Consider the following 114,018-nt stretch of genomic DNA (forward strand, 5'->3'; position numbering starts at 1 on the left):
TGCTGGCCCAGTGGTTTGCCGAGCGGCCCAACTACCTGCTCTGAGCGGCGTTATTTTTCTGTCATCTTCGGCTGCTACCCTGCGCCCATCATCGGCATCAGGAAGATCAGCGGGAATGAAGAGCAATAGAGGGTTGACCGGGTTTGTGCTGCTCTGTGCAGTGTTGGCGGCGGGCAGTGCGCAGGCCGTAGTGGAAGTGAAGGTGCCGGATAATTTTCGCATCCTCGCGGTGAGCAACGGCACCTTGCAGGATGAGCAGCATGCCACCCTGGCGGATGGCGAACAGCAACTGCTGGTGCGCTTCGAGGGGGTGATCCCCAGTCGCAGCAGCAGCGAGAATGACCGGCAGGTGCGCTCCGAGCCGCAGGTGGTGCGCTATCAGGGCAGCAATCAGCATTTGCTGCTGACGGCCAGCGTACCGGGAGACGAGCGGGGGATGCAGGCGTATGCCAAGGCCCCGGTGGTAGCGCTGCAGGAGAATGGTCGGACGCTCGCCATCCAGCAGGATGCGCTGGTGACCAGTGGCATGCTGCTTGGGGTGGATTGGAACGGCAAACTGGCTGAATACAACCGCAGCGGTGGCAAGGCGGCGCTGACGGCTGTCGCCGTTGCTGCGCAGCCAACGGCTACGCTCGCCAGCGGGGCGCAACCCGTTGTGGCAGCCAGCGAGCTGGAAGGGCAGTTGCAGCAGCTGTTCCTGCAGGCCGATCCGGCCCTTCGCAAGCGCTTTATCGGTTGGGCCGTGCCGCAGCTTTAAGTTTTCCGCCCGTTGCAGTAACGTGGACACTCCTTTTTCAGGCGCTCTGTTCATCGTACTCAACGAGGTTTTCATGTTTGAATTGCATTCACGCCTGCAGGCAGATACCCGGTGGCTCGGGGATCTGCCGCTCTGCCGTGTCTTGCTGGCCAAAGACAGCCAGTATCCCTGGCTGATCCTGGTACCGCGAGTGGCTAACTTGCGGGAAATTCACCATCTGGCGCCGGAGCAGCAGCAACAGCTGATGCAGGAGTCCTGCGCCGTCGCCGCCCTGATGGAACAAGCCCTCAGCCCGGACAAGATCAACATCGGGGCGTTGGGCAATTTGGTGCCGCAACTCCACCTTCACCATGTCGCCCGCTTTGCGACGGATCGTGCCTGGCCCGGCCCCATCTGGGGAGCTCATCCGGCCGTGCCTTACGAGCCACAAGTTTTGGCGCAGCAGGCCGATACATGGCGTGCCCGGCTCGCCAAGCTGAGCGGTTTCACCCCAGTGGCTGCTGATAACGGAGTCAACTGAGAGGCGTGTCGCTATTTCAGTCTCCGGGCCGCGCCATCTGTTAGAGTTATGGTATAGATAAGCCCATTTTCGATGTTCAGGAAGGTCCCATGATAGTGACAAGATCCGATGACGATGCCGTATTGACCACAGAGGATGTGCTGCTCAGCCTGTGCAACTCGGTGACGGACGTCTTGAGTGCCGCGACCATGAGTCAGGTGCGTTTTTCCGGCATGGTGCAGCGGATCAGCAAGACCTGCCTCAAGCCCGATATCGGCTGTTTTGTGCTGTTCGATGGCGGTTTTTCCGGTCTGGTGGTGATCAACTTCTCCGCCGCCGCCGCCATGGAGCTGTACGAGAGCTACATGCTCAGCATGGGGCTCTCCAAGGAGGATCTCGCCATCTCCCACACCTCTGACGAGGTGAGCAACGTGATGGGCGAGCTGATGAACCAGATCGTCGGCAGCTTCACCGTCAAGGTGGGCCGGGATCTGCAGACTCACATCACCCAGAACCAGCCGAAGATGCTGGCCCTCAACAAGCAGGTGATGCTGAGCGTCGATACCAACCTCGACAGCCCGGAGTCCCGCCGCGTCACCTTCTTCACCGCCCGCAACAACATCTTCTATCTGGAGCTGGCGATGGACAAAACCGAGTTCATCCGCATCCACAATGAGGGGATGGAGCATGAGGAGCTGGATCCCGATGCGCTGATCGCCCAGACCAAGCTGGATGCTGCCAAGCCGGTTCAGGCTGCGGCCCCGGTCGCCAACGATCACGACGATCTGCTCGACTCCCTCGGGATTTGAGACGCAAGCCAGACGACATCAAGGCCACTTTCGAGTGGCCTTGTGTTTTTGCGCTGTACCAGGGGTCAGAAGTTGTAGAGCAGGCCGGTGCTGAAGCGGGTGGCTTGTGAATCGTAGAAGCTGATATCCGAGCTGGATTTGCCATACGCCGCGCTGGCGGTCGCCGAGAGGGAACTGACGCCAAACAGGTTGTGCCAGAAGAAGATGGCGTTCGCCGCAAACTCGTCGGCATCGGCGTACTGGCCGAAGAGGGGGTTGGCCTCGTCATAGTTGCTCTGGCCGAGGTAGAGGTTGCTGACAAATGACCACTGGGCGCCCCGCTTGGCATAGGTCAGCTGCATGCCGCTCTGTTTGTAGCGCTGGGCGCGTCCGTCGAGATCCGCATCGCGATAGATCAGCGCGGGCTCAATCACGTGGCCGCCGCTAAAGCGCCACTGATAGGAGAGTTCGAGGGCGTGGATCTTGCCGTTGCGATCGAGGGCTGAGGCGTAGTTGGTATGGTGGATGGCGTCGTATTGCTGGCCGCTGCGCTCTTCATCCACGTCGATGTTGCGGGTGGTCAGGCTGCCATTGAAGTTGCTGCCCCAGATATTGTCCCAGCTTGCCCGCACGCCGGTCGAGTTGATGTCGGTCGAGCTGCGGGCCACCCCCACGGCGAATGGATCGCTCCACTGCTCGGTTGGCATGGCGCTGAACACCAGCGAGCCGCCGACAATCCCCTTGTCCCCCAGCTCTTGCCGCAGCCCCAGTTGCTGGGTGAAGTCGAAGCGAATGGCATCCTGGATCAGGTTGCCGAGAAAAAGCTGGGTGCGGGTGTCGGCAAAGGTGTAGCGGATATCGGCATTGATCAACGGCGTGACGGCCGAGCTGCTCTGCGGGCTGCCCAGACCGGAGAGGGTGTTGTGGTCATCATCGCCGCTGTAGAAGTTGGATTCGTAGTTGACGACATTGATGCCGCCCAGCAGAAAACCGGACCAGCCGGACTCTTTGGGAATGCTCCCCAAATCGGCATGGGCGCTGTTGGCGACAAGCAGGCCAAGGCCCAGCAGAGAGATGTGACGCATCGAAGTGTTCTCCTGATCCGATCGTTCGGGATGAAAAGATGAGGTTCAAGCAGCCGACATTCGTCAGCCAGCTCACAGAATCGTGACGCAACGGGATGAGATAAAGAAGAGTTCCCCCTGTTGTGCTGGTATTCTGTACCGCGAATATCGGGGGAAAACAACAAGATGAAACAGATTAAATCCTGGGCGCAATATTACGTCGATCTGATGACCAAGCTGGGACTGGTGCGATTCAGCATGTTTCTGGCTGCGGGCATTATCGTGCTGGCGGTCGCCATCCAGATGGGGGTGACCCTGTTCCTGCGCGGCAATATCGATGTGATCGACTTCGTTCGCTCGGTCTTCTTCGGCCTGCTGGTGACCCCCTGGGCCGTCTATTTTCTCTCCATCGTGGTGGATCAGCTGGAGGACTCCCGCCAGCGGCTGACGCGCATGGTGCGCAAGCTGCAGGATATGCGTGAGCGGGATCTGGAGCTCAATACCCAACTGCAGGAGAACATCAGTCGCCTCAATGCCCAGATTGCCGAGACCAACCGGGCCGAGAGCCTGCGTCTGCAGGCCATCGAGGATCTGGAGAACGAGGTGTTCCAGCGGGAAAAAGCCCAGCTTCATCTGGGGGAGCGCACCGCCCTGCTGCGCTCCTTTATCGACTGCTCTCCCGATCTGGTCTACTACCGCAACGAGGATGAGCAGTTCTCCGGCTGCAACCGCGCCATGGAGGAGCTGACCGGCAAAGTGGAGGCGGAGCTGATCGGCCTGACCCCGTTCGATGTCTACAAGCAGGAGATCGCCAACAAGATCGTCGAGACCGATCGGCAGGTCTTCGCCAGCAACGAGCCGCTCACTTACGAGCAGTGGCTGGAGTATCCCGATGGCCGCAAGGCCTATTTCGAGCTGCGCAAGGTGCCCTTCTTCGATCGCTTCGGCAAGCGGCTCGGTCTGCTCGGCTTTGGCCGTGACATCACCGAGCGTAAGCAGTATCAGGACAAGCTGGAGAAGGCGAGCCGCGACAAGACCACCTTTATCTCCACCATCAGCCACGAGCTGCGCACTCCGCTCAACGGCATCGTGGGCTTGAGCCGGATGCTGATGGATACCCCCCTCGATCCCAAGCAGCATCAGCAGCTCAAGACCATCCACCTGAGCGCGGTGACTCTGGGCAACATCTTCAACGACATCATCGATCTCGACAAACTGGATCGCCGTCGCCTCGAAATTGCGCCGACTCGCATCGACCTGCCCGCCTTCCTCGACGAGTTGGAGACCCTGTCGCGTATTCAGGCGGAGCAGAAGGGGCTCTATCTGCACTTCGATCGTGATGGTGACATGCCGCAATTCGTGATGGCCGATGGCACCCGCCTGCGTCAGGTGTTGTGGAATCTGGTGGGCAACGCGGTCAAGTTTACCGATGAGGGGGGCGTCACCGTGCGCTGCCTCGCCCATCCTGCCGACGAGCCGGGCAAGCTGGCGCTGCACTTCGAGGTGGAGGATACCGGCGTTGGCATCCCGCGCGCCCAGCAGGAGAAGATCTTCGCCATGTACTATCAGGTGCAGGGCAAGAAGCACGCTACCGGTACCGGCATTGGGTTGGCGGTCTCCCGTCAGCTGGTGCAGGCGATGGGGGGCCAGCTCTACGTGGACAGCGATCCGGGCGAGGGCTCCTGCTTCACCGCCGAACTGGAAGTGGCCTGCGCCGAGCCGGTGCTGGCCGAGCCGGAAGAGGAGATGCCCTCCCTCGATATCCTGCTGGTGGAGGATGTGGAGCTCAACGTGACGGTGGCTTGCGCGTTGCTCAACAAGCTGGGTCATCAGGTGCAGGTGGCGCGGGACGGCACCCAGGCGCTGGCGATGGCCAACCCGGATGATTTTGACCTCATTTTGCTCGATATCCAGCTGCCGGACATGACCGGCTTCGATGTGGCGGAACAACTGCTGGCGCGTTATGGCGACAGCCTGCCGCCCATGGTGGCGCTCACCGCCAACTCAACCGGCGATCGCCAGTACTACCGGGATCACGGCATGCAGGATGTGATCAACAAGCCGCTCGGTTCCAAAGCGGTGCGGGAGGTGATTGGCCACCTGTTTGCCGGTCTGGCCGAGGATGAAGCGGACGAGCAGGCGGATGCGGGCAATCAGGATGCGCTGCTGGACTTGCCCTTCCTCACCGATTACGCCGATACCGTGGGCAAGCCGGTGCTGCTCTCCAGCGTCGATCTGTTCGAGAAGATGATGCCGGACTACATGGCGGTGCTTGACTCCAACATGATCGCCAAGGATCAGGCGGGGGTGGTGGAGGAGGCCCACAAGATAAAAGGGGCGGCAGGCTCCATCGGCCTGCGCCGACTGCAGCAGACGGCCCAGCTGATCCAGAGCCCGGATCACCCCGCCTGGTGGGAAAACGTGGAAGACTGGATTGAAACGCTGCGCCGCGAATATCCCGGCGATATCGCCCGTCTGCGGCGCTGGTTGTTGTCTTGAGGCGGGTGGTTGTCTTGAGTCTGAGGGAAGTTGCTGGCAAGGAGCTGCAAGATGTATAGCCGTTTGATTACCCCCGCGCGCATCCACTCCTGGGGTGATGAGGAGCTGCTGGAGGCGACCGAGCAGGATCGCGCCCGCATCGTGCAGGCCGCGCCGGTGCGCCGTCTGCAGCAGAAGACCCAGGTCTTTCCGCTCGATGTGAAGGCCTCGGTGCGCAGTCGCCTCACCCACTCGCTGGAGGTGCAGGAGACCGGTCGCCAGATCAGCCGCCGCATTCTGGCCGTCTTGCCAGCAGGCATGGTCTGCGAAGGGGCCTTTATCAATCTGGTGGAGATGTCCTGCCTGCTCCATGATGTGGGCAACCCGCCGTTTGGCCACTTTGGCGAGCAGGTGATGAGCCAGTGGCTCGGCGAGATGCTCGATCCCCTCTATCAGCAGGCGCTGGCGCAGCCCCCCTCGGCCCAGTGGGCTGAATTGCGTCAGGATCTGCAGCTGTTCGATGGCAATGCCCAGAGCCTGCGGCTGGTGCACAGCCTGCACGAACTCAACCTGACGCTCGGGCAACTGGCGGCGCTGTGCAAATACCCGCAGCAGCCGCAACCCGGCGTGAGTTATGGCCAGCATCACGGCTGGAGCAGCAAGCGCGGCATCTTCTTCAGCGAGCAGCCGCTCTACCGCGCCCTCGGTCAGAGCCTGGGGCTGGCCCCCGGCTGTCGCCATCCGCTGGTCTACATCATGGAGGCGGCAGACGACATCTCCTACTGCATCGCCGATCTGGAAGATGCGGTGGATCGGCGGATCCTGACACTGTCAGAGCTGCTGGTGGCGTTGCGCCGTGCTGATGGAAGTGACTATCTGGCGGCGTTGCTGGATGAGGCGCTGGCCTCTGGCCGGGGCTTTTTCCCCCATTTTCGCCAGCAACTGACCCGGGATCTGGTGACGCTGGCGGCGCAGAGCTATGTCAGCGAACATCAGGCCATTTTGCAGGGCTCCTACCCGCAAGCGCTGCTGCACGGTCAGGCGCCGGCGGCGCGGGTGCTCGATATCCTCAAACAGGTGGCCCGCGAGCTGGTCTTTATGCGCCCCGAGGTGGAAGCGCTCGAGCTGGAAGGGTATGCGGCGCTGCGTGGGGTGCTGACCAGTTATTCCTGCCTGTTGGCGCTGCCGGCGCGGCAATTTGCCCGCCTGCTGGCCGGGGAGGGGAGTCAGGATCTCTTCTTCGCCCGCCGCCTCTATCACCGCCTCTCGGCCCGTCACCTCAAGGCCTACCGGCTGGCGACCGCCACCCCGGACTCGCGTTTTGCCTGCCAGCACGAGCAGGAGTGGTATTACCGGGTGCGGTTGCTGCTCGACTACGTCAGCGGCATGACAGATACCTATGTGCTGGAGGAGTACCGGCTGCTCTCCGGGATCTGATGCCCGGGGTTGCCCTTGTCAGGCAGCATAAAATGCCAGGAAAACGTTTAAAAAGGAGTCGCAGGAGGCTTGTTTTAAATTCGGATATTTTTTAGACTTCTGCAACCTGTTCAACTTTTACTCGGTAAGGAGACGATTATGCAACATCTGATGCTCAATATTGCATTCTCTCGCGGCACTGCGTGCGGCGTGAAATCTCGTGCTCTTTTACCGCGTGGCGTAAACAGGTAACCCCTGTCTTTTTATCACCCGCGGTTCGTCCCGCAGGGTGATATCCACTTTCTCCGGGAGAACCGCATGTTCTACTGGAGAATGTCATGTCTATCGAACTGGTTTTACTGCGCAGTGTTGAATCCCTGGTCCAGAGAAGGATTGCCCGGGTCGAGCGTCGTCTCGTGCAGGTCAATCTGTCACCCGCCCTGCTCAGGGATATCGGGCTGGAAGGGTATCAGGGTCAGATCTCCCTCGTTCGCGAGCGGGAGTATCAAACCGGCTTCCGACTCGGGAATCGAATAACCTGATGGAAGGGGCCTGTATGGCCCCTTTCTTGGCATTGATGGCAGACCCCGGTCTGCCATTTTCATTTGATTAAGCTGTGGTTAAGTTAAAGCGCGAATATCCATTCGCGAATTTTGCGAAAATCTCTATTATTTGCGGCCGACTTTTCTTTGGATTCAGGTTATGAGCCGCACTCGCCGTTTATTTCAGTTTATATTCCTGCTGCTATGGTGTGTGCTGGGGCAGCGCGAATCTGAAGCGGGACTTAATCCATTGGCGCTTACAGAGGCCGAACGTCAGTGGAGCGCGGCCCATCACGAGCTGATCATCGGTATGCCGATGATGGGCTCGCCCCCTTATAGCTACAAGGATGCGGTACAGGGGTTCAACGGCCCGGTGCCCGAGATGGCGCTACTGATCGCCAGAGCGCTCGGCTTGCCCCTGCACTACAAGGAGTTCACCTCCTATGACGAGGCACTGAGCGCGTTGCAGGCGGGCAAGGTGCATATCATCATCAATTTTCAGCCCGGAGATCAGTGGGAAAACCAGATAGCCTCGGTGCCCTTCCCGTTCTTTATTCCGCAGGGGGTGCTGCTGAATCGCACGCTCACCCGGCTCTCTCTTGACGAGGCTCGCAAGCTTAAATGGGTCTGCATGGTCGGGACCGACTCCTGTGGCCAGCTCGAGGCGCTGGGTCTGGTGCCGGTCAAGGCGGTGGAGCGGCGCAGCGAAGCCACCTTCATGCTCAAGCAACAGCTGGCGGATGCCTATCTGGCGGATATGCCATCGCTATTGTCGGAGCGGGCACAAAACCCCAATGCCGGGTTCTCGATTGTCAAACCGCAGTGGGCGCCGGTCTCCTCCCTGTCCGTCAATATGCTGCGCAACAACTCCGGGCTCACCAGTCTGATAAACCGGGTCATGCCCGAGCTGCCGGTGACGGATATGCGTCCGATCCTTGAAGCCATCAATGGGGGGCAGGCTACGGCATCGGGGGAGATCACCACGGTCAAATTTACCCCCGAGGAGCAGGCGTGGCTGCGTACGCATCCGATCTTGCGCTACGGTATCTCGCCGCACTGGGTCTCGATGAGCGAGTTCAATTATCGTGGCAAGCTGGTGGGCTACGTACCCGATATGGTGGCCCTGCTGCGCCGCTACTCGGGGCTGGAGTTCTCGCTGGTGCGTACCGAATCCTGGCGAGAGACCCAGAATTTGCTCAAAAAACACCTGATCGACTTTATTCCGGTGATGAGCCCGTCGGCAGAGCGCGAGCATCTGGGGATTTACACCCCCAACTACATGTTTGTTGACCGCGTCATCGTGGGGGGGCGAGAGAGCAAAAATCTCTCCGACATCGAATTGGTGCGAGGTACGCGGGTCGGCATTGTGGATGCATCCATTGACGAGGAGCTGTTGGCCTCGCTGGGGGCAATTCCGGTGGAGGTGAAGGATGACAGCCGCCTGCTGCGCCTGCTCGATGAGGGGCGGGCCGATTATGTGCTGCTTACCATGACCACCCTGCCGGCCGCCCTGGGGCGAGGCTTTGAGGATCGCTATCGGGTGGTCTACTCCGGGCAAAACTTGCGTCTTCCCGGCGCCATGGGGGTATCCCCTGCCGATCCCATGTTGCAGCAGATCCTGACCAAGATCCTCTATGCCATCCCCCAGCACGAGATTGACAAGCTTGAATCTCGCTGGCTGACGATGCGGCTGCAGACCGGCCTGGATACCCGCACCGTGGTGCTGTGGTTTCTGGTCTGCGCGGGGGGTGCGCTGGTGTTCTTTACCATCTTCTGGCACTGGAACCAGACGCTGCAGCGGCAAAATGATCAGCGAAAACAGGCCCAAAAACAGCTCAACGAGCAGCTGGCCTTTGTCCAGACGCTGCTCGACTCCTTGCCGAGCATGGTGGCACTGCGGGATCGCCAACAGAACCTGACCCTCTGCAACAAGGCGTACCGCGAGGCCTTTATCGGCGCCGAATCCGGCGGAGATGGCTGGAGCTATATGCAGACCGAGGAGCGGGAGCAGATGCTGCGTGAAGAGCAGAGCGTCTGGGCGACCGGCGTCAGGCTGGAGGGCGCTGGCTATACCCGGCGGATCGACGAATCCCAGTTCCATGTGGTCTATGTCAAGTTGCCCTACCGGGCGGCAGATGGCGAGATCCAGGGGGTATTGACCGTGCTGACCGATGTCAGCGCCCTGAAAGCCGCCGAGGACAAGGTGCGCGAAGTGGAAGCCATGCTGCGGGACATGACCGACAGCATGCCCGGCGTGGTCTATCAGTATCTGTGGCATCGCTCGGATCAGGGGCGTTTTCTCTATGTCTCGCAAGGGGCGGGGGAGACGCTGGGGGTGCCCTCCCAGGCCCTGATGTCCGCCAGATCCGAGTGGAAGACATTTGGCGTCAGTGAAGAGGTGTTGCAGGCGTTCTTCAGTCGGGTTGCCGCCAATGCGCCGACCCGGACGCCGATCGACTGGGAGGTCAAGGTGCCCCACTACGGTGGAGAGCGCTATCTGCAGGTGCGGGGCAGCTTCGTGGAGCAAGGGCCGGATACCCTGCTGCTCAACGGCATGGTGCAGGACATCACGGCCCTCAAACAGCAGCAGTATGAGTTGCATGAGGCGCGCGCCAGCGCCGAACAGGCCATGCAGGCCCGCAGTCGCTTTCTGGCCACCATGAGCCATGAGCTTCGCACGCCGATTTCGGGGATGCACGGCATGCTGGAGCTGCTGCGGATGAGCAACGTGGACGATGATCAGCGCTATCTGCTGCGCAACGTGGTTACCTCGACCAACAACCTGCTCTATCTGGTCAACGATATCCTCGATTTCTCCAAGATCGAGGCGGGCCAGCTTCATCTGGATTATCAGTCGAGCCCGTTGCAGTCGGTGATTTGCGATGCGGTTCGTGGTCATGCCGCTCAGGCCCATGGCAAGGGGTTGCAAGTCGAGTTCAGCTGGGAGAGCGAGGTGCCGGATCGGGCGGATATCGATGCCATCCGGGTGGCGCAGGTGGTCTCCAACCTGCTGAACAATGCGGTCAAGTTTACCGAGCGCGGGGTGATTGCCATTCGCGTCAGGTATCGGGATCAGCAGCTCGCCATCACGGTAGCCGACTCCGGCATCGGGATCGCCGAGGAGAAGCAGGCGCTGCTGTTCACCCCGTTCGAGCAGCTCGACTCCGATATCAATCGTCGTTATGGCGGCACCGGGCTGGGATTGGCCATTTGCGATCAACTGGTGCGCAAGATGGGGGGCTCGCTGAGCCTCAATAGCCGGGCCGGTGAGGGGGCCAGCTTCTGCTTCACCATCCCGCTGAGCAACCCCCACTGGGATCTCCCGGCGCTGACAGGCAGCGAGTGGTGGTATCTCGGTGACGATCACCTGCTGGAACAGACGATGACGCGGTTGGGGGCCAAATTGCACCCTATCGATGCCAACCGGCTGGCTCGGGGGGTCAATGGCCTGCTGCTGGCCGACGAGCGCTGGTTGGCGCGCGATCTTGGCCACAACTGGTTGGGGCGGGTGCAGCAGCCCGGGCTCAAGGGGATCGTCTTCTCCCCTGACGAGGTGCTGCGCACCCGGCTGGGCCCGGCGCGCTGGTGGCGACTGGGACTCTCTCCTCTCTATCCGGACCTGTTGCTGGAGAGTGGCCGCGAGCTGCTCTGCGGGGTCGTCAATCCGGTGATGGCAACGCATGCCGACAAGTTGGCCGGTCGGGTGCTGGTGGCGGATGACCATCCGGTCAACCGGGCCCTGCTGGAGCGCCAGCTGGGGATCCTGGGGGTCGAGTGCGTGGTGGTCGAGAACGGCGAGCAGGCGCTGCAGGCCTGGCAGGCAGAGCCCTTCTCGCTGTTGCTGACCGACTGCCACATGCCGGTGATGGATGGCTATACCCTGACCAACACCCTGCGGGCCAACGGCGATCAGACCCCCATCATAGGGGTGACGGCCGATACCTCGGAGGAGGCGTCGGCCCGCATGGTCGCCGCTGGCATGAACGGCATGCTGATCAAGCCTTATATGCTGGAAGCGCTGCGCCAGACGCTGGTGCAGTGGCTGCCAGCCTGCGCAGCCGTGACGCCGGAGCCGCTAACCGGCGCGTCGGCGCTGGCTGCCCGCTGGATGGCGCTGTTTGGCGATGAAGAGGATGCCAGAGCCATGGCCAGCGAATATCTGGCCTCCAATCTGCTGGATCGCGAAGAGATGATGGCGGCGCTGGCGGTCCGCAACGGGGACGCGTTGCTGGAGATCGCTCATCGCATCAAGGGGGCCGCCCGCATGGTGGGGGAGTGTGCCTTGGCCGAACAGGCCGAACTGCTGGAGAGTGCCGCACGGCTCAAGCAGCTGGATGAGTTTGCCGTGCTGGGGCAGGAGGTTGATCTGCTGATCAACCGTGTTACCTACGAGACAGGATTATGGCTGAATGAACAAGCGCGAGCATGAAGTGGTCATCATGGTGGCTGAGGATCACACCTTTCAACGCAAGGCGCTGTTGCATCAGATCCGCGGCCTGGGCTATCGGCAACTGCTGGAGGCGCGCGACGGGGTGGAGGCGCTGGCGCTCTGCCAGCAGCAGAGAGTCGATATCCTGCTCTGTGACCTGCGGATGCCCGGCATGGATGGCATGGGTTTGCTGCGCCGTCTCTCGCAGGCAGGCTTTCGCGGCGGCATCATCCTCTCCAGCGCGCTGGAGGGGGATGTGGTCGAGGCGGTGCTGCGCATGAGTGCCGCCTATGGCTTGCATGTGCTGGGGCGGCTCGACAAGCCCGCCCGGCCGGGGCAACTCGCACAGCTGATTCAGTCATGGTCTCCCGCCCGGGAGCCCTCCCGTCAGGAGGAGGGGCACAGGATCGATCTCGATCAGCTCAAACGCGGCATCGAGCAGCAGCAGATCTTGCCCTGGTATCAGCCGAAGGTGAGCTTTGCCACGGGTCAGTGGGCCGGGATGGAGGCGCTGGCTCGCTGGCAGCATCCTGAATATGGACTCATCTCGCCGGGACTCTTTATCCCGATGGCGGAAGAGCACGACCTGATTGCGCCCCTGACCGAGATCATCATTGGCAAGTCGCTGAGTGATGCCCACCTGTGGGGGGAAACCGGATTGTCGATCAATCTGTCGATGAATCTGTGTGCCAGCTCCCTCAATGACGGCAGTCTGTGCCAGACCCTGATTGACCAGTGCCGGCACTGGAGCGTGGATCCGGCCCTCATCACCCTGGAGGTGACTGAGAGTGCTTTCATTCGTGACATCGGTGCCATGCTGGAGGTGCTGACCCGGCTGCGGATGCACGGTTTTGGCCTCTCCATCGATGACTTTGGCACCGGCTACTCCTCGATGCAGCAGCTGGCGCTGCTGCCCTTTACCGAGCTGAAGCTGGATCGCTCCTTCGTCGATCGCTGCCATGCCGATCCGGCACACCTGGCCATTATCGAGTCCAGTATCGAGCTGGCCCGCAAGCTTGGGCTCAAAACTGTGGCAGAAGGGGTGGAGGACGCGGCGACCTGGCACCTGCTGGCCAGGCTCGGCTGTGACCTCTGCCAGGGCTTTTTCTCCGCCCGCCCGATGCCGCACAGTGAGTTGGCAAATTGGCACCGAACTTGGCAAGATAGATTGCCTACACTGATATCTATCTGATTCTGTTGGCTAGCTCCCCCGTTTGAACAAGGATGTTCATGAAAATCTCAAGCAAGCTGTTGCTCAGCTTCGGTTTTATCAACCTGCTGATCCTGCTCTCCTCCACCCTGGTCTATTACCGGCTCACCCAGATCAATCAGGCCCAGTACACCCTGCTGGAGCAGGCGTTGCCCGCCCTGCAGCGGGATGAGGCGAGCCAGAAGGCGCTGGTGGCCACCGTCTCTGCCCTGCGTGGCTACCTGATCCTCGGCAAGGATCCGGCTCAGGCCTCCCGCCTCAAGCAGGAGTGGGAGTCAGCCTGGCAGGCCATCGCCCATCAGACGTTCAGCCCGGCGCTCGCCCAGTCTCTCGGGACCTTCAAAAGCCATCAGGAGAAGGTGTGGGTCATCGCCCAGAGCGAAGAGAATCTGCCCGCCCATACCCTGATGCTGCAGGAGGCGGGGCCGCTGGCGGAGGCGGCGCTCGATCAGTTGCAATCCTTTGCCAATGAAGAGGTTGGCACTGCGCAGGATCAACTCTCCGGCGATCGCCGCATGCTGCTCAAGCAGGTGGGGGATGCCTACAACAGCCTCGCCAATGCGCTCTCCGCTCTGCGGGATTTTCTTATCTCAGGCGATCCCGAATACCGCAGCAAATATCAGGATTACTACCAGTTTCACCAGCAGCGGGTGGCGGAGGTGAAACAGCAAGCCGCGCTTTTTACCGAGACCCAGCAGAGCCTCTGGCAGCTGTTTGAAGAGATGGCGACCCCCTTCTCCGAGCTGGTGGGGCAGGTGATCGAGAAGCGCCAGGCGCCGGATTGGGATCAGGCCAACTACCTGATGGCCACCGACATCGAGCCGATGCAGTCCACTCTCAGCGAGCAGCTGGTCCAGCAGGTGGGCAAAACCCGCGCCGAGGTGGCGCAGATCTCGGTGCAGATGACCCGTGCCGGGAGCGCCATCAACCAGACCCTGCTGCTGGCTACCGGCAGTGCCATCGTGCTTGGCATGCTGGTCGCCTGGCTCTTTAGCCGCCGTCTGACTCGTGACATTGCCAGCCTGGTAACCCGGGCGGGGCAGGTTGCCGATGGCCGACTGGCAGCCCGGCCCTTGCCGATAACGGGGCAGGATGAGTTGGGAGAATTGACTGGCTCCATCAACCGGATGTCTGTCCAACTGCGCCAGTTGGTAGGTGAGTTGCAGGGGGCGGTGGGGCAGGTAGAAGAAGCCTGTGGTGAGGTGGGTAGCACCACGCGGGCCATCGTAGTGGATTTGACGGTGCAGGATCAGCGGGTCGATGCGGTGGCGGCGGCTATCGATCAGATGTCAGTCAGCGCCCGGGATGTGGCTGGCAATATCGCCGCCGCGGCAGGTGGCGCCCAGCAGGTGCAGCAGCAGACCCGACAGGGGCAGGCCGCGCTGGCGCGGATGACCGACGCCATGCAGCAGATTGCCGCCATGATTGGGCAGGCCAACGAGGCCATGGGGCTGCTGGCGCATCAGAGCGAACAGGTGGGGCAGATCACCGAGGTGATCGCCACGATCGCGGAGCAGACCAACCTGCTGGCCCTCAATGCGGCGATCGAGGCGGCGCGGGCAGGCGAGCAGGGACGCGGGTTTGCGGTGGTGGCCGATGAGGTACGCCAGCTGGCGACCCGCACCCATCAATCAACCGCCGAGATCAGCCAGACCATTGCGGCCATCTCCCAACAGACTCGCCAGACGGTGAGTACCGTCAGCAGCGGTACCCGACTGGTGGAGCAGGGGCGGGATGCAGTCGGCCTGGTGACCGATACCCTGAGTGCCATGAACCAGCTGGTGCAGTCGCTGTCGGGCCAGCTGGAAGCCATTTCGGTGGCGACCGAGCAGCAGTCACGGGTGGCCGCCGAGGTGGCCGGGACGGTCGATGACATTGCCGCGCTCAGTCGGCAATCCTGTCAGCGTAGTCAGCAGGGGGAGGAGATCGTAGCCAGACTGGCCGGTGATACCGGCAAGCTGACGGCGGTGATCGCCCGCTTTGATCTTGACTCGTGAGATGGCGGGATCATCCCGCCATTGCGATTTATCCGGCCGTCTGGACTGTGGGTTTAGTCCAGCCGTCTGAAGGCGTGGTTATCGAAGCTGCTGGTGGTCTCGCGATTGAGCAGACTGACCAGCAAAATCGCCCGTTTGTCCCCATCCGGCTCCATATAGATGGCTTCGAAGCCAGCCAGTGGCCCCTCTTCAATCAGTACCTTGTCGCCCGAGCAGGGCAGGTTGGCGTAGCAGGCTCGCGCCTCGTCGCTGTCATCACGACTCATCAGCTGATAGACCAGCTTGCTGCTGATAGGGGTCCATTCACTGCCAAAGTGGATGATCCGGCTGATGCCGCGGGTCGATTTCAGGGTGACCGGTGTCACCTCTTCCAGATCGACGAAGATAAACAGATAGTTGGGGAACATGGGTTCCCGTACCGGAACTCGCTTGCCCCGGCGCAGCTTCTCGATCTCCACCATGGGGTAATAGGATTCGATACCCTGGGCATCGAGGTGGGCGCGGGCGCGGGCCTCTTCTTTTGGCTTGCAGTAGGCCAGATACCATTTTTTCATGTTATGAGTATGTTCGTGTTGCCGTGCTCGCGGATATGATAGCGGCGCCAATAAAAAAGGCCACGCATTGCGTGGCCTTTTTTGCCAAGTGAGCAATTACCAACCTTTTACCAGGCCGCCCTTGAACAGCTCGAGACCTTTCTTGTAGACATCATCGGTCTGGAAAGCTTGTACGAACTGTTTGACCTTCTCGTCATCCTTGTTGTTGTCGCGAGCCACGATCAGGTTGACGTAGGGGGACTCTTTGTCCTCAACAAACAGGCCGTTTTCGGTCGGGGTCAGCCCAATCTGACCGGCGAAGGTGTTGTTGATGATGGAGAGATCCACATCTTCCAGTGAACGGGGCAGCTGGGCTGCTTCCAGTTCGACAATCTTGAAGTTGCGCGGGTTGCTGGCGATATCCAGCACGGTGGCTTCCAGACCGGCGCCATCCTTCAGGGTGATCAGACCCTGTTTGGCCAGCAGGATCAGCGAGCGACCCAGGTTGGTCGGATCGTTCGGTACCGCGATCTGGGCGCCATCTTTCAGCTCGCTCAGCGCCTTGATCTTCTTGGAGTAACCGGCGATCGGGTAGACAAAGGTGTTGCCAACCGGCACCAGCTTGAAGCCGCGATCACGCACTTGCGCATCCAGATAGGGTTTGTGCTGGAAGGCGTTGACGTCGATGCTGCCATCGTTCAGCGCCACGTTCGGGGTGACGTAGTCGGAGAAGTTGACGATCTCGACGGTCAGACCGTATTTCTCTTTGGCGACCTTGGCCGCCACTTCAACCAGCTCGGTCTCCGGGCCGGCAATGGCGCCCACTTTCAGAACCTTGCTCTCTTCTTTTTGACCGCAACCGGCCAGAACCAGACCAGCCAGCAGCGCAGCCGCAACGGATTTGATGCCAAATTTCATAAAACCTCCTGTCAGAAATCGACGATTAACGATGATCACATTTGTGGACCAGGCGCTCACCCGCGCTCTGGATAAGTTGAACCAGTACTACCAGGATAACCACGGTCACCAGCATGACGGTGGGGTCAAAGCGCTGATAACCATAACGAATACCCACATCCCCCAGACCGCCACCACCGATGGCCCCGGCCATGGCCGAGTAGTTCACCAGCGTGACGAGGGTAATGGTGACGCTGTTGAGGATGCCGGGCAGAGCCTCGGGCAGCAGCACCTTGGTGATGATTTGCAACGGCTTGGCGCCCATCGCCTTGGCCGCTTCCAGCAGGCCATCCGGCACCTCCATCAAGGCCCCTTCCACCAGACGGGCGATGAAGGGGATGCAACCGACAGTCAGCGGCACGATGGCGGCGATGGTGCCGATACTGGTGCCGACAATCAGCCGGGTCAGCGGAATGATGGCGACCAGCAGGATGATAAAGGGCACCGAGCGACCCACGTTGACCACCATGCCCAGAGTACGGTTGAGCAAGGGGTTGGCCAGGATCTGGCCCGCCTTGGTGACGTGCAGTGCCACGCCGAGCGGCAGGCCCAGCAGGCAGCCGAACAGAGCGGAGGCAAACACCATGATCAGGGTGTCGCCCAGGGCCGTGATGAGCAGATTAATCATGGCTTCGGACATAGCCCATTACCTCCAGCTGAATGTGGTTGTCGATGAGGAACTGCTGGGTTGCCTCGCACTGGGCCTCATCCCCGAACAGCTCGGCCAGCAGGAAACCGAATTTGACGCCACCGGCGTACTCGATGTCTGCGCTCAGAATGCTGATGTCGATGTTGAAACGGCGGCTCGCCTCGGAAATCAGCGGCGTATCGACCGTGCTGCCGGTAAAGCCGAGCTTCACCAGCGGATAGCTACCCGGCACCCGCTCGCTGCTCATCCGATCCTGATACTCCTGCGGTACCTCCAGATGGATGGTGGAGTGGATGAAGTCACGGGCCAGCTGGGTCTTGGCGTTGCTGAAGAACCAGGCCACTTCGCCCTGCTCGATCAGACGGCCGTCGCTGATGATGGCCACTTCGTCACAGATCCCCTTCACCACATCCATTTCGTGAGTGATGAGCAGGATGGTGAGCCCCAGCTTGACGTTGATCTCCTTGAGCAGGGTCAGGATCGAGCGGGTGGTCTGCGGGTCGAGGGCCGAGGTAGCCTCGTCACAGAGCAGCACCTTGGGGGCCGGCGCCAGTGCGCGGGCAATGGCGACCCGCTGTTTCTGACCGCCGGAGAGCTCGGACGGATAGGCATGGGCACGGCTTTCCAGCCCGACCAGCGCCAGCAGTTCGGCAACCCGTTGCTGGATCTGCTCTTTGCTCCAGCCTGCCAGCTCCAGCGGAAAGGCGATGTTGGCAAACACGGTGCGGGAAGCGAGCAGGTTGAAGTGCTGAAAGATCATCCCGATCTGGCGGCGAGCCTGGGTCAGATCCCGTTCGCTCAGGGCGACCAGATCCTGGCCATCGACAATCACCTGGCCCTCTGTCGGGCGCTCCAGCAGGTTGACACAACGAATGAGGGTACTCTTGCCGGCACCGGAGGCACCGATCACCCCGAAAATTTTGCCTTGGGGTACATGCAGACTCACATCACGCAGGGCGTGCACGGCGTCACTGCCTGTACCGTAGACTTTGTTGAGACCTTTCAACTTAATCATGGATTCTTCCGTGCTAACAGCCTTACAGCACAGGGCGCTACAGGCGGGGAAATTGGGCAGAGGTTCCACTGGGTTACTCTGCCATCATGGAGGATGATGCTAAGATGTCTGGATGGCCGTGTCAACGCATGTTTTTACGTCTAGACGTCTAAAAAAGTGATAAGGATATCTGTCTGGTGGATAACGATCTGGGTGGATATGTCTCGCATCCAGATCCTGTTTCGCCAGTTTGGCATATGGCCGAATTAAAGATGGTTTATGTCGGGTAAATACTGGTTTTATTAGTGTGTCAGCCCGATATCACCCATGTCAGGTGTCGAGCCTGAAACGCCACCATAGTTGCACAAATAGCTGCACAAATCGTTCCCTATTCGCGACCGGAGCACCTGTCCGCCCCTTTGTCGGCATCAACCTTGATGCAGCGCAAGGGGGGCTCGGATAGGGATTGGGTCGGTTGCGCTTGTTTTTTATACTGATGATGCCGACAAGCATGGAGGGCAGTGCGATGAGATTCCAACAGATCAAAGAGTTGCTGCACTATCTTGAACAGGTTCATCACCAGCTCGGGCTCTGCTACGGGCGATTGACCAGTCAGGTGGACTGCGAACGCAGCCGGATGTTGCTGGTCTATCTGCAAGGGCGTGAGGATGCGGCCAGTGCCCATCTGCACGAATATGCCGCCCAGCTGGGAGAGGCGGTGAGGGAGACCTGGCTGAACCAGTGTTTTAGCGAGGATATGTTGCCCGCCATCACCCGCTTCGAGCTGCCGGCCTCGGCCCAGACCCAGGATATCGTCACTCAGGTGTGCCGCTGGGAAGAGCAGCTGGTGGGCGAGCTGGGCCATCTGGCCCGGGAATGCCCGACACCGGCCACCACCACCCTGCTCGAGAATCTGGCCGGGTTGGAGCAGACCCGCCTGACCCGACTGGTGCACGGGGTACACCGACTCGATGACATGTAACAAGTGATGGCGGTCAGGCACGCAAGATAGCGGTCAAACAAAAGGGCCCGGCAGCAGTGCCGGGCCCTTTCCATTTGATCTCTGCTGATTGGCGGTGAGCGGCGATCAGCCCTGCCGCTCGGCCGCGTAGAGGGCGGCCCCTATAATGCCCGCCTGATTGAGGCTGGCCGCCGGAATGAGCGGTGCCCGGGTCTCGATGCGATCGACAAATTTATCCAGCTTGGCGGCGCTACCGCCCCCCAGAATGAAGAGGTCGGGGGAGAAGAGAAACTCGAGGCGCGCCAGATACTTGTTGAAGCGCTTGCCCCAGCGGTTCCAGGAGAGATCTTCCCGTTTGCGCACCGCATCGGAGCAGTAGTGCTCGGCCACCATCCCTTCCAGCATCAGGTGACCCAGCTCGGTGTTGGGCAGCAGATGGCCGTTGACGAAGATGGCGGTGCCAATGCCGGTGCCGACCGTGATGAGGATGATGACTCCCTTGCGATCCTTGCCGGCGCCAAAGCGCATCTCGGCCAGACCGGCGGCATCGGCATCATTCAGCACATAGCACGGTTTGCCGGTGACATCGGCAAAAAGATGCTCGGCATCGGTCTCAATCCAGCTTTTGTCGATATTGGCCGCACTCTTGGCAATGCCGTTGTGAATGGTGGCGGGAAAACCGCAGCCCACCGGCCCTTTCCAGTCAAAGTGTTCGACCAGCGCCTTGAGGGTATGGGCGATGGCGGCCGGGGTGGCCGGTTGCGGCGTGGCAATGCGATGGCGCTCGCCGATCAGTTCGCCGGTTTTGGTATCCACCAGACAGCCCTTGATCCCAGAGCCTCCAATATCCACTCCCAACATATGCATCTGTGTTGTCCTTGTTGTGTGCCGACCAGCTGATACTGATTACGGTGTTCTGGTCACTGCGGGTCGGCAGAGCATGAAAAAAGTACAGCAATCCGGCAAGGGGCAGATCACTTATGCGTGATCCGGCAGACCTTTTTCGATGCAGCGGATCAGCAAACGGGTTTTCTTGTTCTCTTCATCCTGACGCCGGGCGAGGGTGGCCAGCGCCCATTCGATATGTTCGGCCACCATGGGCTCGGCGGTGGTCAGCCCCTGTTGCAGGGCGGCGATCACCTCGGGGGTTGCCGGGCCATTGCCGAGGGCGACTGCCAGATTGCGGCGCCAGCGTTGATAGCCGATGCGGCGGATCGGGCTTCCCTCGGTCTGCTTGAGAAAATCGCTCTCGCTCCAGCGCCACAGCGCCAGCAGGGGCGGGCGGTGCAGGCCGGGGCGCGGGCTGAAGTCGGGTTCCGGGCTGGCATCGGCGTAGCGATTCCAGGGGCAGATAAGCTGGCAGTCGTCACAGCCGTAGATGCGGTTGCCCATCAAGGGCCTGAACTCTTCCGGGATGGGGCCGTCGTTCTCGATGGTGAGATAGGAGATGCAGCGGCGGCCATCCACCACGTAGGGGGCGACAATGGCGCCGGTCGGGCAGATGTTGATGCAGGCGACGCACTTGCCGCACTGCTCCTTCGCTACCGGCTGGTCGAGCGGCAGCGGCAGGTTGAGCAACAGCTCACCGAGAAAGAAGAAGGAGCCGGCCGATTCGTTGAGCAGCAGTGAGTGTTTGCCAACCCAGCCTAGGCCCGCCTTGGCTGCCAATGGCCGCTCCAGTATGGGGGCGGAGTCAACGAAGGGGCGCCACTCACCCAAGGTCTCTTCAGTGCCTTGAAACAGCTCGGCGCAGCGCGCTTCGATGCGATCACCCAGCTGTTTAAGCCGGTTGCGCAGCACCTTGTGGTAGTCGCGGCCGAGGGCATAGCGGCTGATGTAGCCGAGGGTCGGATCGCGCAGGGTGGCGGCAAAGCCCGCCTCGAACGGCAGGTAGTTCATCCGCACCGACAACACCCGCACCGTGCCCGGTAGCAGCTCGTGGGCGCGCGCCCGCATCATGCCGTGGCGCGCCATGTAATCCATGCTGCCGTGATAGCCCGCATCCAGCCAGGCCTGCAATCTCGGCTCTTCGATACGCAGATCGGTGTCGGTGATGCCCGCCTGGTCAAATCCTAGCTCCCGTGCCCAGAGCTTGATATCGTGGGCCAGCTGGTGGAAGTCAGGTGCGCTCATGCGGCTTGGCCTGGCCGGAGTTGGCTGGCGTGGGTCGATTGATAAGAGGCGGGAGCCGTCATGGTAGAGATCATCAGGGGCGCGTTGGGCACAAAAGAGGGGGGCAGTTTACCACAGGGGCTGTGGCAGACTGAACAGATCCGCACACTGGAGCGCAACTGGGCCGCGCGTGAGGGGCAACCTCTCTATGCCCTGATGGAGCGAGCCGGTGCCGCGCTGCGCACCTATGCCACCCTGCATTGGCCCGACAGTCGCTGCTGGTGGATCTTCGTCGGCCCCGGCAATAACGGCGGTGATGGCTATGTGCTGGCCCGCCTTGCCCGCCAGATCGGCATCGAGGTGGTGGTGATTGCCGCCAGAGCACCCGAGCTGCTGAAGGGGGATGCCAGACGGGCCGCCGATGAGTGGCTGGCGGCCGGTGGTCGGGTCTGGCTGGCAGAAGAGTTTGATGGTGCCCAGCAGCCTGCGCCGGATCTGGTGGTCGATGCCCTGCTTGGCACCGGCGTCAACACCCCCCTCTCGCCGCTACTGACAAAGATCGTCGCAACAATCAATGGCTTGGCTGTGCCCGTGCTGGCGGTGGATCTCCCCTCCGGCCTCAACGGCGATACCGGCCGTGCCATGGGGGCCGCAGTGCAAGCCACTCGCACCCTCACCTTTATCGGTATCAAGCAGGGGATGCTCACCGGCGACGGGGTGGATTGCGTCGGCCTGCTCGACTGTGATCCCCTTGGCGTGACGCCAGATGATGCTATTTCGCCCACCGCCTGGCGTATCGATTATCCACTGCTAAGCACGCAGCTGACCCCGCGTCAGCGCGCTTCCCATAAGGGCTCTTATGGCAAGGTGCTGCTGGTGGGGGGCAATCGCGGCATGCAGGGGGCCATCGTGCTGGCGGCCCGCGCCTGCCTGCGGGCGGGGGCCGGGCTGGTGCGGGTGTGTCAGCATCCGGAACATCCGCCGGTCAGCCTCTATCAACCCGAGCTGATGAGCCTTATCACCTCTGATGACGAGGGGTGGGCGTCGGTGCGGGTCATTGGCCCCGGCCTCGGTCAGGATGAGTGGGGAAGGGGGCAAATTGCCCGTTATCTCACCGATCGGCTGCCACTGGTTTTGGACGCTGATGGATTGAATTGGCTGGCGCAATCTCCCCGCCATCAGGATAATTGGGTGCTCACGCCCCATCCCGGCGAAGCGGCGCGACTGCTGGGATGCACCATTGCCGAGATTGAAACCGACCGGTTTGCCGCCGTGCAGGCGTTGCAGCGGCGCTATGGCGGTGTGGTGTTGTTAAAAGGGGCGGGAACACTTATTTATGACGGCGAGCGGGTCGCTCTCTGCTGTGAAGGCAATCCCGGCATGGCAAGTGGCGGCATGGGCGATCTGTTATCTGGTATAATCGCCGCCCTTTTGGCCCAGGGCTGGTCTGCCACCATGGCAAGCTGGCTGGGCGCCGTGATCCACGGCGAGGCCGCAGATCAGGCCGCCGCCGACGGCGAGCGGGGCATGCTGGCGTCAGATCTGCTGCCGCTGATCCGCAGACTGGTTAATCCCGACACCATAACAAGTTAAAAAGAAGAACATGGCAAAACAGTTGATGATGACACTGCCGGACGAGGCAGCAACCGTGGCACTGGGTGGCCGTCTGGCACAGGCCTGCCAGCAGGCGACCACAGTGTTTTTGCATGGCACGCTTGGCGCCGGTAAAACCACCCTGACCCGCGGCTGGGTACAGGGCCTTGGCCATCAGGGCAAGGTAAAAAGTCCGACTTACACCCTGGTCGAGCCCTACGAGCTCGATGGCTGGCAGGTCTACCATTTCGATCTCTATCGCCTGGCTGATCCGGAAGAGCTGGAATTCATGGGCATTCGGGACTATTTTGCCGCCAACACTCTCTGTCTGGTGGAGTGGTCCGAGAAGGGCGAGGGCTGGCTACCGGCTCCCGACCTGGAAATTACCCTCACTTATGTAGGCGAGCAGCGCGAGGTTCTGATAGAGGCCCGCACTGCTATTGGCGAAGCCATTCTGGAACGGTTGTCATCTACGTGCGCTTGATCCTTGTTATTGCTCTCTCTTTGATGGCGTTACCCTCCTGGGCGAATCAGCTCAAGAGCGTACGAATCTGGCCATCACCGGATAACACCCGGGTGGTGCTCGACATGAGCAGCGCCCCCAACTTCAACTATTTCACCCTCACCGGCCCGGATCGGTTGGTGATCGACCTGAAAGGGGCGAGCAACGCCGCCAATCTGGCTCGGATCGAGAACAACAGCGAACTGGTGCGCAAGATCCGCCAGAGCACACCGCTGGAAAAGGGCGGTCTGCGGCTGGTGATGGATCTCAGCTCCGCCATCAAGCCGGTGGTCTTTCCGTTGGCGCCAGCCGGGCCTTATGGCCACCGTCTGGTCATCGACCTGCCTTATGAAGAGAAGCGCTCGGCGGCTGCGGTGCAATCCACGCCCGTCGGTGGCAAGGGCAAGGGGGTGGTGATTGCCATCGACCCGGGCCACGGCGGGGAAGATCCGGGCTCCATCGGCCCGCGCCGTACCTACGAGAAGCGGGTGACGCTGGCGGTCTCCCAGAAGCTGGCGGCGCTGATCGACCGCGAGCCGGGGATGCGCGCCGTGCTGACCCGTCGTGGCGACTACTTCGTTGACCTCAACAAGCGCTCCGAGATTGCCCGCAAGGCCAAGGCCGATCTGCTGGTGTCGGTGCATGCGGACAGCTTCCATAACTCCACGCCCCGTGGTGCCTCGGTCTGGGTCTTGTCGACCAACCGCGCCAACCGCGAGATGGGCAGCTGGCTGGAGAAGCAGGAGAAGCAGGGCGAGCTGCTGGGCGGTGTCGGCAAGGTGTTGGCGGAATCCGATCCCAACCCCTATCTGGCGCAGACCTTCCTCGACCTCTCCATGGACAAGTCCCGTGCCGAAGGATATGACGTCAGCCGCCAGATCCTGCGCTCCATGGGCAAGGTTGCCCGACTGCACAAGAAGGCGCCTGAACACGCCAGTCTGGCGGTGCTGAAAGCGCCGGATATTCCCTCGGTGCTGGTAGAGACCGGGTTTATCTCCAACCATGCGGAAGAGAAGCTGCTGGCCACCGCCAGCTATCAGGACCAGCTGGCCCGCGCCATCTTCGAGGGGATCCGCAACTACTACCGTGCCCACCCGACCAAGGGGGCCATGCTGACTGGCAAGGGGCAGGCGAGCCGGCCTGCCGCGACCACTCGGTCTGCGCCGGTCGCCCAGCAGCCGGTGAGCCAGCCCAGACAGGTACAGTTGCAGCCGGTGGTGAGTAACAAGATGCCCGCCACTGCCCGCGACGGCGGTGCGGCGACCGGCTCTGGTGCCGGGGTGATCAAGCCTTATTCGGCAGCAGCGCAAGAGACCGGAGCGCCGGTCAGTAGCGTGGGCGACTATGACAAATCGCAGATGCTCCGCCATGTGGTCCAACGGGGCGAGAGCCTCTCCCGCCTTGCCGAGAAGCATGGGGTGAGTCAGTCCACTTTGGTGGAGATCAACCAGCTGCGCAGCCGGGATATTCAGATTGGTCAGACCATCTATATCCCCCAACAGGGGCAGAGCCGCAGTGCCGCTCCCGTTCGCAGTGACGACAAGTCGCAGATGATCCGCCATGTGGTCAAGCGGGGCGAGAGCCTCTCCCGCCTTGCCGAGAAGCATGGGGTGAGTCAGGCGCGGCTGGTGGAGATCAACAAGCTCAAGTCGCGGGATATTCAGGTGGGGCAGGTGCTCTACATTCCGCAAAACTGATGCGCGGGAGCGGGCGATGCCGCTCCCGCTGTTAGCGAATACCATCAGCAAGATTGAAATTCAGGAGCAAGTGATGCCGATCCGTATATTGCCCCCGATTCTGGCCAACCAGATCGCAGCCGGTGGTAATGTGGTGGAGCGGTCCTCCTGGATCGTTAAGGGACTGACCATCCGCAAGATAGAAATTCAGGAGTAAATGATGCCGATCCGTATTTTGCCACCTATTCTGGCCAACCAGATTGCCGCCGGAGAGGTGGTGGAGCGGCCCTCCTCCGTGGTCAAGGAGTTGGTGGAAAACAGTCTGGATGCGGGCGCCGACCGGGTCGAAATCGATATCGACAAGGGGGGCGCCAAGCTGATCCGTATCCGTGACAACGGCTGCGGCGTTGCCAAAGATGAGCTGGTGCTGGCGTTGTCGCGCCACGCTACCTCCAAGGTGGCGACCCTCGATGATCTGGAGGGGATCAACAGCCTGGGCTTTCGTGGCGAGGCGCTCGCCTCCATCAGCTCGGTCTCCCGCCTCACTTTCACCTCCCGCACCGCCGAGCAGGCCGAGGCCTGGCAGGCGCAGGCCGAAGGGCGCGAGATGAACGTCACCGTCAAACCGGCAGCCCATCCGGTGGGTACCACGGTGGAGGTGGTGGATCTCTTCTTCAATACCCCGGCGCGGCGCAAGTTCATGCGCAGCGAAAAGACCGAGTTTGCCCATATCGACGAGCTGGTGCGCCGCATCGCGCTCTCCCGCTTCGATGTCACCCTGATCCTGCGCCACAACGGTAAGGTGGTGCGCCAGTACAAGGCTGCCAATACGGTGCCGGAGCAGGAGCGGCGTCTTGCTGCCGTCTGCGGTACCCCCTTCATGCACCATGCGCTGGCTGTCGAGAGCGAACACAGCGACGTGCGTCTATGGGGCTGGCTGGCGACCCCGGAGGGGGCAAGACCGCAGAACGACCTGCAATACACCTACGTCAACGGCCGGATGATGCGCGACAAGCTCATCAATCACGCCATCCGTCAGGCCTATGACGAGCTGCTGCCTCCCGATCGCTTCGCCGCCTATGTGCTCTATATCGAGCTGGATCCCCGTCAGGTGGATGTCAACGTCCACCCGGCCAAGCACGAGGTGCGCTTCCATCAGGCACGGCTGATCCACGACTTTATCTTTCAGGCGCTGTTCACCGCGCTGCGCCGCGAAGGGGTCAGCGCCGCTCATCAGGACGCGCCGCTGGCCGAAACCCTGGTCGAGTTGCCGGTCAGCCCGCAGATTGAATATCCCGGTCAGGCGCCACGCCCGGAGTGGTACGGTGCCGAGCACAGCTACCGGGCGCCTGCGCAGGTGCGGGAAGGGGGCGCGGCGCGCGCCAGTAACTATCAACCGCCCGAGCCGCCAAGTCGCGAGGCGATGCGCGGTATGGGCGCTCTGCTTACTACCCTGCCTATCGCAACGGCGGCTGAGACTGCACCTGAGCAGCCAGCGGCCACCGTGCCATCACCCAAACAGGGGGGATGTCGCGCCCTGACTTTGGTGGATCAGGCCTACCTGTTGATCGAGCGGGATAATCAGCTGGCGCTGCTCTCGCTGGTGCGCGCCGAGCGGGTGCTGCTGCGCCACTGGTTGCTGGACGCCTGGGGGCAGGGGCTGGCGGCCCAGCCACTGTTGCTGCCTGTCTCCTTCAAATTGCCGAAGAATTTGATCGCGCTGGTGACAGAGCAGGAACGTTTGCTGAAACGGATGGGGCTGGAGTTGAAAAGCGGCGGGCGCGACACCATGATCCTGACTCGGGTGCCTGCCCTGCTGCGCCAGACCGATCTGGTGCGTCTGTTACCCGAATTGCTGCAAATTATCGAGGGCGGATCTGACAGTGATGCCGGTCAGCAGGCTGAAGTATTATGCCAATGGCTGGTGGAGCAGGGGATAAGCCGCGAAAAAATATACGATTTTTCAACTGCCAGTCGTCTGCTGACGGAACTTGTGACCGATTTCAGTGACCAACTGGCAGACATGCGTATGGTGCGCCCGCTCTCGCTGGCGACCGTGCTGGAGGAGTTTGAACATGGCGAGTGACTTGCCGACCGCAATTTTTCTGATGGGGCCGACGGCCTCCGGCAAGACGGATCTCGCCATTGAACTGTGCCAGGCATTGCCTTGCGACATCATCAGCGTTGATTCCGCACTGATCTATCGCGGCATGGATATCGGTACGGCCAAGCCGACCGCCGATGAACTGGCGCGGGCCCCGCACCGGCTGATCGACATTCTCGATCCCGCTGTGAGCTATTCGGCCGCCGATTTTTGCAAGGATGCCCTGCGGGAGATGAAAGAGATCGCCGACCGTGGCCGCATTCCGCTGCTGGTGGGCGGCACCATGCTCTATTTCAAGGCGCTGCTGGAAGGATTGTCCCCATTGCCCTCCGCCGACCCTGTTATTCGGGCTGGCATTGAGGAAGAGGCTGCCCGCCTCGGTTGGCAAGCGCTGCACGACGAGTTGGTGCGCATTGACCCGGTGGCCGGGGCGCGGATCCACCCCAATGACCCGCAGCGATTGAGTCGTGCACTGGAGGTCTACCGCATCAGCGGCAAGACCCTTACCGAGCTGACGCAGGTGCAGGGGGAGGGCTTGCCCTATCGGGTGCAGCAGTTTGCCATCGCCCCGAGCGATCGCGCCGTGCTGCATCAGCGGATCGAACAGCGCTTTGACAAGATGCTGCAAGGTGGCTTTGAACAGGAGGTTCGTGCGCTGATGGCGCGCGGCGATCTGCACCCGGATCTCCCCTCAATTCGCTGCGTGGGTTATCGCCAAATGTGGGACTACCTGTGTGGTGAAGTGGGGTATGATGAGATGCGTTATCGTGGCATTGTTGCCACACGCCAATTGGCAAAACGACAGATGACCTGGTTGCGCGGCTGGCCCGATGTGACCTGGTTGGAATCTGGTGAGTCTGGCAATCTCGCCCGCGTGCTTGCTCGCGCTGGTGCGGCTTGACACTCCCTGTATAATCAGGTTGTTATATTGATATTCGGTGTTTAAAAACAACAAACTATAAGGAAAAGAAAAATGGCTAAGGGGCAATCTCTCCAAGACCCGTTTTTGAATGCGCTGCGCCGTGAGCGGATTCCTGTTTCTATCTATTTGGTGAACGGCATCAAACTGCAAGGTCAGATCGAGTCTTTTGACCAGTTTGTTATCCTGCTGAAAAACACCGTGAGCCAGATGGTTTACAAGCACGCCATCTCGACTGTCGTACCGGCCCGTGCCGTCAATCATCACCAGCCCACTCCGGGTGGCGCGGCTGATGAACAGGGTGATGCCGAGGCGTGATATCCCTGGGCGAGTCGACTCGCCAACTCAGATTCATCATGATTCCTGTTAAGGAGCAAGCGCTTGTTTGACCGTTATGAAGCTGGCGAACAGGCCGTTCTGGTGCATGTCAACTTCAGTGATGAGGGTGAGCGGGAGGATCTGGAAGAGCTCAAGATGTTGGTGAGCTCGGCCGGAGTCAATGCGCTGGGGGTCGTTACCACCAGTCGCAGTGCGCCCAGTGCCAAATTTTTTGTCGGCAGCGGCAAGGCTGAAGAGATCGCGTCCCAGGTCCAGATGCTGGCGGCGGACGTGGTGATCTTCAACCATGCCCTGACCCCCGCCCAGGAGCGCAACCTGGAGCGTCTGTTCCAGTGCCGGGTGGTGGACCGAACCGGCCTGATCCTCGATATCTTTGCCCAGCGCGCCCGTACCCACGAAGGTAAACTGCAGGTCGAACTGGCCCAGTTGCGCCATCTTTCCACTCGTCTGGTGCGAGGCTGGACCCACCTTGAGCGTCAAAAGGGCGGGATCGGTCTGCGTGGGCCGGGTGAAACCCAGCTTGAAACTGACCGACGTCTGCTGCGGGAACGCATCAAGGCGATTTTGCGTCGGCTCGACAAGGTGGCCAAGCAGCGGGAGCAGGGACGCCGCGCCCGCAACCGCAACGAAGTGCCGACGGTGTCATTGGTTGGTTATACCAACGCCGGAAAGTCCACTTTGTTCAACCAACTTACAGCTGCCAGCGTGTATGCTGCCGACCAATTGTTCGCAACTCTGGATCCTACCCTGCGTAAACTGGTGATCCGGGATGTGGGTGATGTGATTTTGGCGGATACAGTTGGATTTATTCGGCACTTGCCCCATGATCTGGTCGCGGCCTTCAAGGCGACCCTGCAGGAGACCCGTGAAGCGGATCTGCTGCTGCATGTGGTGGACTGTGCCGATGAGCAGATGCAGGAGAATATCGACTCCGTGCAGCAGGTGTTGGCCGAGATTGAAGCCGACGACAGGCCCCAGCTGATGATCTGCAACAAGATCGACAAGCTGGCGGATCGTCCGGCAGGTCTGGAGCGAGATGACGAGGGGCGCCCGTTGCGCGTCTGGTTGTCGGCCCAGACCGGTGAAGGTTGTGAGTATCTGTTTACGGCGCTGACCGAATTGCTGGCTGGCTCCATGGTGCATCACACCCTGCAGTTGCCTCCTTCTGCCGCGAGATTGCGCAGTGCGCTCTATCAGCTGAAAGGGATTGAGCAGGAAGGTTTTAGCGAGGAGGGTGATTTCGTGCTGGAAGTCCGCTTGCAAGTGGCCGACTGGAACCGCCTCGTGAAACAGGAAGGTGAGAGTTTACAACGCTTTATCAGGCATTGATTCGTCGATGAAGATGAACCCTTAGGGGCTTCTCAACGTATGATGGCCCGGTAGAGATGATATCCATCCGCATGTATTAATGGAGACGCTGATGGCTTGGAATGAGCCTGGTAACAACGGCAAAGACCGTGACCCTTGGGGGAATAACGGCAAGAATCAGGGACCCCCTGATCTGGATGAAATGCTGCGCAAAGTGAGTCGCCGTTTCGGTGGCTTGTTTGGTGGCGGCAAATCTGGCGGCGATATAGGTCGCTTTGGTATCTCCATCGCGCTGGTTGTGGCTGTGGTGGTGTGGGTCGTCAGCGGCTTCTACACCATTCGCGAAGCGGAGCGTGGTGCCGTGCTGCGGTTTGGCAAGTTTTCCCATATTGTCGAGCCGGGCCTGCGCTGGAAACCGACATTTATCGATCAGGTGATCCCGGTGGACGTCGAGTCCGTGCGCTCCCTGCCTGCCTCCGGATTCATGCTGACTCAGGATGAAAACGTGGTACGGGTCGAGATGGACGTACAGTACCGTGTCGTCAATCCCGAGCAGTATCTGTTCAGCGTGACCAATGCCGACGAGAGTCTGGGTCAGGCTACCGATAGCGCCCTGCGCTACGTGGTGGGTCATACCCGGATGGATGATGTACTGACCACCGGTCGTGAGAAAGTGCGTCAGGAGACCTGGCAGGTGATCGATGGCATCATCGAGCCCTACCAGATGGGTCTGCAGATCGTCGACGTCAACTTCTTGCCAGCGCGTCCGCCGGAAGAGGTGAAAGATGCCTTCGATGACGCCATCTCCGCTCAGGAAGATGAACAGCGCTTCATTCGTGAAGCGGAAGCCTACGCTCGTGAAGTGGAGCCGAAGGCGCGTGGTTCGGTCAAACGTCTGGAGCAGGAAGCGGAAGCTTACAAATCCCAGATCGTGTTGAAAGCCCAGGGTGAAGTTGCTCGCTTCAACGAGTTGCTGCCCCAGTATCAGGCAGCCCCCGAGCTGACCCGTGAGCGTATCTATCTGGAAACGATGGAAGAGCTCTATCAGCAGGCCAACAAGGTGGTGGTCGACATGCCAGCTGGCAACAACAGCATGATCTACCTGCCGCTCGACAAGCTGTCCGGCAAGCCGAATGCAGCCCAGTCTGATCGTGCCACTGTCGCTCCAGTCGCAGAGCAAGTCCCCGTTTCCAACGAGGGAGCCAACTCTACGCCGACAACGCCGCTGCGTAGCGGTGACCGCTTCAGCTCAGGGAGAAACTGATAGATGAAAAAGCTAGCTATTGGTGCAATCGCTGTCGCGGCCATGGTCTGCTTCTCCTCTGTCTTTATCGTTGATGAAGGTCAGAAGGGGATTGTGGTGCAGTTTGGCAAGGTGAAGCGGGTTGACTCCGGTGAGCCCCGCCTCTATGAGCCGGGCCTGCACTTCAAGGTGCCGCTCATCGACCAGGTTCGCAAGATGGATGCGCGCATCCAGACCATTGACAGCCAGGCCGACCGTTTTGTCACCTCCGAGAAGAAAGACCTGATCATCGACTCCTACGTGAAGTGGAAGATCGAGGACTTCTCCAAGTACTACCTGGCAACCGGTGGTGGCAACAAGCTGCAGGCTGAAGATCTGCTCAAGCGCAAGATCAACAACGGTCTGCGTTCCGAGATCGGTAACCGCACCATCAAGGACATCGTCTCCGGTGAGCGTAGTACCGTGATGGAAGATGCCCTGAAGAAGATGGCGCGCTCCTCCGAGCTTGGTATCAAGGTGGTGGATGTGCGGATCAAGCAGATCAACCTGCCGGTGGAAGTCTCCAACTCCATCTACCAGCGGATGCGTGCCGAACGTACCGCAGTCGCCCGTGAGCACCGCTCTCAGGGTCGCGAGAAGGCTGAAATCCTGCGTGCCGATATCGACCGCAAGGTGACCGTCATGATCGCCGACGCCGAGAGTAACGCTCGCCAGCTGCGTGGTGAAGGGGATGCGGAAGCCGCCAAGATCTATGCCGACAGCTACAAGAAAGACCCCGAGTTTTTCAGCTTCGTGCGTAGCATGGAGGCCTATCGCAAGAGCTTCGCCGGTGGCAACGACCTGATGGTGTTGAAGCCGGACAGCGAGTTCTTCCGTTACCTCAAGTCTCCTCACGGCACCAAGCAGTAATCGCCACGAGGTCACATTCAAAGGGTCTGCATTGTCAGACCCTTTTGTTTTTGGCGCCAACGCCAGCCATCGACCCCGGTGGTTGGCTGTGCAGAAGGAGGTCTGATGCTGACATCCATGCTGATGGGGTTGGGATTGCTGTTGTTGTTCGAGGGGCTCGGCCCGCTGTTGATGCCCAGGGCATGGCAGCAGATGTTGCGGCTGCTGAGCGATCAGCCAGCGGAGCAGTTGCGCCGTATCGGCGGCTCGCTAGTGGTAGCGGGTAGCGTGATCCTCTGGATGCTGAGTCGCTGAGTCTGGCGCAATGCCCTGTCCGCCAGATAGCAGACAATAAAAAAGAGGCCAACGGCCTCTTTTTTCATGCATGTCGTTTACTCAGGCACTGCGTTGCACTGCCATGTGAGCCAGTGTTTCCAGCGCGTGCTTGTGCGGGGAGTCCGGCAGGATGGCGAGAGCGGCAATGGCCTTGTCGGCCTCTTCTCGGGCCCGCATGCGGGAGTACTCCAGTGCGCCGGTACGGTCGAGAATCCCGAGGACCTGCTCAAGATGCTCCATACCGTTGCGGTGCTCGATGGCATCGCGCACCAGTTGACGCTCTTCCGGTGTGCCCACTTCCATGGCGCGCAGCAGCGGCAGGGTCGGTTTGCCTTCGGCCAGATCGTCACCGACGTTCTTGCCCATCTCTTCGCTCTGGGAGCAGTAGTCCATCACGTCATCGATGATCTGGAACGCGGTGCCCAGATACTTGCCGTAATCGGTCATGGCCTGCTCGACGGGCTCGGGCTGATGGGTCAGTACGGCGGCGAGCCGAGTGGCGGCCTCGAACAGCTTGGCGGTCTTGCAGTAGATGACCGTCATGTAGCTCTCTTCGGTGGTGTCCGGATCGTTGCAGTTCATCAGCTGCAGCACTTCCCCTTCGGCGATGGTGTTGGTGGCGTCCGAGAGGATCTCCATCACCCGCAGGTTGGAGAGTTCGGCCATCATCTGGAAGGAGCGGCTATAGAGGTAGTCACCGACTAGCACGCTGGCAGCATTGCCAAACATAGCGTTGGCGGTCTCCCGGCCGCGGCGCAGGTCAGATTCGTCGACCACGTCGTCATGCAGCAGGGTAGAGGTGTGAATGAATTCGATGATGGCGGCCAGTTTCAGGTGATCCTCACCCTCATAGCCCAGCGCACGCGCAGCCATCACGGTCAGCATGGGGCGCATCCGTTTCCCGCCGGCGCTGACAATGTAGAAACCCAGCTGATTGATCAGACTAACGTCGGACTGGAGTCGGGCCAGGATCAGTTCATTGACCGCCGTCATGTCGGCGGCACAGAGCGCACGGATAGTCTGTTGGTCCATAAGTCTCGTAACGTGACAGCAGCAATAACTGCGATTTTAGTAATGGCAGGGATTCTACACGATTTCACAATGGGTTACAGTTAGGCGTTTATCCACGGCGGCAGATATGCGCACAAAATAAACTTTTTGCTAAATTGGCCTTGCCTGAGCAGATCGATTTGCGTAGAATGCCCGCCCATTGTTATAGGTTTTTGCGCATGTCTAGCCTTGAGCAAAAGACATGCCTTTACGGAGTTAATCAAATGTACGCGGTATTCCAAAGCGGCGGAAAACAACACCGTGTGGCCGAAGGTCAAATCGTTCGTCTGGAAAAGCTGAACGTTGAGACTGGCGCTACTATCGACTTCAACGAAGTTCTGATGGTTGCTGCAGGCGACACTTTTAAAGTAGGTGCTCCTTTCGTTGAAGGTGGCAAGGTTGTAGCTGAAGTTGTGGCTCACGGCCGTGGCGAGAAAGTGACTATCGTCAAGTTCCGTCGTCGTAAGCACCATCGTAAGCAAGCGGGCCACCGTCAGTGGTTCACTGAAGTCAAAATCACTGGCATCAGCGCTTAATTAGAGGAGTCCGATAAATGGCACACAAAAAAGCTGGCGGTTCATCCCGCAACGGTCGCGATTCTGAAGCTAAACGCCTGGGCGTTAAGCGTTTCGGCGGCGAAACAGTTCTGGCTGGTAGCATCATCGTTCGTCAACGTGGCACCAAGTTCCACGCTGGCACCAACGTTGGTCTGGGCAAGGATCACACCCTGTTCGCAACCGCGACTGGTAAAATCCTGTTCGAAGTTAAAGGTCCGCTGAATCGTAAGTACGTTAGCATCGTTGCTGAGTAATTACGGACCGCAAGGATCCGAAGCCCCGCCAACAGGCGGGGCTTTTGTTTTTCTGAATAACTGACGAAAAAACGGAACGCAGATGACCCGGGCTCCGACAGGGGCGTGGATTGCCAAGATGCGTATCGCCCGCAGGGGTCTGTACCACTATAATTGCGTATCGGTTTTTCGAATTAAGGTGACGGTTACCTATGAAGTTTGTTGATGAAGTCCAGATTCGAGTCGATGCCGGTGACGGTGGTAACGGTTGTGTCAGTTTTCGCCGGGAGTTGTATGTTCCCAACGGTGGTCCGGATGGCGGTGACGGTGGCGATGGCGGTGATGTCTATCTGCTGGCCGACGAAAACCTCAACACCCTGATCGATTACCGTTTTGAGCGTTTCCATGCCGCCGAGCGTGGCGAGAATGGTCGCAGTGCCAACTGTACCGGCCATCGTGGCAAGGACAAGATCCTGCGTGTTCCTGTCGGTACTCGCGCCAGCGACGAGGATACCGGTGAGCGACTGGGCGACTTGACCACTCATGGTCAGAAGCTGATGGTTGCCAAGGGTGGTTTCCACGGTCTGGGCAACACCCGCTTCAAGAGCTCCGTCAATCGGGCTCCGCGCCAGAAGAGTAACGGTACCCCGGGTGAAGTGCGGACCCTGAAGCTGGAGCTGCTGCTGCTGGCTGACGTCGGTATGCTGGGTCTGCCCAATGCCGGTAAATCTACCTTTATCCGTGCCGTTTCCGCCGCGCGTCCGAAAGTGGCCGACTACCCCTTCACTACCCTGGTGCCGAACCTGGGTGTGGTGCGTGGCGAGAACTCCCGCTCCTTCGTGATCGCGGATATTCCGGGTCTGATCGAGGGGGCCGCCGAAGGTGCCGGTCTGGGTATTCGCTTCCTGAAGCACCTCGAGCGTTGCCGCGTGCTGCTCCATCTGGTGGATATCTGCCCCATCGATGGCTCCGATCCTGCTGAAAACGCCGTGACCATCGTCCGGGAGCTGGAAAAATACAGCCCCGAGCTGGCAGGCAAGCCGCGCTGGCTGGTGTTCAACAAGATGGATCTGATCCTGGAAGAGGAAGCCCAGGAAGTGATGGACCGCGTCAAGGCGGCACTGGCCTACGAAGGTCCGGTCTACCAGATCTCGGCGATCAGCAAGGAAGGTACCAAGAAGGTCTGCTACGACATTCTGGATCTGCTGGACACCATGCCCCGTCAACTGGAGCAGGATGCCAAAGAGGCGATCGAGAAGGTCGAGTTCAAGTGGGACGACTACCACAAGAACCAGCTGGCTCAGGCTGAAGCCGAAGCGCTGGCAGCTTCCGTGGCCTTCGATGAAGGGTTGGATGATGACGATTGGGATGACGACGAAGATGACGGTGTTGAAGTCATCTACGTACGCGACTGATCCTCGTCACTCTCATTGAAAACCGGAGCCTGAACAGGCTCCGGTTTTTTTATATCTATCGAGTCACAGTTCATTAGGTATATTTGTGATGTCACTTATTGTCTGCCATTGATAACCGATTATACTGCCCACCTAAATTAACAATAACGAAACAATCATCTGGCGATGTCGATTGAATCGATATGCGTTGCTGTATCCGGTTGTTTTGATGGAAGGTTTACTTGTGGAAATATTTATGCGCAGATTTCTGCCTTAAAGGCTTGTTTGTGCATTTTTTTAGAGTATTCTTGCGCCCGTTTTTTGCCGGTTAATGCATGAATACGCAGGTTGACCGGGCTAGGGAAAAGTAACATTAGGGCAGTCATATCATGTTGGAAAAGAGTCTCGAAGCACCTGCGGTCAATACCCGCCGTAACTTGTTGATGTTTCTGGTTCCGTCACTCATCGGGATCCTGCTGTTCATGACGCCGGTCGTCTATGACGGTAACGTCACCATTCCGGTGGCCGTGCTGGCCAAGCTGGTGCAGCAGGTGTTTGCCGATTATCTGGTCGCCATGGTCAGCGCAGTGATCACCACCACCATGCTGATGACGCTGATCGCCTGGTTGTTCAAACCGGCGATTCTGGTGCGCCGTCCTTTCCTCAACAGCCTGTTCAATGTCTCCCCTTTCTGGGCCTGCGTGCGGGTCTTGGGCGGTATCTTCGTGCTGCTGACCTTCTTCCAGGCGGGGCCAGAGGTGCTTTACTCGGGCGCAACCGGTGGACTGGTGCTCAACGATCTGTTGCCGGTGCTGTTCTCGGTCTTCATTTTCGCCGGTCTGCTGCTGCCGTTGCTGCTCGATTTCGGGCTGCTGGAATTTGTCGGCACCATGATGACCCGCATCATGCGTCCGGTGTTCCGCTTGCCGGGTCGCTCTGCGGTGGACTGCTTTGCCTCCTGGCTTGGCGATGGCAGCGTCGGCATCCTGCTGACCAGCAAGCAGTACGAAGGCAAGTTCTATACCCAGCGTGAAGCTGCGGTGATTGGCACCACCTTCTCCGCCGTCTCCATCACCTTCTGTCTGGTGGTGATCTCCCAGGTGAAGCTGGAGCACATGTTCGTTCCCTTCTACCTGACCGTCTGTCTGGCGGGTGTGGTCGCCGCCATCGTGGTGCCGCGTCTGCCACCGCTCTGCTGGAAGAAGGACATCTATGCCGACGGCACTCCCCTGTGCCGCAAGCAGGAGGCAGTGCCGCACCAGCACAGCGTGATGAGCTATGGTTTCGAGCGGGCGCTGACCAAGGCTGACAGCATGACCGATCTCGGCGCCGTCGCGCGGGAAGGGGTGAAGAATGCGCTGGATATGGTGTTTGGCGTGTTGCCGGTGGTGATGGCGATCGGCACCTGTGCCCTGATGCTGGCCGAGCATACCCCGATCTTCAACTGGCTGGGTGCCCCGTTCGTTCCCTTGCTGGAGCTGCTGCAACTGCCGGAGGCGGAAGCGGCCTCCAAGACCATCATGGTCGGTTTTGCCGACATGTTCATTCCGGCGGTACTGGCCTCGACCATCGAAAGCGAGATGACCCGCTTCGTCATTGCCGCCATGTCAGTGACCCAGCTGATCTATATGTCGGAAGTGGGTGCCCTGCTGCTGGGCAGCAAGATCCCGGTCAAGCTGTGGGAGTTGTTCGTTATCTTCCTGCTGCGCACCCTGGTCACCTTGCCGGTTATCGCCGCGGTGGCACACCTGCTGTTCTGATCACCTCGTCGTGGTGAAAAAGGCCATCCCGCTTGTGGGGTGGCCTTTTTGCATCCGGCGCATTGAGTCACCCGTCAGGCCATCAAGGGCAATTGTGTTCCGTTCGAACATCTCATGATAGAGTGCCCGTTCTGTTAGCAAATTGTGATGCAATGGAGTGTATTTATGTCTGCCATCCCCTATTCCGTGCTCGATCTGGTGCCTGTTGCCGAAGGTTCTGTGCCTGCCGAGTCGTTTCGCCGTTCGCGGGATCTTGCCCGCCATGCCGAGGGCTGGGGTTACCAGCGCTACTGGCTGGCCGAGCATCACAACATGCCGGGCATTGCCAGTGCCGCCACCTCGGTGCTGATCGGTCATCTGGCCGAGGCTACCACCACTTTGCGGATCGGGGCGGGCGGCATCATGTTGCCGAACCACTCGCCGTTGGTCATTGCCGAGCAGTTTGGCACGCTGGCTTCGCTCTATCCCGACCGCATCGATCTCGGCCTTGGCCGGGCGCCCGGGACCGATCAGCGCACCATGCGGGCGCTTCGGCGTATGCGCAGTGGCGAGGTGGACGATTTCCCTGCCGATGTGCGCGAGCTGATGAGCTACTTTGGCGACGAGATAGGCGCGGTGCAGGCGGTGCCCGGTCAGGGGCTGCATCTGCCAGTCTGGCTGCTGGGTTCCAGCCTCTATAGCGCCCAGCTGGCGGCGGCGATGGGCTTGCCGTTCGGCTTTGCCTCCCATTTCGCCCCTGCCATGTTGCTGCAAGCGCTGGAGATCTACCGCAGCCAGTATCGCCCCTCTGCGCGCTGGCCCAAGCCCCATGCCGTGGTCTGCATCAACATGATCGCTGCCGACACTGAGCGAGAGGCCCGTTTCCAGTTCACTACCGTGCAGCAGCAGTTCTTGCGCCTGCATCGCGGTGATGCGGGCAAGCTGCCCGCGCCAGTCGTCCAGCTTGGCGACGAGTGGGCACCCCGTGAGCTGATGGCGATGGAGCAGACCCTGGCCCGCTCTCTGGTGGGCGACCCGGAGCGGGTTCGTCACGGTCTCAAGGCGCTGCTGGCGGAAACCCGTGCCGATGAGCTGATGTTCAATGGCCCCATCGTCGACCATCAGGCCCGGCTGCGTTCTTTCGAGATCGCTGCCGAGCTGATGCAGGGTCTTTAATCCATGGTTTGAGCCTCGGTAAACGCTATCTTGAATAGATAGCGTTTGTCGGGTTGCTGTCGGGTGACCGACATCTGTCTGCAGTGCTCACCGGCGGTGCTTGAAAACGACAGAGACGATGAGATTAATGTGTTGATTTAAAAGGAAAGTCAGGTTTATGTCAGGCATCTGTCGTGTCGCTTGTTACATCTGAGCCCGTAAGCTGGCCCTGTCAATTACCACAAGGAGTTCGAGATGATCGTCAGGAAGTTGAGATTGCAACGGGGTTGGTCCCAAGATCAGTTGGCGACGATGACTGGTTTAAGTGTTCGCACTATCCAGCGGATCGAGCAGGGGCAGCAACCCGGACTGGAATCTCTCAAGGCCCTGGCCTCCGTCTTTGAACTCGATGTGGCTCAACTGGATGGGTCAGAGCAACAGGAGCGCGAGATGAGAGGAAGTGACACTATGGGTCAGGATGCGGTGCAGGTATCGGCCGAGGAGCGGGCAGCCATGCGCTATGTGGAGGCGCTCAAGGGCTTCTATCACCATGTCGCCAGCTATGTGGTGGTGATCTGCGGGCTGTTTGTCATCAACTACCTGAGTAATCCGGAGTACATCTGGGCCTGGTGGCCAGCGCTGGGATGGGGCTTGGGGCTCGCCTCCCATGCCATTCGGGTATTTCAGCCCTTCAAGCTGTTTGGCCCGGAGTGGGAGCGGCGCCAGATCGAGAAGCGGCTGGGGCGCAAGTTGTAACGTCATCCACCGGAAAACAGAGAACATAAAACGCAAGCCCGGCAGGTTGCCGCAATGCTGTTCACTTAAGAGAATTTGAGTTCCAGTCCACGTAGTATCAGGGCTAAAAAATGAGGGAGGCATGATGCCTCCCTCTTTCTATTGCAAGCCACGCTGGATAAAGGCTGAAGGAACATCGACTGGAAACAGCCTTGCTCCCCCAACTCAAGTCGCACTTATGAATAATTAGTCAAAAATGTGCTTATCTGAACAGCATTGCGGCAGGTTGCCGGGCTTTGTTATTGATGCGGGTCTTGGCAATCCGTGCGGCTGCAACCGCCTGATTGCTGCACCGCCCCTAGCTGGCGTGAGTGGGGCAGGGGGTGGCGATCAGAGCATCATCTTCGTAGCGCCACAGGGTGAGGCTGTTGCCCCAGACACAGCCGGTATCGAGCGCCTTGATATCGCTCTTGCCGGTGTTGCCCATCAGGGCGGCCCAGTGACCGAACACCAGGATGGGGTCGTCCACATGATGCTCCCGCTGTTCGAACCAGGGGCGCAGCCCCGGAGTCGACTCCTTGGGCCCCTTCTTGCATTTGAAGTCGAGACGACCATCGAAGTAGCAGAAGCGCATCCGGGTGAAGGTGTTGATGATGTAGCGGTAGCGGTCGATCCCGACCAGATCATCTTTCCAGCCATCGGGCAGGTCGCCATACATGTTGTGCAGTAGCCAGTGGTACTGGTCACCGCGCAGCAGGCTCTCTACCTCGCGGGCGCAGTTGCGGGCGGTGCGGGCATCCCACGCGGGGGAGATACCGGCATGTACCATCATGATGGGCAGATCCGGATGCTCGGCCAGCAGCGGGCGATGGCGCAGCCACTCCAGCAGCTCGTCCCGATCCGGCGCATCCATCAGGCTCTGCAGCTTGTCTTTCTTCTTGAGCGGCGCGACACCATTGGCGACCGCCAGCAGGTGCAGGTCGTGGTTGCCGAGCACGGTGACGGCACGATTGCCCAACCCTTTGACGAAACGCAGGGTATTGAGGGAGTCCGGGCCGCGGGCGACCAGGTCGCCGCAGAGCCAGAGCACGTCTTTGTCGGGATCGAATGCGGCAAGATCCAGCAGACGGCGCAAGTCGTCGTAACAGCCCTGGATGTCACCGACAAAACAGTTCGCCATGAAACCTCAGTTGATAATATTGGGGATGGCCAGCGTGAAGGGGGCGATAGGCGCCTCGAACTGCTGACCAGAGCCATCTTGCAGGGTATAGCTCCCTTCCATCACCCCAAGCGGGGTCGCCAGCGGCACGCCGCTCTGGTAGCGGTAGGTCTCACCTTCGGCGATGACGGGTTGCTCCCCGACCACGCCCAGGCCTGCCACTTCCAGCATCTTGCCATTGGCATCGGTGATGAGCCAGCGCCGGTGCAGCAGTTGCACCGGGCCGGGCCCCAGATTCTCAATCTCGATCAGATAGTGAAACTGGTAAGGGTCTTTGGATCCCGCCACATACACGGGGTATGGGCGGATCTCGATGTGCGGGTGAGCCACAGGATCAGGCCTGTTGCTGATCCGCCAGCCAGTTGGCGATGGTGACGAACTGCTCGAGGGAGAGATTCTCCGGGCGCAGGTTGCCATCGATACCAAGCTCGGTCAGCTGGGCGTCGGTGATGAAGTTGGAGAAGCTGTTGCGGATGGTCTTGCGACGCTGGCCAAAGCCCTCGGTACAGACGCGGCTCAGGCAGCGCATGTCTTTCGCGACCAGAGTCGGGTTCTTGTGGGGGATCAGGCGTACCACGGCAGAGTCCACTTTCGGCGCCGGTTTGAAGGCGCCCGGGCCCACTTCCAGCACTGGCACAACCTGGCAGTAGTACTGCACCATGACGCTCAGACGACCATAGGCCTTGCTGCCCGGGCCGGCACACATCCGCAATACCACCTCTTTTTGCAGCATGAAGTGCATGTCTTCAACCCGGTCGGCAAATTCGCACAGGTGGAAGATGAGCGGGGTTGAGATGTTGTAGGGCAGGTTGCCGAAGATGCGCAGCGGCGGCTTGCCTTCACCCATCAGGGTGCCAAAGTCAAAACGCATGGCATCCGCTTCGATGACGGTCAGTTTGTCCTTGAGGGTCGGGTGCTCGCGCAGGCGAGCGGCTAGGTCCCGGTCAAGTTCGACCACGGTCATCTTGTCCATCTGGGAGGCGACCGGTTCGGTCAGCGCGGCCAGACCCGGACCTATCTCCACCAGATTCTGACCCGGCTGCGGGTTGATGGCGGCGACGATCTGGTCGATCACATAGCGGTCGTGCAAGAAGTTCTGACCGAAACGCTTACGGGCCGTGTGGCCCATGTGCACCTTATTGCTCTGCACCTTACTGCTCATATCTTTTTTTCTCTACCATCTTGATGGCGTGGTTAATCGCGGTGATCAGGCTGCCCGAATCCGCCAGGCCCTTGCCTGCCAGATCCAGCGCGGTGCCGTGATCCACCGAAGTGCGGATGAAGGGAAGCCCCAGGGTGATATTGACCGAACTGCCGAAGCCCTTGTATTTGAGCACAGGCAGCCCCTGGTCGTGGTACATGGCGAGTACCGCATCCGCATCCTTGAGGTATTTATCCTGGAACAGGGTGTCGGCCGGCAAGGGGCCGACCAGATCGATCCCCTCCTGGCGCAGCGTGGCCAGAGCGGGTTCGATCACGTCAATCTCTTCACGTCCGAGATGGCCACCTTCCCCGGCATGGGGGTTGAGGCCGCAGACGTAAATACGGGGTTTGGCGATGCCAAACTTGGTGGCGAGATCCTCGTTGAGGATCCTGATCACCTTGCCGAGGCGATCCTCGGTGATGGCCATCGCCACATAGGCCAGCGGAATATGCGTAGTCGCCAGCGCGACCCGCAGCCCCTCGGTTGCCAGCATCATCACTACATCGGCGGTGCCTGACTGCTGGGCAAAGAACTCGGTGTGGCCGCTGAACGAGACACCGGCCTGATTGATGATCCCCTTGTGCACCGGTCCGGTCACCACGGCGGCAAATTCGCCGCTCAGGTTGCCATCGCAGGCGCGTTGCAGGGTCGCCAGCACATAGGCGCCATTGCCTTCGTTCAGCTCGCCCGGCACCACAGGGGCGCCGAGGGTGATCGGACAGACGGTCAGGGTGCCCGCCCGCTGCGGATGGGCAGGGGCGGCGGCATCATAGGGCTCAAGCACTATGCTGAGCCCCAGCAGGGCGGCCCGCTCGCGCAGCAGCGTTGGATCGGCGATCACCACCAGCTGGTGAGGCCAATCCTGCTGGGCAATCTGCAGCACCAGATCCGGGCCGATCCCGGCCGGTTCACCCGGGGTAACGGCAAGGCGACGGCAGCTCATCAGCTACCGGCGCCTTCGATCTGGATGTAGGCCTCGTCACGCAGCTCATCCAGCCACGCCTGGGACTCTTCGACGAAGCGGCGGTTGTAGATCAGCTGGTAGGCGCGCTGCTCCTGAGCCTTGTCGGTGGCATCCTGGCTGCGGCGATCTTCCACCTGCACGATGTGCCAGCCGTGGCTGGTACGGAACGGGGCACTGATCTGGCCCGGTTGCAGACGGTTGACCATGTCGCGGAACTCTGGCACATAGACGTTGGGATCAGACCAGCCCAGTTCGCCGCCCTGCACCGCAGAGCCCGGATCTTCGGAGTACTTCTCCGCCATGCTGGCGAAGTTGGCCTTGCCGCTCTTGATGTCGTGCAGAATGCCGTCCAGCATCCCCTTGGCCTTCTCTTCGCTCAGGATGATAGAGGGTTTGATCAGGATGTGACGGGCCTTCACCTCGGTCTGCATCACTTGCTGCTGCCCCTTGGTGTCGAACACTTTGACGATGTGCAGACCGGCGCCGGAGCGCAGCGGGCCGACGATGTCGCCCTTCTTGGCACCCTGCACCGCTTCGGCCATCAGGGTCGGCATCTCTTGCGGGCTCATCCAGCCCCAGTCGCCCCCTTCCAGCGCCTTGGGACCATTACTCTCGGCAATGGCCAGTTTGCGGAAGTCAGCGCCCTCTTTCAGAGCGGCCAGAATGCGCTCAATTTTGCTCTTGGCGGCATCCAGCTGGGCGGCGGTGGGGTTGTCCGGCAGGGCAATCTGGATATGACCGACGTGGTATTCATCCTGCTGTTGACCCTGTTTCTTCAGGATCTCCACCACCTGCTTCACCTCCTGCTCGGAGATGTTGATACGGCGGCGCACCTGGTTGCGGCGCACCTCGTTCATCAGGATCTCGCGGCGCACCTCTTCCCGATACTGGGCATAGGTCAGCCCTTCACGGGCGAGCTGGGCACGTAACTGATCCAGGGTCATCTTGTTGTCGGCGGCGATGCCCTGAATAGCCTGTTCCAGCTGGGTATCGCTGATCTTCAGCCCCTGGCGATCCGCCAGTTGCAGTTGCAGGCTCTCCTGGATCAGACGATCCAGCGCCTGTTTGCGCAGGGTGGCGTCGTCAGGCAGGGACTGGCCGCTCTCCTGGGCGGAGAGTTTTACCTTGTTGACCAGTGCGTCCTGTTGACTGGACAGCACCACGTCCTTGTTGACCACGGCCAGCACCTTGTCCATCAGCTCGGGTGCAGCCAGTGCGGCCTGGCTCATGGCGCCGAACATTCCCGCGGTCAGCAGGGCAATCAGGGTCTTTTTCATATCCATCTCTCAAGGCTGGGCCAGCATCATTGCTGACCTTTCAGATTAAACGGGCGAACATAGGGCAACAGCTCGGTATCCAGCGTGACACTGCGGCCACCGGTACCCACGCTGCCAAGTCCCTTCATTTCAAACTGCAGACCAATGACTTTTTCTGAAGTGGGGGTCAGGGTGACGTTGTCCGGCTGGTTGTGCCACTCCAGGCTCATGTTGATACTCCAGCAGCAGGAGTCGTATTTGACACCGATCTTGCGGTCAATGTTCACATCCTGCTTGATATCACGGTAGTAACCGCCATACATCTGCCACTGATCGGCGATCGGTGCCATCACCACCAGACCCGCCTGGCTCAGATCTTCCGCCAGCGCCGTATTGGTCGGATAGCGATAGTCCAGGTTGCCATCCTTGATGTAGCGGTAGTTGACCTGGGTGGTCAGCTTGCCGGTCCGGTACTCCACCGCGCCGTTGCCTGCGGTAAATTCACCTTCCGAGGTATCGTACTGGGTGCCCGCATGGGTGAACCACTCATCGGTGATCCGGGCATCCCCCTCGAACGACAGCAGGGAGCGGGCGTTGGTGCTTTCCGGATTTGAGGGGTAGAGGCGCACCTTGGGTGGCGTCATCTCGAAGGCCTGGGCCACTGCCAGACGCAATCGCTCATCACCCGCATTGTCATAGACCCGGCTGGTCAGGCCAACGGTGACCCGGTTGGCATCACTGATGCGGTCGAGACCGGCAAAGCGGCGATCGCTGAACAGGCTGTAGTAGTCCTGACGGGTGGTGGTGGAGTCGTAGATCCCGATCTCGTCCTGATTTTTGTAAGGGATATAGAGGTACTGGAACTCGGGTTCCAGGGTCTGGGTTCCCTTGCCATCATACCAGTCGAGCGGGCGATCGAAGTTGACGCCCCCCTTGAGGCGGAAAGATGGCAGGGTGCGGGTAATGGTGCCGTCTTTCAGGGTCAGCTGTTTGCTGTCTGCATCGGTGAAGCGGCTGCGATCCTGGCTAACCAGATCCTTGGGTACCTCCTGGTTATAAGAGGTAAACATCAGTTTGTACTGGCTGGTCAGGTAGTAGCCGGGTGCATCCACCAGAGGCACGGTCAGGGTCGGAGCCAGATGCAGACGGGTGGCGGTGTAGCGCTCACCGGCCTGCTGGGCTGTGGCACTGCCGCTGTCATAGCCAAACTTGGTCAACTCGCTGTTCCAGGCCAGATCGAACCACTTGCCCTGCTGGAAGTAGTTGTAGTCGATACGCGGCAGCATCTCGTGAGGCAGCAGCGCATAGGGACTCAGGATCTGGTAGCGGCGCACCTCGGAGGTGAGGTTCCAGTTGTGCTGGTAGTAACCGGCGGTAAAGGATTGCTGCAACTGGCTGTCGACCTGGGTGCCCACTTGCGGGCTGAAGTCGTTGAAGTAGTTGTAATCCTTGTCCCGCACCTGGGTGTAGTCGATGCCAAAACGCAGTGAACCATCCATCAGGGTTGAGCCGTGACGGACGTTCATCAGGTAGCGATGACCATCGGACAGGCCAGCCAGACTCTCATTGCTCGGGCTGTACTGCTTGTCATCCGCCAGATTTTCAAAATAGAGGGTGCCGGTGTGGGCGGGGTCCGGCATATAGCGGAACTCCACCTGCTCCATCAGGCCGCGCTTGTCCATAAAACGGGAGGTGATGGTGGCATCGTAGTTGGGGGCAATGTTCCAGTAGAAGGGCTGGGTGATATCCATGCCGTTGCTGGAGCTTTGCTTGTAACCCGGGTAGAGCAGACCGGTCTTCCGCTCATCCTTGATGGGGAAGTTGATATAGGGGAAGTAGAACACCGGGTAGTCATAGAGCCAGAGGCTGGCGTTCCAGGCTTCGCCGAACACCTCTTTCTGGTCGATGTCGATGCTGCCCGCCTTGAGGGTCCATACTTCCTGACCGGGGGGACAGGTGGTGTACTGGGCCCCCTCCATGGTGATGTTCTGGTTGTTGTTGGTCATCACCACGCGCTTGGCAAAGCCGCGTACCGGTGAACCATGCACCTGATACTTGCCCTCTTCCAGTTCGGAGTTCTTGGTATCCAGGTTGGATTTGAGGGTCTTGTCGCTGGTGACGGTCACCTGACCGTCGTTGTAATAGATGTTGCCGATGGCGATGACATCCCGGCTCTTCTGGTCGAGCTGGGCATAGTCGGAGTCAAACTTGCGAACACCCTGACGAACCTTGACGTCGCCTTCATAGACGGCGGTGCCACCCTGTTTGGCCTCGAGACGGTCGGCATCAACCTCGACTGGCTGTGCGTTGGCCTCCTGATCCGATACAGGCTTCTCTATCTTGGGAACATAGTCATAGCAGAGACTATCGAGAATGCCGGTGGCTGGCGGCGTTTCGAACGGGGCTGCCTGCACCACCATTGGGGCGAGTGCGGGGGCCAGGCTGATAGTCAGGGCGATGGGATAGCGGTACCCCAGTGTCCATTTGGTCATGTGAAAGACTCGTGCAATCCGTGATAGATACGGTTGATCCAAGGCATGCATTTTACGACAGGTTTCATCGAGTTGACATTGCATGTCATTGCTTTATGTTAGCCGGCAATGATAAAGCATTATTGCGGCCAGGGCTAACAGCCAAGTGCTGCTTTCCACCTTGGTCTTCTACTTATGCACGATCGCGATTCCCTGCTATTGCAGTGGGCACGCCGTATTTCCGGCGATGCCACTCTCACGCTTACCCTCATTTCCGGTGATGCCAGTTTCCGCCGCTACTACCGTGGCGGTGGTCTGGTGTGGGTGGATGCCAATCCGAAAACCGAAAAAAATCATGAATTTGTTCGTAACGCGGCCGCCTTGCAGGCGCGTCAGTTGCTGGCGCCAGAGGTCAAGGCGGTGGACTACGAACAGGGTCTGCTGGCGGTCAGTGATCTGGGCGATACCCAGCTGATCAGCTGCCTGAACGAGTACAACGTGCTGGCCTGGTATGGCAAAGCCATTGATCTGCTGCCCCGACTGGGGGCGGTCGAACTGGCGCTTGAGCCGTTCGATACGGCTTTTATGGCGCGGGAGAACAGCATTTTCCCCGAGTGGCTGCTTGGCCATCATCTGCAACTGACCCTGAGCCATGAAGAGCAGCAGTTGCTGGATGAGACCTTTGCCTGTCTCACCGCCTGCAATTTGGCCCAGCCGCAAGGGGTGATGCACCGGGATTTTCACAGTCGCAACTTGATGGTGTGTGGCGGCGATACCCCCGAGAGCAGCCAGCTGGCCATCATCGATTTTCAGGATATGGTCATCGGGCCGCTTACTTATGATCTGGTTTCCCTGCTGAAAGATTGCTACGTGCGCTGGCCGGACGAGGTGATCGATGAAGGGATGCGCCACGGCTTTGCCACCCTGCAACAGGCGGGGCTGCTTGGCGAACTCGATTATGCCAGTTTCCGTCGTGGTGCCGACCTGACCGGCATGCAGCGCCACCTCAAGGCGGCCGGGATCTTCACCCGGCTCTATCATCGCGACGGCAAGTCCGGTTATCTGAAGGATATTCCCCGCACTCTCGGCTACGTAGTGGATGCCTGTCGCACTCACGGTAGCGCCTATCCGGTACTGGCCCGCTTTGGTCAGTGGCTGGAGCAGGTGGTGTTGCCCGGGATAGCCAACGCTGGAGTGAAACCATGAAGGCGATGATCCTGGCCGCTGGCCGTGGCGAGCGGATGCGCCCGCTGACTGACCTGCTGCCCAAACCACTGCTGGCTGTCGGGGGCAAGCCGCTTATCGTCCACCATATCGAAAAGCTCAAAACCGCCGGCGTGACCGAGCTGGTGATCAACCACGCTTGGCTCGGTCACAAGCTGGTCGAGATCCTTGGTGATGGCAGTTCGCTTGGGGTGACCATCCACTGGTCAGCCGAAGAGAGCGCGCTGGAGACCGCGGGCGGCATCGTGCAGGCGTTGCCACTGCTGGGCGCAGAACCCTTTTTGGTGATCAACGGCGATACCTGGCTCGATCTCGATTATCACACTCTGCTCAGCCAGCCCCTTGGCGACGATCTGGCCCACCTCTGGCTGGTGCCCAATCCGCCCCAGCATCCGAGCGGGGACTTTGCCCTGCAAGGGGGGCGAGTCATGGATATGCCAGCGTTTACCTTCAGTGGGGTCGGACTATATGATCCGGCGGCCTTTGCCGGTCTCGCTGGCGGCGCCCGCAAGCTGGCGCCGCTGCTGCGTGACTGGATGGCGCAAGGGCGGGTGGGCGGCAGCCTGCTCGCTGGCGAGTGGCGCGATATCGGCACGGTCGATCGACTGCGCGAGCTGGATGACCAGCTCCAGGCCCGCACTCATTAACTTCAAGAGGTCTTGAACCATGCGTATTTGGGGTAAGGTGCTGGGCGCCTTCTTCGGTTTTCTGCTCGGCAATATCATCGGCGCCCTGATTGGCCTGTGGATAGGCCACCGTTTCGACCGTGGCATGGGGCTGCAGGGGGCGTTTCGTCGCAGCCCGAGTCAGGCGCAGCAAGCCGTTTTCTTCCACGCCACCTTCTCGGTGATGGGCCACATTGCCAAGTCCAGTGGTCAGGTGACCGAGCAGGAGATCCGGGTTGCCTCCAACCTGATGGATCGGATGCGGCTGGCGGGCGAACAGCGTGCCCGGGCGCAGGAGTCGTTTCGTCTCGGTAAAGAGGCCGATTTTCCGCTGCGTGAGACCCTGGCCGAGTTTCGCCGTGCCAGTCTGGGGCAGCGCGACATTCTGCGCTTCTTCCTCGAGGTGCAGTTGCAGGCGGCCTTTGCTGACGGGCGGGTAGAGGAGGGCGAGCGTGCCATTCTTCATACCATCGCCGACGAGCTGGGGTTCAGTCGCATCGAGCTAGCCCGCATTCTGGCGATGGCCGAGGCGCAGATGAACTTCTTCAATCAGGCCCATGGTCAGTATCAGGGGGACAGTGCGGGTGGCCAGCAGTATCGGCAGGAGCCGCCCTCTGCGGATCGCCTCAAGAATGCCTACCAGTTGCTTGGGGTGAGCGAGAGCGACAGCGATCAGGATATCAAGCGCGCCTACCGCAAGGAGATGAGCAAGCATCACCCGGACAAGCTGGCCGCCAAAGGGTTGCCGCCTGAGATGATGGAGATGGCCAAGGAGAAGACCCAGGAGATCCAGCAAGCCTGGGAGTGGATCCGCGAGGCACGCGGCATTCGTTAAGCGCTGCAGCCTGATAGACCTGAACAGTAGACAAAAAAAGCCCCGCAGCAGTGCGGGGCTTTTTTTTGTTGTTTTATCCGGGCCGGGTTACTTGGCCGGAATGGCTTCCAGCACGTGCACCAGCAGTTGCCAGAAACGCTCGACCGCCGGGATATGCACCTTCTCGTCAGGGGAGTGAGCACCACGGATGGTCGGGCCGAAGGAGACCATGTCCCACTCCGGATAAGCGCTCTTGAACAGACCACACTCGAGACCGGCGTGGATCACCATGACATTGGGCATGGTGCCAAAGAGAGTCTGGTAGCTGTTGCGCACCAGCGCCATGACGGGGGAGTCCACGTTCGGCGCCCAACCCGGATAGGCACCGGTGAATTCGCAGCTGGCACCCGCCAGGGTGAACAGGGAGCGGGTCATCTGCTCGATGCTCTCGCGGCCGGAATCGATCAGGGAGCGGATCAGGCACTGGACGTACACTTCACCATCCTGAGTCTTGATGACCCCCAGGTTGGTAGAGGTTTCGGTCACGCCGGGCATGGCATCGCTCATGCGCATCACGCCGTTCGGGCAGGCCAGCAGGGCATCCAGCAGGCGTTGCTGCAGGGAGGCGCTCATCAGCTTGGCCGGTTTGGTGGCGCTGTTGACCAGCAGGGTCAGGTTCGGCTCGGTGGCGGCCAGTTCGGTCTGGTAGATACCGGTATAGCGGTCAACCAGCGCCTTGAACTCGTTCACGCTGGCAGAAGGCACCAGCAGGGTGGCACGGGCTTCGCGCGGGATGGCGTTGCGCAGGGTGCCGCCGTGGATCTCGGCCAGACGAATACCCAGCGGCTCGGCTGCTTTGAGCAGACGCACCAGCAGCTTGTTGGCGTTGCCACGACCGCGATGAATGTCGCAACCTGAGTGACCGCCACGCAGCCCTTTGACCGCCAGCTCGAACGCTTCGCCTTCGCTGGCGTCAACCAGCTCGAGCGGGAAGCGGATATTGGCATCCACACCGCCAGCGCAGCCCATGTAGACCTCGCCATCCTCTTCGGAGTCGGTGTTGAGCAGGATCTCGCCCTCCAGCCAGCCCGCTTCCAGACCGAAGGCACCGGTCATGCCGGTCTCTTCGTCGGTGGTCAGCAGCACTTCCAGCGGGCCGTGCTTGATGGTCTTGTCAGCCAGCACTGCCAGGCAACCGGCCATGCCGATGCCGTTGTCAGCACCCAGGGTGGTGCCACGGGCAGTGACCCACTCGCCATCCACATAGGCATCGATGGGATCGGTCGCGAAGTCGTGTTGGGTGTCGGCGTTGGCCTGCGGCACCATGTCGATGTGCGCTTGCAGTACCACGGCTTTGCGGTTTTCCATCCCCGGGGTGGCCGGTTTCTTGATGATGATGTTGCCGACCTTGTCCTGCTTGACTGCCAGACCTTCTTCCTGTGCCCACTGGATGATCCAGGCGCTCAGTTTGGCTTCATGCTTGGAAGGGTGGGGAATGGAGCAGATCTGTTCGAAGAAATGCCAAATCAGTTTGGGAGAGAGAGAGCTAAGCTGTGCCACGTCGGGACTCCTTACCAGCACGGAATAAACAGGGCCCCATCAGCGGGCCGGGGAAGAGGGTAACGATAATACAGTCAATCACACAAAAATGTGAGCAATCAGCGCAAATCGCAGGCAGCTTGTGCTGGCCCATGGCAACGAGGCAGTACGATCGTCAGGTTTGGACGACGCGGACCGGTAGAAAAGAAATTATGTGACCGATCTCACAAAAAAGTTGAATTTAACGCGCCGACTGGTAAATTAGCTCCCGTGGTTCGCCACCCGTCAGGATGACGATGAAAGCCTCCAGGGAACCGAAGCAAAGCAAGTGCGCCTCCATGGAACCGAGTGTTCGTTCAAGGATTTGAGCCCGCATTAAAGGTACGTAACTTGTTAAGCAATCAGGAGTTTCAATATGCCAGGCAGCAACTCAACCTATTGGTTTGCCCCTTCTTTGTATACCCAGGGTTTCAGCTACCCTAACCCCTTCGTCACTCGTCGCTAAGACGAGCTGCCTGACCGGGCAGAGGCGAGAAAGCAGCAGGTGCGTGAGGTCAAACCTCCCCCTGCTATTTTTTTATCTGCGATTTGCCGCTACGCCCATTTTGGTGTCATCAGCAGCGGTGACAGGCTGGTCGTTTGGCTCTCTGGATGTGCCAAATGGAGAGGGTGATGCCGATTTTTCCTGAATTTGGCATACGTTTGCCAGGCATTTTCTCTGCAAACGGTGCTATCATATCGGCCCAACAGCCTGTCCGCGGTTTGGACACATCATCGAACCGATCGCCGGATACGCCCATCTTGCTTCCATTGTTATCAGATTTGCTGCCGAGGCTCAGCCCTGAGGCAGCCGAAGTGCAATCTGAATTCAGTCGGGCAAGGGCCGCCATTTGCTGGCATCCGCAGGGAAATCTACGGGTGTCATTATTTTAAGTGATTGTTTTTATATAACTATTTGAGATCGATAACATGCCGAAAAAGTTCTATGTGTCGTGGGACAACCTGCAACGTGAAGCTCGTCGTCTGGCCCGTCGTCAGCTGCCTGTCAGCCAGTGGAAAGGTATCATCGCGGTCAGCCGTGGTGGTCTGGTGCCCGCTGCCCTGATGGCCCGTGAACTTGGCATTCGTAATGTGGAAACCCTCTGCATCTCCAGCTATGACCACGACAACCAGCGTGAGCTGGTGGTTGTGAAGGCCGCCACCACCGCCGGTGACGGCGAAGGCTGGCTGGTGGTGGAAGATCTGGTGGACACCGGTACCACCGCCAAGGCGATCCGCGAGCTTTACCCGAAAGCCAAGTTCATCGCGATCTTCGCCAAGCCGATGGGCGAAGCGCTGCTGGACGATTTCGAAGTGGCGATCCCGCAGGATACCTGGATCGAACAGCCGTGGGATATGGCGCTGGAGTTCGCCACACCGATCTGCGACGAACAGTAACAGGATCGGAATTTGACGTTCACAGCGTCAATTGGCCGCACGCGGCAAGAATGGTTTCACAGGGCTCCAATTTGGAGCCCTGTTTTTTTGTCTATCAATCTGTTGCGGGGTGGCTGAGTGGCGCTAAAAGTGGTTAAGATGGGCCATTGCCTGATATGAATGAGACACTATCTTGGACTTGAACGACGACCTAAACCTGACCGAACAGCTCTTTACCCGCGTCAAGAAGGTATTGGAAACATCCGAGATCTCCAACTCCAGTGCGGCTGATCTGGCGGAGGCCGCGTCAGACGAGATGTTTATCGACGGCTCCATGTCAAAGAGCTGGTATCGCCTGCTGCGCCGACCCTCCTGGGCCTGGCAGGGGGCTGATCCGATCGAGGTGGAGCAGACCCTGGCCCGCATCGCCATGGCGACGGGTGAGCGCACTCACGACTGCTATCTCGATACCATCAAGGGCTATGTGCCCGGCAACTGGATCTACGAGTGGAGCCAGGTGGCTGGCAACTACTTCAAACAGGGCCGCGAGCTGCGCGAGCAGGGGGATGCCGCGGGCGCGCTGAAACAGCTGCTCAAGGCGGTTCGCTACTACTCCATCGCCAGCTATCCCCATCTCAAAGACGACGAACTGGCGGATCAGGCCCAACTGCTCGGCAACATGGCTTATCGCGAGGCGGGTCGGCTGTTCAAGGTGCCGCTCAAAGAGATCCAGGTGCCCTTTCGCGGCAAGAATATTCAGGGTTATCTCCACCTGCCGACCACCGACAAACCGGTGCCGCTGGTGATCATCAGCGGCGGGATCGACTCACTGCAGCTCGATTTCCTCAACTTCTATCTCAAGCGACTCGAACCCCATGGCATCGGCATGCTCTCTCTCGACATGCCGGGCATCGGCTATGCCGAGCATTGGCCGCTGGTGCAGGATACCAGCCGCCTCCATCAGGCGGTGCTGCATTACCTCTCCGAGGTGGCCTGGGTCGATCATCAGCGTATCGCCATGGTGGGGATGCGTCTGGCGGGGAATGTCGCCGCCAGATTGGCCTTTATCGAACCGTTCAAGCTGCGTACCGTGGTCTGTGTCGGGGCCGGGGTCAATCAGGTGTTTACCAATCAGGAGCTGTTTGCCAAGTGCCCGCGCATGATGCGGGACAGTCTGGCCAACCGGTTGGGGGCCGATGCGGCGCAGTGGGATGCCATGCGCACCAAGTGCCAGGTATTTTCACTGAAAACGCAAGGATTACTGGGGACTCGCACCTCTGTGCCGATATTGAGTATTGGACACAAGCGAGATTTTATTTGTCCCGAGCAGGATGTACGGGCATTGGCGGCGGCCAGTCGTAATGGCAAGGCTATCGTCTTCGACAAGCAGCCTTTGCTGGAGGTGTATGACAAGGCGCTGGACGAAATCGTCGAGTGGCTGAAACAGCATTTGTGTACCTGATATTGCGCTAAAAAACTGACGCCATCCCGAGGTGGCGCGGCTTGTTTAACAGGGAGGTTAACATGTCTGAAAAAGTGACCTACAAGCGACTGCTGCGGCAGTTTGCTGCCATTGGCCCCTATTTGCGCGAAGATCTCTGCGAAGAGGGGCGTTATCGCTTCGACTGCCTGTCGGTCTGTGTCAGCGCCAAGCCGGCGCCGGACAAACGGGAGTTCTGGGGCTGGTGGCTGGTGCTGGAGCAGGACGATCACCATTTCCGTTATCACTATCAGCTCGGTTTCTACAATGCTGATGGCGAGTGGCTGGACAAGCCGATCCCCAAGAAGCATCAGGTCGAGGTGGAGCGAACCCTCAACTGTTTCTACAAGCTGATCAGCGACAAACTGACGGCGCTTGAGTGCCATCTGGCGCCTGCCGAGCAGGTCACCAACGAGTTGAGCGTCACCGCCGCCTGATCCCTGATGCCCGGCGAACCGCGTCACGCTGCTTGCCGGGCCATCAGTCAGCCATTTTCCGCTCCGCTCGCAATCTCCGGGCCTTTGCCCGCATCTCCTCACCCCGGCGTTAATTGCCTTGCAGGGCTCCATGGCCGTGGGTATAAAGATATTCCTTACTTTTTTAGCCTTTATGCTCCCATGGAAAACAGAACCATAGTCGTCAAGTTGGGCACCAGCGTGCTCACAGGGGGGTCTTCCCAGCTCAATCGTGCCCATATGGTCGAGCTGGTCAGACAATGTGCGGCCTTGCACCGTCACGGCCATCGGGTCGTGGTCGTCACATCAGGGGCGATCGCCGCCGGGCGTGAGCATCTGGGCCACCCGCCACTGGCGCCAACCCTGCCCAACAAGCAGATGCTGGCTGCGGTCGGCCAGACCCAGCTCATTCGGGTATGGCAGGATCTGTTCAACCTCTATGGCCTGCATATCGGCCAGATGCTGCTGACCCGTGCCGATCTGGAAGATCGGGAACGCTACCTCAACGCCCGCGACACTCTGCGCACCCTGCTCGATCACCGGATCATTCCGGTCATCAACGAAAACGACGCGGTGGCGACCGCCGAGATCAAGGTGGGCGACAACGACAACCTCTCCGCTCGTGCCGCCATTCTGGCGGATGCGGATCTGCTGATCCTGCTGACCGACCAGAAGGGGCTGTTTACCGCCGATCCGCGTACCAATCCGGATGCCCAGCTGATCGAAGAGGTGCAGACCATCGACGATACCCTGCGCTCGCTGGCGGGTGACAGCGTCAGTGGCCTTGGCACCGGCGGCATGGCTACCAAGCTGCAGGCGGCCGATGTGGCGCGCCGTGCCGGGGTCAACGTGGTGATCGCCACCGGCCAGATGCCGGAGGTGATCGGTCGTCTCGCCAAGGGCGAGCGGATCGGCACCCTGTTCCCGGCGCTGGCTTCCCCGCTGGAGGGGCGCAAGAGCTGGATTTTGGCAGGCCCACCCCCTCACGGCGAAGTGCAGGTGGATCAGGGGGCTGTCGCCGCCATGAAGGATAAAGGTTCCAGCCTGCTGCCCAAGGGGATCGTCGCGGTCAGGGGCGACTTCATCCGGGGCGATGTGGTGCGCATTCTCGATCCCAAGGGGGTTGAGCTGGCGCGCGGCATCTGCCGTTACGACCATCTGGAGCTGGAGAAGCTGCGCGGTGTTCACTCGGATCAGATTGAGCAGGTACTGGGCTATGGATATGGTTCAGTAGCCATCCATCGAGACGATATGGTGCTGCTCTGAGTGGATCGGTGTTAGCAGCCCAGAGCCAACGATGGCTACAGGACCTGTGGGCTATCCATCTAGATAATAGGGTGCTGCTCTAATCAGGGCGGCACAGCATGAATAAAAGGGAACCGAGATGAGTCTGGAGAAAATGGGGCAGGCGGCCCGTGAAGCCGCCTATCAGCTGGCCACCATCAGCACGGCGCAGAAGAATCGGGCGCTGGCCGCCATTGCCGACGAGCTGGAGGCGCGCAGCAGCCAAATTCTGGCCGCTAACGAAAAAGACATTGCCGCTGGCCGTGAGGCAGGCCTCTCCGAGGCGATGCTGGATCGCCTGCTGCTCAATCCGGCACGGCTAGCCAGCATAGTGGCCGATGTGCGCAAGGTGATCACTCTGGATGATCCGGTCGGTGCCGAAATGGATAGCCGGGTGCTGGAGAACGGCCTGCGCCTCTCCCGTCGTCGGGTGCCCATCGGGGTTATCGGCGTCATCTACGAGGCGCGGCCCAACGTCACCATCGACATCGCCAGCCTCTGCCTCAAGACCGGCAACGCCAGCATACTGCGTGGTGGGCGCGAGACTTTCCACTCCAATCTGGAGCTGGTGCAGGTGATCCAGCATGCGCTTGTCGCCTCCGGCCTGCCACAGGCGGCGGTGCAGTACATCGACAATCCGGATCGGGCGCTGGTCGGCGAGTTGCTGCGCCTCGATCGTTATGTGGACATGATCATTCCCCGCGGCGGTGCCGGGCTGCACAAGATGTGTAAGGAGAACAGTTCCATCCCGGTCATCATCGGCGGTTTCGGCATCAGCCACATCTTCGTCGACGAGAGCGCCGATCTGGATCGCTCCCTGGCGGTTATCGACAACGCCAAGGTGCAGCGCCCCTCCGCCTGCAACGCCCTGGATACCCTGCTGGTACACGAGAAGGTGGCTGCCACCTTCCTGCCGCAGCTGGTGGCGCTGATGAATGAACGCAAGGTGACACTGGTCGGCGCGGCCAATGCCATGGCGCTGCTGGCGGGCACCGACAACCTGTGCGAGGCAGGGCCAGAGGATTTCGATACCGAGTGGCTGGGGCTGACCCTGGGGGTCAAGCTGGTGGCGGATGTCAACGAAGCGCTGGCTCATATGCGCGAGCACAACGCCGGTCACTCCGACGCCATCCTGACCAACGATCTGGCCAATGCCGAGCGTTTCATCAATGGCGCCGGTTCGGCGGCGGTCTACGTCAACGCCTCGACCCGTTTTACCGATGGCGGCCAGTTTGGACTGGGTGCTGAAGTGGCGGTCTCGACCCAGATGCTGCATGCCCGCGGCCCCATGGGGTTGACCGAGCTCACCAGCTACAAGTGGGTGGGGCAGGCCGATTACCTCAGCCGAGCCTGATAACCGGCTGTTTCACATACAAAAATGCCGACCACATGGTCGGCATTTTTTTCACTGGCATCGCGTCGATACCATGCAGTGCGCTATCGCTTTGGGTTATTCCCCCTGATAGAGCACCTTGTCACCGGACTTGAGCACATAACCCTTCCAGGGGAAGAGGATGTAGTCGCCACCCTGCCAGGACCAGTTGCCTTCCGCGCCCTGACGGGTCAGCGCAAGCAGCTCGCCGCTTGGCAGATGCAGTTCGGCCTGCGTCTGGTCGGCGTTGAACAGCACGAAGGCGCTGCTGGTTTGGCTGGTATCGGTCGGGTTCAGTCGTACGCCCTGTTCAAACAGGCGCACGCACTGGTTGACCAGTGGTGACCACTGGTAACCGGCACTGCCGATACAGCCGTGGCTGTCGCGATCACTGCCTGGCATAGTGCCTGTCATAGGTTGCTCCGGTGCGCTGCAGGCGGCCAATAGCAGAGAGGCGGCCAGCAGAGTCAAGGTTCTCATGATTACTCCTGCTTGTCTTCGAGATGATCCCGTTCAATGACGATGTTGGAGAATCCCAACTCTTTGAAGTAGTTCTCCTGGTAATCCTTTACGCTTTTCTTGTCACGGCGACAAACCTGAGCCAGCTGAGCCTCCATGGCGTGGAAACTGGAGAGATCCAGCCCTTCGGCAGCGGCGATGGCGTCGTAGATGCTGCGGAACTTGTCGTTCGCGTAGCCGATCTCTTTGGCCTGTTTTTTATAGGTATAGGTAATCTTAAAGGCCATCTTGCCCTTCCTTCTTCGATTTGGCTTGCTTGCGCTGGACGTAGAGGTAGAGGCTTTCGACCTTCTCCCGAGCCCAGGGGGTCTTGCGCAAGAACTTCAGGCTGGACTTGATGCTGGGATTATCGGTGAAGCAGCGGATATTGATCTGCTGCCCCAGCTCTTCCCAGCCATAGTATTCGACCAGCGCGGTGACGATCGCTTCCAGGGTCAGCCCGTGCAGCGGGTTGTTTTTCTGCGCCGGGGTCGGCTGTTCTGTGCTCATGCCTGCTCCGCCAGTTTGGCAAAGGGTTGGCCCATACGGGTGGTCACCCCGTTGGCCAGATGGGGTTCAAAACCGGCCAGCATGCCCGGGCCAAACAGGCAGACCACGGTACTGCCTAGCTTGAACAGGCCCATCTCGGCGCCTTTTTGCAAGGTGATGGCCTCGTCGCCGGTGTAGTCCCAGCGCACCACCTTCTTCTCTTTGGTCGGAGCAATGTTGCCGGCCCAGATTGTCTCGATGCTGGCCACGATAGTCGCGCCGACCAGCACCAGCGCCATCGGGCCGTGCGGGGTGCGGAAGGTGGCGACCACCCGCTCGTTGCGGGCAAACAGGTTGGGCACGTTCTCGGCGGTGAGCGGGTTGACGGAGAAGAGATCCCCCGGCACGAACACCATGCTCTCCAGTACGCCGTCCAGCGGCATATGGATGCGGTGGTAATCCTTGGGCGCCAGATAGATGGTGGCAAAGTCGCCATCCTTGAACGGTGCCACCAGATCCTCATAGCCACCCAGCAGCTCGCGGGCGCTGTAGTCGTGGCCCTTGGCCTGAATGATGCGGCCCTGCTGGATGGGGCCGAGCTGGCTGATGGTGCCATCCACCGGCAGCGCCAGCGTCATGGCATCGTCAACAATCGGGCGGATACCGGGCTTGAGCTCACGGGTGAAGAAGGCGTTGAAGCTCTTGTAGTGGGCCGGACTCTCGTGCAGCGCCTCGCTCATGTCGACCTGATACTGCTTGATAAAGGCTTCGATCACTTTGGTCGTGAGGTTGCCCGCTTCGGCCGCGGCAAACTTGCCGATCAGACGGGAGAGGGCGTGCTTGGGCAGACAGTATTGACCGGCAATTTTCAGGTTGTCAGTAATGCTCATGTTCATCATCAACGTAGGTTTATTAGGGTCACAGGCGCGCCTGTTGGCGACCGTGACGGGCTTCCTGCATGGTTTCCAGGATGCGGTGATAGTTGTGGAAGCGATCGGCGCTGATGGCGCCACTGTCGACTGCCGCCCGCAGGGCACAGCCGGGATCGTCCTTGTGGGTGCAGTCGCGGAACTTGCAGCCACCCAGATAGTCACGGAACTCGATAAAGCACCAGGTTATGCGATCGGCTTCCAGATGCCAGAGGGCGAACTCGCGGATCCCGGGGGAGTCGATCAGATCGCCGCCGCTCGGGAAGTGGTAGAGTCGCGCCGTGGTGGTGGTGTGCGTGCCGAGTCCCGAGTTTTCGGAGATCTCGCCGGTGAGCACATCCAGCCCCGGCATCAGGGCGTTGGTCAGGGACGACTTGCCCACCCCTGACTGGCCGACGAAGATGCTGATCTTGCCTTCAAACTGGGCCTTGAGCTCGTCGAGCCCTTCGCCGCTCTCGCAGCTCACCAGGATCACCTTGTAGCCAAGCTTGCGATAGGGCTCGAGCTGGCGCTCGATGCGCTTGCGCGCCTCGTCATCCAGCATATCGACCTTGTTCAGCACGATGAGCGGCTGGATCTCCACATCCTCGGCGGCCACCAGATAGCGGTCGACGATGTTGGTGGAGAACTCGGGCATCACCGCCGAGACGATGATGATCTGGTCGATGTTGGCGGCGATGGGTTTGACCCCGTCGTAGAAGTCCGGCCGGGTCAGTACCGAGTGGCGCGGATGCACAGCTTCGATGACGCCCGCTGTCGCGGCATTGAGGCCGGGACGCCATACCACCTTGTCGCCACAGACCAGACTGCTGATGCTGCTGCGGCGCAGGTTGCTGCGGTGGATGGTGCCATCGACCGCTTCCACGTCTGCGTGCTGACCAAAACGGCTGATCACCACCCCTTCGATGGCCGGGCCAAACAGGGTGTCATCCACCACCGTGGAGTGATCTTTTTGCAGCCGCCGTTCGCGGTTGGCCTGGACGCGCCTTTGTTGACCCAGATTGAGTTTTGCTTTCTTTGCCACTCGATTCGCCAGTTTATGAACAGATCCAAAGCCAGTATGATACATGCAAATTGGCAAAATTCCGCCATTCCTCCCAATAGAGAGAGCAATCATGACAGTCAGCGCGCAGAACCTGGTATGGATCGACATGGAGATGACGGGTCTGGACCCCGAACAGAACGTGGTACTGGAGATCGCCACCATCGTCACCGACAAGGATCTGAACGTACTGGCCGAAGGGCCGGTCATCGCCATTCATCAGAGTGATGAAGAGCTTGCCAAGATGGACGACTGGAACGTCAACACCCACACCAAGAGCGGTCTGGTGGCCCGGGTCAAGGCGAGCCAGCACGACGAGGCGAAGGCCATTGCCGAGACCCTCGACTTTATCCGTCAGTGGGTGCCGGAGCGCACCAGCCCGCTGTGTGGCAACAGCATCGGTCAGGATCGCCGCTTCATGGTCAAGCACATGGCCGAGCTGGAAGCCTTCTTCCACTACCGCAACGTGGACGTCAGCACCATCAAGGAGCTGGTCCGTCGCTGGCAGCCGGAGCTGCTGGATCAGTTCACCAAGAGTGGCACCCATCAGGCACTGGATGACATCCGCGAATCGATCGCCGAACTGCGCTTCTATCGCAGCCACGTCTTCAAGATCTGAGACACTGGCAAGGAGTTGCCCCGGTTTGGTTGCTAAAATCGACAGTTCGGCCAGCTTTTGAGCGAACGCGCGCAACCAGACAAAAAAGCCCTTGCAATTGGAATGTCTGCTCTTATAATTCGGCTCCCGTACAGTAGCGCAAGCAACCAAATGCTGTACGGCCTGTTTTAAGGTAGTTGCGGGAATAGCTCAGTTGGTAGAGCACGACCTTGCCAAGGTCGGGGTCGCGAGTTCGAGTCTCGTTTCCCGCTCCAATAAGTGATGATGAAACTGGTTCAGTCCAGCCCGATGCGGGAATAGCTCAGTTGGTAGAGCACGACCTTGCCAAGGTCGGGGTCGCGAGTTCGAGTCTCGTTTCCCGCTCCAATCATCATTGCACCTTCGAACACAATTTGTTGCGGGAATAGCTCAGTTGGTAGAGCACGACCTTGCCAAGGTCGGGGTCGCGAGTTCGAGTCTCGTTTCCCGCTCCAATCTATTTGCAAATGACATTCCGTTGCGGGAATAGCTCAGTTGGTAGAGCACGACCTTGCCAAGGTCGGGGTCGCGAGTTCGAGTCTCGTTTCCCGCTCCAATCATTTGCGAATGACAATCTGTTGCGGGAATAGCTCAGTTGGTAGAGCACGACCTTGCCAAGGTCGGGGTCGCGAGTTCGAGTCTCGTTTCCCGCTCCAAACAGTTTCTGGTAGATATATGTAAGTGATATTCCGTTGCGGGAATAGCTCAGTTGGTAGAGCACGACCTTGCCAAGGTCGGGGTCGCGAGTTCGAGTCTCGTTTCCCGCTCCAATCACTTGCAAATGACATTCTGTTGCGGGAATAGCTCAGTTGGTAGAGCACGACCTTGCCAAGGTCGGGGTCGCGAGTTCGAGTCTCGTTTCCCGCTCCAATCTCTCTCCTTGACGTCCACCAATCCAATCTCTCAAGACAGTCATTGCCACACCAAGTTGGTAGAGCATGGTCCGTACTTGCCAAGGCTGGGGTCGCGAGTTCAAGTCTCGTTTCTCGCTCCAAATCACTCTCCTCGAAGTACACCAATTCATATTCGAAATTGCCCATCACATCGCGCAGCGATGCTTTGTCGTATCTGGCGTTTACTCCGCGCGTTTCAGCAGTCTTCTGTCAACAGGAAGGGCATGCGGGGGCTCACTCTGTGGGCTGAACGAGACAAGCGGTGGTGACCGGAGAGGGTAAATTACGGGCAAAAAAAGAGGAGGGGCCTTGGCTCCTCCTGCATGATTCACTGGCGCGGGCTTAGACCAGAGTAACGTTCTCAGCCTGGGGGCCTTTTTGGCCCTGGGTCACAGTGAACTGGACTTTTTGACCTTCAGCCAGGGTTTTGAAACCGGTGCTCTGGATGGAGGAGAAGTGAACGAAAACGTCCGGACCCTGAGATTGCTCAATAAAGCCAAAACCCTTGGTTTCGTTGAACCATTTTACCTGGCCGGTGCGAATGTCAGACATGTGCTAAATCCTATCAATAACAAAATGAAACTAAGCCCGTGCTGGGCTGCATTTGCCTTGCAAGCAGGGGTTGGCTCATGACTGACCACGTCTATTTGTCCCAGTAGCACGTAGAACAATCCCTGTCTAAAGCACAATCGATTGTACGTTAGCGCCGATCCTTGTCAATTTGACCCCTTTCGTTTTTTGAACAAGCTAAAAATATTGTGAAGTCAGTAGCTTATTTGAAGAGATTTGACCGAAAAAAACGGGAGGCCAGCGCCTCCCGTGTTGTTATTCCTTGAGGGCGAACCTTTCACCCTGCCGGTCGTAGCGGTAGACCGCCTGACCGTAGGAGCGGATCTCCACCCGCTGGATGCGGCGGGTGTCATCCACCAGAATAAAGACCGAGCGGCCCGATTGCAGGCGGGTCAGCGGGCGATCCGGCCCCTCGATGGCGATCAGGCGGCTCAGCTCGGCACCCGGCAACTCGAATTTGCGCCAGATGGAGTAGAGGGTCTCACCAGCCTGCACATCGTGTTGCAGCCAGGTGCCGTTGACCTTCTCTTCGACCGGTTTGGTTGCCGCAGGCGCACTGCCTGCCGCGCCGTTACCGACGGTGAGGGCCTGAGCAGGCACGGCCAGCGGCACTTCCAGCGAGCCGGAAGGGGCGGCTTTGGGTGCTGACGGTGCCGGCTCCCAGGCCAGCACCAGCAGCCAGAGCGGGACCAGGATCAGCAGACCTATGGTGTTTTTGCGGGGCAGCGGGCTGGACAGTTTGAATTTGCCTGCTTTGGCATCCTGGCGGCGTTGACCAAGGTTGCTCATCCCTTGGCCAAAACGTTGGCGCAGGGACAGGGTCGCGGCATTGATGCGATGGAGCAGGGATCCTTGTGATTCGTCTTGGCGACGCTGCTGGGCTCGTCTGTTATGGCCTCGTGGGCGACGGTCCGGGGTGGGCACGGCATTTACCTCTCACTACATTGCCTGCCATCAGGCAAATTCGTTGCCTATGGTAAACGGACTCGCCCCCGAGGGGGAGAGTCCGCGAGAGGAAAATTATCAGCTGAGACGAAATTGACCCAATAATTGCTGTAATTTGTCGGCCGCCTGACGCAATGCTTGACTGGCTTTGGCCGTTTCGGTCGCATCCTGAGCAATGTCGTTGGCCAGTGCGTTGGTTTTTGACAGGTTGCCGGAGACGGTTTCGGAAACCGAGCTCTGCTCCTCGGCGGCGGAGGCGATCTGATAGGTCATGTCGTTGATGGTGGAGATGGCCTTGTAGATGCTGCCGAGCGCCTCTTCCGCCAGATCCGCTTCGCTCACCGCCTGATGGGTCAGTTGCTGGCTCTGGGTGATGGCGTTGACCGCATTGCTGGAACTCTGGCGGATCTTCTCGATCAACTCCTGAGTGTTCTGCACCGCTTGTTGGGTATTGCCCGCCAGTTTGCGCACCTCGTCGGCGACCACCGCAAAGCCGCGTCCCTGTTCACCAGCCCTTGCTGCCTCGATGGCGGCGTTGAGGGCGAGCAGGTTGGTCTGATCGGCAATCCCCTGAATGACGGTGAGGATGCTGGTGATCTGGGCGCTGTCGTGAGCCAGCCCTTCGACCACTTCGGCCCCTTTGCCGGCTTCTGCCGCGACCTTGTGCATCGACTGGATCACCTGCTGGAAGCGCTCCTTGCCCTGATCCGCCGCGCCTTGCGCCTGTTTGGCCGAGTCGGCGGTGTTGTTGGCGTGGGTGGCGACCTCCTGACTGACGTAGGACATCTCCTGTACCGCGGTCAGCATCTGCTCCATCTCCGCCTGATGATGTTGCAGGTTGATGTCGGTCTGACCGGCGATGCGATCGGTGTCGCAGGCGTGGCGGTTCACCTCGCTGGCGGTTTTCAGCACATCCCCGAGCAGCCCTTGCAGCTTGTCGATAAAGCGGTTGATGCCCTTGGCGAGATCCCCCAGCTCATCCACCGAGCGGGTCGCGAGGCGCTTGGTGAGATCCCCTTCGCCATCGGCGATGTCATCCACCAGGCTGACCATCTGACGGATAGGGCCTGTGATGCTGCGGGCAATCACCAGCATGGTCGCCAGCGCCAGCACCAGCACGATAAAGGCTCCGACCAGCTGTTGGGTCACGGCGGCCCGGTTCATCTCGTTGAGTTGGCTCTCCAGCTGATCTGCCCCGGCCAGCACCACCTTGTAGGGCAGGGTGACGATGATGGCCCAGTTGCGGCTCATCCCCGGCACCATGATGGGGACTGAAATACGGAATGATTCGTCCAGCTCCTGACGCTGCACTTCCGGTTTCAGGTACTGCTGCCACTGATTGCCGAGCAATTTGTCGGCGCGGCTGCCAAGCAGGCTGGCATCACCGCTGGTGCCGGTAACGACGCCAGCGGCGCTGACGATCAGGGTTTCTCCCTGGCCGTCATAAATGTTGCTGTTGAGGCTCTTGGCCTGACGGCTGATGGAGTCCACCGCCAGGTCTAGCGCAGCTACCCCCTTGAACTGACCGTCCACGAGAATGGGGGTGGTGATAGTGCTCACTAGCACCTGCTGGCCGTTGATGTCCACCTTGAAGGGATCGATCAGGCAAGAGCGACCTTCCCGTTTCGGGCAGGCGTAGTAGTCGTTGGCGGGATTGCCGAATTCGTCCGGATCGGTTTTTTCGATGGAGAGCAGTAGATCGGTGCCAATTTGATCCTTGTCGCGATAGAAGTAGGGCACAAAGCGCCCCTTGTCGTCACTGCCCAGCGCCGTCTGGCCAGCGAAGGCGGCATCCTGACCGTCAAAACCGTTGGGCTCGAAGCCTGCGAATGCACCATAGAGCTGTGGTTCCAGCGCCAGTTGCGCCTTGAGCAGGTCGGTCGCCTGCTGGCGATCCAGCGGCAGTTTGCCTTGCTGTTGCAGGGCGAGGGCGCTCGCCATCTGCTGGGTGTAGGAGAGCCCCTTTTGCAACAGTTGGGTGATGGTGGCCGCTTCGGCGCGGGCGTTGGCGCTGACCTTCTGCCATGCCTCCTGCTGCAGCGCTTCACGGCTGGAGCTGATGGTCAGTTGTTGGGTTTGTTGGCCGGAGTATTGGTTGAGCAGGATCAGGATGACCAGGGCTGCGGTCATGGCGATCCCGGCCATCACTAGAATGCGATTCTGGATAGAACGGAACTGCATCGTCTCTTCCTTGTGCGTGAGAAGTGTGGTGAGCGTTATCTGAGTATCGACCGGAGGAGGCAGCTCTCCAGCATTGTGCATAGCAAATCGGAAACGGGGCTTCTGTTTTGCGATCCTCTTCAAATATCGGGCTACAGAGGAAAATGGTGACAGATTTAATCCCCTACTTTAGCCCGCAATGGCGTCATGGTTTTCCCATCCGCGATGGTCGGTGCTAAAATGCGACGGTTTTTTCTAACGAATTGGCCCAAGGCCCTCTACACAAGGCTTAAAGATGAAAGTCAAAACCCGTTTTGCTCCCAGCCCGACCGGCTTTTTGCATGTCGGCGGTGCCCGTACCGCACTCTATTCCTGGTTGTTTGCAAAGAACCAGGGCGGTGAGTTCGTGCTGCGTATTGAGGATACCGACCTGGAACGTTCCACTCAGGAGGCGATCGACGCCATCATTGAGGGCATGGAATGGCTGGAGCTGAACTGGGATGAGGGCCCCTACTACCAGACCAAGCGCTTCGATCGCTACAATGGCATCATCGACGAGATGCTGGCCGATGGCCGCGCCTACAAGTGCTACTGCTCCAAGGAGCGTCTGGAAGCGCTGCGCGAAGGCCAGATGGCCAGCGGCGAGAAGCCCCGTTATGACGGCAAATGCCGCGATGCGGCTCACGATCACCCGGCCGATGCGCCGCACGTGATTCGTTTCCGCAACCCGACCGAAGGTTCCGTGGTGTTTGATGACCACGTCCGTGGCCGCATCGAGTTCGCCAACACCGAGCTCGACGATCTCATCATTCGCCGTACCGATGGCGCGCCGACCTACAACTTCTGCGTAGTGGTCGATGACTGGGATATGGAGATCACTCACGTGGTGCGTGGTGAAGACCACATCAACAATACCCCGCGCCAGATCAACATCTACAAGGCACTGAACGCGCCGGTACCTGAGTTTGCCCACGTTTCCATGATCCTGGGTGACGACGGCGCCAAGCTCTCCAAGCGCCACGGTGCAGTCTCCGTGATGCAGTACCGCGATGACGGCTATCTGCCGGAAGCGCTGCTGAACTATCTGGTGCGTCTGGGCTGGTCCCACGGCGATCAGGAGATCTTCACTCTGGATGAGATGATCAAGCTGTTCAGCCTGGATGCCATCTCCAAGTCCGCCTCCGCCTTCAACACCGACAAGCTGCTGTGGCTGAACAACCACTACATGCGCAGCCTGGATCCGGCATATGTGGCCAAGCATCTGGCCTGGCATATGGAAAACCAGAAGATCGACACCAGCAAGGGCCCTGCCCTGCCAGCAGTAGTGACCCTGCTGGCCGAGCGCTGCAACACCCTGGTCGAGATGGCAGCCCAGAGCCGCTATCTGTTCGAAGATTTTGAGGCGATCGACGAAGCGGCAGCCAAGAAGCATCTGCGCGGCGTCGCTGCCGAGCCGCTGACACTGGCCAAGGCCAAGCTGGCTGCACTGGATAGCTGGACCACCGAAGCGCTGCATGAGCTGATTGAAGCCACTGCCGCCGAGCTGGGTCAGGGCATGGGCAAGGTCGGCATGCCGCTGCGCGTAGCCGTGACCGGTCTGGGTCAGTCCCCTGGTATCGACGCCGTGATGGCTCTGGTGGGTAAAGAGCGCGTACTGGCTCGTATCGACCGCGCACTGGCCTACATCGAAGCCCGCATGGCTGCCGAGTAAGTTCTGCCGAGGTGGCAGGCGAGGAGATCTCCCTGCTCTGCCACATGCTGAATAGCAAAAATCCGAAACCACTGGTTTCGGATTTTTTTATGGCCAGCGTACAGGCTGATAGCAAGTCGGGGGATAAAAATGCCAGTCAGCTGACTGGCATTTTTATTGGGGCAGAGTGCCGCTTAGTGGCTGTCGACCCAGACGAACTTGAGCACGAACAGCAGGGCGACCACCAGCACGCATGGGTTGATTTCGCGCCAGCGGCCGGTGCCTGCTTTCATCACGCAGTAGGAGATAAAGCCGACGGCGATCCCCTCGGTGATGGAGAAGCTGAACGGCATCATCACTGCGGTCATGAAGGCCGGGACCGCTTCGGTCAGATCTTCCCACTTGACCCGGGTCAGCTCGGAGCACATCAGCACGCCAACATAGATGAGAGCGCCAGCGGCGGCATAGGCCGGTACCATGGCGGCAACCGGGGAGAAGAAGATGGCCAGCAGGAACAGGATACCCGCGATGATGGCGGTCAGACCGGTGCGGCCGCCGACGGCGACGCCGGAGCTGCTCTCGATAAAGGCGGTGACCGAGGAGGTGCCCATGAAAGCGCCGCCGACGGAGCTGACGCTATCAACCATCAGCGCCTGCTTCATGCGCGGGAAGTGGCCGCGATCATCGGCCAGCTTGGCGCGGTTGGTGACGCCAATCAGGGTGCCGGAGGAGTCGAACAGGTTGACCAGCATAAAGGAGAAGATGATCCCGGCCAGGCTGATGTCGAGCGAACCCATCAGATCCAGCTGGCCGAACACCGGCTCGATGCTGGGGGGCATGGAGACAAAGCCCTTGAAGGTGACATCACCAAACAGCCAGCCGAGGGTGGTGGTGACCACAATGGCGATCAGCACGGCGGAGTGAACGCCACGGGCAGAGAAGATGCAGATCAGGAAGAAACCGAGCAGACCCAGCAGGCAGGGCAGGGAGGTGAGGTTGCCCACGGTCACCATAGTCGCGGGGCTGGCCACCACGATACCGGCATTGTGCAGGCCGAGCAGGGCGATCAGCAGACCGATACCGGCGGTGATGCCGACCCGCAGGGTGAGCGGGATGTTACCGATCAGCCAGTAGCGCACCCGCAGCAGGGTGAGGATCAACAGACCCATGGCGCCCCAGAAGATGGTGCCCATGCCCACTTGCCAGGAGTAGCCCATACCCGCGACCACCACGAAGGCGAAGAAGGCGTTGAGGCCCATGGCGGGGGCCAGGGCGATCGGCAGGTTGGCCAACAGACCCATCAGGATGCTGCCGATACCGGCGATGAGGCAGGTGGTGACGAACACGGCCTGGGTGTCCATGCCAGCCGCAGAGAGGATCTGCGGGTTGACGAACACGATGTAGACCATGGTCAGGAAGGTGGTGATGCCAGCGATCACTTCGGTGCGGGCGGTAGTGCCATGGCCTTGCAGGGCAAACAGGCGCTCAAGCAATCCTTGCCCGGCGGCCTGATTGGCAGCTTGGTGTTGTTGATTCATGTTGGATTCCAATAGGTGACGTGAAATAAGCAGCAGGGGAACGGGCTATCCCATCCATGCGGGGTAAATTGCCCTGTTTCTGGCGGTTAAGTAACCAGACTCGTCCTGATACCGTGACAGCGCGCACATTTTTACACAGGCGGCGCCGTTTACAAACCCTGGATCTGCAAAGCAGATCAATGAATAGAGCAAAAATTCAAACGTTTGCTTTTTTGAGCATAAAAAAAGGTTCTCAGCAGAGAACCTTTTATCGAAAAGAGGGGGCTTAAAGGGTCTTGAAGTAGCGCTCGACCAGTTGGGCCAGCACGGAGTCGAGCCGGTCTTGAACCTCACCCAGCTCGCGGCCGAAGCGGCGCAGAAAGAGACTGGCCTGCTCTTCGGTCAGCTTGCGCCCCTCGATAAAGAACTCCTGCTCCGGCAGCTGCTTGTCGTAGCGGGGGATCAGCACCCAGCTCACCAGCTCTGGCTCCACGGCGGCAAAAATTTTGGCGGCAGCGGCACAGAAGGTCTCTATGTGCGCCTTGCCATCCGGTCCGAGGCAACCCGGTTCAACCCGGATCTGGATGGTGAGTTTTTTCTCTATGGGGGTCGTCATCGTGCTACATCCATGCAAAGGCATCCGTCTTGGATTGTAAGCTAAAAGGAAATAGAAAGGGGAGCCGAAGCTCCCCTCAACACGCAGTCAGCCTTATTTGGTGATGCGCTTGTACTTGGCGCGATGGGGCTGGATCGCCTCGGCGCCGTAGGTCTTCTTCTTCCACTCTTCGTATTCGGTAAAGTTACCTTCGAAGAACTCGATCTTGCCCTCGTCCTGATAGTCCAGGATGTGAGTGGCGATACGGTCGAGGAACCAGCGGTCGTGGGAGATGACCATGGCGCAACCCGGGAACTCCAGCAGGGCGTTCTCGAGGGCGCGCAGGGTTTCGATATCCAGATCGTTGGTCGGTTCATCCAGCAGCAGCACGTTGCCGCCGGTCTGCAGCAGCTTGGCCAGGTGCAGACGACCGCGCTCACCACCGGAGAGTTCGCCAACCCGCTTCTGCTGGTCGGAACCCTTGAAGTTGAAGCGGCCGATATAGGCGCGGCTCGGGAACTCGTAGTTGCCGATGCGCAGGATATCCTGACCGTCAGCGACCTCTTCGAATACCGTCTTCTTGTCATCCATGCTGTCGCGGAACTGATCGACAGAGGCCAGCACCACTGTGTCACCCAGGGTGATGGCGCCGGAATCCGGCTGCTCCTGACCCGACATCATGCGGAACAGGGTCGACTTACCGGCACCGTTCGGGCCGATGATGCCGACGATGGCCCCTTTCGGAATGGCAAACGACAGATCGTCGATCAGCACCCGATCACCGTAGGATTTGCGCAGGTTGGCCACTTCCACCACCTTGTCGCCGAGGCGCGGTCCGGGCGGAATGAACAGCTCGTTGGTCTCGTTGCGCTTCTGGTAGTCGTTGGTGTTGAGCTCTTCGAAGCGAGCCATACGGGCCTTGGACTTGGCCTGACGCCCTTTCGGGTTTTGACGAACCCACTCCAGCTCTTTCTCGATGGACTTGCGACGGGCAGCTTCGGAACTTGCTTCCTGCGCCAGACGGGCGTCCTTTTGCTCCAGCCAGGAGGAGTAGTTGCCTTCCCACGGGATACCTTCGCCGCGGTCCAGCTCGAGGATCCAGCCCGCCACGTTGTCGAGGAAGTAACGGTCGTGGGTGATGGCCACTACAGTGCCTTCGTAGTCGTGCAGGAAGCGCTCCAGCCAGGCCACGGATTCCGCATCCAGGTGGTTGGTCGGTTCGTCCAGCAGCAGCATGTCCGGCTTTTCCAGCAGCAGACGGCACAGTGCCACACGGCGGCGCTCACCACCGGAGAGGTGCTTGATCTTGGCATCCCAAGCCGGCAGGCGCAGGGCATCGGCCGCACGCTCCAGCTGGTTTTCCATGTTGTGGCCACCCTGAGCCTGGATGATGGCTTCCAGCTCGCCCTGTTCGCGGGCCAGCTTGTCAAAGTCGGCATCCGGGTCGGCGTAGGCCGCATAGACCTCGTCCAGACGGGCCATGGCGCGCTTCACTTCGCCAACGGCCTCTTCGACCGCCTCGCGTACGGTCTGCTCCGGATCCAGCTTCGGCTCCTGGGGCAGGTAGCCGATCTTGATGCCGGGCTGCGGACGGGCTTCCCCTTCGATCTCGGTGTCGATGCCCGCCATGATGCGCAGCAGGGTCGATTTACCGGCGCCGTTCAGACCCAGCACGCCGATCTTGGCGCCCGGGAAGAAGCTCAAGGAGATGTTCTTGAGAATATGACGCTTGGGCGGCACTACCTTGCCGACCCGGTTCATGGTGTAAATAAATTGAGCCATTGGCTAATTCTCTTCCTTTTCAGCAGGTTAATGTCTTGGCATTAACAGACTGATGTCGTGGTGGGGCCAGGTCGACACAGGTCAACCGGGTTCCAAAAAACCCGTCGATTGTAAACCAACGGACGAGGGGGGGCAAAGGCGGCACCCGGCTATGTCCCCCCTTTGCCAACAGAGTCACGCCTTGCTGCATCAGTCGTGCAATTTGGGCATGATGTGGGCTGCCGTTTTGTTCCGGAGCCCTCATGAACCCATCTCCTCAAGCCCCCCTGCTTGCCACCTTTTTGTGTGCCATGGGATTGGACGCCGCCCTGAGCGAAGCCCTCTGTCAGCGTTTGCCACGGCAGACGCTGCGAGCCGGTCAGGTGCTGTTGGCGCAAGGGGCCGAACAGGAGGCTGCCTTCTATATCGAAACGGGCATCGCCCGTGCCTGCCATTACACCCGGGACGGGCAGGAGCGCTGCAAGGAGTTCTACTTCGAGGGGGAGCTCTGCCTGCTTTACGACAGCTGGCTCACCGGGTCGCCCGCCCGCTATCAGCTGGAGGCGCTGACGGAGCTGCAAGTTGTGCGGGTGCCGATCGCCCTGCTGGATGAGCCGGTCTGGCAGCCGGTCTGCATGGCCCTGCTGCGTCAGCAGCTCGGTTACAAGGAGCGCAAGGAGGCGTTTTTACTGCTCCACTCCCCCGAAGAGCGTTATCGGGAGCTCTGCCACACCTTCCCCCACTGGCCTGCGCGGCTCACTCAGGTGCAGCTCGCCAACTACATCGGCATCAGCCCGGTCACCCTGTCACGGATCCGCAAGCGCATTAACACGGGTTAATGCCACCTGCCGGTTGCCACTTCATGCTACGCCATCCAAATGACGGACGAGGGGTGGATGATGTCGCTGTTTCTGTGGTCGCAACTGGTGGTGAGCCTGGCCTTGTTGCTCGATCTGTTGTCGTTTCAGTTGCGGGAGCGCCGCAGGATCCTGGCCTGTCTGGCCCTTTCCTGCGCGCTCAATGCCGGTCACTTTGCCCTGCTCGGGCAGTGGTCGGCCGCCAGCCTGTTGCTGCTGGCCAGCGTGCGCTTTCTGGTCAGTATCTGGCTGGTTCGCCGCATCTTGATATGGTTTTTCATGGGGTTGGCCTGTGCAGCGGCGCTGGCGACCTATCAGGGCCTGCTTTCATGGATCGGACTGCTGGCGAGCCTGTTGCAAACCCGGGCTGCGTTTTGCCCCGACGATCGCCAGCTGCGGCGCTGGATGCTGCTGGGCACCATCTGCTGGCTGGGCAACAACCTGCTGGTGGGCTCACCGGTGGCGGCGCTGATGGAGGGACTGTTTCTGGTCAGCAATCTGGTGGGGTATTACCGTCACTACGGGCGCAAGGTGGCTGTCTACTGGTGATTGTGGCTGACTGACTTGAGAGGTATATGGAGGGTTGCGGTCTGGTTGGGGCTGGAAGGTGACAAGACAGAGAGGCCGCCATTGCGGCGGCCTCTCTGACACTATCAAGCCTTATTAAAGCTGTTGATCAGGGCTTTGGTGTAGTCGATGACGAATTGCTGGCAGTGGATCGCGGTTTGCGGATCAAACTCCTCGCCATGGAGGTCGGTGTTGGAGAGCACCCGGATCCCGACAAAGGGCACCTTGTAGGCTTCGGCCACCAGGGCGGCGGAGGAGGTTTCCATCTCTTCGGCAGCCGTGTTGTAAGTCTGGTGCAGCCAGTTGATGCGGGCGACCTGACGGTTCCACTCGTCGGCAGTGCCGATGATGCCTGCCACCACGCGACCATGCTGATAACGGTCGGCCATGCCAAGGGCGCGGCCAACCAGCTCGGGGTCACCGGCGAACGAGGTGTGTTCCACCAGCTTGCCGTTTTCCCGCAGTCGCATGGTCACCTCGAAGTTGTGCCATTTGCTTGGGTCAACGCCCTGTTCTACCGGGGTCAGATCGCTGCGATAGGCTCCCATGTTGAAGCTCCTGGTGGCGATCACGATATCACCGCGATGAAGCGCCGGATCATGGCCGCCCGAGGTGCCCTGGTTGATGATGAGGCGAGGCTTGAAGCGCTCGATGGCCAGGGTGGTGGCGGCTGCTGCATTGGCCAGACCCACCTCGGTACGGGAGATAACCACCGGATAGCCAGCCAGCGTGCCCTGCCAGAATGTCCATGCGCCGATAGTCAGCGCCTGTTTCTCTTGCAGGGCGGCGACCATGGTATCGACCTCAACGTCCATCGCACCCTGGATCAGGATGGGGGCGGATGCGGGGTTGGAAGCGTGGGTGAAGGGGGCGCAAAACAGTGCGATCAGACACATCAACCGTTTAAAGAAATTCATGTTTTACCTGTCAGGACTGCGGGAAAGCGCCGGATTCTACTCATGGGCAAACGATTGCGCAAATTATTAATTGTTTTGTAAATAGAACGGTTTGTCTGGAGCCCGCTCTGGTGATAGGGATCAGGGTTGTTTGTGTCCTGCGAAGTAGAGCACCCGTTTTACATACTCCTGCGTCTCGTCATAGGGGGGGATCCCGCCATAGCGTTCCACCGCTTTTTCCCCGGCGTTGTAGGCCGCCGAGATCAGCACCCAGTCGCCATCGAAGCGGCGATCCAGCCACTTGAGATAGGTGACGCCGCCCTTGATGTTCTGGGCCGGATCGAATGGACGGGTCACCCCGAACCGCAGTTGGGTCTCGGGGATCAACTGCATCAGCCCCTGGGCATTCTTCGGTGAAACGGCGCGGCTGTTGAGGTTGGATTCGGCGATGGCTATCGCCAGCACCAGCCGGGCATCCACCTTATGGTGTTTGGCGGCGTGGCGCAGCATGGTGACCAGTTTTTGCTTGGCGGGTGGCTGGCGCGCAACCCAGGAGTCGACATTGAAGGGGGTGGAGGGGAGCTGCGCCAGATAGCCCCCCTGACCGCCACGGATCCCGATGCCGCACTGATCCCCCATAGGGGCATTGCCGATGCGGGCGTTGTAGTAACGGGCGGCCTGTTGGTTGCCAAGGCGCATCGCCATGGCGAGATAGCTGTTGGCCAGCTTGGCGCTGCGCACCGAGGCGGGACCGGTGGCGAGCAGGCGGCCGATCCGGAAGTACCCTTCGGGGTTGCCGGTGCTGGCCGCGACACAGTAGAGGGCGATCGCCTTTTGCAGATGACCGTTTTGCTGGGCCGCCTGGCCCTGCTTGATCGCCGTCAGCGCCCTTGGGGCTTGCCTGAAATCCCTGCCCTGTGCCATCGCCCACGGCATTCCTGCCAGTAACAACGACAAAAAAAGCAGCAAAAACAGTCCGTTTTCGCTGATGTGCCTCATGGGTTATCTCCTGTTTGAGTACAGAAGATATAGAGGAACATGGCTGCTATCGCCACGAATCCAGTGGATCCTGTTGTTATAGCCCGGGGATTTCAGAGATCAAAACGGTATGGAACCAATGGCGAGCGAGCCGTTTATCGAGGCTTTTCGGTCGTTTAGAAGTCGTGGTGATACTCCTGCTCATCCAGTACGGCGGGAGGAAGCGCGCGATAGAAGCTGCCAATTTCGCTGGCAACCCAGAGTGAAAGCAGGGCCAGCAGGCTGAGCAGGGGAAACAGCTCGTGGCTCTGTTGCAGGGCATAGGCCGCAATGGCGGCGCCGCTCAAAAGCAGGGTTCGGATCATGGGTGGCTCCTTGTCGTCATGGGGGTGTTGCGTGGCCACGGACAGAGCGCCTGGGGTCGGGAGTTGTTCCCGGGTGGCACAGAGCGCGCTGAGTATATCGCGCTGCGCCGCTGCCAATCCGTGGTGTTATCACACTTTTCATCGTTATCTCCGTCCTCTGGGCTGGCTGTTGCCGCTGGCAATTGAACATCCGGTGCCGCCTTTCGACGCCCCTCACAACATTCGTTCGCCCCACAAGCCCATGCTGCCAGTGCGTTCAGCCATCCTAAAACCCATGGCAAACCAGTGATACCGGATTAACTCATCAATGACCGAGGGGCTGCCTAGCATTGTCAGGGAGCGGGCCGGTAGTAGTCGAGATACCAGCGGACAAACTCGGCGACCCCCTGCCTGAGGGGCGTGGCGGGGCGCAGGCCGGTGAGGGTGTGCAGCGGCTCGCTGTCGGCCCAGGTGGCGTGCATATCGCCCGCCTGCATCGGCAGCATCCGCTTGATGGCGGGTTTGCCGAGAGCCTCTTCCAGCGCCTCGATAAAATCGAGCAGTCGTACCGGCTGGCCGTTGCCGATATTGAGGATGCGGTAGGGAGCGGCACTCTCGGCCGAGCTCTGCTCGCTGGCATGCCAGTCAGGATTGGGTCGGGGAGGTTGATCGGCTACGGCGAGGATCCCCGCGACGATGTCGTCGATAAAGGTGAAGTCTCGGCTGAGATAGCCGTGGTTGTACACGTCGATGGGCTCCCCCGCGAGGATGGCGCGGGTGAATTTGATGATGGCCATGTCGGGCCGGCCCCAGGGGCCGTAGACGGTGAAAAAGCGCAGCCCGGTGGTGGGCAGGCCATAGAGCGCCGAATAGGCGTGGGCCATCAGCTCGCCGCTCTTCTTGGTGGCGGCGTAGAGGGAGACGGGGTGATCCACCTGCTGCGCGGTGGAGTAGGGCATCTGATCCCCCATGCCATAGACCGAGCTGGAGGAGGCGTATATCAGGTGTTGAATACCGTGGTGGCGACACCCTTCCAGTACCGTTAGCATGCCGGTGAGGTTGCTGTCGGCATAGGCGAACGGATTGTCGATGGAGTAACGTACTCCCGCCTGCGCCCCCAGATGGATCACCCGCTCGAAACGATGGCTGGCAAACAGGGTCGCCATCGCCTCGCGATCCGCCAGATCCACTCGCTCGAAGTGAAAACGGGGAAGGGCTTTGAGCCGGGCCAGCCGCGCCTCCTTGAGGCTCACCTCGTAGTAGTCGTTGAGGTTGTCTATCCCCACCACCTGATGGCCTGCCGCACAGAGCTGGCTGGCCACATGAAAACCGATAAAACCGGCGACGCCGGTGACCAGATAGATCATGGTTGGGTCTCCGGGTTGCAGCTGGTGTTGGCTGGCTGCTTTTTGGCGGGTAGATGTGGCCGCCCGATGGCGTGATAGTCAAACCCGATCTCGCTGAGCTGGCGCGGGTCATAGAGGTTGCGGCCATCGATGATGACGGGCTGGTTGAGCAGGGCTTTCAACTGCTGGAAATCGGGGGCGCGAAACGCCTGCCATTCGGTGCATATCAGCAGGGCATCGGCCCCTTCCAGCGCTGATTCCTGAGTGGGGCAGAGCAGCAGATCCGGCCGCTGGCCGTAAAGCTGGCGGGCGCGTGCCATCGCCTTGGGATCAAAGGCCTGCACCCGGCCACCGGCAGCCCAGATGGCGGCCAGCAGCGGGCGGCTCGGCGCATCGCGCATGTCGTCGGTGCCGGGTTTGAACGCCAGTCCCCACAGGGCGAAGGTGCGGCCGCGCAGATCCGGGCCGAAGCGGGTCAGCAGGGTTTGCGCCATCTTCTGTTGCTGGCGCTGGTTGACCTGCTCGACCGCCGCCAGCAGCGGGGCGTCGCAGCCGACACTCGCCGCGGTATGACGCAATGACTTGATATCCTTGGGGAAGCAGGAGCCGCCGTAGCCGCAGCCCGGGTAGATAAAGTGGTAACCGATGCGGGGATCGGCCCCCATCCCTTGGCGCACCGCCTCGATATCGGCCCCCAACTGCTCGGCGAGGGCAGCCATCTCGTTCATAAAGGAGATCTTGGTGGCCAGCATGGCGTTGGCGGCGTACTTGGTGAGCTCGGCACTGCGCAGATCCATCACCACGATCCGGTCGTGATTACGGTTGAAGGGGGCGTAGAGGGCGCGCAACTGCTCAAGTGCCCGCTCACTGTCACAGCCGATGATGATGCGATCCGGTCGCATGCAGTCGTTGACCGCCGCCCCCTCCTTGAGAAACTCGGGGTTGGCCGCCACCTCGCAGGCGAGGGGCAGTTCACTGGCGGCCAACTGCTGCTCAATGTGTTCTCGTACTTGCTGCGTCGTGCCGACCGGCACAGTGCTCTTGGTCACCACCAGCTTGGGGCGGCTCATCAGTCGGCCTATGGTGTCGGCCACCGCCAGCACATGTTGCAGATCGGCCGAGCCATCCTCGTCAGCTGGTGTACCCACGGCGATCAACAGCAGGTCGGCGTGTGCCACGCCAATGGCGGGATCGACCGTAAAGCTCAGGCGGCCGCTGGCCAGATGGCTCTCGACCAACGGGGCCAGCCCTGGCTCGTAGAAGGGGATCTGCCCCAGCCTGAGGGCGGCGATCCGTTCATCATCCACATCCACGCAGCAGACCTGATGGCCCACCTCGGCCAGAACGGCGGCCTGCACCAGCCCGACATAGCCTGTGCCAAAAATGGTGACTTTCATGAAAAGTGCCTCGTGCTGTGAATGGGGGGATGGCGCGGTTAAACCGCGGCATGCTGCATCTTGGTGCAGCGGGTGTCAATGCCAGATGACAGGCACCAGAATGGGGCGTTCAGCCTGACTGTTGTGATCCTTTTCACAAAAAATAGACTGGACCCCATAACGAAGCCCTGTGGACAGGGCTCGCAGCCCGCCCGCAACGGCAGGCGACAGACACTCTCTCTTTACTTCGCTTGGATACAGGTTATGGACAACACCTCGATTCGCACTGCCCATCCCATTTATGAGGATGTGCTGGCCCTGCTGACGGCGGCCGGCTTTGTTTCCCTCGGCATCTTTCTGTTTCATCAGGTTGGCCTGCTCACTGGCGGCACTGCCGGGCTGGCGCTGTTGTTGCAAAAGGTGACCGGCATCAGCTTTGGCCTGCTGTTTTTCGGCATCAATCTGCCCTTTTATGCACTGGCATGGCTGCGGATGGGGCCACGTTTTACCTTCAACACCTTTGTCTCGGTGGCAGCGGTCTCCTACATGACTGATCACCTCAACGGCGTGCTACAGATCGGCAAGATAGAGCCCCTCTATGCAGCGTTGATCGGCGGTACCCTGATTGGCATGGGTCTGCTCATCATGTTTCGCCACAAGTCGAGTCTGGGGGGCTTCAACATTCTGGCGCTCTTTATTCAGGATCGCTTTGGCATCCGGGCAGGCAAGTTGCAGATGGGGCTCGATTGCGCCATTGTTGTCGCCTCGTTTTTCGTGGTTCAGCCCTGGATCCTGGCGCTCTCCATCGTGGCGGCGGTTATCTGTAATCTGGTGTTGACACTCAACCACAAGCCGGGCCGCTACCAGATTGCCTGACGGGCAGCGGCTGTGGCTCGATAAGACAAGAGTGACCCGATAGCACGAGGCGGCCTGATGGCCGCCTCGTCTGTTTCTACCCTGGCGTTTGTTCGCTGCGCCTAGCTCGCCTGCTCCAGTCTGCTGTCGCCGCTCGTAGCGTTGTCACTGATGGCGTTGCCGCTGATGGCGTGACCACCGACGGCGAGCGGGGTGTGGCAGGCCACCTGATGATGGGCCTCATCGCACACCTCAAGCCTTGGTGCCTTGCTTCTGCACAGCTCGGTCGCATGGGGGCAGCGCAGGTGGAAGTGGCAGCCGCTTGGCGGCGAGATGGGGGAGGGCACATCGCCGGTCAGCAGAATGCGCTGACTGCGCCTGCGCGGATCCGGCACCGGAATGGCGGAGATCAACGCCTGGGTATAGGGATGACGGGGCGCCAGATAGAGCGACTGGGCATCCGCCAGTTCGACGATCCGTCCCAGATACATCACCGCAATCCGATCCGAGATGTGTTTGACCACCGACAGATCGTGGGCGATGAAGATGATGGAGAGGTTCATCTCCCGCTGCAGGCTGAGCAGCAGGTTGACGATCTGCGACTGCACCGAGACATCGAGGGCCGAGACCGCCTCGTCGCACACCAGCAGCTTGGGCTTGAGGGCGATGGCACGGGCGATGCCGATGCGCTGGCGCTGACCGCCTGAAAACTCGTGGGGGTAGCGATCGACTGCGCTGCCCGGCAGGCCCACTTTCGCCAGCAATTCCTGCACCCAGCCGCGCCGCTGCTCAGTGTTGCCTTTGCCGTGGATGATAAAGGGCTCCTCCAAAATTTGGCCCACGGTGTGGCGGCTGTTGAGGGATTCTGCAGGATCCTGAAACACCATCTGCATCTCCTGGCGCAGGGAGCGCATCTCCTTCGGGCTGAGGGTGGTGATATCGCGCCCCTCGAAGGTGATGGTGCCCGCGGTCGGCTCGAACAGCTTGAGCAGGCTGCGTCCGAGGGTGGACTTGCCGCAACCCGACTCGCCCACCAGCCCCAGCGTCTCCCCCTGTTTCAGGTCGAAGCTGATGCCATCCACCGCGTGAACCGTATATTGCTTGCGCAGGAAGCCGCCTCCCAGCCGGAAGTGCTGTTTCAGATCCCTGACCGATAACAGAGTGCTCATACGGTCAACTCCTTCCAGTAGTGACAGGCGACATGGTGACGCGGATTGAGTTGCTCCACCGCCGGAATGGCGCTGATGCAGAGGTCGGTCGCATGGGGGCAGCGGTTGGAGAAGCGGCAGCCAGCGGGCATCTCGTGCAGGGCTGGCACCTGTCCCTTGATGGTCTTGAGCAGGCTCTTGGGCTCATCCTCGAGTCGCGGGATCGAGCTCATCAAGCCGTGGGTATAGGGGTGACGGGGGTGGTCAAACAGCTCGAACACGTCGGCCTGCTCTACCGCCCGCCCGGCATACATCACCACCACTTCGTCGCACAGCTCAGCCACTACCCCCAGATCGTGGGTGATAAAGATGATGGCCATCCCGGTCTGGGCCTGCAGCTCTTTCATCAGCTCGAGGATCTGGGCCTGAATGGTGACATCCAGCGCCGTGGTCGGCTCGTCGCAGATAAGCAGGTCCGGCTCGCAGGAGAGCGCCATGGCGATCATCACCCGCTGGCGCATGCCGCCGGAGAGGTTGTGGGGATAGACCGCAAAGCGCTGGGCCGGTTCCGGGATCCCCACGTTCTGCAGCATGGCGATGGCAGCGGCTTTGCGCTGGGCCTTGTCATACTCGGGGCGATGGAGGCGAAACACTTCCATCAGCTGCTCACCGACCGTCTGCACCGGGTTGAGGGCCGTCATCGGCTCCTGAAAGATCATAGAGATGCGGTTGCCGCGCACCTTGTACATCTGATCCGGCGCAAGGGACAGCAGCTCCTCCCCCTGAAAGCGGATGGAGCCTGCTACCACCTGACCGTGGGGTTTGGGCAAGAGCCCCATGATGGCGAGCGAGGTAACGCTCTTGCCACAGCCGGACTCGCCGACGATCCCCAGCGTCTGACCCGGGGCCACCTTGAAGCTGACCCCGTCGAGCACCTTGATCTTGCCGTCATCGACGGCGAACTCCACCTCTAGATCGCGAACTTCGAGGATTGGGGCTGGGTGTTGGCCGTGATCAACGGCGAACTTCCCCCCGTTATCCGGTACGTCAAGAATGGGGGCCTGAGTGTTGGGCATAACGGCTGCTCCCTTCGCAATGGCCTGAATATCAATGACGTGCATAGGTCTTGTCGAGCAGGTTGATGGGCGCCAGCGCCTCCCCTGCCTCCTTGGCGTTGCGGGTCTCTTCCTTCACCTTGGGATCGAGCCAGAGCAGACCGCCACTACTGTGAGGATAACCGTCCATCGGCCAGTAGAGCAGATCCGGCGTGTTCTTGGTGGCAGGCACCTCCGGCAGCATCACATAACGCCAGCTGCTGGCCCGCACATAGTTGAGCTGCACCCCGGGCACGAAAATGGCGAGATCATAGATGCGCTGCTGGATCTGCTGGGAGAGCTTGGCCCGCTTGGCCATGTCGAATTCGACGTTGTAGGCATCTATCAGCGCGTCCAGCTCCTTGTCCGCCACGTTGAACAGGTTGTTGGTCTGCGGTTTGTTGGCGTTGGCGGAGTGGAAAAACTCCCAATATTGCGGATAGAGACCGCCGCCGCCCCAACCGAGCCAAGCCGCCTCGTGTTTCTTCTCCAGCATCACCTTGAAGCCGGTGGCGCCATCCACCAGATTGAGCTCCAGATCCAGACCCGCTTTCTTGGCCTCTTCTTTCAGCACGGTCAGTCGCTTGGAGTGCTCCTGACTGGTGTAGGTGAGTGCCAGCGTCAGCCGCTCACCCTTCTCATTTTGCAGGATGCCGTCCGGCCCCGGCTTGTTGTAGCCGCCCTTGGCAAAGTACTCCCGCGCCTTGCCGATGTCATAAGCCCGCTCCGGCAGCGTGATGTCAGTGAACTCGCCAAAGCCCGAGTCGAAGGTGGTGGCTCTGTCATAGTCGCCGCGCAGCACGGTCTCGATCATCTTGTCGATGTTGAAGGCGTGCTGGATGCCGAGGCGCACGTTTACGTCCGCCAGCTTGGGGTTGGCCACATTGAGGTGAACCCCCTGACCGCCCTGTTTGGTATCGGTCATGGCCATTACCTTTTGCACGTAGCCTTTTTTGTACTCCGGGGTGACCGCTTTTTCATGCCACCAGTTGGGCAGGATCATCTCGAAGGAATCGATCTCCCCTTTCAGGAAGTGGCGGAAGGCGATGTTGTGGTCGCGGATCACCTGCACCTTGATGGTGTCGATGTTGAATCTGTGCTGGTTGTAGCGATCATCCTTTGCCCACCAATCCTGCTGCTTGCTGAAGGTGACCGACTTGCCCTTCTTGACGTCGCTGATCACGTAGGGACCTGTGGTGGGCACCACGGCCCAGTTGTACTGCTTCACCCAGTTGGGGGTCAGCTTGTAGTAGTGCTTGGGCTGGGGCCACAGCTCGGTGGTGTTGAGCAGGTCCATCTTGGCCTTGCGGTTGCCCGCTTTGACCATAATGGTGTGATCATCGATCTTCTCTACCGCGACCACTTCAGTGGTGTAGTAGTTGTTGAACCAGGGCCCCTTGATGTGTTTGGAGCGCATCATCTCGTAGCCGAAGGTGTAGTCGTCAGCATTGACCGGCTTGCCATCCGACCATTTGGCGCGGGGATCCAGCTTGAAGTAGACGGTCTGGCTGTCTGGTGCGATGGCCCAGTGGGTCGCCAGCGAGGGGATGGGGTTGCCGGTATTGGGGTGGAAGCTGATGAGCCGCAACTGGTTATCGAGAATAAAGGAACGAAACGAACCGTTTGAGTCAGGCCCCACGGTGCGGAACGTCAGCGGGAAGCTGTCGACAAACATATTGAGGCTGCCACCCGGCAGCGCCTTGGGTGAGGCGAACACCGGATCCGTGTCGTTGGTCTCCCATTTGAGATCCGCGGGCAGGCTGGCGGCCCAGACCCAGGATCCGTTCACCAGCACAAAGAGAGCACCTATCCATTTGATTTTATTTTTCATGTTTGACTTCCTGGTCTGGCCCCTGCACTGGGGGTCTTGATTGATAACGGGATTATCCCTTGCTCCCGGGACCGCCGATGGGGGCGGCCCGTCCTTCATTAATCACTGTTCGTTACCCGACGCCTGCCGATGCACGCTGGTACCGGCTGGCTTATTGGTAACGGGTAAATTTGCGCGGATCGAACGCCTCGCGGATCGCCTCACCGATAAAGGAGACCATGATCAGCACCAGACTCACCGCTGCCACCACCGAACTGACGATCCAGATGGCATCCAGATTGTTGATGCCTTGGGAGAGCAGCTCCCCCCAGCTCGGGGTCGGCGGAGCCAGCCCGAAGCCCAGATAGTCGAGCGCCGTCAGGGTGGAGATATTGCCCACCACGGCGAATGGCGCCAGGGTGACGATCATCATCAGGGTGTTGGGCAGGATGTGGTGGAAGATGATCCGCCCGGTAGTCGCCCCTTGCGCCCGCGCCGCCATCACATAGTCACGCGCCCGCTCCTTGTAGGTGAGGGTGCGCATATACCAGGTGATCCCCATCCAGCCGAACAGCACGTTGATGCCGACAAACAGGCCGAAGTTGGGCTTGGCCAGCGACACCAGGATCATGATGACGTAGAGAAACGGCACCTGGGACCAGATCTCGATAAAGCGTTGCAGGATGAGGTCAAAGCGGCCGCCGAGAAAGCCCATCAGGCAGCCGATGGTGACCCCGATGGCGTAACTGGCCGCCAGCGCGATAAAGGCAAAGCCGATGGCGATGCGAAAGCCGTAAACCAGCCGCGCCAGCACATCGCGGCCGCTGGTGTCGGTGCCGAGGAAGTGGCGCTCAGCCGCGCTGGGGGCGTAGGGCGGGTAGGCATCCTCCTTGAAATCCTGCTCGTAGGGATTCCAGGGCACCGGAGGCAGCAACACCCAGTCACCCTGACCCTCTGCGGCAAACTTGGCCTTGAGCTGGCGGTAGTTGGTTTCGTACTCGTAGCCGAGCCCGAACTGCTGGCCGGGGATCACATCGCCATAGGTGGGGAAGTGCAGCTGGCCCTGATAGCTGACCATCAGCGCCCGGCTGTTGACCAGCAGCTCCGCCAGCAGGGAGAGCAGCACCAGGGTGGTGAAGATGATGAAGGAGTAGTAACCACGCTTGATCGACTTGAAGCGCTTGAGTTTTTTCAAGGTAACCGGATTGAGCTTCATGGTTAGTCTCCAAACCGCACGCGGGGGTCAACAGGAGGTGCAACGCAGATATCGGAGACGATATAGCGTGATATCAGCATCGGCATGGCAAGAGGTGGCTGGTTCATAGTCACTCTCCAAACCGCACGCGCGGATCAACAAGGGCCACGCAGATATCGGAGACGATATTGCCCACCAGCATCAGCATCGAGGTGATGGCCAGAATACCCATGACGGTGGGGTAATCCCGCTCGACGATCGCCTCGTAACCGAGCAGGCCGATGCCGTCGATGTTGAAGATGGTCTCGATGAGGAAGGAGCCGCCAAAGAAAACGGTGAGCACGGACCCCAAGTGACTGGCGATGGGGATCAGGCTGTTGCGCATGGCGTGGTCGGTGACCGCCTTGCGAAACGGCAGCCCCTTGGCCACGGCGGTACGCACGTAATCTGCCGACAGGTTCTCCATCAGGCTGTTCTTCATGGTCATGGTGAGGATGGCGAAATCACCGATGGCGTAGGCGATGAGCGGCAGCAGGGCGTGGGCAAAGACAGTGCGGATCTTATCCCAGCTGCTCTCCATGGAATCGAAATCGTCCCCCGGAAAACCACCCATCGGCAGCCACTCCAGATGGAAGGCGAAGACGGTGATGAGGAAGATCCCCACCACGTAGGCGGGCAGGGCATAGGCCATGTAGATGAGCATGGAGCTTAACGAGTCGAAGCGGCTGTTGTGCCTGAGGGCCTTGGCCACACCCAGCGGGATGGAGACCGCATAGCTCAGCAGAAAGGTCGCCAGCCCGAAGAAGGCGGTGACGGGGAGCCGATCCTTGATGAGGTCCCACACCGGTTCGTAGTAGCGGGTCGATTCACCCAGATCGAGTACCGCCAGCTTCTGCAGCCACTCCCAATAGGCGACCAGCATCGGCTTGTCGAGGCCATAGAAGGCCTTGAGCTCCTCGATCTGTTCATCGGAGAGGGCCTGCGCCCCCTTGCTGCCACTGGAGCGGCCGGATTCATTCTGGGAAACCTGGGCTTGCAGCAGCATGCGTTCGACCGGTCCACCCGGCACGAAACGGGTGATGGTGAAGACGAGCAGGGTGATACCGAGAAACGTCGGGATGATCAAAAGCATCCGACGTAGGAAATACGACAGCATGGTGGAACCTCGTCCTTGTTGTTCTGCGGCGGCCTGTCACATCCGGTGTATGGTCGCTTCGCGCTACTGATTATTGGTAAACATAAACCCAAGCCAGATCAATCAAATAATCATGGTTGGAAGGGCAACGTGGCCTCTTTCACGGCAATAAGCTGCCACCGCCTGCATTGGCTTATCTCCCCGAATGTGACAAACGTTTCAACCACTGCTGCAACCATGACACCTGGTGGCGCAGCGAGTGGTTGACGGGTAAGCGGGGGCCTGCTGGCTGGGCACCAGTACCGTTCATCTTTCTCTCAGCTGCGACTTGCTAGGGTGGCTTTTGCACTGTTGATAAGCGTCACACCGAAAACGGCCACTTTTAACAAGAAAAGCAACATATCGAAGTTGAAATTTTGGCCGACTCAGGAAAGAATGCGCGCTCGGTTATTGGCGCCGTGGTGCAGGTTGACCCGCCACCGGCAGACCGAGGATAAGACGGCCTCCGGCCCATTTGGTACAGGAAACCACACAGGAATTTTATGAATCCCCTTCGCACTGCCGCTTCGGCCCTTTTATGCACATTTGCGCTGGTCAGCCAGCAGGCTGCCGCCGTCGAGTACCGTCTGCCTGCGGCCAACAGCCGCCTGATCGGTGAAAACCAGCAATACGTGGTGCCTGCGGACAACCGTCCGCTGGAGCAGATCGCCTCCGACTTCCAGTTGGGTCTGACCAACATCATGGAAGCCAACCCGGGCGTTGATCCCTATCTGCCGAAGGCGGGTAGCACCCTGATCATCCCCCATCAGCTGATCCTGCCCAACGCGCCGCGCGAAGGGATCGTCATCAACGTCGCCGAGATGCGTCTCTACTACTATCCGAAAGGGAAGAACGTGGTGGAAGTGCTGCCCATCGGCATCGGCCAGCTGGGGGTCAACACCCCGGAAAACTGGATCACCAAGGTAGAGCGCAAGCGCGCCAACCCGACCTGGACCCCGACCGAGAACATCCGTCGCCGCTATGCCGCCCAGGGCAAGACCCTGCCAGCAGTATGGCCTGCGGGTCCGGATAACCCCATGGGTCTGCACGCCCTCTACATCGGCAACCTCTATGCCATCCACGGCACCAACGCCACCTTCGGCATCGGTCTGCGGGTGAGCAGCGGTTGTGTGCGTCTGCGCGCTGACGACATCAAGTATCTGTTCGACAACGTGCCGGTCGGCACCCGCGTCCAGTTCGTCAACCAGCCGGTCAAGACCACGGTCGAGCCGGATGGCGGTCGCTACATGGAAGTGCACGAGCCGCTGTCGCGCAACGAAGAGGAGTTCAACTCCACCGCTTCCGTGCCGCTCCCGATGACCCCGGCCATCACCCGCTTCATCGCCCACGCCGAGTCTGACTCCAACGTGGTCAAGCAGGTACTGGAACAGCGTACCGGTATGCCGACCCGTCTCAATCCCTGATTGAGCAAGTTGGCGGTGCTGCTGGCACTCGTAAAATAAAGAAAACGGCGACCATCTGGTCGCCGTTTTTTATGGGGCATTCGCCGCTTGCTTACTGCACACAGACCGGGCAGAAGGCGTAGGTGCCTTGCGGATCGTTGAAGCGGGTGAGCGGGTCGAGACTGCGGTTCACTTCCACCCATGCCTTGCCAAATCCAGCCGGCAGCCAGCTTTGCAACTGGGGAGCTAACATTTGGGCACTGCTGTCAAACAGCTGGCGCAGGAACTTGTCCTTGGTGGACTCTTCCTGCTCGATGGGGCTCACCTGCCACTCCTTGAGGTTGGCGAGGTCGGCGGCGGCCTTGATGGCGTCATCCAGATTGCCGAACTCGTCCACCAGACCCAGGGCCTTGGCATCCTCACCGGTCCAGACCCGACCTTCGGCCGCTTTCTCGGCCTCTTCCGGGCTCAGACCGCGGCCCTTGCTGACCAGACCGATGAAGCGCTGGTAGGTATCTTCCACGCTCAGCTGGATGGCCTGACCGACGTGATCCGGCAAGGCGCGGGTCGGGCCGACGCCGACGTAATCTGTGGTGCCAACCCCGTCGGTATGCACGCCGAACTGGGCCAACGCCTTGTCGATGGTGGCAAACATGCCGAACACCCCGATGGAACCGGTGAGGGTGGTCGGGGAGGCGAAGATCTTGTCCGCATCGGCGGAGATCCAGTAGCCACCGGAGGCGGCATAGCTGCCCATGGAGACCACTACCGGTTTGCCAGCTTGTTTCAGGGCCAGCAGCTCGGCGCGGATCTGCTCGGCGGCGAAGGCGCTGCCGCCGGGGCTGTCGACCCGCAGGACCACGGCTTTGACCTTGTCATCGCGGCGGGCATCGGCCAGCAGGTCGGAGAGGCTGTCGCCGCCGATGGTTCCGGCAGGCTGGACGCCATCCATGATGGCGCCGCTGGCGACCACCAGACCCACCTCATCCTTGCCGCTCTGGGGATATTGTTCCGGAATGGCAGCCAGATACTCTTTCAGGCCGACCCCTTTCCAGCCGTGGTCGTCCGCTTCACCCACCTCTTTAATGACCGCCTGGGTCATCTCGTCGCGGGTGGCCAGCTGATCCACCAGCCCGTTGTCGAGGGCGTAGTTGGCGGCATTGCCACCGGCCTTGCGCAGCAGCTCGAGGAAGCGATCCTTGCCCGGTGCGACCGCATCGGGTTCGATCTCCCGCTGCTCGGCGACATCGGCCACATAGGATTGCCACAGCTGATCCAGCCAGCGCTGGTTCGCCTCTTTGCTCTCGGGGGACATCTCGTCGCGGGTATAGGGTTCGACGAAGGATTTGTAGGTGCCGACCTTGAATACATGCGGGGTGATGTTGAGCTTCTCCAGCGCCGACTTGAAGTAGGTCTGGTAGACCCCAAGCCCCTCGATCACCACGGCGCCGCTCTGGTTGAGCAGCACGTGATCGGCGTGGGCCGCCAGCAGGTACTGGCCTTGAGTGTAGAAGTCGGCCATGGCGATCACCGGTTTGCCGCTCTCCCGGAAGGAGTCGATGGCACTCGCCACCTCCTGCAGTTTGCTGAAGTTGGCTCCCTGCAGCCCTTGTGGCTTGATCACCAGCGCCTTGATGCGCTCGTCATCCTTGGCACTCTTGATGGCCCACAGCAGGTCGGAGAGGACGATCTCGCTCGGCTGCTCGTCGCTGCTGTCCATCTGGCGCAGCAGTTGTACGGTGGGATCTGTCTGGGAGCGTTGCTCCACCAGCACGCCGTTGAGATTGAGGGTTAGCGCCCCTTCGATGGGCGCCTTGGGGGCCTCTTTCTGGCTGACGCTGAAGACGATGACCAGCACTACGATGAGAAACAGCAGATTGACCAGCATCAGCCGGGTGAAATTGAGCAGGCGCCACAGGCTGCGGAACAACCAACCCAGACCTTTGAAAATAGACATAGTCGCGTTATCGCCCTGTTAATGGGTAGAGAAGAGCCATTATTAACCAGTTGCGGGCGAAATTGCCATTTCCGACTGGCGGATCCCGCCTATCTTCGTTCAGGGCACGGCTGTTCGCTGAAAAATTGTCCAAACATTTGTTTGAAAAAGAATTTTCGATTCTTTACTCTAGCTTCAGTTTGATAACAAAAAATTAACTGGAGGCATCGTGAGCCGCTATCCGACCCTGCTGACCCCGCTCGACCTTGGTTTTACCCAGCTGCGCAACCGGGTGTTGGGCGTTGTTCCATGCACCCTGGCCTTAAAGAGGAAGGCATCATGAGTCGCTATCCCCATCTGCTGAAGCCCCTTGACCTCGGTTTTACCCAGCTGCGCAATCGCGTGTTGATGGGCTCCATGCATACCGGCCTCGAAGAGGAGAAGGGCGGTTTTGACAAGCTGGCCGCCTTTTATGCCGAGCGCGCCCGTGGTGGTGTTGGCCTTATCGTCACCGGCGGCATTGCCCCCAACCTGCGCGGTCGGCTGGTGCCTCACGGCTCTCAGCTGAGCTTTCCCTGGCAGGTGAGCAAGCACAAGAAGGTGACCAGCGCCGTGCATCAGGAGGGGGGCAAGATAGCGCTGCAGATCCTCCATGCCGGTCGTTACGCCTATCATCCTTTCAGTCTGGCCCCGAGCGCCCTCAAGGCACCCATCTCCCCGTTCAAGCCACGCGCCATGAGCGAGCGACAGATCCGCGGCACCATTCGCGACTTCGCGGCTACAGCAGCGTTGGCCAAGGCGGCCGGTTATGACGGCGTCGAGGTAATGGGCTCGGAAGGCTATCTCATCAACCAGTTCATCTGCGAGCGCACCAACAAACGGACCGATGGCTGGGGCGGCAGCAGCGAAAACCGGATGCGCTTCCCGGTGGAGATTGTCCGCACCATCCGCGAGCGGGTCGGTACCGACTTCATCATTATCTTCCGCCTCTCCATGCTCGATCTGGTGGAGCAGGGCTCCACCCTGGAAGAGGTGATCGCCCTTGGCAAAGCGCTGGAGGCGGTGGGGGTGACCCTGATCAATACCGGCATCGGCTGGCACGAGGCGCGCATTCCCACCATCGCCACCAGCGTGCCGCGCGGCGCTTTCAGCTGGGTGACTGCCGAGCTGAAAAAGCACCTCAAGGTGCCCCTCATCACTACCAACCGGATCAACACTCCCGAGGTGGCCGAGCGCATTCTGGCAGGCGGCGAGGCGGACATGGTCTCCATGGCGCGCCCCTTCCTGGCTGACCCTGAATTTGTCATCAAGGCGGTCGAGGACAGGGCGGACGAGATCAACACCTGCATCGCCTGCAATCAGGCCTGCCTCGACCACGTCTTCAAGCAGAAGCGAGCCTCCTGTCTGGTCAATCCCCGCGCCTGTTTCGAGACCGAATTGACCTTTGGCCGCGTCCCACAGCCCAAGAAGCTGGCGGTGGTGGGGGCGGGGCCGGCCGGGCTGGCCTTTGCCTGCTACGCTGCCGAGCGCGGTCATCAGGTGAGCCTGTTCGATCAGGCGAGCGAGATTGGCGGCCAGTTCAACTTCGCCAAGCAGATCCCGGGCAAGGAGGAGTTCTACGAGACCCTGCGCTATTTCGCCAAGCGGCTGGAGAAGTGTGGTGTCGAGCTCTACCTCGGCCAGCGCCAGAGTGCCGAGACCCTGCTCGGCGGCGGCTTTGACGAGGTGATCCTCGCCACCGGTATCCGCCCGCGCACTCCCAATATTCCGGGGATCGAGCATCCTAAGGTGATGAACTACCTCGATGTATTGCGGGATCACAAGCCGGTCGGCCAGAAGGTGGCGGTGATCGGCGCTGGCGGCATCGGCTTTGATGTTGCTGAGTATCTGGTCGAGAAGAAGGTGGAGATGGATGCCGAGGGGCATCGTGATCACTGGCTCAAGGAGTGGGGCATCGACAAGCAGCTTGGCGAGCGTGGTGGCCTCACCACTCCTGAAGTCGATGCGCCCGAGCGCCAGATCTGGCTGCTCCAGCGCAAGGAGAGCAAGGTAGGTGACGGTCTTGGCAAGACCACCGGCTGGATCCACCGTACCGTGCTCAAGAACCGCAAGGTGCAGATGCTCTCCGGGGTGCAATATCTGGGGATCGATGATGAGGGCTTGCACATTCAGGTGGGCGAGACCAAACAGTGTCTGCCGGTGGATCAGGTGATCATCTGCGCCGGACAAGAGCCGCTCAAGGAGCTGCAGGCCGGTCTGCAGGCCGCTGGCAAGCCGGTGCATATCATCGGTGGTGCCGATGTGGCTGCCGAGCTGGATGCCAAGCGGGCGATCAGACAGGGCGCCGAACTGGCCGCTGTCATCTAATCTCTCCCCGCCATCATGAATGAGATAAACCCCTGAGCTTCAGGGGTTTTCTTCATTCGGCGCTGTGCTAAGGTAGCGCCATCATTGCCCAAGAAGGAATTGCCCATGGATGCCCTCACCCTGCTGCTCAACCGCCACTCCTGTGGCCGTCTCGCCGATCCCGCTCCTGCCGGCGAGGTGCTCGACAATATTTTGAAGGCGGGGCTGCGCGCGCCGGATCACGGCACCCTGACTCCCTGGCAGTTCATTTTGTTTGAGGGGGAGGGCCGCGAGCGGCTGGGCAAGCTGCTGGCCGAGGCGGCCCGTGCCCGCGGTGAGGATGACGATAGCGTCAAGAAGTGCAGCGAAGCGCCGCTGCGGGCGCCCTTGGTCGTGGCGGTGGCAACCCGTTATCAGGAGCACCCCAAGGTGCCGAAACTGGAGCAGGAGCTCTCCGCCGGGTGCGCCCTGATGGCGATGCAGATGGCGGCGCAGGCACAGGGTTTCAACGGCATCTGGCGCTCCGGCTGGTTTATCTTCGACGAGCAGATCAACAAGGGACTGGGGCTGGCGGCAGAAGATCAGCTGGTGGGTTTCCTCTACCTCGGCACCCCCATGCTGGAGGCGCGCAAGCTGCGTGAACTGCCTATCGAGCAGTTTGTCCGCCACTTCTAGGTTGCTCGGTAAATAGTCAAAAAGAGAAAGCCCCTCAGTGCAGGGGCTTTTTGTTTAACCGTGAATAGTAACCAGAGTGGCGGGAGAAAATAAACGGCTCCAAGGGGGTCGGCAGGGCGTAGCAGGTAATTATTTAAATAGTGAGATACGCCTCTCAATCCTGGTGTATTTCGCTATGTAAAACGTTTTCGCATCTATTAATATCCCTCTTGCCAGTTTAGAAGGGCACTCCTTCTAATTTTTCTGCGATGAGAGTCGCAATTCCGTAGCACCTTTTTAAACAGCCCAACGTCTTCGTGACATTGGGCTTTATTTTTTATGGGGTTATGCGTTCGCTGGCACGGGCTGCGCATGGTTGCAGTGATGTGTCAGCTGGCTCGTTCCACTCTCTTGGCTGGCAGTATTCTGGCTGGATTGCCCGCCACTCTGGCACCTGCCGGCACATCTTTGGTGACCACGGCTCCGGCCCCGACAATCGCCTCTCGTCCTATGGTAACGCCGGGCAGCAGGATGGCTCCACCACCGATCCAGACCCTGTCTTCAATGGTGATGGGCAACGCCGTCTCGACCCCTTGCACCCGTTCATCGGCCTCCAGTGAGTGGGCCGCAGTATAGATCTGCACGTTTGGCCCGATCATCACGTCGGCCCCGATACGGATGGGCGCGTTGTCCAGCAGGGTGGCACCCATGTTGATGTAGCTGTTTTTGCCAAGGTGGATGTGGCGGCCATAGGTGCAGTAGAGGGGTGGGCAGATAAAGGCTCCTTCTGCCAGCTCGCCTACCAGCTCCTCCAGCAGAGCCCGCTGTTCATCCTCTTCCTCTGCCCGATTGAAACTGCGGTAGCGTGCCGCCGCCTCGCGCCGTATCGCCATCAATTCCGGATCGATGCAGTTATAGGGCTGGCTGCTGATCATCTTCTGATATTCGTTCATGGCGGTTACTTTCCTTTATCTGCCGGAAGGTTGGATATTGGCGCCAATACGGCAGAAGTAACGTGATCACCCGCCCGATACGGGCAGAACCAGATTGGCGGGTCAGCCTTCGGCAAAGGCCAGCACATTCTCGAAAGCCACGCGAAAGTAAAGTTCGTAGCTGTTTTGCTCGACATAGCCGAGATGAGGCGTCGCCAGTACATTTGGCAGGCGCAGCAGGGGCTCGTTCTCCTGTGTGGCCGGTTCGGTGTCAAATACATCGAGTGCAGCCCGTTTCTCTGGATGGCTACTGAGCTCGGCATAGAGCGCGCCCGGCTCGATAAGCTCGGCCCGGCTGGTATTGACCAGCAGAGAGTCTCCCTTCATGCGGGTAAGGTCTGCGCGGGTCACACAGCTGCGGGTAGCCTCGCTCAGGCGCAGATGCAGTGAGAGGATATCGGCCTGACTAAAAAACGCCTCCTTGCTGGAGGCGCTGGCATAGCCATCCAGTTCGGCCTGCTTGCGCGAAGCGTCACTGCCCCATATCAACACCGACATGTCAAATGCCTTGCCGTAGCGGGCGATCCGCTGGCCTATCTTGCCATAGCCCCAAATACCCAAGGTTAACCCTTGCAGGGTACGGCCCAGGCCCAGATCTCCGGACTGTTGCCACTGGCCTTGGCTCAGAGCATGACTGTAAGCGGGAATATGGCGCGAGGCAGCCATGATGAGCGACCAGCAGAGCTCGGCAGGTGCTACCGGGCTGCCGATGCCTTCGGCAATGGTTACCCCATAGCGTTGGCATAAAGCGGGATCGATATGCTGGCTGATCTTGCCGGTCTGGCTGATGAGTTTAAGGGAGGGGAGTTGAATCAGAAGCTGTTCGTCGATGCGGGTGCGCTCGCGGATCAGCACCAGCGCTTCCACGCCTGTCAGCTTGGCGGCAAGTCGCGCCGGATCGGGTTCGCTCTGGTTGAGAATGATGACGTCATGAGCTGCCAGCAGCGCAAAGCAGGGGAGGTGACGCACCTGATCCTGATAGTCATCCAGAATGGCAATCCGCATAAGAAATCCCTCTCGATAGCGTTTAGTTGGGGATCCATCTTAACGGAAACTGGGTGAGTAGTGCCTTCGAATGAGAGTGTTCGAGAAGTGCCATATCGCCTTCAAACCTCTTCGTATCAACAGTGAGCATCAACGGCGGTGGGTTCGGCAGGCCAAAACAATCAGGGCTCCCGAACGGGAGCCCTGATGGCATGAGGTTGGCGTCAAAGCTGACCGAGCTTAGCCGTGCTTGCGGCCGGAGAGGCGGCACCACTCCTCCTTGACGGCGGTCGGGTCCATCTCGAACCACTGACCGTAGATGGTTTCCAGCTCCGGAGCCTGGCTCTCCAGCACGCCGGAGAGGGCCATCAGGCTGCCCGCTTTGCCGTGACCGGCGATCAGCGGTGCCAGTTCGCGCAGCGGGCCGGCCAGGATGTTGGCGACCACCACGTCCGCTTCGACATCTTGCGGCTGGTCGGCCGGCAGATAGAGCTCAATCTGGTCGGCAACGCCGTTGCGCGCGGCGTTGTCACGGCTGGCCTGAATGGCCTGCGGGTCGATGTCGATGCCGATAACGCGGGCTGCACCCAGTTTCAGGGCGGCGATGCCGAGAATGCCGGAGCCACAGCCAAAATCGACCACGGTTTTACCGGTCAGATCCAGCCCGTCCAGCCACTGCAGGCAAAGTGCCGTGGTGGGGTGGGTACCGGTACCGAAGGCCAGACCCGGATCCAGCATGACGTTGACCGCATCGGGGTTCGGCACATCGCGCCAGCTCGGGCAGATCCAGAGGCGCTCGCCAAACTGCATCGGGTGGAAGTGATCCATCCACTCGCGCACCCAATCCTTGTCTTCCAGCTGCTCGACCTTGTAGCCGACGTTTTCGCCGAAGATCTGCTGGAAGAAGGCGATGGTGGGGGCCGGATCGGTTTCGGCATCGAACAGACCCATCACTTCGGTCTCGCCCCAGAGCGGGGTTTCACCGGGCATGGGTTCGTAGACGGGCACATCCTTGGCATCCATAAAGGTCACCGCCTGGGCTCCACGCCCCAGCAGCATGTTGCTCACCTTGTCTGCGGTCTTGGCAGTGGCGTTGATTCGAATTTGTATCCAGGGCATGGCGTCGACTCTTCATAAATGTGAAACCGCGAGATTCTACCATCATGGGGCAGTGCTGTCGTGGTTTGCCCATGACGTGGAGGGATACGGGGGCTTTTGCCGGATTGGCACGGTTCCTGTATTGCTCTATGCAGGCGAAGACGACCGGTTTTCGCTGAACGCTTTGCTCAAGTTCCGTCATCTTTCACTGCCACCCTCGGGTGGCATTTTTTTATCTGCACTTGTTTGCCTGGTAAACAGTCTGCCAGATAAAAAAAGAGCAAGGTCGGCACCTTGCTCAAAGACGGGCTGGCGCCGTTTTGGCGCATTCATGCTGCTGTTGGCACGCCAGATGCAAAGACTTATATGTCCTGCATAAGGATATGTGTGTGATTGTTACCCCAATGTTCAGGTATTCAGGCCATTTCTCGCGAAATGGCCTCTTTTTTGGCTGATTGTCGGACGTTGGCCTGCCACAGGCAGTCATGAGTGCCGTTGGTTGTGCCCGTTTGGGGCATCTCCTTGGTGAACTTATCCCATCATGGTGCGTTTGAGGGCTTAGTTGGCAAAGCCGCTCATGTCGATCACCAGCTTGCCAACCATGCGGCCCGCTTCCACCTCGGCATGGGCCTGAGCCAGCGTGACCGGGGTCAGCGAAGGGATGGTTCTGGTCAGGGTGGTCTGCAGTACCCCTTCATCGACCAGTGCCGCCACCCGGCCGAGCAGGCGGTGCTGCTCGATCATGTCCGGCGTCTGGAACAGGGAGCGGGTGAACATGAACTCCTGGCTGAAGGTGACGCTCTTGCTCTTGAGCAGGGAGAGATCCCACGGCTCGCTCGATTCGGCGATGGTGCAGATATGGCCAAACGGACGGATCAGCCCTGCCATGGTGGCCCAGTGCTCGGCGGTGGCGTTGGTGCAGAAGATGGCATCGACCTGAGTGATGCCAAGGGCGGTCAGCTCCTCCTGCAACTTGTGGTGGTTTACGACCTGATGGGCGCCCATCTCGAGGCACCACTCGCGGCTCTCGGGGCGGGAGGCGGTAGCAATCACCTCCATGCCGGTGAGCTGGCGAGCCAGCTGGATGGCGATGGAGCCCACGCCACCGGCGCCGCCGATGATCAGCAGTTTGCCACGGCTTTCGCGGGTAAGAGCGAAGCGCTCGAAAAGGGTCTCCCAGGCGGTGATGGCGGTGAGCGGCAGGGCGGCGGCCTCCACATCGCTCAAGCTGGTGGGGGCGATCGCGGCGATGCGTTCATCCACCAGTTGCAGCGCGCTGTTGCTGCCCGGACGGCTGATGTCGCCAGCATACCAGACCCGGTCGCCCGCCTTGAACAGGGTGACTTCGCTGCCGGTGGCGATCACTTCCCCCACCGCATCCCAGCCCAGTACCCTGGGCGAGCTTTCAATTTTGGCCTTGGGGGAACGCACCTTGGTATCCACCGGATTGACGGAGGTGGCGGTGACCCGCACCAGCAGATCCCGCGGGCCCGGAACCGGATCGGGCAGGTTGGCGGCGATAAAGCAGTCGGGGTGGTCGCTTGGCAGATAGTGAGTCAGGGCAATGGCTTTCATGGTTTTTCCTTTCAAATCGCTGTGTTCGGGATTGCCACTCACTCTAGTCTGGTTGATTATCAAGATTAAGATGGGTAATCGGTAAAGACTGTTTGAATATATGAACAATGTCGATCTGGAGTTGATGGGACTGTTTGCCACCGTGGTGGAGCAGGGGAGCTTTACCCGGGCCGCCGAGCTGCTTGGTATGCCCAAGTCATCGGTGAGCCAGAAGATCTCACGGCTCGAATCCCAGCTCGGGGTGCGGCTGTTGCAGCGCACCACCCGCAGGTTGAGCCTGACCCCGCAGGGGGAGCTCTATGTGGAGCACTGTCAGGGGCTGCTGGCACTGGCCCGCAGTGCCAATCTGGCGATGGCACGGCTGCGCTCGGCCCCGGCGGGGCGGGTGCGGATCACTGCCCCCGAGGCGACCGGCACCCTGCTTCTTGGCCGGATCCTCGCCGAGTTTCGCGCCCTCTATCCCGAGGTGGTGCTGGAACTGACCCTGAGCGATGAACAGCTTGATCTGGTGGGGGAAGGTTATGATTTGGCGCTGCGGGCGGCGCCGCTGAAAGACTCCAGCCTCATCTGCCGGCGTATCGGTGAGGTGGCGCGCCATCTGGTGGCGGCGCCCGCCTATCTGGCGGCCCACGGCATGCCGCAGCAGTTGAGCGAGCTGGGCCGGTATGCCTGTTTGGTGCACTCGGCCATGCCGGTGTGGCCATTGCAGGAGGGCGGCTGGCGGCCACAGGGGGCCTGTGTCAGCAACAGCTTGCTGGCGCTGCGGGAGATGGCGCTTCATGACGGGGGGATTGCCCTGTTGCCCCACCATGTCTGCGAAGGGGATTTGGCGGCGGGGCGGCTGCAGAAGGTGTTGCCGGATCAGCCCATTCCGGCCAACCCGTTTTACCTTATCTATCCGAGTCGGGAGCATCTGGCCCCCGCTCTGCGCACCCTGATGGATTTCGTGGCCGAGCGGTTGCCGTTTGCCTGAGTTACCAGCTGCTCTGGCTGGCCGACTCCTGATTGGGTTTGAGGCCGAGCGGGACCGACTGGCGCTCCGCCAGCATGCGGATCTGCCCTTCAATCAGGCTGGCGCTGGGGCCCAGCACCAGCACCAGCTGGTGGTCGTTGAGCTGGATCCAGGAGAGGCAGCCCAGGCCCAGCAGGCGAGATTCATCCACCAGTGAAATATCGCGCACCCGCAGGCTGAGGCGGGTAATACAGACACTCATCGCCACCAGATTGTCCATCCCGCCCAGCACCTTGAGGTACTGGATCGCCAGCATCTGCGGGTCTGAGGGGGCAACGCTGGCAAGGCGCGGATGTTCCACCGCGATGGGCTTGCTCGGCATGCTGAGGGGGGCACGCTCCAGCAGTTGGTAAAAGAGCAGGGTGTAGGCGACGAAGAACAGGATACCGACCGGGATGAGCCAGAAGCTGTGCTCCCCAGCCTGATAGCTCAGCACCAGATCCAGCAGACCGGCGGAGAAGTAACTGCCCACCTTGATCCCCAGCCCGCTACAGACAGCCAGTGACAGCCCGGTCAGCAGGGCGTGGGCGAGAAACAGCCAGGGGGCGGTAAAGGCGAACAGAAATTCGATAGGCTCTGTGATACCCACCAGTGCCGAGGTGAGCGCCAGGGTGAGCAGCAGCCCGCCCTGCGGCAGCCGCTGCATCCGCTGGCGGTGCAGCCAGATTGCAAAACAGGCGCCCGGCAGGCCGAACATGATGATGGGGTAGAGACCGGCCACATACCCTTCATGAAGGGGCTGGGCGGTGGCCAGCGCCTGCAGGTTGCTCTCGCCAAGGCCGATGACGCTACCCAATACCTGATGCAGCCCGAGCGGGATTAGCAAGCGGTTGAGGGTGCCGTAGCAGAAGGCACCAAACGGCGTGGTAAGCAGCTCGGAGGTGAGCAGGGTCAGCCCGCGCTCCAGCGGCGGCCACAGCAGCGAAAGGGGGATGGCGATCAGCAGACAAGCCAAGGCCGACACCAGCAGGCTGGGAAACTCCCCCTTGGCGATCTGCAGCCAGCCGGGCAGTGTTTGCTGGTGAACCCAGGGATAGATGATGGCAGTGGTGAGCCCCGCCAGCAGGCCGCAGATCATGTCGGCGTGCAGGTTGGGGGCCAAGGTATTGAAAGCGGTGCTGAGCAGCAGGAAGTTGACCGCACCCGCCAGCGTCTGTCCGCCCAGCTCCTGCCGACTCAGGCCAAAGGCGATCGCCACCGCATAGATAAGCGGCATCTGGCTGAAGATCGCCTGACCGGTGAGGGAGAGCACCGCCAAATCGAGCACGTCGGGTTGCCCAAGCCGGTAGATCAACGCCGCCATCGGCAGGATGGAGACGGGCAGCAGCAGGGCATAACCGAGCCGCTGCAGGGCTTGAGTAACGACTTGTCGAGTGGCTTTAACGGGCATACAGCGGCTACGTTCTGTGACTTGGCGCACAGTTTAACCGGAAAGCACCTATTTGGGGATAGTTTTGGAACCCCTAATTTATATTTTTATTATTTCTGCCCGAAAAGCTCGCGCACTTCCCGCGAGGGCGGTGCCGTCAGCAGGCTGACCGTGATAAAGACCACCAGCGCCAGCGTGAGGCTTGGCACGATGGCGTGCAGGCCAGCCAGCTTGATCCCCCACTGACTGAGTACCCCATAGCTGACGATGCCGCTGACCATACTGGCCAGTGCGCCCGGGCCGTTGGCCCGTGACCAGTAGAGGCCGAGCACCAGCGGCCAGAGGAATACCGCCTGCAGACCGCCAAAGGCGAGCAGGTTGAGCCAGATGATCATCTCGGGCGGTTGCAACGCCGCCAGCAGCACCAGGGTGCCGAGGATCAGGGTACAGAGCAGGGAGAGACGCGGAATGCGCACTTCCAGCTTCTCCTGTTTCGGGCTGAGGTAGTTGAGGTAGAGATCCTTCACCAGAGTGGCGGAGGCCTGGATCAGCTGGGAGTCGATGGTAGACATGATGGCCGCCATCGGCGCCGCCAGAAAGACCCCGGCCAGCCAGGGGGGCAGCACTTCCATCATCAGGGAGGGCATGATCTTGTCCGGGCTGTCCATGCCGGGCAGGATGGCGCGGCCGAGGGCGCCAGCCAGATGCATGCCGAACATCAGCAGGGCGCTGACCACGGTGCCGATCAGAATGCCACGATGGAGCGCCTTGCTGTCGCGATAGCCAAAGCAGCGCAGCGCCGAGTGGGGCAGCCCCACCACCCCGACACAGACCAGGATCCAGAAGCTCAGCATGAAGGGCTGGGTCAGCATGTCATCGGCCCCTTGCGGGCTCACCAGCTTGGGATCGATCTCCCTGAGCTGGTGGATGAGGTTCGGCAGGCCGTCACCGGCAATCAGAATCCCCGCCAGCAAGGCACCAGTGCCGATCAGCATGATGATCCCCTGCAGGGCATCGGTCATCACCACCGCACGGAAGCCGCCGATGATGGTGTAGAGCAGCACGCAGCTGGCAAACAGCATCAACCCCTGCTGGTAGGAGAGGCCGGTGGCGGTCTCCAGCAGGCGGGCGCCACCGATAAACTGCACCACCATGGTCGCGATAAAGGCGAGGATGATAGTGACGGAGCCGAGGATCACCACCGCCTTGCTCTGATAGCGGGCCCACAGCATGTCGTTGATGGTCACCGCATTGACCCGGCGGGCGATGATGGCGAACTTCTTGCCAAGCACCCCCAAGGTGAGCCAGACGGTGGGCAGCTGGATCATCGCCAGCAACACCCAGCCCAGACCGATCTTGTAGGCCGCACCCGGCCCGCCGATAAAGGAGGAGGCCGAGGTGTAGGTGGCCACCAGCGTCATCGCCAGCACCAGCCCGCCCATGCTGCGGTTGCCGATGAAGTACTCCTGCACGAAGTTGCCTTCGGCGCGATGGCGGCTGGCCCAAAAACCGACCCCCAGCACCAGCACCAGATAGATGACGAGCGGCAGCATCAACTCAAGATTCATGGGATGACTCCTGGCCGGAAGGGGCGTGGGTATCGAGGGGGATCTCCACAAACAGCCGGTTCACCATCAGGGCGCAGAGCAGAATGAACAGCAGTGGCATCACCATGCAGCTGAGCAGGAACCACAGCGGCAGCCCCCATAACTCCAGCTGGAGCGGGATAAAATAGGCGGTGCCATACCAGGCAAAGAAGTAGAGCAGGGTCAGCAGCAGGCAGAAAGCTGCTTCCCGGCGGGCGAGAGCAAAACGGTTCACCTTGGCCTCCGACAAATTTGAGGGGCGCAAGGATAACAAAAAAGGGCCATGTCGCCATGGCCCTTTTTCAGCAGAGACTCCTTGCGGAGCAGACTTCCGGCTGGATTGCAGATAAGCAGCTGGCTGCTATCCGGCCGGAAGTGATTGTTCTGCCTGCGAGATCTTACAGACCCAACTTCTTGTGCAGATAGTGGATATTGGTGCCACCGTGCTGGAAGTTTTCGTCTTTCATGATCTCTTTTTGCAACGGTACGTTGGTCTTGATCCCTTCCACCACCAGCTCGTCCAGCGCATGACGCATGCGGGCGATGGCAATGTCACGATTCTCGCCGTAGCAGATCAGCTTGCCGATCATTGAATCGTAGTGGGGCGGTACCTTGTAACCGGCATAGATGTGGGAGTCCCAACGCACACCCAGACCACCCGGCGCGTGGAAGCGCTGCACCAGACCCGGAGAGGGCATGAAGGTGGCCGGATCTTCGGCGTTGATCCGGCACTCGATGGCGTGGCCACGGATGCGGATATCCTGCTGGGTGATCGACAGGGGCTGACCGGCGGCAATGCGCAGCTGCTCCTTGATCAGATCGATACCGGTGACCATCTCGGTGACCGGATGCTCAACCTGGATACGGGTGTTCATCTCGATGAAATAGAACTCGCCGTTCTCGTACAGGAACTCGAAAGTACCCGCACCGCGGTAGCCGATCTCGATACAGGCGCGTACGCAGCGCTCGCCGATGAACTTGCGCATTTCGGCGGTGATGCCCGGTGCCGGTGCCTCTTCCACCACTTTCTGGTGGCGACGCTGCATGGAGCAGTCACGCTCGCCCAGATAGAGGGCGTTGCCCTGGCCGTCTGCCAACACCTGAATTTCGATGTGGCGCGGGTTTTCCAGGTACTTCTCCATGTAGACCATGTCGTTCTTGAAGAACTGGCCTGCTTCGGATTTGGTCAGGGCGATGGCGCCCGCCAGTTCCGCTTCATTGCGCACCACGCGCATACCGCGACCACCACCGCCACCAGCGGCCTTGATGATCACCGGATAGCCAATGCGCTTGGCAATGGCGGCGTTGTGCTTGGCGTCGTTGTCGACGGGGCCGTCAGAGCCCGGTACGCACGGTACGCCCGCTTTCTTCATCGCTTCGATGGCGGAGACCTTGTCACCCATCAGGCGAATGGTCTCAGGTCTGGGGCCGATGAAGATAAAGCCGGATTTTTCAACCACTTCGGCGAAGTCGGCGTTCTCGGAGAGGAAGCCGTAACCCGGGTGGATAGCCACGGCACCGGTTACCTCGGCGGCGGCGATGATCGCCGGGACGTTGAGGTAGGAGTCGGTACTGGCCGGTTTGCCGATACAGATGGATTCGTCGGCCAGCAGCACATGTTTGAGCTCCCGGTCGGCGGTGGAGTGAACGGCCACTGTCTTGATCCCGAGCTCTTTACAAGCGCGCAGGATCCGCAGGGCAATTTCACCGCGGTTGGCGATGACTACTTTGTCCAACATGGGTGGCGATTTCCCTTATTCGATGATGAACAGCGGCTCGTCAAATTCGACGGCCTGACCATTTTCAACCAGGATCGCTTTGATCACACCGGCCTTGTCAGACTCGATTTGGTTCATCATTTTCATGGCTTCGACGATGCACAGGGTGTCGCCGACATTGACGTGCTGACCCACTTCCGCGAACGGTTTGGCATCCGGGCTGGAGGAGCGGTAGAAGGAACCAACCATCGGGGAGCGCATCAGGTGACCGCTCGGCGCGGCATCAGCGGCAGGTGCGGCAACCGGGGCGGCAGCGGCAGGTGCGGCAACCGGAGCGGCTTGCTGCATCATCATCTGCGGCATGGCGGTGGTCACCTGACCGGAGAAGTTGCGGCTGATGCGAACGGACTCTTCACCTTCGGAGATCTCCAGTTCGGCGATGCCGGACTCTTCAACCAGTTCAATCAGCTTCTTGATTTTGCGGATATCCATTAGCATTCTCTTTCTTCTTTATCTGATCAGTGATTATCAAGCCGCGCGCAGATGGTGCACGGCCGCGGTTAAAGCGAATTGGTAGCCATCGGCCCCCAGACCACAAATGACCCCTTTGGCGACATCAGACAGATAGGAGTGATGGCGGAACGGCTCCCTGGCATGGACGTTTGACAGGTGAACCTCGATAAAAGGGATGGCAACGCCCAGCAGCGCATCGCGAATGGCGACGCTGGTGTGGGTGAAGGCGGCTGGATTGATGATGATAAAATCCACCTGGCCCATGGCCTGATGGATGCGGCTGACCAACTCATGTTCGGCGTTGGATTGCAGATGTTCCAGAGTGACACCGAGTTCGCTGGCGTTAAGCTTCAGATCGGCGACGATCTCATCGAGCGTCTTGCTGCCGTAGATACCCGGTTCCCGTTTGCCCAGCAGATTCAGGTTTGGTCCGTTGAGCAGGAGAATTCGGTGATTTTGCGACATATTGAGTGCATCCTCGATGATAATGCTGCTATCTATCAGCTATCTTGTGGACTACCAGAAATCTAGCCATTTTCTGCGCAAATCGGTGTGCCCTGGCACACAGATTTCGCAATTATATTGATTTCGTGAAAATTAGCAGCATTTTACTGGTCTAATCTCTACATCTGGCTATTTATTGCGCGTTTCGGTCGGCAAGGCTCTGTGACAGCCGCCTTGCTGTTTGCTGGCGGATGAGAAACGACAAAGCCGGCGCAGGGCCAGCTTTGTTGAGCAACAAACGAAGCGGGATCAGGCGGCTTCCGACTTCTCGCGGATAAGTTTGTCTACTACGCCCGGATCCGCCAGGGTGGAAATATCCCCCAGACTGTCAGTCTCGCCGGTGGCGATTTTGCGCAAGATCCGGCGCATGATCTTGCCGGAACGGGTCTTCGGCAGCCCCTCCGCCCAGTGAATGACATCTGGCGTGGCGATGGCGCCGATCTCCTTGCGCACCCACTCTTTCACCTCTTTGTGCAGCTCGCGGCTCGGCTCTTCCCCGGCGATCAGGGTGACATAGGCATAGATACCCTGACCCTTGATCTCGTGAGGAACCCCCACCACCGCCGCTTCGGCGATCTTGGGATGGGCCACCAGCGCCGATTCAATTTCGGCGGTGCCCATGCGGTGGCCGGAGACGTTCAGTACATCATCCACCCGACCGGTGATCCAGTAGTAGCCATCGGCATCGCGACGGGCACCGTCGCCAGTGAAGTAGCGGCCGGGGAAGGTGGAGAAGTAGGTCTGCTCGAAGCGCTCGTGATCGCCGAACACGGTGCGCATCTGGCCCGGCCAGGAGTCGGTGATCACCAGATTGCCCTCGGTGGCCCCCTCCAGCGGCTCGCCCATGTTGTCCACCAGCGCGGGTTGTACCCCGAAGAAGGGGCGGGTCGCCGAACCCGGTTTCAGGTCGGTGACGCCGGGCAGCGGCGTAATCAGGATGCCGCCGGTCTCGGTCTGCCACCAGGTATCGACGATGGGGCAGCGTTCGTCGCCGATGGTGCGGTAGTACCACTCCCAGGCTTCCGGGTTGATCGGCTCACCCACCGAGCCCATGATGCGCAGGCTCTGGCGGGAAGTGCCCTCTACCGCATCACGGCCCTTGGCCATGAGGGCGCGGATCGCCGTCGGGGCCGTGTAGAGGATGGTGACTTGGTGCTTGTCCACCACCTGGCTCATGCGGTTGGTCGCCGGGTAGTTGGGCACCCCTTCGAACATGATGGTGGTGGCGCCATTGGCCAGCGGCCCGTAGACCAGATAGGAGTGGCCGGTGACCCAACCCACGTCGGCGGTACACCAGTAGATATCCTGCTCGTGGTAGTCGAACACATATTTGAAGGTGAGGGTGGCGTAAACCAGATAACCGCCGGTGGTGTGCAGCACCCCTTTGGGTTTGCCGGTGGAGCCGGAGGTATAGAGGATAAAGAGCGGATCTTCGGCGTTCATCGCCTCGGGCGGGCAGTCGCTGCTGACGGCAGCGGTCGCTTCGTGCCACCAGATGTCGCGGTGGTTGTGCCAGGCGACATTACCCCCAGTGCGCTTGAGCACGATCACCTTGTTGACCTGGGTATCCGGGTTGGTGAGCGCTTCATCCACGTTCTTCTTCAGTGGCACCGGACGGCCGCCACGCAGTCCTTCGTCGGCGGTGATCACGATGCGAGAGCCCGAGTCGATGATGCGGCCAGCCAGCGCTTCCGGCGAGAAGCCGCCGAAGACGATGCTGTGTACCGCGCCGATGCGGGTACAGGCTAGCATGGCGATGGCGGCTTCGGGCACCATGGGCATATAGAGGCAGACCACGTCGCCGCGGTGAACACCTTGGGCTTTCAATACGTTGGCAAACTTGCACACTTCGCTGTGCAGCTCACGGTAAGTGAGTTTGCGATCTTCGGCGGGGTTGTCCCCTTCCCAGATGATAGCGACCTTGTCACTCCGTTCGGCGAGATGGCGATCGAGACAGTTGGCCGAGACGTTGAGCTGGCCATCTTCAAACCACTTGATGGAGACATGGCCCGGATCGTAGGAGCTGTTCTTGACCTTGGTATAGGGGGTCATCCAGTCGAGGATTTTTCCCTGCTCTCCCCAGAAGGCGTCCGGATTGTCGATGGAGGCCTGATACATGGCCTCGTACCCGGCCTTGTCCAGCAGGGCGCTGTCGCTGATATGGGATTTGACCGGGTAGACCTTGCTCTCGCTCATCTGTCACTCCTTTGAATAGATCTTTTAATGGTTTCTTAACAACTTATACCTTTGGTAGCGGGGGGCAATTAGACTTTTGGATAGGCGGCAACAGTTGGTTACAGGGCAAAGAGTGACAATTAATCGGTGAGCGGGTAAAAGGGGGCCTGTTGATTAATTGGAGGTGATTATGTTTTCCCTGTTGCTCTGTGCATCCCTCTGGCAGTTTGATGCGCCAGTGCCTGCTGGTGAACCGCTGAAAGAGTTTGCGATCACCCATCAGGAGGCCTCACCCGCGCTGCGTGATCGGGTGGCCGATCAGCTTGGTCATGCATGGCAGGCCAAAGAGCCCGGCACCAGACTCACCTTCAGGGAGCCTGCCCCCCGCTATGCTGGCGAATCACCGCTGACGCGGATGCTCAATGACCGTGATGATGGTTGGGAATCCCGCTTGCAGATTGAGTGGTAGTCCGGTTGGCAGCCAGGAGGCGGATGCCTCCCGGCTGGTGATGAGCATTGCCTGCCGCTATGAGGCATAGCGCTGATGCAGGCGATCCCCCATATGCTCGACATGCAGTGGTTTGCTGAACAGATAGCCCTGCCCTTCGCCGCAGTTGAGTGACTGCAAGAAGGCGTGTTGTGCCTTGGTTTCAATTCCCTCGGCGGTGACCTCCATATCCAGACTGTCGGCCAGATTGATGATGGTGCGGCAGAGCTCCCGACTGTTCTTGTCTTCCGGTAATGCCTGCACAAAGGCCCGGTCGATCTTGATGCGATCGATCGGCAGGGTCTTGAGCAGACTCAGGGAGGAGAAGCCGGTGCCAAAGTCATCGATGGCAATCTGCACGCCGAGATTTTTCAGGCGGGTAAAGAGATCCAGACTCTGTTCGACCCGCTGGATGATGCTCTCCGTCACCTCAATTTCCAGCCGTTCTGGCGGAAATCCGGTCTCGGCCAGAATGGCGGCGACCCGCTCAACGTAGCCCGGGGAGCGCATCTCCCGCACCGACACATTAACCGACAAGCGGGGCACCGGCAGCCCGGCAGCCAGCCAGTTTTTCCCCTGCTCGCAGGCGTTACGCATCACCCACTCGCCAATCTTCTCGATCAGGCCGCACTCCTCCGCCACCGGAATAAAACGGGTCGGCGCTATCATCCCCTCATTCGGATGCTGCCAGCGCAGCAGTGCTTCCAGCCCGCTCAGGTGGCCGTTGGCCAGATTGGTCATGGGTTGATAGAAGATGCAGAGCTGTTCGAGCTCAAGGGCCTTGAGCAGACCCTGCTCAATCTGCATCCGCTCGCGGGCCCGAGCCGCCATGCTGGGGGTATAGAACTGGAAGCCGTTGCGCCCCTGACTCTTCGCCTCGTACATGGCACTGTCGGCGGCGCTGACCAGGGTTTCCGGGCTGTCGGCATGATCCGGATAGATGGCGATACCGATACTCGCCGAGATAGCCACCAGCTCATGGGCCAGCTCAACCGGCTCGCGCAAGACTCTCAGCAGGGTATTGGCGAGGGTGGCCAGCTCGTCAGGCTCCTCCAGATAGGGGATCAGCACCAGAAACTCGTCACCACCGAGGCGGGTTGCCAGATCGTTGTGCTGCAGGCAGCCGCGGATCCGCTCAGCAAGCCGCTTGAGCAGCTCATCGCCAACCCCGTGTCCCAGGCTGTCGTTGATCAGCTTGAAGCCATCCAGATCGATAAAGAGCAGCCCCAACCGTTTGCGATTGAGCTGTGCGGTTTTCAGCTCAAGGGCCAACCGCTCCTGCAACAGATGGCGATTGCCCAGCTCGGTCAGGGGGTCGTGATAGGCAAGGTGATTCAGCTCGGCCTCCACCTTGCGAATGGCGCTGATGTCGGAGAGGGCGATCACATAGTGGGTGGTGTTGTTGAAGTTGTCATAAACCGCGCTGATCTGCTGCCAGGAGGAGAAGTAGCTGCCATCCTTGCGCAGGCAGACCATCTCGCCATGCCAGGCGTTGTTGCCGGGACGCAGGTGATACCAGGGATAGTCGAGGTCGGTGTAGCGTCTGGGGTGCATGATGATATCCGGGGTGCGCCCTATCACCTCCTCGGCATTGTATTGGGTCAGCATGGTGAAGGCCGGGTTGACCGACAGAATATGGTGTTCGCTGTCGAGGATGATGATCCCCTCGGCGGTGGTATCGAAGACCACGTTGGCTTGATGAAGCCGCTCCTCCTGGCGGCGGCGGGCGGTGGCATTGTGGATCACCCCCATGACTCTATGGCCAACGGATTCTGTGGCGGGCACATGGTCGGCATGAATATCGACCCAGTGCCGCTCTTTGAGGGCGGTGAGGTAGCTCAGGGTGAGATGGATGGGGTCATGACTTTGCAGGGCTGCCTTGAGCTGGCTGCCTGAGCCCGGTTCAAAGCAGTCGACGAACGCTTGCAGCCCGCCGTGGAACTGGTTGGCCTCGATGCCCAGCAGGGGTTCAATCTGGCCGTCGAACAGCAATCTGTCCTCCGTCACGTGCCACTCCCACACACCGATTTGAGCTGCGCGCATCGCCAGTTGCAGCCGCTGTTCGGTTTCATACTGCTCGGTGATGTCCCGCACGATGGCGAGGATGCCGCTCAGCTCCCCCTGCTCATCACGCATCGGGCTGTAGGTGGCCTGAAAGCGTCGGGAGCTGCTGTCGTACGCTGCCGTTTGACCCGTGATGGCGATATCCACGTAGGGCATGCCGCTGCGCATGATCTGCTGAAACATGGGTTCCAGTGTTGGTGCCAGCTTGGGTACCACCTCTCTGAGGTGCTTGCCCTGATGCTCCTCGATGCTCTTGCCATTGATGTCGGCCAACACCTGATTGACTTTGCGGTAGCGAAATTCGCGGTCAAAGACGCCGATGCCCAGAGGGGCGTTATCCATCAGCTGTGCCAAGACGGTGTGATCTGACAGCTGGGCCAACATTGCCTCGGTGGCGGCGTTGAAAGGCTTCCCATCCATGATGACCTCGGCATTGATTGATTTGTCACTTGTGTCGGTTTTCAGTATGGCACGAACGGTTTCGGGGGGCACCAAGCAGAGTTATCTTGTTGTTTGTTGAGGAAAAGTTGTGCCATGTATCGACCATCTGCGGTGTGCGGTCACGGGGTAGTCGTACCCATATGAAGGCAAGAGCGGGACTTTTTTGAGTTCCTCCCACTTATTGCAAACTGAATTGGTAGCGCAGCGTCAGGCTGATGGTGGGTTGCCAGTCACGTTCCTTCATCAACCATTGTTTCGCACCCACTTCGGTATCCAGCGTCCATTGATCCCAGCTCCAGCTTCGCTCCAGCGTCATTCCCCATTCACGCCACCCCTCTTCGGCATCATATGCAGACATGTGTGCCTGGTTACCTCTCGTCAGCCAGAGATTAAAGGAGACGTTGGCAGGCAGCGGGAGTGAATGCTCCATATACCAGATCTGGCCATAACGGCCGGTCACATCATAAAGCTGGCCAATGCTCAGTTGATGTTCGTCATCCAGTTGCCAGCCAAGGCGCCATAGCGCGCCGAAACGGGTGTGATCCGCCACCTGCATCGGGCTGACCCCCACGGCGATAAAACTCTGTTGATAAAGGGGCAACGCGACGCCCGCACTTTGGCCATCGATAAAGATAAGGCCCATCTGTGTTTCGCGTTCATAGCCGAGCCAGAGTTGCACGCTGGAGTCGGCGCCCTCTCCCGCCCGGCTGCTATCGAGTTGCCATTGGCTGCCCATGACCAGCGCCCTGGCCGGGATGGGTGAGAGCAGGGCGATGAGCAGCAGTAACCCGCGCTTAGTTGCCATACAGTCGTTGCCAGTCCCGATCCTGATGCATCCCCATCAGGTGACAGATGATGCCGGAGCGCTGGAAAGCATGGATAAGCAGTACGCTGGCGCCACAGAGCAGCATGATCAGGCCGAAGCTGTTGGGCAATATGGTGCCCTGACGAGCCGTCCACCACAGCAGCAAGGGGCCCCACAGGTGGACGAAGATGCTCTTGTGGAAGATGAAGACGGTCAGCGAATACATACCGATCCAGTTGAGCGGTCGCCAGCAGAGACGAATATTGCGCTGATGCAGCCACAGGATGATGCCGATCACCAGAAACTCCATGCCCCAGATCCCGGCACGGCCCGTCATGTCCAGCGCCAGCTCATGTTCGTTGGCGTAAATGTCGTTGAGTTCGACCGAGCTGGTCTCGCCAAGGCGCAGATAGATGGCGAGCGCCACCACGGAAAGGGTGAGCACCAGGCGATTGAGGCGATCCCGCCACTGGGGGCGCTGATGCCAGCACCAGCCATAGAGAAAACCGAAACAGCCGCTGGCCATAAAGAGATCGAGGCGGGCATCCAGCTCATAGTCGGGGTGAACGTGCAGCTTCATCCAGCTGTCGATATTGCCAAGCAGGGTCTGTACACCGAACTGATCCAGCAACAGGCTGAGCACGGTCAGTACCAGCATGCCGCGAATGCCAAACCAGCCATACACCAGCGAGAAGAGTGCCAGCAGACACATCCAGAGCATCACCGGATAGAAGGAGATGGCCTCGCCGAAGTTAGGGGCGATGACCAGCCCCTCCACATAAAGCACGGCAATGATGCTGACAAATAGCACCAGCTTGCTTTTAAGTTGCGGTCTGAAGCTGGCCTGGTCACGACGACTCAGGTTGAAGGCGGCCAGGGCCAGGTAGATCTGGCTGACCCAGGGGATCAGCCAGGCCGAGACCTGGGCCGTGGTGTGATCCATGGGCAGCAGGTGGCCAGCCATGGCTTTGTGGGAGAGGTAGAAGCTGTCCCACAAGGCGTGTTCGCGAGTGAAAAAGTCGATATACCAGTAGTTGAGGTAGCCGGTGTAGTGCTCGAAGACGGCCATAAAGATGACGAGCCCTCGCAACAGGTCGAGACCCGTGATGCGTGCGTCCTGTAGAGGCATGGGGTTGCTCCTGGATCGGTTGAAAAGGAGCCGCACTATAACGGTTGCAACAAAACTGAACGGGGGCTGAATGTAAGCGAATATTACCCGACTTCCTCCCCTTACCCTTGCCATGACTGGGGTGAGAGGAATTTGGCTGTCATGATTTGTAATGGTTTGGCCGGTTTTTTAGCCTTTTTGACGACCAAATGCCTGGATGCCGCGCACCAGTACCAGCCAGCCGAGCAGGTGGAATGGCAGAGCCAGCAGATAGAGCAGCAGAAAGTGTGACTGGTTGCCGCTGCAGTTGATGAAATCAATCCAGGCGGCCAGCAGCGCCAGCATGCCGGCGATCTGGAAGCGGCGGCGCAGTACCACCTCGACCCCGAGATTGGCGAGGTAGAGGGTGAGCAGGATACCGCCAAAGCCGGTGAGCTGGGCAGTGCCGTAGAGCTCGCGATCCGGATGGAACAGCAGGGTGACGAGAGGGGTCATGCCCTGATCCAGCGGGATCAGGGCCAGCAGCCAGCATGCAATCAGAAGCAGGGCTGTTTTCATCGCGGCCTCAGTCGGCAGACGGTGCCGGTTTGACCAGAGAGAGGTAGTTGGCATCCATCTTGAGGAATACCCCCAGCAGACGGGCACTGGCGCCGTAGAAGCCGAACCGGTCGGCGGCGCGACAGGCGCTCTCGAACTTGTCGAACCAGCCCAGCAGGTGGCCGTGCAGCAGCGCTTCCTGTTCGTCGAGCCAGCGTTCCCGCTCGGCCGCGCTCTTGGCTTCCGCCGCGCGGATGATGAGATTGCCCATCAGATCCAGCTCGATGGCCAGATGATCGGCAGGCTCTTTATATTTGTCGCTGACATTGATGCCGAGGCGATCGAGGCGGGCCTGCATCTCGGCCATCGGGGCCTGCATCAGCAGCTTGGTATCGCCACGATAGAGCGATTCGTAGGGCAGGGCGCCCTGCTTGGGATCCACCAGAAACAGGCCTGCGAAGTCGGCGGCCAGTTCCAGCTGGCGATCCGGGCGAACCAGCAGGCGAGCGATAGCCTCGTTGAGTTCCGCCACCGCCTCGCGCATCGGATCCAGAGTGGAGAGGCTTTTCAGGAAGCTTCGCACATCATAGGTGTCATATTCGGCGATCTGCTCATCACTGAGTTCGGCGGCGAACAGGGTGGAGAACCACCAGTAGAGTTCGGCCCGGCGTTCGCTGGTAGCCATAAATTCCTGCATTTTTCCTCCGTGGATGGCAATCGGGAGCCTTGATGGCTCCCGATTCTAACGACTTTAAAAATAAAGGAAACTCAAGGGGGCGCTTTCGTCCCCTTGGGGTCAGAGTGCCGGGAACATGGGGTCGATGCCCTTTGCCGATTCCGGCACGCCGAAGGCAGTGACGGCAGGTGCCTGCCCGCGGAACTTCTCGATCTCCACCAGCGCGGTATGGGCGGTGGTAGCCTGCGCCAGGCTGGAGGAGCCGATGTCGGCAGTCAGCACGTTGGGATCGCCGTAGGTACAGAGAGTCCCCACCTTGCCGCCTTCCTGCGGGCCATACCAGGCCCCTTCCTGAATGCGCACCACGCCGGGGGCGTAGTCATCGCTTACCACCAGACCAGCCAATACCTGACCGCGGCTGTTGAACACCCGCACCAGATCGCCGTCCTTGAGGCCACGGGATTTGGCATCTTGCGGATTCATATAGACAGGCTCGCGACCCTGCACCGTGTAGGTGGCGCGGTAGTTGTCGGAGGAGCAGAGCTGGCTGTGCAGCCGCTTGTCCGGGTGGCAGGATTGCAGGTGCAGCGGGAAACGCGCGCTGCCCGGCCCGCCGTGTGAGCGCTCGTAGGGTTCGATCCAGACCGGATGGCCCGGGCAATCCCTATAGCCGTAGTCGGCGATGGTCTTGGAGTAGATCTCGATAAGGCCGGACGGGGTACCCAGTGGTTCCAGATCCGGCTCCTGACGGAACGACTCGTGACGCACCCAGGGTTGGCCCGCCGGGAAGGTGACGAAGCCTTCGCCGTGCCAGAACTGACTGAAACGGGGCAGACGAATGCCGATGCCGCGGCCCTGCAGGCGGGCGTCGTCATAGATGCTCTGGATCCACTCCAGCTTGCTCTTGCCGCCGGTGAACTCGGCCTCACGACCGAAGCGACGGCAAAGATCGGCGAAGATGTCGTAGTCATCGCGCGCCTCGAACAGCGGCTCTACCACCTTGTACATAGCCAGAATGCCCGCGTTGGAGTGGGAGCCCCACTGCTCGATGTCATCCCGCTCATAGGTGGTGGTGGCGGGCAGCACGATGTCGGCGAAACGGCAGCTGGCGGTCCACTGGTGGTCAATGCTGACCACGGTTTCCAGCTTGCGCCAGGCGGCGACCATCTTGTTGCGATCCTGCTGGTGGTGGAACGGGTTGTTGCCGCAGAACACCGCCATCTTCATGTGGGGGTAGGTGATGGTCTGGCCGTTGAAGGCGATCTGCTTGCCCGGATTGAGGATGCAGTCGACGAAACGGGCCACCGGAATGTATTTGGAGTAGCCCTTCCAGTCGCCGTCATGGAGCGGCTTGACCCCGGGAATGACCGAGCTGAAACCGGACATGATGGGGCCGCTGGAGGTGATGGTGCCCGCCCCGTTGTAGTGCCAGCCAAAGCCGTAACCGCCCCCCGGCAGGCCGATCTGGCCAATCATCGAGGCCAGAACCACCAGCATCCAGGCGTACTGTTCGCCGTGGTGCATACGCTGCACGCACCAGCCGCCGATAAGCTGGGTACGGCCGCTGCTCATGGTGCGGGCCAGTTCGCGGATGGTCTCGGCTGGTACGCCACAGATGGCGGCGGCCCACTCGGCGTCCTTCACCTGCCCATCGCTGGTGCCCAGCAGGTAGGGCAGGAACTTGTCAAAACCGGTGGTGTAGTTCTTCAGGAACGCCTCGTCGTGGCGCTTCTCGCTGTAGAGGGTGTGGGCGATGCCCAGCATCAGCGGCACGTCGGTCTGTGGATTCAGGGTCACCTGATCGCAATTGAGGTACTTCTGGGTCTTGGATTTGACCGGATCGACGCTGATCACCCGGATCTCGCCCTTGGCCACCTTCTCTTTCAGCTGTGCCCAGTAGTCGTAGACGCTGTGATCCGGCACCAGCCAGCCCACCTGCAGGTTCTTGATGGGGTCGGAACCCCAGATGACGATGGTCTTGCTGTGCTCCAGCACCAGCGGCCAGGAGGTCTGCTGCTCGTACACCTCCATGGCCCCTGCCACGTGGGGCAGGATCACCTGGGCGGCGCCGGTGGAGTAGTCACCGGCCTTGGCCAGATAGGTGCCGTGCAGGTTCATGGCGCGGCCAAGCATGGCGCCAGCTGAGTGCAGCTTGCCCACCGACTGCCAGCCGGAGTGACCGGCATAGAGGGCGCTCGGGCCATAGGTCTTCTGCACCCGTTCCAGCTCGTGATAGAAAAAATCGAGCGCCTGTGACCAGGTCACCCGCACAAAGCGGTTCTGGCCGCGTTCGCTGGTGTCGGACTGGTGGCCCTTGCGCAGCCAGTCCAGTCGCACCATGGGGTAGCGGATGCGGGAGGGGTTGTAGACCACTTCACTTAAGGCCTTGAGCATGTCTGTGGGGTGCTTGTCGTGCTCGAACGGCAGGGTCTCGACCCAGCGGCCATCGACCACCCGGGCACGGAAGGCGCCCCAGTGGGAGCCGGACTGCACCAGCTTGTCGCCGGACTCGGCGGCCATCACGGCGCGACCGAGCAGGGAGGGGCCGATCAGGGCAGAGGCACCGCTGGCCAGCAAGCCACCCAGAAAACCACGACGGGAAATATTGATCATCTTGTTATTCCTCTCTCGGATCCGGAACTCGAATCCGGAATTAGTGGCTGCCCTGACCACCGGTATCGGCGGCATGGTTTTGCAGGTATTTGAGCAGGGTGCGCTCCTCTTCCTTGCTCAGGCGATAGTAGGCAGACATCGCCTTGAGCCCCGAGATCCAGCCGTTGGCAGTGAAGTGAGCGGGATCCGGCGCGCCGTGGCAGGAGTTGCAGGTGGATTTGTACATCTCGCCAGCGTAATCCCAGATCGGTTTGAGCGAGGACTCAAAGCCCTTGCCATCGACCCAGGCCTGCACCTGAACCTGTTCCCACTTGATATGGGTGGCGCTGTCGGTCTCCTGCTTGAGCACTTTCTCGCTCGCTTTCAGTTCGTCACGGATGGTGGCGACGAAGACCCGCTTGCCCATGTATTCGCTCAGCACCCGGCCCTTGCCATCGCTCTCGCGCCACCCTTCGATGGTCACCTTGAGGCGATCGCCGCTGCGGTCCACCACGTCGATGCGGGAGGCAGGCAGCAGTTTGCCGACCGGGTCGGTGCTCTGTTCGCTGGCATAGAGATCTTTTTCACCCAGGTTGTAGAGGGTCTCGGCGGCTGGCGCCTCTTGCGCGTCGTTAACCAGGGTGGCGTAAGTGGCCCGGAAGCCGCCCGCCATGTTGGGCAGTTCGTGGGCGATGCCCTTGTGGCACTCGATGCAGTTCATGTTCTTCGCCGCCGCATCTTTCATCGCCAGCGCGGCCGCCGGGGACTGCTTGGCGTGATCCATGTTGTCGTAGCTGTGGCAGGACTTGCAGGTCTTGGAGTTCTGGCTGCTCATCCGTGCCCACACCTTCTCGGCCAGATGCAGGCGCCGGTCCTCGAACTTCTCCTGGGTGTCGATACTGTGGCCTATGTACTCCTGATAGAGGTCGTTGGCCGCCTCCATCTTGCGGGCCACCTTGCCGACAAAGTCCTTCGGCTGGTGACAGTCGGTACAGACCGCCTGTACCCCTGAGGCATTCTTGAAGTGGATGGACTCTTTGTACTCCGGATAGACGGTGTCTTTCATGGAGTGGCAGGAGATACAGAATTCGAGGCTGCTGGTTTTCTCAAAGCCGTAGTGCAGGCCGACGGTGCCCGCGAGGGTGACGCCGACGCCCACCAGAAGCAGCGCCAGTACCGACCAGCGGCGGCTGGGGGTGCGCAGGAAGTGCCACAGTTTTTTCATCATGCTCTCTCACATCACTTTTTTGATGGGGGCCATGATAGGGAGGCGTTGTGAACAGGGCTGCCGCCACAAATTAATGAAATAGGGGTATTTATGACAAAATGTGAATAGAATAATCCTCCCTTGTCGACCATCGTGAACCCTGCCCATGAGCTACCACATTCTGGTTGTTGAAGATGATGCGGTTACCCGCGAGAAGCTGACCGGCTATTTCGAGCGGGAGGGCTATCGGGTGACGGCGGTCGAAAACGGCCAGGAGATGCGCGCCGTGCTGGCGGAGCAGACGGTTGATCTGGTGATGCTGGATATCAACCTGCCGGGGGAAGATGGTC

The 114,018-nt window shown here is 60.1% G+C and carries 102 protein-coding genes and 7 tRNA genes (2 of these 109 only partly in view); 54 read left to right on the forward strand and 55 right to left on the reverse strand.

Annotated features, from left to right (window positions below):
• From I6G90_RS19580 to I6G90_RS19595, 4 genes are all read left to right on the forward strand, one after another.
• Positions 1-44, forward strand: the end of a protein-coding gene (locus I6G90_RS19580) for a LysR family transcriptional regulator (RefSeq protein WP_197928833.1). 856 nt of this gene lie to the left of the window's left edge; the window shows 44 of its 900 coding nt (coding positions 857-900); its start codon lies off the left edge, out of view; it ends in the stop codon at positions 42-44.
• 71 nt (positions 45-115) lie between these two features.
• A complete protein-coding gene (locus I6G90_RS19585) occupies positions 116-757 on the forward strand; it encodes a DUF2057 domain-containing protein (RefSeq protein ID WP_197928835.1) in 642 nt (213 codons plus the stop codon).
• Positions 758-830: 73 nt separating this feature from the next.
• The gene (locus tag I6G90_RS19590; RefSeq protein WP_075113695.1) at positions 831-1,277 is read left to right on the forward strand and encodes an HIT domain-containing protein; all 447 of its coding nucleotides are present in this window, start codon (positions 831-833) and stop codon (positions 1,275-1,277) included.
• 89 nt (positions 1,278-1,366) lie between these two features.
• Positions 1,367-2,065, forward strand: a complete 699-nt coding sequence (locus I6G90_RS19595) for a DUF3334 family protein (RefSeq protein ID WP_042656806.1) — start codon at positions 1,367-1,369, stop codon at positions 2,063-2,065.
• 65 nt (positions 2,066-2,130) lie between these two features.
• Here the strand turns inward: I6G90_RS19595 and I6G90_RS19600 are convergent, their stop codons facing one another.
• Positions 2,131-3,129: a DUF2860 family protein gene (locus I6G90_RS19600; RefSeq protein ID WP_197928837.1), complete on the reverse strand. Its 999-nt coding sequence runs from the start codon at positions 3,127-3,129 to the stop codon at positions 2,131-2,133.
• Positions 3,130-3,294: 165 nt separating this feature from the next.
• Between I6G90_RS19600 and arcB the strand changes: the two genes are divergently transcribed.
• From arcB to I6G90_RS19630, 6 genes are all read left to right on the forward strand, one after another.
• Positions 3,295-5,607 carry an aerobic respiration two-component sensor histidine kinase ArcB gene (arcB, locus tag I6G90_RS19605; protein ID WP_111808616.1) on the forward strand — a complete coding sequence of 771 codons (2,313 nt, stop codon included), beginning with the start codon at positions 3,295-3,297 and terminating at the stop codon, positions 5,605-5,607.
• Positions 5,608-5,658: 51 nt separating this feature from the next.
• A complete protein-coding gene (dgt, locus tag I6G90_RS19610; RefSeq protein WP_197928839.1) occupies positions 5,659-7,023 on the forward strand; it encodes a dGTPase in 1,365 nt (454 codons plus the stop codon).
• 317 nt (positions 7,024-7,340) lie between these two features.
• Positions 7,341-7,544: a hypothetical protein gene (locus tag I6G90_RS19615; protein WP_042059910.1), complete on the forward strand. Its 204-nt coding sequence runs from the start codon at positions 7,341-7,343 to the stop codon at positions 7,542-7,544.
• Between the two features lie 160 nt (positions 7,545-7,704).
• The gene (locus I6G90_RS19620; protein WP_197928841.1) at positions 7,705-11,973 is read left to right on the forward strand and encodes an ATP-binding protein; all 4,269 of its coding nucleotides are present in this window, start codon (positions 7,705-7,707) and stop codon (positions 11,971-11,973) included.
• Positions 11,954-13,165, forward strand: a complete 1,212-nt coding sequence (locus I6G90_RS19625) for an EAL domain-containing response regulator (RefSeq protein WP_197928843.1) — start codon at positions 11,954-11,956, stop codon at positions 13,163-13,165. The genes I6G90_RS19620 and I6G90_RS19625 overlap by 20 nt, the downstream gene beginning before the upstream one ends.
• A gap of 38 nt (positions 13,166-13,203) precedes the next feature.
• Positions 13,204-15,180: a HAMP domain-containing methyl-accepting chemotaxis protein gene (locus tag I6G90_RS19630; protein ID WP_197928845.1), complete on the forward strand. Its 1,977-nt coding sequence runs from the start codon at positions 13,204-13,206 to the stop codon at positions 15,178-15,180.
• 53 nt (positions 15,181-15,233) lie between these two features.
• Here I6G90_RS19630 and rfaH read toward each other — a convergent pair whose 3' ends face one another.
• From rfaH to metN, 4 genes are all read right to left on the reverse strand, one after another.
• Positions 15,234-15,734 (reverse strand): transcription/translation regulatory transformer protein RfaH, encoded by a 501-nt coding sequence (gene rfaH, locus I6G90_RS19635; RefSeq protein WP_042059913.1) that lies wholly within the window; start codon positions 15,732-15,734, stop codon positions 15,234-15,236.
• Positions 15,735-15,830: 96 nt separating this feature from the next.
• The gene (gene metQ, locus I6G90_RS19640) at positions 15,831-16,631 is read right to left on the reverse strand and encodes a methionine ABC transporter substrate-binding lipoprotein MetQ (RefSeq protein WP_197928847.1); all 801 of its coding nucleotides are present in this window, start codon (positions 16,629-16,631) and stop codon (positions 15,831-15,833) included.
• A gap of 25 nt (positions 16,632-16,656) precedes the next feature.
• A complete protein-coding gene (locus I6G90_RS19645; RefSeq protein ID WP_042031786.1) occupies positions 16,657-17,310 on the reverse strand; it encodes a methionine ABC transporter permease in 654 nt (217 codons plus the stop codon).
• Positions 17,291-18,334 carry a methionine ABC transporter ATP-binding protein MetN gene (gene metN, locus I6G90_RS19650; protein WP_111808600.1) on the reverse strand — a complete coding sequence of 348 codons (1,044 nt, stop codon included), beginning with the start codon at positions 18,332-18,334 and terminating at the stop codon, positions 17,291-17,293. Before metN ends, I6G90_RS19645 begins: the two co-directional genes overlap by 20 nt.
• A gap of 505 nt (positions 18,335-18,839) precedes the next feature.
• On the opposite strand from metN, the gene I6G90_RS19655 reads away from it, so the two are divergent.
• Complete coding sequence (locus I6G90_RS19655) at positions 18,840-19,295, forward strand: hypothetical protein (RefSeq protein WP_197928849.1); 456 nt, start codon at positions 18,840-18,842, stop codon at positions 19,293-19,295.
• A gap of 105 nt (positions 19,296-19,400) precedes the next feature.
• Here the strand turns inward: I6G90_RS19655 and ppgK are convergent, their stop codons facing one another.
• Together ppgK and queG are read right to left on the reverse strand one after the other, a co-directional pair.
• Positions 19,401-20,141: a polyphosphate--glucose phosphotransferase gene (gene ppgK / locus I6G90_RS19660; RefSeq protein WP_042059923.1), complete on the reverse strand. Its 741-nt coding sequence runs from the start codon at positions 20,139-20,141 to the stop codon at positions 19,401-19,403.
• A 111-nt stretch (positions 20,142-20,252) separates the two neighbouring features.
• Positions 20,253-21,407, reverse strand: a complete 1,155-nt coding sequence (gene queG / locus I6G90_RS19665) for a tRNA epoxyqueuosine(34) reductase QueG (RefSeq protein ID WP_197928851.1) — start codon at positions 21,405-21,407, stop codon at positions 20,253-20,255.
• 60 nt (positions 21,408-21,467) lie between these two features.
• Here queG and I6G90_RS19670 point away from each other — a divergent pair, with 60 nt between their 5' ends.
• The 11 genes from I6G90_RS19670 to I6G90_RS19720 all read left to right on the forward strand — a co-directional run bounded on the left by I6G90_RS19670 (position 21,468) and on the right by I6G90_RS19720 (position 32,273).
• Positions 21,468-22,979 (forward strand): NAD(P)H-hydrate dehydratase, encoded by a 1,512-nt coding sequence (locus I6G90_RS19670; protein WP_197928853.1) that lies wholly within the window; start codon positions 21,468-21,470, stop codon positions 22,977-22,979.
• Between the two features lie 10 nt (positions 22,980-22,989).
• Positions 22,990-23,463, forward strand: coding sequence for a tRNA (adenosine(37)-N6)-threonylcarbamoyltransferase complex ATPase subunit type 1 TsaE (tsaE, locus tag I6G90_RS19675; protein ID WP_005339056.1), 474 nt, complete (start codon positions 22,990-22,992; stop codon positions 23,461-23,463).
• Positions 23,464-23,486: 23 nt separating this feature from the next.
• Positions 23,487-25,178, forward strand: coding sequence for an N-acetylmuramoyl-L-alanine amidase (locus I6G90_RS19680; RefSeq protein ID WP_232254381.1), 1,692 nt, complete (start codon positions 23,487-23,489; stop codon positions 25,176-25,178).
• 16 nt (positions 25,179-25,194) lie between these two features.
• The gene (locus tag I6G90_RS19685; protein WP_042059932.1) at positions 25,195-25,374 is read left to right on the forward strand and encodes a hypothetical protein; all 180 of its coding nucleotides are present in this window, start codon (positions 25,195-25,197) and stop codon (positions 25,372-25,374) included.
• 3 nt (positions 25,375-25,377) lie between these two features.
• Positions 25,378-27,243 (forward strand): DNA mismatch repair endonuclease MutL, encoded by a 1,866-nt coding sequence (gene mutL, locus I6G90_RS19690; RefSeq protein WP_197928857.1) that lies wholly within the window; start codon positions 25,378-25,380, stop codon positions 27,241-27,243.
• Positions 27,233-28,162 (forward strand): tRNA (adenosine(37)-N6)-dimethylallyltransferase MiaA, encoded by a 930-nt coding sequence (miaA, locus tag I6G90_RS19695; RefSeq protein ID WP_197928859.1) that lies wholly within the window; start codon positions 27,233-27,235, stop codon positions 28,160-28,162. Before mutL ends, miaA begins: the two co-directional genes overlap by 11 nt.
• 72 nt (positions 28,163-28,234) lie before the next feature.
• Positions 28,235-28,498: an RNA chaperone Hfq gene (gene hfq / locus I6G90_RS19700; RefSeq protein WP_005339045.1), complete on the forward strand. Its 264-nt coding sequence runs from the start codon at positions 28,235-28,237 to the stop codon at positions 28,496-28,498.
• Between the two features lie 63 nt (positions 28,499-28,561).
• On the forward strand, positions 28,562-29,848 hold the full coding sequence (hflX, locus tag I6G90_RS19705) for a ribosome rescue GTPase HflX (RefSeq protein ID WP_197928861.1): 1,287 nt from the start codon (positions 28,562-28,564) through the stop codon (positions 29,846-29,848).
• Between the two features lie 91 nt (positions 29,849-29,939).
• On the forward strand, positions 29,940-31,091 hold the full coding sequence (gene hflK, locus I6G90_RS19710) for an FtsH protease activity modulator HflK (RefSeq protein ID WP_042656650.1): 1,152 nt from the start codon (positions 29,940-29,942) through the stop codon (positions 31,089-31,091).
• Positions 31,092-31,094: 3 nt separating this feature from the next.
• The gene (hflC, locus tag I6G90_RS19715; RefSeq protein WP_005339038.1) at positions 31,095-31,979 is read left to right on the forward strand and encodes a protease modulator HflC; all 885 of its coding nucleotides are present in this window, start codon (positions 31,095-31,097) and stop codon (positions 31,977-31,979) included.
• A gap of 105 nt (positions 31,980-32,084) precedes the next feature.
• Positions 32,085-32,273, forward strand: coding sequence for a DUF2065 domain-containing protein (locus I6G90_RS19720; RefSeq protein ID WP_111900703.1), 189 nt, complete (start codon positions 32,085-32,087; stop codon positions 32,271-32,273).
• Positions 32,274-32,354: 81 nt separating this feature from the next.
• Here the strand turns inward: I6G90_RS19720 and ispB are convergent, their stop codons facing one another.
• Complete coding sequence (gene ispB / locus I6G90_RS19725) at positions 32,355-33,326, reverse strand: octaprenyl diphosphate synthase (protein ID WP_197928863.1); 972 nt, start codon at positions 33,324-33,326, stop codon at positions 32,355-32,357.
• Between the two features lie 242 nt (positions 33,327-33,568).
• On the opposite strand from ispB, the gene rplU reads away from it, so the two are divergent.
• From rplU to I6G90_RS19755, 6 genes are all read left to right on the forward strand, one after another.
• Positions 33,569-33,880 carry a 50S ribosomal protein L21 gene (rplU, locus tag I6G90_RS19730; RefSeq protein ID WP_005304210.1) on the forward strand — a complete coding sequence of 104 codons (312 nt, stop codon included), beginning with the start codon at positions 33,569-33,571 and terminating at the stop codon, positions 33,878-33,880.
• Between the two features lie 17 nt (positions 33,881-33,897).
• Positions 33,898-34,155, forward strand: a complete 258-nt coding sequence (gene rpmA, locus I6G90_RS19735; protein ID WP_005339028.1) for a 50S ribosomal protein L27 — start codon at positions 33,898-33,900, stop codon at positions 34,153-34,155.
• Between the two features lie 191 nt (positions 34,156-34,346).
• Positions 34,347-35,549, forward strand: a complete 1,203-nt coding sequence (gene cgtA / locus I6G90_RS19740) for an Obg family GTPase CgtA (protein ID WP_042059940.1) — start codon at positions 34,347-34,349, stop codon at positions 35,547-35,549.
• Between the two features lie 368 nt (positions 35,550-35,917).
• Positions 35,918-37,288: a YjiH family protein gene (locus tag I6G90_RS19745; protein WP_197928865.1), complete on the forward strand. Its 1,371-nt coding sequence runs from the start codon at positions 35,918-35,920 to the stop codon at positions 37,286-37,288.
• 165 nt (positions 37,289-37,453) lie between these two features.
• Complete coding sequence (locus tag I6G90_RS19750; RefSeq protein ID WP_197928867.1) at positions 37,454-38,443, forward strand: luciferase-like monooxygenase; 990 nt, start codon at positions 37,454-37,456, stop codon at positions 38,441-38,443.
• A 234-nt stretch (positions 38,444-38,677) separates the two neighbouring features.
• Positions 38,678-39,178 carry a 2TM domain-containing protein gene (locus I6G90_RS19755; RefSeq protein WP_042059946.1) on the forward strand — a complete coding sequence of 167 codons (501 nt, stop codon included), beginning with the start codon at positions 38,678-38,680 and terminating at the stop codon, positions 39,176-39,178.
• A gap of 337 nt (positions 39,179-39,515) precedes the next feature.
• On the opposite strand, the gene I6G90_RS19760 is transcribed toward I6G90_RS19755, so the two are convergent.
• Genes I6G90_RS19760 through lptD form a run of 6 tightly spaced genes read right to left on the reverse strand, consistent with a single transcriptional unit; the run spans position 39,516 to position 46,292 of the window.
• The gene (locus I6G90_RS19760; protein ID WP_197928869.1) at positions 39,516-40,337 is read right to left on the reverse strand and encodes a symmetrical bis(5'-nucleosyl)-tetraphosphatase; all 822 of its coding nucleotides are present in this window, start codon (positions 40,335-40,337) and stop codon (positions 39,516-39,518) included.
• Positions 40,338-40,343: 6 nt separating this feature from the next.
• Positions 40,344-40,706 (reverse strand): Co2+/Mg2+ efflux protein ApaG, encoded by a 363-nt coding sequence (apaG, locus tag I6G90_RS19765; RefSeq protein WP_197928871.1) that lies wholly within the window; start codon positions 40,704-40,706, stop codon positions 40,344-40,346.
• 4 nt (positions 40,707-40,710) lie between these two features.
• Positions 40,711-41,538: a 16S rRNA (adenine(1518)-N(6)/adenine(1519)-N(6))-dimethyltransferase RsmA gene (gene rsmA, locus I6G90_RS19770; RefSeq protein ID WP_042656659.1), complete on the reverse strand. Its 828-nt coding sequence runs from the start codon at positions 41,536-41,538 to the stop codon at positions 40,711-40,713.
• Positions 41,528-42,523: a 4-hydroxythreonine-4-phosphate dehydrogenase PdxA gene (pdxA, locus tag I6G90_RS19775; RefSeq protein ID WP_197928873.1), complete on the reverse strand. Its 996-nt coding sequence runs from the start codon at positions 42,521-42,523 to the stop codon at positions 41,528-41,530. Before pdxA ends, rsmA begins: the two co-directional genes overlap by 11 nt.
• Positions 42,523-43,821, reverse strand: a complete 1,299-nt coding sequence (gene surA / locus I6G90_RS19780) for a peptidylprolyl isomerase SurA (protein ID WP_042060135.1) — start codon at positions 43,819-43,821, stop codon at positions 42,523-42,525. The genes pdxA and surA overlap by 1 nt, the downstream gene beginning before the upstream one ends.
• A 26-nt stretch (positions 43,822-43,847) precedes the next feature.
• On the reverse strand, positions 43,848-46,292 hold the full coding sequence (lptD, locus tag I6G90_RS19785) for an LPS assembly protein LptD (RefSeq protein ID WP_197928875.1): 2,445 nt from the start codon (positions 46,290-46,292) through the stop codon (positions 43,848-43,850).
• A gap of 174 nt (positions 46,293-46,466) precedes the next feature.
• Here lptD and I6G90_RS19790 point away from each other — a divergent pair, with 174 nt between their 5' ends.
• The 3 genes from I6G90_RS19790 to djlA are packed head-to-tail and all read left to right on the forward strand — an operon-like array spanning position 46,467 to position 48,995.
• Positions 46,467-47,477, forward strand: a complete 1,011-nt coding sequence (locus I6G90_RS19790; protein ID WP_197928877.1) for an aminoglycoside phosphotransferase family protein — start codon at positions 46,467-46,469, stop codon at positions 47,475-47,477.
• Positions 47,474-48,142 carry an N-acetylmuramate alpha-1-phosphate uridylyltransferase MurU gene (murU, locus tag I6G90_RS19795; RefSeq protein WP_197928879.1) on the forward strand — a complete coding sequence of 223 codons (669 nt, stop codon included), beginning with the start codon at positions 47,474-47,476 and terminating at the stop codon, positions 48,140-48,142. The genes I6G90_RS19790 and murU overlap by 4 nt, the downstream gene beginning before the upstream one ends.
• Positions 48,143-48,161: 19 nt before the next feature.
• Positions 48,162-48,995 carry a co-chaperone DjlA gene (gene djlA / locus I6G90_RS19800; protein WP_197928881.1) on the forward strand — a complete coding sequence of 278 codons (834 nt, stop codon included), beginning with the start codon at positions 48,162-48,164 and terminating at the stop codon, positions 48,993-48,995.
• An 87-nt stretch (positions 48,996-49,082) separates the two neighbouring features.
• Here the strand turns inward: djlA and I6G90_RS19805 are convergent, their stop codons facing one another.
• Entirely contained in the window at positions 49,083-50,534 is a 1,452-nt protein-coding gene (locus I6G90_RS19805; RefSeq protein WP_197928882.1) for an aminoacyl-histidine dipeptidase, read from the reverse strand.
• 948 nt (positions 50,535-51,482) lie between these two features.
• Here I6G90_RS19805 and gpt point away from each other — a divergent pair.
• The 5 genes from gpt (at position 51,483) to I6G90_RS19830 (ending at position 56,502) form a co-directional block, all read left to right on the forward strand.
• Positions 51,483-51,950 (forward strand): xanthine phosphoribosyltransferase, encoded by a 468-nt coding sequence (gpt, locus tag I6G90_RS19810; RefSeq protein ID WP_058053568.1) that lies wholly within the window; start codon positions 51,483-51,485, stop codon positions 51,948-51,950.
• A 172-nt stretch (positions 51,951-52,122) separates the two neighbouring features.
• Entirely contained in the window at positions 52,123-53,391 is a 1,269-nt protein-coding gene (gene frsA, locus I6G90_RS19815) for an esterase FrsA (RefSeq protein WP_058053569.1), read from the forward strand.
• A gap of 62 nt (positions 53,392-53,453) precedes the next feature.
• A complete protein-coding gene (gene crl, locus I6G90_RS19820) occupies positions 53,454-53,846 on the forward strand; it encodes a sigma factor-binding protein Crl (RefSeq protein ID WP_197928883.1) in 393 nt (130 codons plus the stop codon).
• A gap of 180 nt (positions 53,847-54,026) precedes the next feature.
• Positions 54,027-55,130, forward strand: a complete 1,104-nt coding sequence (gene proB, locus I6G90_RS19825; RefSeq protein ID WP_042656667.1) for a glutamate 5-kinase — start codon at positions 54,027-54,029, stop codon at positions 55,128-55,130.
• A 118-nt stretch (positions 55,131-55,248) separates the two neighbouring features.
• Positions 55,249-56,502, forward strand: a complete 1,254-nt coding sequence (locus I6G90_RS19830; RefSeq protein ID WP_197928884.1) for a glutamate-5-semialdehyde dehydrogenase — start codon at positions 55,249-55,251, stop codon at positions 56,500-56,502.
• Between the two features lie 96 nt (positions 56,503-56,598).
• Here the strand turns inward: I6G90_RS19830 and I6G90_RS19835 are convergent, their stop codons facing one another.
• Genes I6G90_RS19835 through rsgA form a run of 5 tightly spaced genes read right to left on the reverse strand, consistent with a single transcriptional unit; the run spans position 56,599 to position 59,460 of the window.
• Entirely contained in the window at positions 56,599-57,000 is a 402-nt protein-coding gene (locus I6G90_RS19835; protein WP_197928885.1) for a hypothetical protein, read from the reverse strand.
• 2 nt (positions 57,001-57,002) lie between these two features.
• The gene (locus I6G90_RS19840) at positions 57,003-57,266 is read right to left on the reverse strand and encodes a DUF2960 domain-containing protein (protein ID WP_042059978.1); all 264 of its coding nucleotides are present in this window, start codon (positions 57,264-57,266) and stop codon (positions 57,003-57,005) included.
• Positions 57,256-57,528, reverse strand: coding sequence for a VF530 family protein (locus tag I6G90_RS19845; RefSeq protein WP_197928886.1), 273 nt, complete (start codon positions 57,526-57,528; stop codon positions 57,256-57,258). Before I6G90_RS19845 ends, I6G90_RS19840 begins: the two co-directional genes overlap by 11 nt.
• Positions 57,525-58,397, reverse strand: a complete 873-nt coding sequence (gene asd / locus I6G90_RS19850) for an archaetidylserine decarboxylase (RefSeq protein WP_197928887.1) — start codon at positions 58,395-58,397, stop codon at positions 57,525-57,527. Before asd ends, I6G90_RS19845 begins: the two co-directional genes overlap by 4 nt.
• Positions 58,398-58,425: 28 nt before the next feature.
• A complete protein-coding gene (gene rsgA, locus I6G90_RS19855) occupies positions 58,426-59,460 on the reverse strand; it encodes a small ribosomal subunit biogenesis GTPase RsgA (RefSeq protein WP_197928888.1) in 1,035 nt (344 codons plus the stop codon).
• 91 nt (positions 59,461-59,551) lie between these two features.
• Between rsgA and orn the strand changes: the two genes are divergently transcribed.
• The 8 genes from orn (at position 59,552) to I6G90_RS19895 (ending at position 60,985) form a co-directional block, all read left to right on the forward strand.
• Positions 59,552-60,097, forward strand: a complete 546-nt coding sequence (gene orn, locus I6G90_RS19860) for an oligoribonuclease (protein WP_042656672.1) — start codon at positions 59,552-59,554, stop codon at positions 60,095-60,097.
• 178 nt (positions 60,098-60,275) lie between these two features.
• Positions 60,276-60,351 (forward strand) — tRNA-Gly (locus I6G90_RS19865).
• Between the two features lie 36 nt (positions 60,352-60,387).
• Positions 60,388-60,463 (forward strand) — tRNA-Gly (locus I6G90_RS19870).
• Positions 60,464-60,494: 31 nt separating this feature from the next.
• A tRNA-Gly gene (locus tag I6G90_RS19875) sits at positions 60,495-60,570 on the forward strand.
• Positions 60,571-60,595: 25 nt separating this feature from the next.
• Positions 60,596-60,671: transfer RNA gene (locus I6G90_RS19880), tRNA-Gly, on the forward strand.
• 24 nt (positions 60,672-60,695) lie between these two features.
• Positions 60,696-60,771 (forward strand) — tRNA-Gly (locus I6G90_RS19885).
• Positions 60,772-60,809: 38 nt separating this feature from the next.
• Positions 60,810-60,885, forward strand: a tRNA-Gly gene (locus I6G90_RS19890).
• 24 nt (positions 60,886-60,909) lie between these two features.
• Positions 60,910-60,985, forward strand: a tRNA-Gly gene (locus I6G90_RS19895).
• 365 nt (positions 60,986-61,350) lie between these two features.
• On the opposite strand, the gene I6G90_RS19900 is transcribed toward I6G90_RS19895, so the two are convergent.
• The 3 genes from I6G90_RS19900 to I6G90_RS19910 form a co-directional block, all read right to left on the reverse strand.
• Positions 61,351-61,560, reverse strand: a complete 210-nt coding sequence (locus tag I6G90_RS19900; RefSeq protein ID WP_042010507.1) for a cold-shock protein — start codon at positions 61,558-61,560, stop codon at positions 61,351-61,353.
• A gap of 273 nt (positions 61,561-61,833) precedes the next feature.
• The gene (locus I6G90_RS19905; protein ID WP_197928890.1) at positions 61,834-62,502 is read right to left on the reverse strand and encodes a LysM-like peptidoglycan-binding domain-containing protein; all 669 of its coding nucleotides are present in this window, start codon (positions 62,500-62,502) and stop codon (positions 61,834-61,836) included.
• A gap of 99 nt (positions 62,503-62,601) precedes the next feature.
• On the reverse strand, positions 62,602-64,704 hold the full coding sequence (locus tag I6G90_RS19910; RefSeq protein ID WP_197928892.1) for a methyl-accepting chemotaxis protein: 2,103 nt from the start codon (positions 64,702-64,704) through the stop codon (positions 62,602-62,604).
• Positions 64,705-64,978: 274 nt separating this feature from the next.
• Here I6G90_RS19910 and gltX point away from each other — a divergent pair, with 274 nt between their 5' ends.
• Entirely contained in the window at positions 64,979-66,394 is a 1,416-nt protein-coding gene (gene gltX, locus I6G90_RS19915; protein WP_197928894.1) for a glutamate--tRNA ligase, read from the forward strand.
• A 173-nt stretch (positions 66,395-66,567) separates the two neighbouring features.
• On the opposite strand, the gene I6G90_RS19920 is transcribed toward gltX, so the two are convergent.
• The 3 genes from I6G90_RS19920 to ettA form a co-directional block, all read right to left on the reverse strand.
• Positions 66,568-67,911 carry an NCS2 family permease gene (locus tag I6G90_RS19920; RefSeq protein WP_042059992.1) on the reverse strand — a complete coding sequence of 448 codons (1,344 nt, stop codon included), beginning with the start codon at positions 67,909-67,911 and terminating at the stop codon, positions 66,568-66,570.
• A gap of 265 nt (positions 67,912-68,176) precedes the next feature.
• Entirely contained in the window at positions 68,177-68,506 is a 330-nt protein-coding gene (locus I6G90_RS19925; RefSeq protein WP_058053579.1) for a hypothetical protein, read from the reverse strand.
• 93 nt (positions 68,507-68,599) lie between these two features.
• Positions 68,600-70,267: an energy-dependent translational throttle protein EttA gene (gene ettA, locus I6G90_RS19930; protein ID WP_197928896.1), complete on the reverse strand. Its 1,668-nt coding sequence runs from the start codon at positions 70,265-70,267 to the stop codon at positions 68,600-68,602.
• Positions 70,268-70,509: 242 nt separating this feature from the next.
• On the opposite strand from ettA, the gene I6G90_RS19935 reads away from it, so the two are divergent.
• Both I6G90_RS19935 and I6G90_RS19940 read left to right on the forward strand, forming a co-directional pair.
• Positions 70,510-71,085, forward strand: coding sequence for a Crp/Fnr family transcriptional regulator (locus I6G90_RS19935; RefSeq protein ID WP_197928897.1), 576 nt, complete (start codon positions 70,510-70,512; stop codon positions 71,083-71,085).
• Positions 71,086-71,142: 57 nt separating this feature from the next.
• Complete coding sequence (locus I6G90_RS19940; RefSeq protein WP_197928899.1) at positions 71,143-71,652, forward strand: YgjV family protein; 510 nt, start codon at positions 71,143-71,145, stop codon at positions 71,650-71,652.
• A 104-nt stretch (positions 71,653-71,756) separates the two neighbouring features.
• Here the strand turns inward: I6G90_RS19940 and I6G90_RS19945 are convergent, their stop codons facing one another.
• The 5 genes from I6G90_RS19945 to I6G90_RS19965 form a co-directional block, all read right to left on the reverse strand.
• Positions 71,757-72,587: a phosphorylase family protein gene (locus tag I6G90_RS19945; RefSeq protein ID WP_197928900.1), complete on the reverse strand. Its 831-nt coding sequence runs from the start codon at positions 72,585-72,587 to the stop codon at positions 71,757-71,759.
• Positions 72,588-72,707: 120 nt separating this feature from the next.
• Entirely contained in the window at positions 72,708-73,565 is an 858-nt protein-coding gene (locus I6G90_RS19950; protein ID WP_111809180.1) for a lytic transglycosylase domain-containing protein, read from the reverse strand.
• 155 nt (positions 73,566-73,720) lie between these two features.
• Positions 73,721-73,909 carry a hypothetical protein gene (locus I6G90_RS19955; protein ID WP_197928902.1) on the reverse strand — a complete coding sequence of 63 codons (189 nt, stop codon included), beginning with the start codon at positions 73,907-73,909 and terminating at the stop codon, positions 73,721-73,723.
• A 332-nt stretch (positions 73,910-74,241) separates the two neighbouring features.
• Positions 74,242-75,255 (reverse strand): NAD-dependent epimerase, encoded by a 1,014-nt coding sequence (locus I6G90_RS19960; RefSeq protein ID WP_197928904.1) that lies wholly within the window; start codon positions 75,253-75,255, stop codon positions 74,242-74,244.
• Complete coding sequence (locus I6G90_RS19965; protein ID WP_197928906.1) at positions 75,252-76,631, reverse strand: UDP-glucose dehydrogenase family protein; 1,380 nt, start codon at positions 76,629-76,631, stop codon at positions 75,252-75,254. Before I6G90_RS19965 ends, I6G90_RS19960 begins: the two co-directional genes overlap by 4 nt.
• A gap of 243 nt (positions 76,632-76,874) precedes the next feature.
• On the opposite strand from I6G90_RS19965, the gene I6G90_RS19970 reads away from it, so the two are divergent.
• Positions 76,875-77,486, forward strand: a complete 612-nt coding sequence (locus tag I6G90_RS19970; protein WP_005349421.1) for a YitT family protein — start codon at positions 76,875-76,877, stop codon at positions 77,484-77,486.
• A gap of 101 nt (positions 77,487-77,587) precedes the next feature.
• Here I6G90_RS19970 and I6G90_RS19975 read toward each other — a convergent pair whose 3' ends face one another.
• The 5 genes from I6G90_RS19975 to I6G90_RS19995 all read right to left on the reverse strand — a co-directional run bounded on the left by I6G90_RS19975 (position 77,588) and on the right by I6G90_RS19995 (position 83,868).
• Positions 77,588-78,634, reverse strand: coding sequence for an ABC transporter ATP-binding protein (locus tag I6G90_RS19975; protein WP_197928908.1), 1,047 nt, complete (start codon positions 78,632-78,634; stop codon positions 77,588-77,590).
• Positions 78,631-79,689 carry an ABC transporter ATP-binding protein gene (locus I6G90_RS19980; protein WP_197928910.1) on the reverse strand — a complete coding sequence of 353 codons (1,059 nt, stop codon included), beginning with the start codon at positions 79,687-79,689 and terminating at the stop codon, positions 78,631-78,633. The genes I6G90_RS19975 and I6G90_RS19980 overlap by 4 nt, the downstream gene beginning before the upstream one ends.
• A gap of 31 nt (positions 79,690-79,720) precedes the next feature.
• Positions 79,721-81,538, reverse strand: coding sequence for an extracellular solute-binding protein (locus I6G90_RS19985; protein ID WP_197928912.1), 1,818 nt, complete (start codon positions 81,536-81,538; stop codon positions 79,721-79,723).
• 151 nt (positions 81,539-81,689) lie between these two features.
• Positions 81,690-82,733 (reverse strand): ABC transporter permease, encoded by a 1,044-nt coding sequence (locus I6G90_RS19990; RefSeq protein WP_197928914.1) that lies wholly within the window; start codon positions 82,731-82,733, stop codon positions 81,690-81,692.
• Between the two features lie 109 nt (positions 82,734-82,842).
• Positions 82,843-83,868: an ABC transporter permease subunit gene (locus tag I6G90_RS19995; protein ID WP_197928916.1), complete on the reverse strand. Its 1,026-nt coding sequence runs from the start codon at positions 83,866-83,868 to the stop codon at positions 82,843-82,845.
• Between the two features lie 521 nt (positions 83,869-84,389).
• On the opposite strand from I6G90_RS19995, the gene I6G90_RS20000 reads away from it, so the two are divergent.
• Positions 84,390-85,310, forward strand: coding sequence for a L,D-transpeptidase family protein (locus I6G90_RS20000; protein ID WP_042656694.1), 921 nt, complete (start codon positions 84,390-84,392; stop codon positions 85,308-85,310).
• 91 nt (positions 85,311-85,401) lie between these two features.
• Here I6G90_RS20000 and sppA read toward each other — a convergent pair whose 3' ends face one another.
• Positions 85,402-87,246, reverse strand: coding sequence for a signal peptide peptidase SppA (gene sppA, locus I6G90_RS20005; RefSeq protein WP_197928918.1), 1,845 nt, complete (start codon positions 87,244-87,246; stop codon positions 85,402-85,404).
• 318 nt (positions 87,247-87,564) lie between these two features.
• Here sppA and I6G90_RS20010 point away from each other — a divergent pair, with 318 nt between their 5' ends.
• Positions 87,565-89,592 carry an oxidoreductase gene (locus I6G90_RS20010; RefSeq protein ID WP_197928920.1) on the forward strand — a complete coding sequence of 676 codons (2,028 nt, stop codon included), beginning with the start codon at positions 87,565-87,567 and terminating at the stop codon, positions 89,590-89,592.
• A gap of 105 nt (positions 89,593-89,697) precedes the next feature.
• A complete protein-coding gene (locus I6G90_RS20015; RefSeq protein ID WP_197928922.1) occupies positions 89,698-90,246 on the forward strand; it encodes an NAD(P)H nitroreductase in 549 nt (182 codons plus the stop codon).
• Between the two features lie 368 nt (positions 90,247-90,614).
• Here I6G90_RS20015 and I6G90_RS20020 read toward each other — a convergent pair whose 3' ends face one another.
• From I6G90_RS20020 to I6G90_RS20035, 4 genes are all read right to left on the reverse strand, one after another.
• Positions 90,615-91,178: a sugar O-acetyltransferase gene (locus I6G90_RS20020; protein ID WP_197928924.1), complete on the reverse strand. Its 564-nt coding sequence runs from the start codon at positions 91,176-91,178 to the stop codon at positions 90,615-90,617.
• Positions 91,179-91,280: 102 nt separating this feature from the next.
• Positions 91,281-92,222: a D-2-hydroxyacid dehydrogenase family protein gene (locus I6G90_RS20025; RefSeq protein ID WP_197928926.1), complete on the reverse strand. Its 942-nt coding sequence runs from the start codon at positions 92,220-92,222 to the stop codon at positions 91,281-91,283.
• Positions 92,223-92,441: 219 nt separating this feature from the next.
• Positions 92,442-93,320 (reverse strand): 50S ribosomal protein L11 methyltransferase, encoded by an 879-nt coding sequence (gene prmA, locus I6G90_RS20030; protein ID WP_005338919.1) that lies wholly within the window; start codon positions 93,318-93,320, stop codon positions 92,442-92,444.
• Positions 93,321-93,857: 537 nt separating this feature from the next.
• Complete coding sequence (locus I6G90_RS20035; RefSeq protein ID WP_181223327.1) at positions 93,858-94,874, reverse strand: zinc-binding alcohol dehydrogenase family protein; 1,017 nt, start codon at positions 94,872-94,874, stop codon at positions 93,858-93,860.
• 100 nt (positions 94,875-94,974) lie between these two features.
• Here I6G90_RS20035 and I6G90_RS20040 point away from each other — a divergent pair, with 100 nt between their 5' ends.
• Positions 94,975-95,847 (forward strand): LysR family transcriptional regulator, encoded by an 873-nt coding sequence (locus tag I6G90_RS20040; protein WP_005338917.1) that lies wholly within the window; start codon positions 94,975-94,977, stop codon positions 95,845-95,847.
• Position 95,848: 1 nt separating this feature from the next.
• On the opposite strand, the gene I6G90_RS20045 is transcribed toward I6G90_RS20040, so the two are convergent.
• From I6G90_RS20045 to acs, 7 genes are all read right to left on the reverse strand, one after another.
• The gene (locus I6G90_RS20045; protein WP_197928928.1) at positions 95,849-97,276 is read right to left on the reverse strand and encodes a PTS transporter subunit EIIC; all 1,428 of its coding nucleotides are present in this window, start codon (positions 97,274-97,276) and stop codon (positions 95,849-95,851) included.
• An 89-nt stretch (positions 97,277-97,365) separates the two neighbouring features.
• Entirely contained in the window at positions 97,366-98,823 is a 1,458-nt protein-coding gene (panF, locus tag I6G90_RS20050) for a sodium/pantothenate symporter (protein ID WP_197928930.1), read from the reverse strand.
• Positions 98,813-99,076 carry a YhdT family protein gene (locus I6G90_RS20055; RefSeq protein WP_139409670.1) on the reverse strand — a complete coding sequence of 88 codons (264 nt, stop codon included), beginning with the start codon at positions 99,074-99,076 and terminating at the stop codon, positions 98,813-98,815. The genes panF and I6G90_RS20055 overlap by 11 nt, the downstream gene beginning before the upstream one ends.
• Positions 99,077-99,239: 163 nt before the next feature.
• Entirely contained in the window at positions 99,240-100,580 is a 1,341-nt protein-coding gene (gene accC / locus I6G90_RS20060) for an acetyl-CoA carboxylase biotin carboxylase subunit (RefSeq protein ID WP_042060046.1), read from the reverse strand.
• A 15-nt stretch (positions 100,581-100,595) separates the two neighbouring features.
• Entirely contained in the window at positions 100,596-101,051 is a 456-nt protein-coding gene (gene accB / locus I6G90_RS20065) for an acetyl-CoA carboxylase biotin carboxyl carrier protein (protein ID WP_042658503.1), read from the reverse strand.
• 36 nt (positions 101,052-101,087) lie between these two features.
• Entirely contained in the window at positions 101,088-101,537 is a 450-nt protein-coding gene (gene aroQ, locus I6G90_RS20070) for a type II 3-dehydroquinate dehydratase (protein ID WP_042060050.1), read from the reverse strand.
• Positions 101,538-101,825: 288 nt separating this feature from the next.
• On the reverse strand, positions 101,826-103,772 hold the full coding sequence (gene acs / locus I6G90_RS20075) for an acetate--CoA ligase (RefSeq protein WP_197928932.1): 1,947 nt from the start codon (positions 103,770-103,772) through the stop codon (positions 101,826-101,828).
• Between the two features lie 169 nt (positions 103,773-103,941).
• Between acs and I6G90_RS20080 the strand changes: the two genes are divergently transcribed.
• Positions 103,942-104,220 (forward strand): hypothetical protein, encoded by a 279-nt coding sequence (locus I6G90_RS20080; protein ID WP_111805147.1) that lies wholly within the window; start codon positions 103,942-103,944, stop codon positions 104,218-104,220.
• 57 nt (positions 104,221-104,277) lie between these two features.
• On the opposite strand, the gene I6G90_RS20085 is transcribed toward I6G90_RS20080, so the two are convergent.
• The 7 genes from I6G90_RS20085 to torC form a co-directional block, all read right to left on the reverse strand.
• A complete protein-coding gene (locus I6G90_RS20085; RefSeq protein ID WP_197928934.1) occupies positions 104,278-106,722 on the reverse strand; it encodes a sensor domain-containing protein in 2,445 nt (814 codons plus the stop codon).
• A gap of 199 nt (positions 106,723-106,921) precedes the next feature.
• On the reverse strand, positions 106,922-107,548 hold the full coding sequence (locus I6G90_RS20090; protein ID WP_197928936.1) for a hypothetical protein: 627 nt from the start codon (positions 107,546-107,548) through the stop codon (positions 106,922-106,924).
• Positions 107,538-108,677, reverse strand: a complete 1,140-nt coding sequence (locus tag I6G90_RS20095) for a hypothetical protein (RefSeq protein ID WP_197928938.1) — start codon at positions 108,675-108,677, stop codon at positions 107,538-107,540. The genes I6G90_RS20090 and I6G90_RS20095 overlap by 11 nt, the downstream gene beginning before the upstream one ends.
• Before the next feature lie 168 nt (positions 108,678-108,845).
• Complete coding sequence (locus I6G90_RS20100) at positions 108,846-109,214, reverse strand: hypothetical protein (protein ID WP_058052408.1); 369 nt, start codon at positions 109,212-109,214, stop codon at positions 108,846-108,848.
• 7 nt (positions 109,215-109,221) lie between these two features.
• The gene (gene torD / locus I6G90_RS20105; RefSeq protein WP_197928940.1) at positions 109,222-109,890 is read right to left on the reverse strand and encodes a molecular chaperone TorD; all 669 of its coding nucleotides are present in this window, start codon (positions 109,888-109,890) and stop codon (positions 109,222-109,224) included.
• 99 nt (positions 109,891-109,989) lie between these two features.
• Entirely contained in the window at positions 109,990-112,482 is a 2,493-nt protein-coding gene (torA, locus tag I6G90_RS20110; RefSeq protein WP_197928942.1) for a trimethylamine-N-oxide reductase TorA, read from the reverse strand.
• Positions 112,483-112,522: 40 nt separating this feature from the next.
• Positions 112,523-113,689, reverse strand: a complete 1,167-nt coding sequence (gene torC / locus I6G90_RS20115) for a pentaheme c-type cytochrome TorC (RefSeq protein WP_005343495.1) — start codon at positions 113,687-113,689, stop codon at positions 112,523-112,525.
• 145 nt (positions 113,690-113,834) lie between these two features.
• Here torC and torR point away from each other — a divergent pair, with 145 nt between their 5' ends.
• Positions 113,835-114,018, forward strand: partial view of a two-component system response regulator TorR gene (torR, locus tag I6G90_RS20120; RefSeq protein WP_197928944.1) — the 5' portion only. The gene runs 530 nt beyond the window's last position; the window shows 184 of its 714 coding nt (coding positions 1-184); the start codon lies at positions 113,835-113,837; its stop codon lies beyond the right edge, outside the window.

Origin of the sequence: Aeromonas allosaccharophila (assembly GCF_016026615.1) — a bacterium.
GTDB lineage: Bacteria > Pseudomonadota > Gammaproteobacteria > Enterobacterales > Aeromonadaceae > Aeromonas > Aeromonas allosaccharophila.

Bases quoted from the DNA above. Each gene is read 5' to 3' on its own strand.
- I6G90_RS19980 (WP_197928910.1), bottom strand. From the start codon at position 79,689: ATGCCCAACACTCAGGCCCCCATTCTTGACGTACCGGATAACGGGGGG.
- accB (WP_042658503.1), bottom strand. From the start codon at position 101,051: ATGGATATCCGCAAAATCAAGAAGCTGATTGAACTGGTTGAAGAGTCC.
- I6G90_RS19720 (WP_111900703.1), top strand. From the start codon at position 32,085: ATGCTGACATCCATGCTGATGGGGTTGGGATTGCTGTTGTTGTTCGAG.
- torD (WP_197928940.1), bottom strand. From the start codon at position 109,890: ATGCAGGAATTTATGGCTACCAGCGAACGCCGGGCCGAACTCTACTGG.
- I6G90_RS20090 (WP_197928936.1), bottom strand. From the start codon at position 107,548: ATGGCAACTAAGCGCGGGTTACTGCTGCTCATCGCCCTGCTCTCACCC.
- djlA (WP_197928881.1), top strand. From the start codon at position 48,162: ATGCGTATTTGGGGTAAGGTGCTGGGCGCCTTCTTCGGTTTTCTGCTC.
- rplU (WP_005304210.1), top strand. From the start codon at position 33,569: ATGTACGCGGTATTCCAAAGCGGCGGAAAACAACACCGTGTGGCCGAA.
- acs (WP_197928932.1), bottom strand. From the start codon at position 103,772: ATGAGCGAGAGCAAGGTCTACCCGGTCAAATCCCATATCAGCGACAGC.
- I6G90_RS19900 (WP_042010507.1), bottom strand. From the start codon at position 61,560: ATGTCTGACATTCGCACCGGCCAGGTAAAATGGTTCAACGAAACCAAG.
- I6G90_RS19830 (WP_197928884.1), top strand. From the start codon at position 55,249: ATGAGTCTGGAGAAAATGGGGCAGGCGGCCCGTGAAGCCGCCTATCAG.
- I6G90_RS20015 (WP_197928922.1), top strand. From the start codon at position 89,698: ATGGATGCCCTCACCCTGCTGCTCAACCGCCACTCCTGTGGCCGTCTC.
- rpmA (WP_005339028.1), top strand. From the start codon at position 33,898: ATGGCACACAAAAAAGCTGGCGGTTCATCCCGCAACGGTCGCGATTCT.
- torC (WP_005343495.1), bottom strand. From the start codon at position 113,689: ATGATGAAAAAACTGTGGCACTTCCTGCGCACCCCCAGCCGCCGCTGG.
- I6G90_RS19960 (WP_197928904.1), bottom strand. From the start codon at position 75,255: ATGATCTATCTGGTCACCGGCGTCGCCGGTTTTATCGGTTTTCATGTG.
- I6G90_RS19680 (WP_232254381.1), top strand. From the start codon at position 23,487: ATGGCGTTACCCTCCTGGGCGAATCAGCTCAAGAGCGTACGAATCTGG.
- metN (WP_111808600.1), bottom strand. From the start codon at position 18,334: ATGATTAAGTTGAAAGGTCTCAACAAAGTCTACGGTACAGGCAGTGAC.
- I6G90_RS19950 (WP_111809180.1), bottom strand. From the start codon at position 73,565: ATGAGGCACATCAGCGAAAACGGACTGTTTTTGCTGCTTTTTTTGTCG.
- lptD (WP_197928875.1), bottom strand. From the start codon at position 46,292: ATGACCAAATGGACACTGGGGTACCGCTATCCCATCGCCCTGACTATC.
- gltX (WP_197928894.1), top strand. From the start codon at position 64,979: ATGAAAGTCAAAACCCGTTTTGCTCCCAGCCCGACCGGCTTTTTGCAT.
- I6G90_RS19760 (WP_197928869.1), bottom strand. From the start codon at position 40,337: ATGGCGAACTGTTTTGTCGGTGACATCCAGGGCTGTTACGACGACTTG.
- I6G90_RS20010 (WP_197928920.1), top strand. From the start codon at position 87,565: ATGAGTCGCTATCCCCATCTGCTGAAGCCCCTTGACCTCGGTTTTACC.
- I6G90_RS19840 (WP_042059978.1), bottom strand. From the start codon at position 57,266: ATGGCCTTTAAGATTACCTATACCTATAAAAAACAGGCCAAAGAGATC.
- I6G90_RS19685 (WP_042059932.1), top strand. From the start codon at position 25,195: ATGCCGCTCCCGCTGTTAGCGAATACCATCAGCAAGATTGAAATTCAG.
- asd (WP_197928887.1), bottom strand. From the start codon at position 58,397: ATGAGCATTACTGACAACCTGAAAATTGCCGGTCAATACTGTCTGCCC.
- I6G90_RS20095 (WP_197928938.1), bottom strand. From the start codon at position 108,677: ATGCCTCTACAGGACGCACGCATCACGGGTCTCGACCTGTTGCGAGGG.
- I6G90_RS19970 (WP_005349421.1), top strand. From the start codon at position 76,875: ATGGACAACACCTCGATTCGCACTGCCCATCCCATTTATGAGGATGTG.
- surA (WP_042060135.1), bottom strand. From the start codon at position 43,821: ATGAAAAAGACCCTGATTGCCCTGCTGACCGCGGGAATGTTCGGCGCC.
- I6G90_RS19750 (WP_197928867.1), top strand. From the start codon at position 37,454: ATGTCTGCCATCCCCTATTCCGTGCTCGATCTGGTGCCTGTTGCCGAA.
- torA (WP_197928942.1), bottom strand. From the start codon at position 112,482: ATGATCAATATTTCCCGTCGTGGTTTTCTGGGTGGCTTGCTGGCCAGC.
- I6G90_RS19615 (WP_042059910.1), top strand. From the start codon at position 7,341: ATGTCTATCGAACTGGTTTTACTGCGCAGTGTTGAATCCCTGGTCCAG.
- I6G90_RS20085 (WP_197928934.1), bottom strand. From the start codon at position 106,722: ATGGATGGGAAGCCTTTCAACGCCGCCACCGAGGCAATGTTGGCCCAG.
- hflC (WP_005339038.1), top strand. From the start codon at position 31,095: ATGAAAAAGCTAGCTATTGGTGCAATCGCTGTCGCGGCCATGGTCTGC.
- I6G90_RS20045 (WP_197928928.1), bottom strand. From the start codon at position 97,276: ATGCCCGTTAAAGCCACTCGACAAGTCGTTACTCAAGCCCTGCAGCGG.
- gpt (WP_058053568.1), top strand. From the start codon at position 51,483: ATGCCGAAAAAGTTCTATGTGTCGTGGGACAACCTGCAACGTGAAGCT.
- I6G90_RS20000 (WP_042656694.1), top strand. From the start codon at position 84,390: ATGAATCCCCTTCGCACTGCCGCTTCGGCCCTTTTATGCACATTTGCG.
- I6G90_RS19790 (WP_197928877.1), top strand. From the start codon at position 46,467: ATGCACGATCGCGATTCCCTGCTATTGCAGTGGGCACGCCGTATTTCC.
- prmA (WP_005338919.1), bottom strand. From the start codon at position 93,320: ATGCCCTGGATACAAATTCGAATCAACGCCACTGCCAAGACCGCAGAC.
- I6G90_RS20080 (WP_111805147.1), top strand. From the start codon at position 103,942: ATGTTTTCCCTGTTGCTCTGTGCATCCCTCTGGCAGTTTGATGCGCCA.
- I6G90_RS19985 (WP_197928912.1), bottom strand. From the start codon at position 81,538: ATGAAAAATAAAATCAAATGGATAGGTGCTCTCTTTGTGCTGGTGAAC.
- cgtA (WP_042059940.1), top strand. From the start codon at position 34,347: ATGAAGTTTGTTGATGAAGTCCAGATTCGAGTCGATGCCGGTGACGGT.
- I6G90_RS19755 (WP_042059946.1), top strand. From the start codon at position 38,678: ATGATCGTCAGGAAGTTGAGATTGCAACGGGGTTGGTCCCAAGATCAG.
- ppgK (WP_042059923.1), bottom strand. From the start codon at position 20,141: ATGCATATGTTGGGAGTGGATATTGGAGGCTCTGGGATCAAGGGCTGT.
- hflK (WP_042656650.1), top strand. From the start codon at position 29,940: ATGGCTTGGAATGAGCCTGGTAACAACGGCAAAGACCGTGACCCTTGG.
- hfq (WP_005339045.1), top strand. From the start codon at position 28,235: ATGGCTAAGGGGCAATCTCTCCAAGACCCGTTTTTGAATGCGCTGCGC.
- rsmA (WP_042656659.1), bottom strand. From the start codon at position 41,538: ATGAGCAGTAAGGTGCAGAGCAATAAGGTGCACATGGGCCACACGGCC.
- tsaE (WP_005339056.1), top strand. From the start codon at position 22,990: ATGGCAAAACAGTTGATGATGACACTGCCGGACGAGGCAGCAACCGTG.
- I6G90_RS19910 (WP_197928892.1), bottom strand. From the start codon at position 64,704: ATGCAGTTCCGTTCTATCCAGAATCGCATTCTAGTGATGGCCGGGATC.
- ettA (WP_197928896.1), bottom strand. From the start codon at position 70,267: ATGGCTCAATTTATTTACACCATGAACCGGGTCGGCAAGGTAGTGCCG.
- I6G90_RS19995 (WP_197928916.1), bottom strand. From the start codon at position 83,868: ATGCTGTCGTATTTCCTACGTCGGATGCTTTTGATCATCCCGACGTTT.
- I6G90_RS19945 (WP_197928900.1), bottom strand. From the start codon at position 72,587: ATGAATTTCTTTAAACGGTTGATGTGTCTGATCGCACTGTTTTGCGCC.
- I6G90_RS19745 (WP_197928865.1), top strand. From the start codon at position 35,918: ATGTTGGAAAAGAGTCTCGAAGCACCTGCGGTCAATACCCGCCGTAAC.
- I6G90_RS19975 (WP_197928908.1), bottom strand. From the start codon at position 78,634: ATGAGCACTCTGTTATCGGTCAGGGATCTGAAACAGCACTTCCGGCTG.
- I6G90_RS19835 (WP_197928885.1), bottom strand. From the start codon at position 57,000: ATGAGAACCTTGACTCTGCTGGCCGCCTCTCTGCTATTGGCCGCCTGC.
- dgt (WP_197928839.1), top strand. From the start codon at position 5,659: ATGTATAGCCGTTTGATTACCCCCGCGCGCATCCACTCCTGGGGTGAT.
- I6G90_RS19925 (WP_058053579.1), bottom strand. From the start codon at position 68,506: ATGACGACCCCCATAGAGAAAAAACTCACCATCCAGATCCGGGTTGAA.
- arcB (WP_111808616.1), top strand. From the start codon at position 3,295: ATGAAACAGATTAAATCCTGGGCGCAATATTACGTCGATCTGATGACC.
- miaA (WP_197928859.1), top strand. From the start codon at position 27,233: ATGGCGAGTGACTTGCCGACCGCAATTTTTCTGATGGGGCCGACGGCC.
- accC (WP_042060046.1), bottom strand. From the start codon at position 100,580: ATGTTGGACAAAGTAGTCATCGCCAACCGCGGTGAAATTGCCCTGCGG.
- I6G90_RS19990 (WP_197928914.1), bottom strand. From the start codon at position 82,733: ATGAAGCTCAATCCGGTTACCTTGAAAAAACTCAAGCGCTTCAAGTCG.
- aroQ (WP_042060050.1), bottom strand. From the start codon at position 101,537: ATGTCGCAAAATCACCGAATTCTCCTGCTCAACGGACCAAACCTGAAT.
- I6G90_RS19670 (WP_197928853.1), top strand. From the start codon at position 21,468: ATGGTAGAGATCATCAGGGGCGCGTTGGGCACAAAAGAGGGGGGCAGT.
- rfaH (WP_042059913.1), bottom strand. From the start codon at position 15,734: ATGAAAAAATGGTATCTGGCCTACTGCAAGCCAAAAGAAGAGGCCCGC.
- I6G90_RS19595 (WP_042656806.1), top strand. From the start codon at position 1,367: ATGATAGTGACAAGATCCGATGACGATGCCGTATTGACCACAGAGGAT.
- I6G90_RS20020 (WP_197928924.1), bottom strand. From the start codon at position 91,178: ATGAACGAATATCAGAAGATGATCAGCAGCCAGCCCTATAACTGCATC.
- I6G90_RS19965 (WP_197928906.1), bottom strand. From the start codon at position 76,631: ATGAAAGTCACCATTTTTGGCACAGGCTATGTCGGGCTGGTGCAGGCC.
- I6G90_RS19935 (WP_197928897.1), top strand. From the start codon at position 70,510: ATGAACCCATCTCCTCAAGCCCCCCTGCTTGCCACCTTTTTGTGTGCC.
- I6G90_RS19590 (WP_075113695.1), top strand. From the start codon at position 831: ATGTTTGAATTGCATTCACGCCTGCAGGCAGATACCCGGTGGCTCGGG.
- I6G90_RS19600 (WP_197928837.1), bottom strand. From the start codon at position 3,129: ATGCGTCACATCTCTCTGCTGGGCCTTGGCCTGCTTGTCGCCAACAGC.
- I6G90_RS19630 (WP_197928845.1), top strand. From the start codon at position 13,204: ATGAAAATCTCAAGCAAGCTGTTGCTCAGCTTCGGTTTTATCAACCTG.
- mutL (WP_197928857.1), top strand. From the start codon at position 25,378: ATGCCGATCCGTATTTTGCCACCTATTCTGGCCAACCAGATTGCCGCC.
- I6G90_RS19625 (WP_197928843.1), top strand. From the start codon at position 11,954: ATGAACAAGCGCGAGCATGAAGTGGTCATCATGGTGGCTGAGGATCAC.
- orn (WP_042656672.1), top strand. From the start codon at position 59,552: ATGACAGTCAGCGCGCAGAACCTGGTATGGATCGACATGGAGATGACG.
- I6G90_RS20035 (WP_181223327.1), bottom strand. From the start codon at position 94,874: ATGAAAGCCATTGCCCTGACTCACTATCTGCCAAGCGACCACCCCGAC.
- sppA (WP_197928918.1), bottom strand. From the start codon at position 87,246: ATGTCTATTTTCAAAGGTCTGGGTTGGTTGTTCCGCAGCCTGTGGCGC.
- pdxA (WP_197928873.1), bottom strand. From the start codon at position 42,523: ATGAGCTGCCGTCGCCTTGCCGTTACCCCGGGTGAACCGGCCGGGATC.
- I6G90_RS19955 (WP_197928902.1), bottom strand. From the start codon at position 73,909: ATGATCCGAACCCTGCTTTTGAGCGGCGCCGCCATTGCGGCCTATGCC.
- I6G90_RS19620 (WP_197928841.1), top strand. From the start codon at position 7,705: ATGAGCCGCACTCGCCGTTTATTTCAGTTTATATTCCTGCTGCTATGG.
- I6G90_RS19585 (WP_197928835.1), top strand. From the start codon at position 116: ATGAAGAGCAATAGAGGGTTGACCGGGTTTGTGCTGCTCTGTGCAGTG.
- I6G90_RS20100 (WP_058052408.1), bottom strand. From the start codon at position 109,214: ATGAAAACAGCCCTGCTTCTGATTGCATGCTGGCTGCTGGCCCTGATC.
- I6G90_RS19845 (WP_197928886.1), bottom strand. From the start codon at position 57,528: ATGAGCACAGAACAGCCGACCCCGGCGCAGAAAAACAACCCGCTGCAC.
- ispB (WP_197928863.1), bottom strand. From the start codon at position 33,326: ATGGACCAACAGACTATCCGTGCGCTCTGTGCCGCCGACATGACGGCG.
- I6G90_RS20040 (WP_005338917.1), top strand. From the start codon at position 94,975: ATGAACAATGTCGATCTGGAGTTGATGGGACTGTTTGCCACCGTGGTG.
- I6G90_RS19655 (WP_197928849.1), top strand. From the start codon at position 18,840: ATGAGATTCCAACAGATCAAAGAGTTGCTGCACTATCTTGAACAGGTT.
- I6G90_RS19940 (WP_197928899.1), top strand. From the start codon at position 71,143: ATGATGTCGCTGTTTCTGTGGTCGCAACTGGTGGTGAGCCTGGCCTTG.
- metQ (WP_197928847.1), bottom strand. From the start codon at position 16,631: ATGAAATTTGGCATCAAATCCGTTGCGGCTGCGCTGCTGGCTGGTCTG.
- I6G90_RS20025 (WP_197928926.1), bottom strand. From the start codon at position 92,222: ATGCGGATTGCCATTCTGGATGACTATCAGGATCAGGTGCGTCACCTC.
- panF (WP_197928930.1), bottom strand. From the start codon at position 98,823: ATGAATCTTGAGTTGATGCTGCCGCTCGTCATCTATCTGGTGCTGGTG.
- queG (WP_197928851.1), bottom strand. From the start codon at position 21,407: ATGAGCGCACCTGACTTCCACCAGCTGGCCCACGATATCAAGCTCTGG.
- I6G90_RS19920 (WP_042059992.1), bottom strand. From the start codon at position 67,911: ATGAATCAACAACACCAAGCTGCCAATCAGGCCGCCGGGCAAGGATTG.
- proB (WP_042656667.1), top strand. From the start codon at position 54,027: ATGGAAAACAGAACCATAGTCGTCAAGTTGGGCACCAGCGTGCTCACA.
- murU (WP_197928879.1), top strand. From the start codon at position 47,474: ATGAAGGCGATGATCCTGGCCGCTGGCCGTGGCGAGCGGATGCGCCCG.
- I6G90_RS19645 (WP_042031786.1), bottom strand. From the start codon at position 17,310: ATGTCCGAAGCCATGATTAATCTGCTCATCACGGCCCTGGGCGACACC.
- crl (WP_197928883.1), top strand. From the start codon at position 53,454: ATGTCTGAAAAAGTGACCTACAAGCGACTGCTGCGGCAGTTTGCTGCC.